Raw genomic sequence first — 113,181 nt, 5'->3', positions numbered from 1 at the left:
GGCGTCGGCCGGCGTGTACCAGCCGCGCAGCGTGTGCGCGCCGACGGGGAGGGTGGAGGTCCGGAACACCGCCGTGTCGCCGGTCACGTTCACCGTGCCGTACGCGGTGTCGGGAGCGGTGGCGCCGCTGCCCTCGCCGAACACGACGGTGCCCGGGAACGCGGTCGGCCGGCCGGAGCCCTCGCCGCTCGCGGAGATCGTGGCCGTGTAGGTGAGCGTGGTGCCCTCGACCGCGGTCGCCGGGTCGACGGAGAGGCCGACGGTCACGGGCAACGGCTGCGGCTGCGCGGCGGCAAACGCGATCGGCGTGTAGGTGTCCTGGGTGCGGTCGCTCGAGCCGTGCGCCGCGAAGGTGTAGACGCCGCACTCCTCGCTCGCGCAGTCGACCGTGCGACCATTCGAGGCGAAGACCCCGGTGATGCCGGTGAGCGCCTGGCTGAACGACCCGTCGGCCGCGACCGTGCGCACCCACTTCACGCCCTGGTAGAAGCCCGCGTTGACGAACCAGCTCGGGTCGTCCTTCGCGGAGGCCGGGCCGACGCCGACGTACACGCCCATGACGGCCCCTCCGGTCGGCGCGAAGCCGGATCCGGTGACGGTGATGTCGGCGCCGGCCGCGTCGAGACCGGAGGCCTTCGAGAGCGTCACGGAGGCGGCGGCCGGCTGCGAGGCGGCGTTCACCGTGACGGTGATCACCGAGGCGGTCGACGGCGCGGCGGTCGACGCGTCGGCGGGGGTGAACGCCGCGCCGAGGGAGTGCGACCCGGGGGCGAGCGCGCTCGTGCTGAGCGTCGCGACGCCGCCGACGACGGCGGCGCTGCCGAGCGACGCGGAGCCGTCGGAGAACGCCACCGTGCCCGCCACGGCGGGAGCGACGGTCGCGGTCAGCGTGACGGACCGCCCCTCCTCGACCGTGGATGCGCTGCTCGCGATGGTGAGGGACGTCGCCTGCGGCTCCGGGGCGGCGAAGGCGAGCGCCGTGGTCGTGTTCTGCGACGGGTCGGCGAAGCCCTTGCCGTGCGCCTTGGAGGTGTAGATCGCGTAGGCGGGGACCTCGGCGGTGGGCGCGGGGATCGTCAGCCTGACCGAGAACGTGCCGTCCTCCGTCATGGGCGACGTGCGCTGGTCGCCGGAACCGACTTCTGTGTTGCCGACGGCGACCCACACCGTCTGGCCGGCCAGGAGGCTCGCCGATCCCTGGTAGAAGCCGGCGAGCCCGGCGGGGCCGACGCCGAGGTAGATGCCCGGGTCGCTGGTGTCGAAGCCGCTTCCGGTCACCGTGATGGTGCCGCCCGCGGCCGGCACCTCCGGCGCGGAGACCGCCGGGCCGGCGGCGAGGGCGGGCGCTGCGCCTGCGATGCCGAGGCCGGCGGCGCCGAGCGCCACGGCGACGATCGCCGCCAGCAATCGGCGCCCTCTGCGCGGTGTCGGGTGCGGCGGGATCGGGGGTGGAGACGTTCTCATGGCACTCCTGAGAGCGGGGCGACACAGCGGTCGCCTCGCCGATTCTTCTGGTGAGGTTTAGGTAAGGCTTAGCTAAGTAAGCCTTACCTAACCTAGCAGCAGCACCACGGTCGCCCGCAAGGGGCGGACGGCCGGAGAAAAGGCGAGAGCGCCCGTATGCCGCTATCGGCATACGGGCGCTCTCGCGTCGTCGACGCGTCAGGGCACGCGGTACAGCCACTCCTCGGTGCCGAACTTCTCCTCGACCAGACGCTCGGCCTCGGCGTACTCCGCCTCGGTGATGTCGCCGTCCACCGCCCCGTACAGGTTGCGGAACGTCAGCTTCATCTGCTCGATGATCTCGGCGCGGCTGAGGCCGGTCTGGCTCCGAAGCGGGTCGACCCGCTTCGCGGCGGACGTGATGCCCTTGTCGCTGATCTTCTCGCGTCCGATCCGCAGCACCTCGGTCATCTTCTGACCGTCCATGTCGTAGCTCATGGTGACGTGGTGCAGCACGGCGCCGGATCCCAGCCGCTTCTGCGCGGCACCGCCGATCTTGCCCTTCGGGCTCGTGATGTCGTTCAGGGGCACGTAGCTCGCATCGATCCCGAGCGACTTCAGCGCGACGATCGCCCACTCGTCGAGGAACGCATAGCTGTCGGCGAAGCTCATGCCCTGCACGAGGTCCGCCGGCGCGTAGATGGAGTAGGTGACGACCGACCCCGCCTCCATGAACATCGCGCCGCCGCCCGTGATGCGGCGCACGACCTGGATGCCGTACTTCTCGGCGTTCTCCGGGTCCACCTCGTTCTTGACGGACTGGAAGCTGCCGATGACGACGGCGGGCTCGTCCCACTCCCAGATGCGCAGGGTCGGGCCGCGGCGGCCGTCGCCGACCTCGGTGGTGAGCACCTCGTCCAGGGCCAGGTGCATCAGCGGGGAGACGGCCTTCGCGTGCACGATCTCCCAGTCGTAGTCGCGCCAGCTCGTCGCCCTGGCCAGGGCGCGGCGGATCGCCACCGCGACCGCCTCCGGCGAGAACCCGAGCAGGATCGCACCCTCGGGCAGCGCCTCCTTGACCGCGGCCGCGATGGTCTTCGAGTCGGACTCGGCGGGCAGTCCGTTCACGGCCGCATCGATCGCCTCCAGGGCGGTGTCCGGTTCGAGGAAGAAGTCCCCGGCCAGCTGGAACTGCGCGATCAGCCCGTCCACGACCTCCAGGTCCACGACGACGAGCTTGCCTCCCGGGACCTTGTACTCACCATGCATACCTTCAGCCTAGGACTGCTCGCTCCCCATGTTTCTACGGAGTCGCGGACCGCGCCGCCCGCATCGTGCCACTCCTTACTACTTAAGGGCCGCGACGGGGACGCACAGTGTCGGCATGACCGAGAACGACGCCACCGCCACCGACGCCGGTCTTCGTCGCTATCTGCAGACGAGGCCGTTCGCCACACTCCGCATGCTCTACTGCGATTCGGGGCTCGATGCCGCGACGGTGGCCGACGGAGTGCGCAAACTGCTCGCCTCCGACGAGCTGCAGGACCTCGGCTCGCACTTCGTCTTCCGCCCGGCCGCCGGCTGACACGGCCGGCGGTCGACTGACCGCTGACGGCGGTCGGCGGACGGCGGTCGGCGGTCGGCGGACGGCGGTCGGCGGTCAGCCGCGCGCCGGGATGCGCGGGTCGAGCCACGCCGTGAGGTCGGCGAAGACCTCCTCGCGGTTGGTCTCGTTGAAGATCTCGTGGCGGGCGCCGGGGTAGACGATCGTCGTCACGTCGGTGAGTCCGGAGCGCCTCCGGTACGCGCGCTCCAGCTTCCGGGCGGAGGCCTCGCCGCCCAGCGGGTCGTCGTCGCCCACCTGGATGAGAAGCGGGAGGTCGCGCTCCAGGTTGCGCGCGGGGCGGCCGAGCAGGCGGGCGGCGTCGGCCATCCCGAACAGCTTCTGCAGCGGGACCAGCGTCGTCATCGGGTCGTCGATGAACGCCTGGGCGACGGCAGGGTCGCGGCTCAGCCACTCGGCGCCGGTCGTGCCGAGGTGCGCGTGGCGCTTGTTGAGGTCCCCGCTGTTCATCGACCCCACCACCCGGTAGGCCGTGCCGGAGAGCACGGCGGCGTCGTAGTCGGCGCTGTGGTCGTTGAGGATCATCTGCCCCATCAGCGACCCCCAGCTGTGGCCGACGTAGACCAGCGGGAGCCGGGGCTCCGCGTCGCGGATCAGTCGCGTGAAGGCCCGGACGGAGCGCACGGCCGCGCGCAGGCCGCCCGGCCCGAGCCTGCCGAGCTTCGACGCGTCCCCGTTCCACTGCTCGAGCCCGGTGCGCCCGTGCCCGCGGTGATCGTCGGCGTAGACGACGTACCCCTCGCCGACGAGATGCTCGGCGAGGGCGAGGTACCGGCCGGCGTGCTCCCCCACGCCGTGCGAGAGCTGCACGGCCGCCCGCGGCGCCTCGGCGGGATACACGTCGTAGAAGATCCGGACGCCGTCGTCATCGGTGAAGTCATGCTGCACGCGTTCATTCTGCTGCACGCCGGCGGCGAACGGAGTTTATTTAGCCGATCTAATTTGTTAGGCTAACGATGTATGGGCAGCCGACTCTCGAACCACGAACTCAGCGGGACGCTGCGGGTGGCCGTCGCACGGCTCTCCCGCCGCCTGCGCGCGGAGAAGGCGGACCACGAGCTCAGCGACACCCAGACCTCCACGCTCGCCTTCCTCGTGCGTGAGGGCTCCGGCACCATCGGCCGGCTGAGCGAGCACGAGCGGGTCACGCCTCCCTCGATGAACCGCACGGTCAACCACCTGGAGCAGGCCGGCTACGTCGAGCGCACCCCCGACAGCGCGGACGGCCGCAAGGTCGTCGTCGTGCCCACCGACGCCGGTCGCACGCTCGTCGCCGAGACGCGCCGCCGCCGTGACGCGTGGCTCGACCAGCGTCTGCGCGCGCTCAGCCCGGAGCAGCGCGCCACCCTCGCCGAGGCCGCCGTCATCATGCGAGAGCTCGCCGACTCGTGAGCGCGATGTTCCGCTCGCTCGCCGGCGTGAACTATCGCATCTGGGCCGGTGGCGCGATCGTCTCCAACGTCGGCACGTGGATGCAGCGCACGGCGCAGGACTGGATCGTCCTGACCGAGCTCACGCACAACAACGCCGCCGCGGTCGGCTTCGTGATGGCGCTGCAGTTCGGCCCGCAGCTGCTCCTCCTCCCGGTGACCGGGTGGGCGGCGGACCACCTCGACCGGCGCAAGCTGCTCATGGCGACGCAGGGTGCGATGGGCATCCTGGGCCTCGGGCTCGGCATCCTCACCGTCACGCACGTCGTGCAGCTCTGGCACGTCTATGTCTTCGCCCTGCTCCTCGGCGTCGTCGCCTCGTTCGACGCGCCCGCCCGGCAGACCTTCGTCTCGGAGCTCGTCGCCGGCCCGAACCTGTCGAACGCCGTCGCGCTCAACTCCGCGTCGTTCAACGCCGCGCGCCTCATCGGTCCCGCCGTCGCGGGTCTCCTGGTCGCAGCGGTCGGCGCGGGCTGGGTGTTCCTCATCAACGCGGCGACCTTCGGGGCGGTGCTGCTCTCGCTGATGATGCTGCGGCGCGACAAGCTGTACCGCAACGAGCGCGCCAAGCCGCACCGCGGCGGCCTGGTCGACGGCTTCCGCTACGTGCGCCGCCGTCCGGACATCATCGTCATCCTGATCATGGTGTTCCTGATCGGCACGTTCGGCCTGAACTTCCCGATCTTCATCTCCACCATGTCGGTGACGGTCTTCCACCAGGGCGCGGGCGAGTACGGCATCCTGTCGTCCGTCATGGCCGTCGGCTCGGTGATCGGGGCGCTGCTGGCCGCCCGCCGCGAGCGGCCGAGGGTCGCGCTCCTGTTCGCCGGTGCGGCGTTCTTCGGCGCGGGATGCACGCTCGCGGCCGTGATGCCGACCTACTGGCTGTTCGCCATCGCGCTGATCGCGATCGGCGTCTCCTCGCAGACGCTGATGACGACCGCGAACGGAACCGTGCAGATGACGACCGACCCGGTGCTCCGGGGTCGCGTGATGGCGATCTACATGGCGATCTTCATGGGCGGCACGCCCATCGGCGCCCCGATCGTCGGCTGGGTGGCCGACACGTTCGGCCCGCGCTGGGCGATGGGCGTCGGCGGCGCCAGCGGGTTCCTCGCGGCACTCGTCGGCGTCTTCTACCTCGTGAAGTACCGCGGCCTCCGCGTCCGCTTCAGCGGCATCCGCCCCCGGGTCACGCTGAGCCCCCGGGAGGAGGCCCGCGAGGAGCTCGAGGGCACCGAGGCCACGGCGACCCGCACGTCCTGACCACCGAAGGGCACGTTGTTGTCGCTTTCAGCGCGTGAAAGCGACAACAACGTGCCCTTCGGCGCTCGAGGCCGGCGCCGAGCCCTCAGCCCTTCACGGACCCGGCGGCGAGGCCCTTCATGACGCGCTGGTTCAGGAACAGGTAGAGCAGCAGCGTTCCGAAGATACTGACGCAGATCGCCGCGAACAGCGGACCGTACTGGATCGCCCCGTACTGCCCGGTGAAGTTCAGCAGCCCGACCTGGATGGTGCGCAGATCCTCGCTGTTGGTGAACGTCAGCGCGATCAGCAGGTCGTTCCACAGGAAGAAGAACTGCACGAGCGCGACCGTGAAGATCGCGTTGCGCACGATCGGAACGCCGATGGACCAGAACTGGCGGATGAGCCCGGCGCCGTCGAGCGTCGCCGCCTCGAACAGCTCGCGCGGCACCGCACGGAAGTACGTCGCGATCATGAAGACCGTCAGCGGCAGCCCTGCGGCCGTGTAGGTGATGATCAGCGGCCAGAGCGAGCCGGTCAGGCCGATGTTGAAGTAGATGGAGAACAGCGGCAGCAGCACCATCTGGCCCGGCACCATGATCCCCGCGAGGAACAGCAGCAGCACCGCGCCGCGGCCCTTCCACACCAGGATCTCCAGCGCGAACGCGGCGGCGACGCCGAGCGCGATCGTCAGGAACAGCGCGGGGAACACCGTCAGGACGCTGTTCAGGATGTACCGGCCCATGTTGCCGGTGGTGAACGCGCTGACGTAGTTGGTGAAGTCCCAGCTGCTCGGCAGCGTCCAGAACGGATCGTTCAGGAACTCGTTCTGGGTCTTGAACGAGCCGAGCAGGATCCACACCAGCGGGTAGATCTCCACGATCAGCAGCAGCACGATCAGGATGTTCAGCGGCAGCCGTCGCAGGAACCGTCCGGCCCCGCCGCGGCGCTCCTCCGACGGGCGCTTGAACGTCACGTCGCGGTCGAGCTCTTCGGTGAAAGCGGTCATGGCTCAGGCTTTCGTGAGGTCGCGGCGGGTGCCGCGGAAGATGAAGACGGTCACGATGAGGCACAGGATGGTCAGCATCAGGGCGATGGTGGAGCCGTAGCCGTAATCGCCGTACGTGAACGCGGTCTGGAACATGTAGAGGGTCAGCGGTGTCGTCGCGTTGCCCGGCCCGCCGTTGGTCAGCGCGACAACCGAGTCGAACACCTTCAGCGTGCCGTTGATGCTGAAGATGATGCTCGAGAGCAGCACGGGGGCCGAGAGCGGGATGACGATGCGCCGCACCAGCGACCAGCCGCCGGCGCCGTCGAGCCGCGCGGACTCGATGATCTCGTCGGGGATGTCCACCAGCCCCGCGAACAGCAGCACGGCGTAGAAGCCCATCGACCGCCAGATGTCCATGATGATGAGCACCCAGAAGGCGGAGTCGGCGTGGCCGAGGAAGTCCGTCCCCGCTCCGCCGAACGCCTGGATGAGCGCGTTGGCCGGGCCCGGCTGCGGCGTCAGCTGGAACATCCGTTGGAACAGCAGGGACACCGCGACGGTCGGCAGCACGACGGGGAAGAACACGACGGTGCGCACGAACCCGGACGCGCGCTTGAGGAAGAACACGTAGAGCAGTGCCAGCAGGTAGCCGACCGCAACCTGCCCGATCGTCACGATGATCGCGTACTTGAGCGTGAAGCCCAACGCGTTCCACGCGTTCGGATCGGTGAAGAACTGCTGGAAGTTCTTCAGCCCGGCGAAGGTGAAGCCCTGGATGAGGCCGCCGGAGAAGAAGGTGTACCCGAACGACCACACGATCGGGATGAGCGTGATCGCCGTGTAGACGACGAGCGCTGGGCCCACCAGCAGCAGAGCGGTGCGCCGGCTTGCGAGCACGGAGTTCATGGTGCGGGTTCTCTCTGGTTGCGGTGAGGGTGCGGCGGGCGGGCCCGTCGCACCCTCACCTTCCTACGGTTTCGGGTCGTCCGGCTACTGACCGAGCGCCGTCTGAACCTGCTGCATGAAGTCGGACCCGGAGAGCGATCCGTTGCCGAGCGATCCGCCGTTGGTCTGGCTGACCGTGGTCGCCTTGGCGCTGAACAGGGCCTCGAACCAGAGGACGGCCGACTTCGAGGTGTTGACCGTGTCCTGCACACCCTTGGTGAGGGCGGAGACGTCCGAGTGGTCCTTGCTCAGCTTGAACCCGGAGACGACGCCCGACTTCGAGAGGACCTCGTCGCCGTAGCCCTGCGCGATGCACTTGAGCCAGGCTGCGCTGCCCGAGTTGAACTTCGCCTTGCTCATCATGAGCGGCTGGCCGACGTTCGCCGGGGTCTGGTCGACGCTGCCTTTGCCGCCGTCGACGGCAGGGAACGGCATGAAGCCGATGTTGTCCTCGCCGATCTGGTTCTGCGTCTTGTCGGTGAAGTTGGACAGGATCCACGAGCCCATGTAGAACATGGCGGCCTTGCCGGTGAGGAACTGGTTGGTCGCGCCGTTGTAGTCGGTGGAGGCGACACCGGCGCCGAATGCGCCCGCCTTGCCGAGCTTGGAGACCTGGTCGGCGGCCTTCACGTAGTCGGCGTCGGTCAGCTTGGCCTTGCCGTCGGCGACCGCCTGCAGGGCGTCCGGACCGAGGTCACGGAAGATGTACGCGCCGACGAGGCGCGTGATCGGCCAGCCGTCCTTGCCGTCGCCTGCGAACGGCTGGACGCCCTTGGCGAGCAGCTTGGACGACGCGGCGGTGAGCTCGTCCCATGTGCCGGGGACCGCGATGCCGTTGTCGCTGAAGATCTTCTTGTTGTACCAGATGCCCTCGATGTTGAGCTCGTTGGGCAGCGCGTAGGCGTCGTCCTGGCCGTAGAGCTTCTGCATGGTGGAGGAGGCGATCGGCAGGATCTGGTCCTCGAGGCCGTCCTTCTTGAGCTCGGCCGAGATGTCGACGAGCTTGCCGCCCTTGATGAACTGCTTGGCGAGGTCCGGGGTGCCGGGGCTGACGAAGATGCTCGGCAGGGCGTTCTGGCCGGCGAGGAGCTGGAGCTTCTGGTCGTGCTGGGTCTGGTCGTCCGCGTCCGTCTTGATGGGCGCATCCTTCTGGGCGGCCTGGCAGCCCGCGGTGCTGAGCGCCTTGAGGGTGTTGTTCGGAGTGGCGTTGCTGGTGAGGCCCAGGGTGGTGAAGTTGCCGCCGCCGTTGCTTCCGCCGCTGCTGGAGCAGGCGGTGAGGGCCAGGGCTCCGGCCGCCAGGACAGCGCCGATGACGGCGAGCCGCCGGTGCCGTCGGTGTGCTGTGATCACTTTTCCTCCTTGAAAAGGGTCGCGTCCGAGGTCGCGAACGTGATTAGAACGTTTCAACGTGAATGAAAGCACAAGCCTCGGTCGAGTGTCAACACATCGTCAGGTCACGATACGATCACTGGCCTCGCGCCGGTTGAAGACCGCTTGAAACGTTCTAAAGGAACGCGGTATGGTTCGAGGGTCTTGGCGGCCAGCCGCCGCTCGCACCACTCGCCCGGCCCGGCCGGAGCATCCACTCGAGGAGGAGTCCATGACCGTCGCCGTCGATCAGCCGCGCTTCGAGCGCCGCGACAACGCGCTCGGCCTCGGCGTCGCCCGGCCGCGCCTGAGCTGGAGGACGACAGCCTCCGATCCCGACTGGGCGCAGGCCGGCTACGACGTCGAGGTGAGCCGCGGCGGCGTGACACGCGTGCTCTCGGTGGAGTCCCACGATTCGGTGCTGGTCCCGTGGCCGGACGAGCCGCTGACGTCACGGGAGGACGTGGAGGTGCGCGTCCGCGTCCGGGGCTTCGACGGCACGACGTCCGCGTGGTCGGCGCCGGCCCGCGCCGAGGCCGGGCCCCTGGACCCGTCCGAGTGGACCGCGTCCGCCGTCTCCCCCGGCGCGCTGCCCGCCGACACGGACGGACGTCCGGCGCTGCTTCGCCGCGACTTCACCGCCGGAGCGGTCGCCCGCGCCATCCTCCGCGTCACCGCGCACGGCCTGTTCGAGGTGGAGCTGAACGGCGTCCGGGTCGGCGACGACGCTCTCGCGCCCGGGTGGACGCCGTACCAGCACCGCCTGCGCGTCCACACCTACGACGTGACGCACCTGGTGCAGCTGGGCGAGAACGCGATCGGCGCCTGGCTCGCCGACGGCTGGTTCCGCGGCCGCATCGGCTTCGACGGCGGTTACCGGGAGCTCTATGGCGACCGCACGGCGCTGTTCGCCCAGCTCGAGCTCACCGCCCCCGGTGGCGCCCTGACCACCGTCGCCACCGACGGCGACTGGACGACGCACCCCTCCGCCATCCTCGCCTCCGGGCTCTACGACGGCGAGCGCTTCGACGCCGCCGAGCGCATCCCCGGCTGGTCGCGCGCCGGGTTCGACGACGCCGACTGGCCGCCGGTGGAGGTCGTCCCGTTCGACACGTCGCTCCTCGTCGCTCCGGACGGCCCGCCGGTCCGCTGCACCGGCGAGCTGCGGCCCGTCACGGTGACCCCGCTCGCCGGCGGACGGCAGCTGATCGACTTCGGGCAGAACTTCGCCGGGCGCATCCGGCTGCGCGCCGCGGCCGTGCCGGATGGCGCCGAGCTCACGCTCCGGCACGCCGAGGTGCTTCAGGGTGGCGAGCTGTACACGCGACCGCTCCGGCAGGCGGCGGCGACCGACGTGTACCTCTCCGACGGCGGCCCGCTCGACTGGGAGCCGCGCTTCACCATCCACGGCTTCCGGTACGCCGAGCTCTCCGGCTGGACCGGGGACCTGCACGACCTGGAGATCATCGGGCGGGTCTACCACTCGGACATGGCGCGCACCGGCACGTTCTCCTCCTCCGATCCGCTCGTGGACCGGCTGCACGAGAACGTCGTGTGGAGCATGCGCAGCAACTTCGTCGACATCCCCACCGACTGCCCGCAGCGGGATGAGCGGCTCGGCTGGACCGGCGACATCCAGGTCTTCGCGCCCACCGCGGCCGGGCTGTACGACGTGTCCGGCTTCCTCGCGTCCTGGCTGAAGGATGTGGCGGCCGAGCAGCTGCCGGACGGCACCGTGCCCTGGTACGTCCCGGTCATCCCCGGCGGCCCGTACTGGACGCCCATCCACCCGGGCGCGGTCTGGGGCGACGTCGCGGTCCTCACCCCCTGGGCGCTCTACCGGCACTACGGCGACCGTGCCGTGCTCGCCGACCAGTACCCGAGCGCCCGCGCCTGGGTCGACCTGGTCGACCGGCTGGCCGGCCCCGACCACCTCTGGGACGAGGGGATGCAGCTCGGCGACTGGCTCGACCCCACGGCTCCCCCGGAGGATCCCGCGGACGCGAAGACAGACAAGTACCTCGTCGCCACCGCGTACTTCGCCGAGTCGGCGCGCACCCTCGGCCTGATCGCCGCGGAGCTGGGCCACGCGGAGGACGCCGAGCGGTACACCGCTCTGTCCGCCGCCACCCGCGCCGCCTTCCGCGAGCGCTGGGTGCTCACCGGCGGCCGGCTCTCGAACGACGCGCAGACCGCATACGCCCTCGCGATCGCGTTCGACCTGTTCGACGAGCGGGAGCTCGCCGCGGCCGGCGAGCGCCTGCGCGACCTCGTCGAGGCGAACGGCCACCGCATCGGCACCGGATTCGCCGGCACGCCGCTCATCTGCGACGCGCTCACCAAGGCCGGCCAGACCGCGACCGCGTACGCCATGCTGCTGGAGCGCGAGTGCCCGTCCTGGCTCTACACCGTGCTCTCCGGCGGCACGACCATCTGGGAGCGCTGGGACAGCATGCTCCCGGACGGCACCGTGAACCCGGGCGAGATGACCTCGTTCAATCACTACGCCCTCGGCTCGGTCGCCGCCTGGCTGCACGGGACGGTCGCGGGACTCACCCCGCTGGAGCCCGGCTTCCGCCGGTTCCGCGTCGCACCGCAGCCGGGTGGCGGCCTGACCGCGGCCGAGCGCACGCTGGAGACGCCGTACGGCAGCGTGGCGGTCTCCTGGCGCCGTGCCGACGGCCGCTTCGAACTGACGGTGACGGTGCCGACCGGCTCCCGGGCGGAACTCGTCCTCCCCTCCGGCCGCATCGTGGAGGCCGGTCCCGGCACCCACCGCGTCGGCGAGCCGACCACGGTGCCGGTCGTCGCCCGATGACCTGGCACTATCCGCCGCACCAGTACGAGCTCGGGCTGCTGCACACGCTGGTGCGGAAAGGCCGAGCGGCCAACCGGCACGTCGACTACGCACCGAACTACGCCGACACGATGCGCTCGGCCGAGTTCAGCGTCGACGGCGCCGACCCGTTCACGATCGAGGCGCCGGCGGGCGAGCCACCCGCAGTGTGGACGGACGGCGCCGCCGACGTGCGGGTGCGGGAGCCCGGCGGCGAGTGGACGGAGCCGCGCGAGGTGCCGGGGACCGCATCCACTCCCCCGCATCGCGAACCGGAGCCGATCGTCACGCTCGAGCCGACGCCGCGCGACGGCCTCTGGGAGCTCGCGTCACCCGTGCTCGGGCGTCCCGTCTTCCGTTCCGCGTCGACGCCGGTCGTCTCCTCCGGGGAGTCCCGCGAGGAGGCGTTCGCGCTCACCGAGGAGCAGGAGACCCGGCACGATGTCCGCCGCCTCCCCGACGGCCGCTGGACCACCGTGCACGCCCTCGGCTTCCGGTTCCTCCGCATCGACGCCGACGACGTGACGGAGCTGGTCGTGGAGGCGTACGAGCATCCCGTCTCGCGCACGGGGTCTTTCGCCTGCTCGGACGCGACGCTGACGCGGATCTGGCAGGTGAGCGCGTCGACGCTGCACACCTGCATGCACGGCCTCATGCTCGACGGGATCAAGCGGGACCGGATGCCGTGGATCGGCGACCAGGCGCTCAACACACTCGCCAACGCGTACGCGTTCGGCGACGCCGGGATCGTGCAGGACAGCCTGGTGGCCCTCGGCCGGCCCCGCTCCGGCTATGTGAACGGCATCGCCGACTACTCGCTCTGGTGGCTGATCGCGACCGGGTTCCTCGCCCGCTCCTTCGACGCCCGCGACCACCTCGCCGCGGAGGCCGACAACATCCACGCATTCGCAACGGACCTGGCGGCGCACGCGGGCGAGGACGGCCTGCTGCGTCCCGCCGGCACCGACGACGACTTCCAGCTGGTGTTCATCGACTGGGGCGTCGACGTCGACCCGACGCGGGATCCCACCGCGCTCCAGCTGCTCTGGCACTGGGCCCTCACCTCCACGGCCGACGTCCTGGCGTCCGCCGGGCATCCCGGCGCCGAACGCTGGCGCGAGCTGGCGGCGACCGTACGGGCGACACTGCAGCGCGTCGGCCGCACGGCCGACGGTGGCTGGCGCGCCTACGCGGACGGGTCCGCCGAGGCCTCCCTCTATCCGGCGTTCCTCGCCGTGCTCGCCGGCCTCAGCGGGCCGGGGGACGCTTCGGTCGCCGCGCTCCTCGCCGGGGCCGAGCGCGCGGGGACGCCGTTCATGACCGGCTTCTTCCTGCGCGCGCTCATCGAGCTGGGCGACACGGAGGGCGCCGTGCGGCGCATCCGTGCGCTCTGGGGCGGGATGCTGGACGCCGGGGCGACGAGCTTCTGGGAGGACTTCGCCGAAGCCAGCGACTCCGACGGCACGGACTCCGACCGCGCCGACTCCGACATCGCCATGTACGGTCGCCCGTTCGGCAAGAGCCTGTGCCACGCCTGGTCGTCGGGGCCGGCCGCGCTGCTCCCAGACGCGATCCTGGGGCTCCGGCCGCTCGCCGACGGCTGGAGCCGGTTCGCCGTCGACCCGCACCTCGGCGGCCTGGAGTGGGCGGAGGCACGCGTGCCCACGCCCGGCGGCGACATCGCGGTGACCGTCCGCGGCGGCGACGTCACGGTCGATGTGCCACCCGGATCCACCCTCGTGGGTCCGGAGGGCGAGCATCCCGGTCCCGCCGTCGTGCGCTGGCCGACCGCCCTAGGATGATCGACATGGTCCACCCCAGGGGGAGCAGGGACGCCGCGTCCGGCCCGCCCAACATGCACCACGTCGCGGAGCTGGCCGGCGTGTCCGTCGCGACGGTGTCCAACGTGCTCAATCACCCCGAGAAGGTCGCCCAGGCGACGCGGGACAAGGTGTTCCAGGCGATCGATCAGCTCGGCTTCACGCTCAACCAGACCGCCAGGGCGCTCCGCTCCGGGGAGGCGCGGACCATCGGCCTGGTCGTGGTGGACCTCACCAACTCCCTCTTCGTCGACGTGGCGCGCGGCGCACAGGCCCACGCCCAGTCGAACGCCCTCACACTGCAGCTGGCGAGCGCGAACAACGACCTGTCGATGCAGGACGCGCACCTGGCGTTCTTCGACAGCGCGCGCGTGTCCGGCATCATCCTCGCGCCGATGCAGGAATCCGACGAGCAGATCGGCCGGGTGCGGCGTCATGGCCGGCCGGTGGTGGTCGTGAACTTCGACTCGCGGCAGACCGACTCCTGCCGCGTGCTCATCGACAACGAGCGCGCGGGTTACATCGCCGCGAAGCACCTCATCGATCTCGGGCGCACGCGCATCGCGTTCGTCGCCGCGCGCGACGACTACCAGCCCGTCCACCAGCGCCGCGAAGGCGCACGCAAGGCCGTCGCGGAGGCGGGAGGGACGGTGCGGCTGATCGAGCTGGACACCGTCGACCTGGATCCGCCGGGCGGTGCCGACGCCGGCCGGCGGCTCGCCGAGATGGACCCGGACGAGCGCCCGGACGCCGTGCTCGCCGTCACCGACCTGCTCGCCATGGCCATCATCAACGAGCTGACGAGCGCGGGCGTGCGCGTGCCGCAGGACGTGGCCGTGATGGGCTGCGACCACAACTCGGCCGCCTGGGGCGGCGCCATTCCGCTCACCTCGGTCGCGATGCAGGGTGAGGAGATGGGCCGCGCGGCGGTCGATCTCCTGCTCGGCGAGCTGCGGGATGCGCCGGGGACGCACGTTCACCGCCGGGTGCTCCTGCAGCCGCACCTCGTGGTGCGCGAGTCCACGCTCGGCCGCCAGCGGGTCGCGCCGGGCACTCGTGTCCGCGCGGACGCGGGCGCCTCTCCGTCCTGACGCGCGCGCTCCGCATTCCCCCTCGGGCATATACCGTCCCGCCATCGACCGGCGGCCGGTCGAGGGGCACGTTGTCGTCACTTCGGGCGCCGAGAACCGACAGCGACGTGCCCTTCGGCGAGCGATGCGCAAACTGAATCGATCCAATTCACCCTTGTGCGGATTCCGCGGGTCCGCTAGCGTCCCACGATTGAAACGTATTAATTGCGTTTCGCGGGTCGGTAGGCGCGTCCCGCCGGGCCGGTTTTCTCAACGAAGAGGAGTTCAGATGACCCACCTCCGCACTCGCAGGCGACTGCGAGCCTGGATCGCGCCGGCGGCCGCCGCCGGCCTGCTCATCGCCGCGCTCGGCTCCAGTCCGGCCTTCGCACAGCCCCCCGGACCGACTGCGACGAAGGCCGCCACCGTCGCGAAGACGACGAAGTTCCCGCCGGGGTGCCCGTGGATGGACACGTCGAAGTCCCCGCAGAAGCGCGCCCAGCTCCTGCTCCAGGCCAGCACCCTCGACCAGAAGCTGCGCTGGCTGGACGAGCAGGCCGCGAACAACCCGACCCAGACGTCCTTCAATGGCGTCACCTATCCGGCGCAGGTCGCCTGCACGCCGAAGGTCGTCTACTCGGACGGCCCGGACTACGTCCGCGGAGCGAGCGGTGTCACGATCTTCCCGGCCCAGCTCGCGCTTGCCTCCTCGTGGGACACCGGCCTCGCCTACGCGAAGGGCAGGGCGCAGGCGGACGAGGCGTTCCGCTCGGGCCTCAACGGCCTCCTGTCGCCGCAGATCCTCTCGGGACGCACCCCGTTGGACGGTCGCATCACCGATTCGTTCGGCGAGGACAGCCTGCTGAGCGGCGACCTCGCGGCCGCCCAGACCACGGGCATCCAGAAGGGCAACCCGACGGAACCGGTGATGTCCGTGCTCAAGCACTACATCGCGAACGAGCAGGAGCTCGACCGCCAGACCAGCTCCTCGAACATCGACGGGCGGACGCTGCGCGAGGTCTACGACCTGGCGTTCCAGGTCGCCGTCGACAAGGGAGACCCTGCAGGCGTCATGTGCTCGTACAACCAGGTGAATGGCGTCTACGCCTGCGAGAACCCGATCCTGACCAACCTCCTCAAGGATGAGACCGGGTGGGCTGGTTACGTCGTCTCCGACTTCGGCTCGGTGCATTCGACCGCACCGTCGCTGAACGCCGGACTCGACCAGGAGCTCAACCGGCCGATCTACTACACCCCCGCGAACATCCGTGCGGCTCTCGACAACGGCTCGGTCAGCATCGCGCAGATCGACGCGGCGGCGACGCGCGTCGTGACGGCGTACCTCAAGACCGGTCTGTTCGACCACGCCCTGCCCACGACCCCGAGCACGTCCGCCTCCACGGATGCGAACAAGCGGGTCGCCGAGCAGATCGCCGAGAAGGGATCCGTGCTCCTGAAGAATGCGGACGGCATCCTGCCGCTGACGAAGAAGGCGAAGACCGTCGCCGTCATCGGCGCGACGGCGTCGAAGACCGCGACCAACGGCGTCAGCGCCGCGACCGTGTGCGCCATCCACAATTTCGGCCCTGCGACCGCCTGCCCGAACGTGGTGGCGCCGCTCGACGCGATCACCGCGCGCGCCGCGAAGGCCGGCGCGACCGTGACGTTCGACAACGGGTCCGACCCGGCGGCCGCCGCCGCGACGGCCGCGAAGGCCGATGTCGCGATCGTCTTCGGCTACACGGTCCAGGGCGAGGGGGCCGACCGCACGTCGCTCTCGCTCGACGGCAACGGGGATGCGCTCGTCTCGGCCGTCGCCGCCGCCAACCCGAACACGGTCGCCGTGCTCGAGACCGGCAGCGCGACGGACATGCCCTGGCTCGCTTCGGTGAAGGGCGTCATCCAGGCGTGGTACCCGGGTGAGCAGGGCGGCACCGCGCTGGCCCGGCTGATCTACGGCGATGCCGACTTCAGCGGCAAGCTGCCGATGACGTTCCCGAAGTCGCTCGCGGACACGCCGACGAACACGCCTACGCAATACCCGGGGCTCGTGAACGGGTCCCCGACGCGACCGGCGGGCGACAAGTCCATCCGACAGGTCGCCTACAGCGAGGGGCTGGCGATCGGCTACAAGTGGTAACAGAGCAAGGACATCGCGCCGCTGTTCCCGTTCGGTTACGGCCTGTCGTACTCGAGCTTCTCGTACAGCAAGCTCCAGCTCGCAACAGCTGTCGCGAACAAGGCGGGCAAGCCGATCACCGTCTCGTTCACGGTGCGGAACACCGGTTCGAAGGCAGCGTCCACCACGCCGCAGGTCTACCTGACCCTGCCCGCGTCGGCGGGCGAGCCGGGCTCGCGCCTGGTCGCGTTCGACACGGTGACCCTGGGCGCCGGAGCGAGCAAGCGCGTCTCGGTGACGATCGACCCGTCCTCGGTCGACCGTCCGCTGTCGTACTACAGCACCGCCACCAGCTCCTGGGTCACCGATCCCGGCACGTACGGTGTCGCCGTCGGCGACTCGTCGGACGCGTCCCTCACGGGATCGTTCACCGTGGCCGAGTGACACCTCACGTCCGCGCCTTGTGACGACGACGTGCCCCTCGACCACCGAGGGGCACGTCGTTGTCGCTTTCGTCGCGAATAGGCGACAACGACGTGCCCTTCGGCGGGCTGGGACGGCCGCGAGAGCCGGTTGAAACGATGCGATAGTGTTCAAAACGGCACGAGGGAGGGGATCGGGATGGCGGCGAAGCGCCCGAGCGTCAAGGATGTGGCCGCTCTCGCGGGCGTCGCGGTCGGCACCGTCTCGAACGTCCTGAACCGGCCGGAGATCGTCGCGGAGCCCACCCGGCGCGCCGTCGAGGACGCCATCGCCCGGCTCGGCTTCACGCGCAACGAGTCCGCCCGCCAGTTGCGCGCCGGCGCCAGCCGCGCCATCGCCATGGTGGTCATGGATGTGGCCAACCCGTTCTTCACCGACCTGTACGTCGGCGCGGAGGGCTTCGCGCTGGAGCGCGGCTTCTCCATCCAGCTCGGCAACAGCGGCAACCGCCACGAGCGGGAGCGCCAGCAGCTCGCCGCGTTCGAGCAGCAGCGCGTCCGGGGCGTGCTGCTCGCGGCCATCGGCGACGCGCAGCCCGAGGTCGAGCGGCTGCGCGAGCACGGGATCCCGACCGTCCTCGTCGACCGCGTCGCGTCCGACGTCGAGGCCTGCTCGGTGGCGGTCGACGACGTGGAGGGCGGCCGCCTGGCGCTCGACCACCTCATCTCGGAAGGGCACAGGCGCATCGCGTTCGTCGGCGGCCCCGACTCGCTCCAGCAGATCCGCGACCGCCTGGAGGGCGCACGCAAGGCCGTCGCCGAGTCCGGCGCGGACGTCGACCTGGTCCACGTGCCCGTCGAGACACTGGATGCACGCTCCGGTCGCGCGGCCGCCGACCGGCTCGCCGGCCTCGACGCCGCGTCCCGCCCCACCGCGGTCTTCGCGGCGAACGACCTGCTCGCGCTCGGCCTGCTGCAGGGCTTCGTGGCGCACGACCTGCGCGTGCCGGAGGACATCGCTCTGATCGGCTACGACGACATCGACTTCGCCGCGACCGCGGCCGTCCCCCTCTCCGCCGTGCGTCAGCCGCGCCGCGAGATCGGCTACGCCGCCGGCGAGCTGCTGTTCCGTGAGATCGAGGACCTGGACGCCTCGACCGCGCACGTCCACCAGCACGTCCGGTTCGTGCCGGAGCTGGTCGTGCGCCGTTCCTCCTCCCTGGCGGCCTCGCCCGCCTGAGATGAGTGAGTTCGTCTGTCGGAGGTGGAGTGCGCGTAACTCCGGAGTCGGCGCCTACCTCGCCACCTGTTCCTGAGTTCTTCACGCCTCGCATCGGCGTGTCGCGTGAACAACTCAGGAACCGATCGCGGGGATGCCCGAACGTTCCGGAGTTACCCACACCCCAGAACACGCGAGTACGCAGAAAATAGAGCCGAAACCGTCGAGTACGCGGATTCTCTGCGTACTCGACAGCTGGGGAGTCCCTTCCAACCGCCGCCTCCGCCTGACGCCCGCGGACGCGCCTCCCGCACACGGAGTTGCGAGCGCGGCGACGCCCTGCTAGCTTTGAAACGATTCATTCGACCGAAGGAGTTCTCGTGAGCGCCAGTGCATCCCGCCGGGTGTGCTTCACCATGCAGCTGAAGCCGGAGCGGGTCGACGACTATCTGAGGGCGCACGAGACGGTCTGGCCGGAGATGCTGGACGCCCTGCGCGAGACGGGCTGGAGCGACTACTCGCTGTTCGTCGACCGCGCGAAGGGGCTGGTCGTCGGCTACCTCGAGACCGACGACTTCGACGCCGCCGTCGCCGCGATGGAGGAACACGAGGTCAACGCCCGCTGGCAGGCCGGGATGGCGGAGTTCTTCGCCGAGGAGACCGCGCCCGACAGCACCATGAACCGGCTCACCGAGTACTTCCATCTCGACTGAACGCCCCACATCCCGCGCGAGCGCGCACAACGCACCACCCGCACCACCCGCACCACCACGCATCAACGCAACGAAGCAGTGAGGAAACACCCAGCAATGAGAGTCGGAAGCAGCAGCACAACGGGCTGGCGGGCCACAACATCCGTCGCCATGTCCAACTACATCGAGTCCGGCTCGATCATCGCGATCGCCACCAGCCTCGGCTTCTGGCAGACCCAGTTCCACCTGACCGACGGCTTCGTCGGCATCCTGGCGGCCTTCAGCGCCAACGCGTTCGGAGCGGCGATCGGCGCCATCCTCGGCGGGCCGCTCACCGACCGCCTCGGCCGCAAGTTCATCTACACCTACGACCTGCTCCTCTACATGGTGGGCGTGCTGCTCGCGGTCTTCGCGGTGAACGCCGGGATGCTGTTCGCCGCCTTCCTCATCACCGGCATCGCGGTCGGCGCCGGCGTCCCCGCGTCCTGGACCTACATCGCCGAGCAGGCGCCCGACCACGCGCGCGGCAAGCACGTGGGCATGGCCCAGCTCGCCTGGTCGATCGGCCCGCTCGTCGGCTTCGCCCTTGCGGCCGCCCTCGCCCCGCTCGGGCTGCTCGGCAGCCGCATCATCTTCTTCCACCTCTTCGTGGTGGCGGCCATCGTCTGGTGGGTGCGGCAGGGGCTCCCGGAATCGAAGCTCTGGACGGACGTCAAGACCGGCGCCGTCTCGACCGCCGAGTCGGGCCGCGGGATGCGCGCCCTGTTCTCGAAGCGCGTGAACATCACCGCGCTGCTGTTCCTCTTCGGCGTCTACGGCTTCTGGAACCTCGTCGCGGGACAGGCCGGCATCTTCATGCCGCGCGTCTACGAGGCGGCGGGCGTGCACAGCGCCGTCGAGCAGGACCTGCTGCAGGTGCTGGTCTGGGGTTGCACGGTCCTCGCCACCTACTTCGGCTTCATGCTGCTCGCCGACAGGATGTCGCGTCGCGTCCTCTACATCATCGGCGCCGTGCTCGGCATCCTCGCCTGGGTCGCCCTGGTCTTCGCGCCTCCCGGGCTGCCGACGCTGCTCACCTTCGCGATCGCGTGGGGTCTCGCCGCCGGCATCGGCGCCCAGGCGTTCTACGGCGTGTGGACGGCCGAGCTGTTCGCGACGCCGTACCGCGCCAGCGCTCAGGGCGTCCTCTTCTTCGCCGCCCGCATCGCGGTCGGCCTGCTCAGCTCCGTCTTCCCCGTGCTTCTGGCGACCTCCGGCGTCCCGGCCGTCGGCCTCATCCTCATCGCGTTCCTCGTCGTCGCCCTGCTGATCGGCGCGATCTGGACCCCGCGCACGCAGGGCAAGTCGCTGCGCCAGATCGAGGCGGAGCGGTACAGCTCGCCGACACCGTCCCCCACTCTCCAGCGCGACGACGCGCGCGCCTGACCACGACACCACAGAAGGCAGGATCATGACACTCACCGACCCGATCCGCGACCAGCTCGCACTGCAGGCGATCGAGCTCCCCAGCTGGGCGTTCGGCAACTCCGGCACGCGGTTCAAGGTGTTCGGCACCGCCGGCACCGCGCGCGACCCGTTCGAGAAGATCTCGGATGCGGCCCAGGTGCACACGTTCACCGGTCTCGCCCCGACGGTGGCGCTCCACATTCCCTGGGACAAGGTGGATTCGTACGCCGACCTGAAGAAGCACGCGGAGGACAACGGCGTCGAGCTCGGCACCGTCAACTCGAACACCTTCCAGGACGACGATTACAAGTTCGGGTCGCTCACGCACCACGACGACCGGATCCGCCAGAAGGCGATCGACCACCACTTCGAGTGCATCGACGTGATGAACGAGACCGGTTCGCGCGACCTCAAGATCTGGCTCGCCGACGGCACCAACTATCCGGGTCAGGACTCGCTGCGCGCCCGCCAGGACCGCCTGGCCGACAGCCTCCAGACGATCTACGAGCGGATCGGCGACGAGAAGCGCCTGGTGCTCGAGTACAAGTTCTTCGAGCCCGCGTTTTACCACACCGACGTTCCGGACTGGGGCACCAGCTATGTGCAGACCGCGGCGCTCGGCGAGCGCGCGATGGTGTGCCTGGACACCGGCCACCATGCCCCCGGCACCAACATCGAGTTCATCGTGATGCAGCTGCTGCGCCTCGGCAAGCTCGGCTCGTTCGACTTCAACAGCCGGTTCTACGCCGACGACGACCTGATCGTGGGCGCGGCCGACCCGTTCCAGCTGTTCCGCATCGTGTTCGAGGTCATCCGCGGCGGCGGCTACGGCAACCCGGAGGTTGCGTTCATGCTCGACCAGTGCCACAACCTCGAGGCGAAGATCCCGGGCCAGATCCGCTCCGTCCTGAACGTCCAGGAGGCCACCGCCAAGGCGCTGCTTGTCGACCTGGATGCGCTCGACGCCGCACAGCGCGCGAACGACGTCCTCGCCGCGAACACCGTGTTCATGGATGCGTTCAACACCGACGTGCGCAGCGACCTCGCCGCCTGGCGCGAGTCCCGGGGCCTGGCGGCCGACCCGATGGCCGCGTACACGGCCTCCGGCTACCAGCAGAAGATCGAGTCCGAGCGCGTCGGCGGCACCCAGGCCGGCTGGGGCGCGTAACCGGCTCACCCGGTCGCGGCCATCCACGACACCCCTCCATCCCCCGCAGAAGGAACAGACGCATCATGACGAACGAGACCGTCGCGGCCCTGCTGGCCCGCTCGAACCGCCTCGGGAGCGACCCGAAGAACACGAACTACGCCGGCGGCAACACGTCCGCCAAGGGCACCGAGACCGACCCGGTCACCGGTGAGCCCGTCGAACTGCTCTGGGTCAAGGGCTCCGGCGGCGACCTCGGCACGCTGACGGAGCAGGGCCTGGCGGTCCTCCGCCTCGACCGCCTGCGCGCGCTGCAGAACGTCTACCCGGGCGTCGAGCGCGAGGACGAGATGGTCGCCGCGTTCGACTACACGCTGCACGGCAAGGGCGGGGCGGCCCCCTCGATCGACACCGCCATGCACGGCCTGGTGGATGCGGCACACGTGGACCACCTGCACCCCGACTCCGGCATCGCGATCGCCACCGCTGCGGACGGCGAGGAGCTGACGAAGACGATCTTCGGCGGTCGCGTCGTGTGGGTGCCGTGGCGCCGCCCCGGCTTCCAGTTGGGCCTCGACATCGCCGCGATCAAGGCGGCCAACCCGGAGGCGATCGGCACCATCCTCGGCGGCCACGGCATCACCGCGTGGGGCGACACCTCCGAGGAGGCGGAGGCCAACTCGCTGTGGATCATCCAGACCGCGGCCGACTACATCGAGGCGAACGGGCGCCCCGAGCCGTTCGGCGCCGCGCTGCCCGGTTACGAGCCGCTGCCCGCGGCCGAGCGCCGCGCCAAGGCCGCCGCCCTCGCCCCGCACCTGCGCTCGATCGCGTCCACCGACAAGCCGCAGGTCGGCTCCTTCACCGACGCGGACGTCGTTCTCGACTTCCTGGCGTCGGCGGAGCACCCGCGCCTGGCCGCGCTCGGCACCTCCTGCCCCGACCACTTCCTGCGCACCAAGGTGAAGCCGCTCGTCCTCGACCTCCCGGCCGACGCCTCCATCGAGGACTCCGTCGCCCGCCTGGAGGAGCTGCACGAGCAGTACCGCGCCGACTACCAGGCCTACTACGACCGGCACGCCAGACCCGACTCGCCCGCCATCCGTGGCGCGGACCCCGCGATCATCCTCATCCCCGGCGTCGGGATGTTCTCCTACGGCAAGGACAAGCAGACCGCCCGCGTCGCCGGCGAGTTCTACATCAACGCGATCAACGTGATGCGCGGCGCCGAGTCGCTCTCCCGTTACGCGCCGATCGACGAGGCGGAGAAGTTCCGCATCGAGTACTGGGCGCTGGAGGAGGCGAAGCTGCAGCGGCTGCCGAGGCCGAAGCCGCTCGCGGGTCGCATCGCCCTCGTCACCGGCGCCGCCTCCGGCATCGGCAAGGCCATCGCCACCCGCCTCGCCGGCGAGGGCGCCTGCGTGGTGATCGCCGACCTCGACCTCGAGAAGGCGCAGGCCGCCGCCGCCGAGATCGGCGGGACGGACGTGGCGATCGGCGTCGCGGCGAACGTCACCGACGAGAAGGCGATCGACGCGGCCATCGCCGCGACCCTCCTGCAGTTCGGCGGCCTCGACCTGGTGGTCAACAACGCCGGCCTGTCCATCTCGAAGCCGCTGCTGGAGACGACGACCGCCGACTGGGACCTGCAGCACGACGTGATGGCCAAGGGCTCGTTCCTGGTCTCCCGCGCCGCAGCGAAGGTGCTCATCGACCAGAAGCTCGGCGGCGACATCGTCTACATCTCGTCGAAGAACTCGATCTTCGCCGGCCCGAACAACATCGCGTACTCCGCGACCAAGGCCGACCAGGCCCACCAGGTGCGCCTGCTGGCCGCCGAGCTCGGCGACCACGGCATCCGCGTCAACGGCATCAACCCGGATGGCGTCGTGCGCGGCTCCGGCATCTTCGCCGGCGGCTGGGGTGCCAAGCGCGCCGCGGTCTACGGCGTGCCGGAGGAGGAGCTGGGCACGTACTACGCGCAGCGCACCCTGCTGAAGCGCGAGGTGCTGCCGGAGCACGTGGCCAACGCGGTGTTCGTGCTCTGCACGAGCGACCTCGACCACACCACCGGGCTGCACATCCCCGTCGACGCGGGCGTCGCGGCCGCCTTCCTGCGATGACCGCGGGCGCTGGGCGGGCGGCCCGCGCGGCGGCCCACGGTGCCGTCGCCGCGGTCGACCTCGGCGCGACCAGCGGCCGCGTCATGCACGCGCAGGTCGGCCCGGACACCCTCGAGCTGACCGAGGCGGCGCGGTTCCTCAACACGCCCGTCCGGGTGTGGGAGGGGGACGGCACCGGTCTGCACTGGGACGTCACCGGTCTCTACGCCAGCATCCTCGAGGGGCTCGGCACGGTCGCCCGCGCCGAGCCGGACCTCGCCAGCATCGGCATCGACTCGTGGGCGGTCGACTACGGCCTCATCGGGTCCGGGCGCCTGCTCGGCGAGCCCTACCACTACCGCGACGACCGCACGGAGCGGGGTGTCGAGCTGGTCCACGCGGCCGTCGACCCGGCGGAGCTGTACCGCGAGGGCGGCCTGCAGTTCCTCCCATTCAACTCCCTCTACCAGTTGACCGTCGACCGTGAGCGCGGGGCGCTGGATGCCGCAGATCGGTTCCTGCTCGTCCCCGATCTGATCGCCTACTGGCTGACCGGAGAGGAGCACGCGGAGCGGACCAACGCGTCCACCACGGGTCTGCTCGCCGCGGACGGCGCGTGGAACGACACGCTCATCCGGCGCCTCGGGCTGCCGCGCGACCGGTTCGCGCCGCTCGTTGACGCGGGGACGCGGACGGGCGGCCTGCTGCCGGCGCTGGCGTCCGAGTTGCCGTTCGCCGGCGCAGGCCCGGCGGTGACCGCGGTCGGCTCGCACGACACCGCCTCGGCCGTCGTCGCCGTCCCGATGGATGCTGCCCGCGCCGCCTACATCTCCTGCGGCACCTGGGGCCTCGTCGGCGTGGAGCTGGAGCACCGCGTTCTCACCGAGGAGTCGCGCGCGGCCAACTTCACGAACGAGGGCGGGGTGGACGGCCGGGTGCGCTACCTGCACAACGTGATGGGGCTCTGGCTGCTCAGCGAGTCGCTGCGCGAATGGCAGCGCCGCGGTCTGCACGTCACCCTCGAGACCCTGCTCGGCGAGGCCGCCGCGCTCCCCCGCCCGACCGAGCTCTTCGACGCGGAGGACCCGCGCTTCCTCGCACCGGGGGACCTGCCGTCCCGCATCGCCGACTGGTTCGCCGAGCGCGGGATGCTCGCCCCGGCGAGCCCGGCCGGCATCGTCCGGGTCATCATCGAGAGCCTCGCGGAGGCGTTCGCGAACACGGTGCGTCGCGCGGCCGGGCTCTCCGGTGTCCCGGTCGAGACCATCCACATCGTCGGCGGCGGCGCGCGCAACGCGATGCTCTGCCAGGCGACCGCGGACCGCTCCGGCCTGCCCGTGCTGGCCGGCCCGGTGGAGGCGACCGCGCTCGGCAACGCCCTCGTGCAGGCGCGGGCGGTCGGCCTCGTGAGCGGCGACCTGGAGTCGCTGCGCGCGCTGGTCGCGCGGCACTACGCGCCCACCCGCTACGAGCCGACGGGTCGCGTCGTCGCCTGAGCGGTCACCTCAGCAACGGCACCAGGTTCGCCGGCACCCAGCCGGCGAGGGTCGTCGGCGTGGTCGTCGTGTAGTCGCGCGGGTTCTCCGGGGTGTAGCCGTCGCGGATGCCCGCGGTCATGCCGACCAGCGCCTCCACCTGCGCCGGCGTCATCCCGGCCGCGGTCAGGGTCGCGCGGACGTCGTCGTCGCCGAGCTGGACGACGTCGATCGGGCGCCCGACCGCGTCCCCGACGATGGCGGCCACGTCGCGGAACGAGAGGTCCTCCGGACCGTGCACCGCCTGCACGTGCCGACCCGACCAGGAGCGGTCGAGCAGGCGGACCGCCGCGACGGCGGCGATGTCCTCCGGCGCAACCCACGGCATCGGCGCATCCACGTCGAAGGCCGTCGCGATCGTGCCGGCCTTCAGCGAGTCGAGGTCGAAGAGCAGGTTCGAGAAGAAGTAGCCGCAGCGCAGATGGGTCACGTCGACCCCGGCGTCGTCGAGGGCGACCTCGGTCGCGGCGAGGCCGTCGATCTCGCCCGCTCCGTGCCGCCGCTCCGCTCCGGAGCTCGACTGGAACACGACGCGGCGGATGCCGTTCTCCCGCACAGCCGCGAGCAGCGCATCCGTCGCTCGCCGGTATCCCTCGAGGGGATCGTCGAGTCCGCTGGGCGGGACGATCCAGTGCACGGCCTCTACGCCCGCGGTCGCTCTCACGACGGACTCCGTGTCCAGCTGGTCCGTCGCCACGGCGTCGACGAAGCCGCGCGCGGCCTCGTCCAGGCGCTCCGGGTCGCGCACGAGCACGCGCGGTCGCTCCCCGGCCTGGACCACCAGGCGCAGCAGGTGACGACCGACGTTTCCGGTTGGTGTTGTCACAGCGATGGTCATGCGGCCAGCCTCGCCCCGACCACCGACAGCGAGCGGCCGGGCGAGAATGGTCGGGTGATCGTCACCTCCCCCGGCATCGACGCCCTCGCCCGCCGCGCCCTCGCACTCGTGCGGGACGGCGACCGTGCCGTCCTCGGGATCGCCGGCAGTCCCGGCTCGGGCAAGACGACGCTCGCGCGCGCCGTGACCGAGCGAGCGTCCGAGCTGGCGGGCGAGCCGCTGGCCGTGCACCTCCCGATGGACGGCTTCCACCTCGCGAACGCCACGCTCGACGCGCTCGGCCGGCACGACCGCAAAGGGGCGATCGACACGTTCGACGGCTGGGGCTTCCTCGCCCTGCTCGACCGGCTGCGGCGGGAGACGGGCCACACGGTCTACGCGCCCGGCTTCGACCGCGCGGTCGACGAGCCGGTCGCGGGGACGATCGCGATCGAGCCGTCCGCGCGCCTGATCGTGGCGGAGGGCAACTACCTGCTCGCGCCCGCCGCACCATGGTCGGAGGCGTCGGCGCTGCTGGCGGAGGCCTGGTTCGTGGCCGCGCCGGAGGAGGAGCGGCTGCGCCGGCTCGTCGACCGGCACATCAGGCACGGCCGCTCGCCCGGGGCCGCCCTCGCGTGGGCGCGGGACGTCGACGGCGCGAACGCCCGCCTCATCGAGGCGACCCGCGACCGCGCCGCACTGATCGTCCGCTCAGGAGACGCCGCTTAGGCTGGCGGGATGACCGACTCGTTCGACAAAGTGACCGTGTTCGGCGCCGACTGGTGCCGCGACTGCATCCGATCCAAGGCCCTGCTCGACCGGATCGGCGCCGACTACGAGTACATCGACCTGGTCGCGCGCCCGGAGGAGGCCGACCGTGCGAAGGCGATCAGCGGCCGCACGAACATCCCCGTCATCGTCTTCCCCGACGGCCGCCACCTCGTCGAGCCGACCGACCCCGAGCTCCAGGCCGCGCTCTCCCGCTAGCCCCTCCCCGCCGAGGCTAGGCCCGCGAGCACAGGAAAAAGGTCCCGGTCCGCGCCGTTCGGGGCCTTTTTCCTGTGCTCGGCGGCCTGCGCGGCGGGGTCAGTCGGCCGGCGCGAGGCGATCCGGGACGCCATGGCCGGGGAGGATCAGGCGCGGACGGGAGGCGGAGATCGCGGCGATCGTCGCATCCGCCTGGGCCCGGTCGGAGATGAGGAACCCGGGGAAGTTCACGAGGCGTCCGCCCGACACCCTGGCCGCGTCGCCGATGAACGCCGCCCCGCGCCACCAGACGATGTGGTGGCCCGGCGTGTGCCCAGGCCCGGGAGCCGCCACGAGCCCCGGTACGATCTCCGTCTCCGCGTCGTCCGGAAGCGCGGTCAGCTCCGGCAGCTCCGGCTTCCCCAGCCAGCGCATCCGCAGCATCGCCCGCCGGGTCCGCGTCGGCGGCAGGGCGTCGCCGCGCAGGATGCGCACGTCGGCCGCTCCCAGCCACACGGTCGCGCCCGTCGCCCGCTGCACCGCCGCTGCCGCGCCGACGTGGTCGGGGTCGTAGTGGGTGAGCACCACGTCCATCACCGGCAGGATGCGCGCGGCCGCGAGCTCGGCGACCACCTTCTCTCCTCCGGACGCGAGCCCGGTGTCGACGAGAACAGAGCGGTCGCCCGCCTCGACGAGGTACGCGTTGCCGCCTCGCGCCGCATCGAGCCGGTGGATGCTGTCGGTCACTTCGCGCATGGTGGGATGCTAGTCCTCGTGGCCGAACCCGACATCCGTCGTCTGCGCGAGGACGCCGCGGCGCGAGCGGCCGGACGGCCACGGCTCCCGTTCGACGGCTCGATCGCCGACACCACGGTCGGTCCGGTCGCGGCGCGCAGCTACCGCCCGGACCGCGCTCCCGACCCCGCCCTCGCCGGAACCGCCGTGGCGTTCCTGCACGGCGGCTACGGCGTCCTCGGCGACATCGAGCTGCAGGACGGCTACTGCCGACGCATCGCGGGGATCCTGTGCGTTCCCGTCCTCTCGGTCGGCTACCGGCTGGCGCCGGAGGCCAGGCTCGACGATGCGGCGCACGATGCCGTCACGGCGGCGGACGCACTGCGCGGGGGCGGTGGCGACCGTGTCGTGCTGTGGGGCGACTCCGCCGGCGGCGCGGTCGCCATCGCCGCCGCGCGCGCCGCGAGGGCGGACACGCTCGTCCTGAGCAACCCCAACGTGGACCTCACCCTCGCCGGCTACGACGACAGCCTCCCCGGCGGCCCCGCACGCGAACTCTCCGAGTGGGCTTTCGTCCGCTGGAGCGGCGCGACCCGGCCGGCGGACGCCCCCGACCTCGCGGCCGACGTCGCCGGCCTCCCGCCCGTGTTCGCCGCCGTCGGTTCCGAGGATTCCCTGCTCCCCGACGCGCGCCGGCTCGTCGAGCGCTGCAGGGCCGCCGGCATCCGCGCCGAGCTGACCGTCGTCCCCGGGGCTGAGCACGGCTTCATGGGCGGACCGGACCTCGAAGCGGCGGACGACGTCATCCGCGCTGCCGGCCGATTCATCGCGCCGGGCGCACAATCCGATCCACACCTCCTGTTGGACATCTGACTCCACCGGGCGGATGGTGAACTCATGGAGTACACGCACCTCGGCCGTTCCGGCCTGAAAGTCTCCCGTCTCGTCCTCGGCACCATGAACTTCGGGCCGCAGACCAGCCGCGAGGACTCGTTCGACATCATGGACGCCGCGCACGACGCCGGCATCAACTACTTCGACACGGCCAACGTCTACGGCCAGCACACCGGCAAGGGGAACACCGAGTCGATCATCGGCGAGTGGTTCGCGAAGGGCGACGGCCGCCGCGAGCGCACGGTCCTCGCCACCAAGCTGTATGGCGACATGGGCGACTGGCCGAACGACGGCCGGCTCTCCGCCCTCAACATCCGGCGCGCGCTGGATGCGAGCCTGAAGCGCCTGCAGACCGACCATATCGACATCTACCAGTTCCACCACGTCGACAGGGACACTCCCTGGGACGAGATCTGGCAGGCGATGGAGACCGCGGTCGCGCAGGGCAAGATCCTCTACGCCGGGTCGAGCAACTTCGGCGGCTGGCACATCGCCACCGCGCAGGCCGAGGCCCGCAAGCGGAACTTCCTCGGGCTCGTGAGCGAGCAGTCCATCTACAACCTGCTCACCCGCCAGGTGGAGCTGGAGGTGCTCCCCGCCGCGCAGGCCAACGGCGTCGGCGTGATCGCCTGGTCGCCGCTGCACGGCGGCCTGCTCGGCGGCGTCGTCCGCAAGCAGAACGAGGGCAAGCGTCGCCTCGAGGGGCGCGCGGCCGACACCCTCGCCAAGCACAGGGACGCGGTGGAGGCCTACGAGGCGTTCGCCGACGAGCTCGGGCACGAGCCGGGCGACGTCGCACTCGCGTGGCTGCTGACCCGTCCCGGCGTCACGGGCCCGATCATCGGACCGCGCACCCGCGAGCAGCTGGATGCGGGCATCCGCGCCCTCGACGTCACGCTGGACGAGTCGGCCCTCGCCCGCCTCGACGAGATCTTCCCCGGACACAAGACCGCCCCCGAGGACTACGCCTGGTGACCCGGGCGGAAGGAGAACACGAGTGAAGACACGCAGGATCGCCGACGTCGAGGTCTCCGCGATCGGCCTGGGCGGCATGCCCATGTCGATCGAGGGACGGCCGGACCGGAAGCGCTCGATCGCGACCATCCACGCCGCGCTGGAGGAGGGCGTCACCTTCTTCGACACTGCGGACGCGTACCACCTGCACGCAGACGAGGTCGGCCACAACGAGGAGCTGATCGCGGAGGCGCTGCGCAGCTGGGGCGGCGACACCTCGGGCGTGCTCGTCGCCACGAAGGGCGGCCACCTCCGCCCCGGCGACGGCAGCTGGTACGTGGACGGCCGCCCCGAGTACGTGAAGGCGGCAGCCGAGGAGTCGCTCCGCCGACTCGGCGGCGACGCGATCGGGCTGTACCAGTTCCACCGCCCCGACCCGGAGGTGCCCTACGAGGACTCGGTGGGCGCGATCCGCGACCTGCTCGACGACGGGATCATCCGGCTCGCGGGCATCTCGAACGCGAACCCCGAGCAGATCCGCCAGGCGCAGGACATCCTCGGCGGTCGGCTGGCGTCGGTGCAGAACCAGTTCTCGCCGGCGTTCCGCTCGAGCGAGCCGGAGCTGAGGCTCGCCGACGAGCTCGGCATCGCCTTCCTGCCGTGGAGCCCGCTCGGCGGCATCAGCTCAGCGGGCGACCTCGGCGACCGGTTCGCGCCGTTCGCCGAGGTGGCGCAGGCGCGCGGGATCAGCCCGCAGGTCGTCGCGCTCGCCTGGCACCTCGCGCAGAGCCCGCATGTCATCCCCATCCCCGGATCGTCGCGTCCGGAGACCATTCGCGACTCCGTCTCGGCGGTCGACGTGGAGCTGACCCCGGACGAGCTGGCCCGCCTGAACGCCGCCTGACGCGCGGCCCCCGGCCACCCGCCACCCGCCACCCGCCGAGGGGCACGTTGTCGTCACTTCTTCGCCCGAAAAGTGACAACGACGTGCCCCTCGGTGCAGGCGCGACCGCATTCAGGCGACCGGAGCCCCGGCGGTGAGCGCGGCTACGACCTCCGCCGTGACCCGGCTCGACCCGTAGGCGTCGATCCCGTCGAGCGGCAGCCCCTCCGGCGCGGGCAGCCCCGTGTTGACGGCGATCGCGCCCGGCCGGGCCGCGGCCAGCATCCCGAGCGCACGCCGCTGCGCACTCCCCTCCTGCACCGCGTCCACCAGAGCGATCGGCTGCGCGTCGGCCGGCACGGCTGCGAGCGCGTCCGACAGCGCCGCGACGACGTCGCGACCGCCGAGCGGCCCGACCTGCACGCGGCCGGCGCCGAACGCGACCGCGAACGGCTCCGCAACCGACCCGACCACCCCGCTCGCCCGATCGCGCAGGTCGAGCAGGATGCGGTCCCCGCCGCTCAGCGCGGGCGCGCCGTGCACCACGACGGCCTCGAGCACCACCGCGGCCGCGTCGAACGGCTCTCCTGCTTCCGCGTCGACGGCGAGCGCGACCACCCGTTGCGAGAGGGCCGCGACCGAGGCCGCCGCGCGCTCCAGGACGGACACCGGGAGGTCGCCGCCCTCCACCGCGCCGAGCAGCGCATCCCTGACCACCGCGTATTCGGCCTCGTCACTCGGAACACCGCCCGCGGGCGCGTGGTCGAACGGGTTGCCGAGGCAGAGCAGGTCCGCCCCGGCCAGCAGGGCGCGTACCGCGCCGGGGCCGGAGCCGTACTGGGCGCGGATGGCCGCCATGTCGAGGGCGTCCGTCACGATCGCGCCGGTGAAACCGCCTTCCCGCAGCATCCCCAGCACCCGGGCGTCGACCGTGGCGGGAGCGTCGCCGAACGCCTCGACGACGACGTGCGAGGTCATGATCGCGGCGATGCCCGCGTCGATGGCCGCCTGGAACGGTGGCAGGTGCTGCGCCTCCACCTCGTCCCCGGGGAGCGCGACGTACGGAAGCCCGAGGTGCGAATCCACCGCGGTGTCGCCGTGGCCCGGGTAGTGCTTCGCGCAGGCGGCGACACCGGCCGATTGGATGCCGTGGACGCTCGCGGCGACGTGTCGCGACACGAGCTCCGCCGTCGCGCCGAACGACCGCGTGCCGATCACGGGATTGCGCGGGTTCGTGTTGACGTCGGCGACCGGCGCGAGGGCGACGTTCGCCCCGGACGCGCGCACCCGGCGACCGAGCTCCGCCGCGGCTGCCCTGGTGAGAGCGGGATCGTCGACACGCCCCAGCTGCGCGGCGCTCGGCAGCGTGGAGCCGCGCGCCGTCTCCAGGCGCGAGACGCGCCCGCCCTCCTCGTCGATGCCGAGCAGCACGCCAGGGCGCACCGCGAGCCGGCGGGAGAGGGTGCTCACCTGGTCCGGATCGTCCTGATTGATGTTCTGCCCGAAGTACACGGCCCCGGCCAGTCCGCAGTCGAGCTCACGCAGCAGCCAGTCGGGCGCGGATCTGCCAAGGAAGCCCGGCCAGAGCACGCCGGCGACGAGTCTTCGGATGGCGGGATCGGTGGAGCTGTGCATCATCGCGGCATTCCCCTCGCGTCGTTTGGAAATATCCTTCACAACCCGGCTGCAGAATGCAACCCATTTCCAAGAAGGCGCGACACCCGCGTCGAGGAGCGAGTCAGGCGGTCTGGAGCTGCCGCAGGAACGCCGCGGCGGCCGGGCTCGGCTCCTCCGCGACCGCCACCGCGACCGTCCACGTCGGGACGTCGCCGCTCAGCGCGACCGCGCGCAACTGGTCAGGCCGCTTGCGCGCGAAGCTCGCTGGAACCACGGCAACGCCCAGGTTGTAGCCGACGAGGTCGAGCAGCGGATGCACGTCGTTGACCTCCATCGCCGCTCGGTAGTCGAATCCCGCCGCCGCGAACGCGCGACGCGTCAGCGCCTGCGCCCCCCAGCCGTCCTGGAACCCGACCAGCGCCTCGCCGCGCAGCGACTCGATCGGGATGCGCTCCTCGCCGGAGAACCGGTGCTCCGGATGGCAGAGCACGAGCAGCTCCTGCGTGCTGAGCCGCCGCAGCTGAACCCCAGCGGGAGTGTGCCCGGTGTCGACGACGACCGCGACATCCACCCGGCCGCCCGCGACCGCGTCCACGAGCTCGACCGAGCCCGAGTAGCGCAGGCGCACCTCCACGCCCGGGTTCGCCGTGCGGAAGGACGCCAGCTCGGCCGGAAGGTCGACCGAGCCGAGGCACGGCTCCGCCCCGATGGTCAGCCGGCCGCGCACCAGCCCTCGCACGGCAGCGACCGCGTTCCGCGCCGCCGCCGCGCTGGCCAGCGTGCGTACCGAGTCGGCGAGCAGCGCCTGGCCGGCCGTCGTCAGCTCGACCCGCCGGGTGCTCCGGATGAACAGTGAGGTGCCGAGTTCCTGCTCCAGCGACCGGATGGACGCGGAGAGCCCGGACTGCGAGATCTGCAGCAGCTCCGCGGCCCGCGTGAAGTGCTTCTCCTCGGCGACGGTGACGAAGTGCTCGAGCTGACGGAGTTCCATTCAGCAAGAATACTGGTCAATCGACGCGCGCCGACAAGCGCCACCAATCGCCGGCCTGCGCGCGCCGCGCACGCCGTCACGCCACCGACGCCACCGCCGACTCCCCCGCGTCCGCGTCGGGGACGGGATCGATCCGGAACGTCCGATGGAACCGGGTCAGCAGCGCATCGTCGCCGACGGTCACCTCGGCGTCCCCGGTCCCGCCGACGAGAAGCTCGCGGAAGCCGGACATCGGCACCAGCAGCTCGAGCACATCCACCGGGACGATCGCCGCGAGCCTGCGCGTCGGCTGCGGGAGAGCGGCCGGGCCGATCGCGATCAGGTCGAGCGCGCGTCCCGCCACAATCGCACTGATCGAGACGTCGCCGACATGCAGCACGTACTCGGTCGGCGGCAGCGCCTCCGCCTCGTCCGGGCGGAACGCCGCACGCAGCGACACTGCGAGCGCGTCAGCGGTGAGCACCTCGCCGTCGCCGGGGTCGCCGAGCGTCGCCCAGCCCCAGCGTTCCAGTTCGAGCACCACGGGTTCGAGCGCGCGCCCGAGCGGCGTCAGCTCGTATCCGCCCCGGACCGTGGGGACGCGCCGGATGACGCCCGCCTCCTGCAACTCCTTGAGCCGGTCGCTCAGGATGTTCGTCGGGATGCGCGGGAGGCCGGACTTCAGGTCGCTGTACCGCCGCGCACCGGCGAGCAGGTCGCGGACGATGAGCAGAGCCCAGCGTTCCCCGACCCGCTCGACGGCGCGGGCCACTCCCCCGTACTGACCGAACCCCCGCGGCGATCGGGCAGCCATGCGCTCAGGCCGATGCCGAGGCGTCGGCTCCCTGCTCGGTCATGTACGCCTCCGGGCCCTTCTCGGCGGCGGCCGGCGCCATGTAGAGGTAGGACAAGTTGTTGCCGTCCGGGTCCTCCAGGTCGCGCGAGTACATGAAGCCGTAGTCCTGCGCCTCGCGCGGCTCGCTGCCGCCCGCGTTCAGCCCGCGCTCGAGGATGGCGTCGACGCCTTCGCGGGACTCGCACGAGAGCGCCACCATGGCGCCGGCCTGCTTGGCGGGGTCGATGATCTCCTTGTCGGTGAACGTCGCCAGGTATTCACGGGTGAGCACCATGAAGAAGACGTTCTCGTCGAGCACGACGCAGGCCGCGTTCTCGTCGGTGAAGAGCGGGTTGATGGTGTAGCCGAGGGCCTCGTAGAACGCCTTCGAGCGCTCGAGGTCCGAGGTCGGGATGTTCACGAAGATGTTGGTCGCGGTCATGATGTCCTCCTGGATTCGGTGTGCCGCTTTCTGCCCTTAGCTTGCTCTTAACAAGCAGACTTGTCAATAGCAAGTAACGCGCGCATCCATCCTCCCCATCCCACCGCTCGAGTACGCAGAAAATCGCCCCGAAACCGCCGAGTACGGAGAGAATCCGCGTACTCGGCGGCTTCGCGGGCCCGGAGCCTACGGGACGGGGGACGGCTCGGGCGCGGGGTCGGTCGCCTCGGCCACGGCTTCCGCGGACGGGGTGGCCAGCGCCCGGCGGGAGAGCGCGAAGAGCAGCGCGCCCAGACCGAACGTGAGCAGCTCGGTGAACGTCATCGCCCAGATCACCCCGGTCATCCCGAACACCGCGTTGCCGAGCAGCACCACCGGGATGAACAGGATGCCCTGCGCGACGGACATGATCGTGGCGTTCCGCATCTGCTCTGTCGCCTGGAACACCGCGATCACGAGCCCCGTGAAGCCGTTGAACAGCGTCGCCACCAGCATCGCGGTCAGGATGAGCGTGCCGTCCTCCACCACCGACGGGTCGGCGCTGAACAGCGCGAACACCTGGTCGCGGAAGGCGAAGACGATCCCGGAGAACACCAGCGTGATCCCGGCGATCCCGATCGCGCTCCCGGTGATCGCACGGCGCAGCCGGCCGTGGTCCCTGGCGCCGAAGGCGTACGCGAAGAGCGGGATGGCGCCCATGAACACGCCCATGCAGAGCATCTCCGGCAGCTGCGAGATGCGCAGCGCCACTCCCATCGCGGCGAGCAGGGACTGCCCGTAGCCGATCGCGATCCAGTTCATCACCAGCGTGGTGACGATCAGGAAGGACGACATCAGCAGCTCCGAGACGCCGACGCCGAACACCGTCGAAAGCATCTCCCTGTCCACGCGGAAGTGCCGCAGCGCGAGCGAGACGGCCTCGCTCTTCCTGCTCAGCCACCACACGTAGTAGCCGACGGTCACGATGTTCGAGAGGCCGAGAGCGATGCCGGCGCCGAGGACGCCCCAGTTCAGCACCAGGATGAACAGCACGTCGAACACCAGGTTGGCGATCGTCGACGCGATCAGGCCGGTCATGGATGCGACCGCCGCCCCCTCCGCCCGCACCAGCTGCTCGAGCGCGAACGCGGCGACATAGATCGGCGCGAAGGCGAACATCGCGCCGATGTAGAGCGCTGTCGGTCCGAGGGCGCTGCCGCTCGCGCCGACCGCTGCCGCCAGCGGCACGGCGAAGACCACACCGAGCAGGCCGATACCCGCGCCGGCGATCAGTGCGCCCCACAGCGTGAACGAGGACACCTGCTTGATGCGGAGCGCGGCCGCGTCCGCATCCGCGCCCTCCACGTCCTGCGAGCCGAGCAGGCGCGACACGTAGGTGCCGCCGCCGACGCCGAAGACGCCGCCGACGGCCATGACCAGGGCGAACACAGGGAGGGAGAAGGTGAGGGCGGCGAGCAGCGGGGTCGAGTGCAGCGTCCCGATGAAGCCCGCGTTGATGATGTTGTAGACGGCGCCGACCGAGAAGCCGGCGATCATGGGCACGCAGAGGTGCACGAGCGCCCGCCAGATGGGGGCGGAGGAGAGCGTGGTGCGGTTGTTGGTTTCGGACATGGTGGAACCTCCGTTCCGGTGAACGGCTTCGAAAGCCAGAAGAAGTGAGGGTGCGGAGTCGGTGCTAGCGCCGACCGCGGCCGGGAGGCGGCCCGTCGTCCTGCGCGTCGACACCGTCTGTGACGCGTTCGAGCAGCGCGATGAGCGCATCCTGCTCGGCGTCGTCGAGTGTGGAGAAGAGGCGTTCCTGCGCGGCGGACATGGCCTCGTCGAATCCTGCGATCACCCGGGAGCCCTCCGCCGTCGCACGGACGAGCTTCACGCGCGAGTCCGTCGGCGACGGCTCCCGCGTGATGTAGCCGCGGTCCTCGAGTCCCTGCAGGAGGCTCGTGACACTGGCCGGCGTCGTTCCCGACATCTCGGCGAGCTCGCGGCCGATCACGCCGCGATCCGAGTGGGCGTCGACGTACCCCAGGGTGAACGACTGGGATCGGGTGAGCCCGCTCTCGCGGATCCACTCCTCCCCCGCCGCTCGCTGGGCGAACATCAGCGTGCGCAGGAGCACGGCCAATCGCTCGGTTCTCGCTGTCATAGTTAGAACTCTAATAGTTAGAATTCAAACTGTCAACGCGTTTCGGAAGCGCCGCCGCCCGTCGCCTCGCGGTCGACGCGGCGGAGCGACCGGTCGAACACCGTGATGAGGAGGAACAGCCCCGCCGCGGCGAGCATGAACCACGCCAGCTCGTGCAGGCCGGGAGTGTCCGCGCGCTGCCCGAAGAATGCGCCGGTCGCCGAGGAGGCGAGCATCGCGCCGAGGTACATGAACGTCCGCAGCAGCCCCGCCGAGGCGCCGATCCGCTCCGGATCCGCCTGATAGTAGAGCGTGTTCTGGATGGCGAGATTCACCAGCCCCTGCGGGATGCCGATCACGACGGCGATTCCGAGCAGCGCGAACACCGGCGCACCGTCACCGACGAGCAGCAGCAGCACCGCCATCACCACCTGGGTCAGCGAGCCGAGCAGCAGCTTCCAGCGGATCTCCGGCCGCCGACCGAACACCGAGGCCACCACGATGCCGACCCCGAACGTCGGCAGCAGTACGAGACCGGCTCCCGACGGGCTCAGCCCGCGCCCGCCCTCCAGCCACTGCGTGAAGCCGTAGAGGTAGCAGTAGCTCACCGTCGCGGCGAGCACCGACCGCGCGTAGGTGACGAGCAGCGGAATGTTGCCCGCGAAGACCCGCACGTCGATGAACGGATCCGGTCTCCGCAGCTCCCAGAGCGCGAACCCGGCGCCGAGAAGCGCCGCGAGCGCAAGGAGCCACAGCGTCGTCATCCGGATGTCCATGAGGAACAGCAGCAGCGCGACGAGGGTCGCTGCGAACAGCGCGATGCCGAGGAGGTCCAGTCGCCCGCGCGGCGGCCGCTCGGTGTCGAGCGCGGTCGTCTTCGGCAGGAACAGCAGGCCGAGGACGAGCGCAGCGGCTCCGAGCGGGATGTTGACCGCGAACGTGGCGCGCCACCCGCCGACCTGGATGAGGAGGCCGCCGAGCGTCGGGCCGACGACCGCGATCGTCTGCGTCGTGACCGACAGGGCGGTGAGCACGCCGGCCGGGCTCCGCATCCCGGTGCGCTTGGCCTCGCTGCGGATCAGGTACATCGCCGCCGGGTAGCCGGCGCAGGTGCCGAAGCCGAGGATGACGCGCGCGGCGATGAGGAAGCCGAGGTTCGGCGCCAGCACCCCGACGACGCCGGCGATCGTCGTCAGCAGCGCGCCGGCGAGGAACAGGCGGCGCGGCCCGAACGTGTCCACGAGCCGCCCGATCAGCGGCTGGCCGATGGAGGTCGCGAGGTACAGCGCGGAGACGAGCCATGCCGTCTCGGACGCGGGGGCGCCGAGGGAGGTCGCGATCGGGACGAGCGCCACCGCGATGATCGACGAGTTGATCGGGTTCAGGATGGCGCCGAGCATCATCGGCGACAGCAGCCGCCGATCGAAGCGGTCCGGCGGCGGCGCGTGCCGCGTGACGGTCGCGGTCACGACGCGCTCAGCCTGTTCAGGAGCTCCGCCGCGGCGATCAGCGTCCGCCGCTCGTCCTCGTCGAGCCGCTCCTCGATGACGGCGGCGAGCCACTCGTGCCGCTCACCCAGGATGCCACCCTCGACGGCCTCGCCCGCCTCGGTGAGGGTGATCACCTGGCGTCGCCCGTCGGCCGGATCCGGCGACCGGGCGATCAGTCCTGCGCTCTCGAGCGCGGCCAGCGTGGTGGCCATCGACTGCGGCCGGACCACCTCGAGGCGTGCCAGCTCGGCGGCCATCGAGGCCTCGCCCTTGCCGACGCGCGCGATCACGGACGCCTGCAGAGCGGACAGGGCGCCATCGCCCGTCGAGACCTCGCGCAGCCGTCGACGCAGTCGCGCGAACGCGAGACGCACCTCGAGCGCCGCCTGCCGGGATGTGGATGCGGGAGCCATTTCATCAGTTTAGCTGCTTAATGCGTGTTAATCAGTTACACACTCCTCGATCGCCCTCTACGGACTGCTGGCGGGACGGCACGGGATTCCCCGCGAACGCGCCCGGATGGGCGGCGCACCCGCCCTAGCGTCGATTCCGGCACACCCGCCCATCCCCTCTGAGGAGCCCCATGCGCCCGCTCACCCGCGTCACCGCCGCGATCGCCGGCATCGTCCTCCTGTCCGCCCTCACCGCGTGCGCTTCATCCGCGCCCACCGCCCATCGGAGCACGCCACCGCCCGCCCCGCTGACCGTCGTCGACGGCTGGGTCAAGGCGGCCGACTCGGGCATGACGAGCGCCTTCGCCGCGCTGGAGAACCACGGCACTGCGCCGGTGACGGTGGTCGCGGCGCGCTCCTCCGCCGCCGAGTCCGTCCAGCTGCACGAGACCGTGCAGGACCCCATGGGGTCCTCGTCGATGAAGGAGGCGAAGGCCGGCTTCGCGGTGCCCGCCCACGGGTCGCTCGTGCTCGCCCCCGGCGGCAGGCACATCATGCTGATGGGACTGACCGGTCCCGTCGAGCCCGGCGACTCGGTGACGATCACACTGACCCTGGACGACGGCCGGACCGTCCCGTTCACGGCCACCGCCAAGGCGTACAGCGGCGCGGACGAGTCGTACGACGGCGGCATGAGCGCGACCCCGACGCCCGGTAGCGACGGATGACGGATCGTCGCGTCTCCCGGCGCGGACTGCTCGTCGGCGGTGCGGGGCTCGGCATCGGCGCGGCCGCGGCCGCAGGCGTCGCTGGGTTGGTCGCGGGAGGCGGACCTCCGCCGGAGGCCACCCCGACGGCGCTGAACGGTGAGCGGACCGTCCCGTTCCACGGCCGGCATCAGGCGGGCGTCACCGTCGCACCGCCCGCCCACGTGAGCTACGCCGCGGTCGATCTGGACCCCGCGACCGACCGCGCCGGCCTCGCCCGTTTGATGCGGTTGCTCACCGACGACGCCGCACGACTGACCCAGGGTCGCGGCCCGCTGGCCGACGACGAGCCCGAGCTCGCCGGGGCGCCGGCGGGTCTGACCGTGACCTTCGGCGTCGGTCCGGGATTCGTCGCCCGGGCGGGAGCCGCGGCCCCGGCCTGGCTGCGTCCGCTTCCGGCCTTCTCCGTCGACCGGCTCGACCCGGCCTACTGCGGCGGTGACCTCCTGATCGCCGTCGCGTCGGACGATCCGCTCACCGTCGTGCACGCGACACGGATGCTGCTTAAAGATGTCCGGACGTTCGGCTCGCTCCGCTGGCAGCAGACCGGGTTCCGTCGCGCCGCCGGCTCGGAGACGCCGGGCAGCACGATGCGGAACCTGTTCGGACAGCTGGACGGCACGGCCAACCCACGGCCGGAGGACCCCGACTTCGCGTCGAGCCTGTGGTGCACCGCGGAGCCGCGGTGGCTGGCGGGAGGCACCTCGTTCGTCCTGAGGCGCATCCGCATGGACCTCGACGGCTGGGATCGACTCGACCGGCCCAGCCGCGAGCAGGCGTTGGGGCGAACGCTCCGCACCGGCGCGCCGCTCACCGGCTCGCGGGAGACGGACGATCCCGACCTGCAGGCGGTCGACGCGCACGGCTTCCCCGTCATCCCCGCCTTCGCGCACGTGCGCCGGGCACGCTCCGGCAGAGAGCAGATCCACCGCCGCGGCTACACCTTCACCGAGCCGGCCGGCGCGGCCGGCCTCCTGTTCGGGTCCTACCAGGCCGACGTGGATGCGCAGTTCGTTCCGATCCAGCGCCGCCTCGACGAGCTGGACCTGCTGAACCGGTGGACGACCCCGGTCGGGTCCGCGGTGTTCGCGATCCCGCCGGGATGGGCGCCGGGCGGGTTCGTCGGCGAGACGCTTCTGGGCTGAGCGACGGGGGGGCAGGCTCCCGACGTGGCGCACCCCCGCCGTCCGTCCCGCCTCCCTCAGGCGGCGACGACCGCGGCCTCCTCCTCGGCGGTCGCCGGCACCGTGTCGTCGGCGGCCGCGCGACGCCGGGTCGTGAGCAGGTGGCTGAGGCCGACGAGGCCCACGCCGGACACGGCCCACAGCGCCAGCCGCAGCCCGTCGAATCCGAACTGCTGGCCGGGGAAGTAGGTCAGCGCCCGTGCCGCATCCAGCCACGCCGCGCCGTTCCAGAACGTGTTGAGGCCGGCGAAGAACCACGGCTGCATGTCGTGCGGGAAGATACCGCCCGAACTCGTGAAGTTCAGCATGACGAAGAGCAGCGTCAGCGTCGGCGTCGTCCATTTGCCGAGCACGGGATGCAGTCCGATGCCGATCGCGACGATACCGAAGACGTACAGCGCGCCCAGCAGCCAGATCGTCCACTCGTTCCCGTTCAGCACGTGGTAGATCCCGCCGGCGACGACGACGCCGATCCCGGCCACGACGAGCGCGGTCACCGCGGCGACGGCGAGCCGCCAGCCGATGCCGAGCTTGGCGGTGACGGCCGCGATGGCGATCGCGCTCGAGTAGGCGCCGACGCTCAGCGCCACCATCAGGAAGAACAGGCCCTGCCCGGTCCGGTCGTCGCCGGTCACCGGACGGACGTCCTGGATGCTGACCGGCAGGTGCTGCTTGTAGGCGATCGGCAGGAAGATCTCCTCCGCCGCGGACGCCTGCGCGGTGGAGGCCGCCGTCGAGAGGTAGATCGTCGCGGTCGTCGCGGTCGACTGGTAGGCCGCCGCGAGCTTCTGATCGCGCACCTGCGCCGTGGCCTCGTCCGCGGTGGCGACGGTGGTGACGTCCAGCTCCGAGGGCGCCTCGTCGTTCATGGTCTGGGCGAACACCTCGGCCGCCGGCCCCTGCCCGACGATCGCGATCGGCAGGTCGTGCGGCTGCGGCTGGTGGAACGCCCCGAGGTAGGTGATCGCCATTCCGGCGGCGAGGAAGAGCGGGATGAGGATGTGCGACCCGAGGGCCCGCCAGAACGCGGCGGGCGGCCAGAACCGTGGGCGACGAAGGGCGGGCGGGACGGGGCCGATACGGTGGGCTGACATTCGGGTGGCGGGATCCTCTCGGGCTGCAAAGTTGCGCAGTGCAACATACATCGGACAGTTGCGCAGTGCAACTCCGGCTGCCAAGATGTGCCCATGACCGAGCCGGGACGAGAGGACGCCATCGCCCGCGTCCACCGCGAACTGACCCTCGTCGGCCGCCGGGGCACCGCCCGTGTGCGCCGGGAGAACGAGGCACTCTCGGTCGTCGACCGCTCGCTGCTGACGTTCATCGACGAGCACCCCGGCTGCCGCGCCGTAGACATCGCCGCGCACCTGCAACTGAACCGCTCGACGGTGTCCAGGCAGCTCGGAGCGCTCTTCGGTCACGACCTAGTGGAGGCGGCCGCGGTCGAGAGCGGCGGCCGCGGTCTCTCGCTGCGGCTCACAGCGGCCGGCCGCGCGGCCCTCGACGCCTCGGCGCGGAGCCTGCTCACCACGATGACGCACCGTCTCGGCGACTGGTCGGAGGACGACATCGAGCGTTTCGCCGAGATGCTCGAGCGCTACAACGCCGCCGAGGAGTAACGCCGGCGGGGCCCGCCACCCGGCGGCGCGGGCGCCCCGCCCGGAGACGCGACGACTCCCCCCGCCGTCTACCCGATGACATGCGGGGGGAGCATTCGCAACGACCACGGCGGCTACCCGACGTCACCGCAGCCGTGGGACATCAGCCCTAGTGATGTCCGCGACCCCGGGTGAAGAAGCACCAGCTTGTCTTCCCGGGACGCATCACAACGCTATGGGCCCGATCTCGCCGACCCGTGGGCGCGGCCCGGACTTCCCGAGCGGTGCACTCGGCACTGCGTGCCGGGAGCGGAGCCGACCCGTGCATCCGGCCGCACCCGGAAGGCTCTCCGCGCAGCCGGCCCGGGCGACTCCGTACGACAGGGCGGGTCGTCGGCCCGTCACCCGGCCGACACCGGGCCGGCGCCGACCGGCTCCCGGTCCCCGAGCCCGGCGAGCGCGAACACCTGCCGCAGCGTCTCGTCCAGCTCCTGCGCGAGGCACTCGGCGGCGATGACGTGGTCGGGGCGGAGGATGACGGCGCCCGTCGGCCGCGCGTCGAACCAGGCCTGAAGCGCACCCAGGTCGCCGACCACCACGGTGGACGGCGCGCAGTGTTCGCCCGCCCAGGACTGCTGGACGGCGGGGACGACCTGGACGAGCCGCGCACCGACCGATTCCGCCGCCACCAGCGAGGCGGGCGACAGGAACGCGGCCGGGTCGTTGTTCCAGGCCAGGATGCGCCAGCCCTGGCCGGTCGCGTCGTCGAGCAGCCGCTCGTCGCCGCCCGCCGACCGCACCGCCGGCTGAGGGAACAGGGTGCCGGCCGCGCGATCGACCACACGGGCAGGCAGCGTCTTGAATTCGGGCGCCGGCGTCCGGAGGACCACCCCGCCGTCGTAGGCGGGCTGCGGCTTGAACCTCTGGTCGCGGACCTGGGCCTGCTCCTCCGGCGTCCGGCGAGCCGCCGCCTCGTCGCGGGCGCGCGCCCGTTCCCGGTCGGTGTCGGTCATCTCGTTCGCCATGCTCAGCGAGACGGCCACGATCTGCGTCACGTGGATCATCCGCTCGCTCTCGTAGGTGTCGAGCAGCTCCGGCCCGGCGTGGCCACGCACGACCGAGGCCAGCTTCCAGCCGAGGTTGACCGCGTCGCGGATCCCCGAGTTCCAGCCCTGCCCGCCGACCACCGGCATCACGTGGGCGGCGTCACCGGCGAGCAGAATCCTGCCCTCCCGGAAGCGCTCTGCGATCCGGGCGTGGTGCGTGTAGACGCGGCGCCGGATGATGTCGAGGCCCGCAGGGTCGGGCGTGTGGTTCGCCAGCAGCCCGAACACGAACGCGTCGTCCTCCACCAGCGCCTCGTCCTCGTGCGGGAACAGCTCGAACTCCCACCGCCGGATCCCATGCGGCAAGGCGATCGTGCCGTACCCGCGGTCCGGGTCGCCGCCGAACACCGCGTGCGGCGTGCCGATCGGGTCGTTGCGCACGTCGATGACCAGGCCCCTGTTCTCGCGGGTCTCGCCGGTGAACGGGATCCCCAGCCGCTTCCTGGTCGGCGAGCTGCCGCCGTCGGCGGCGACGACGTAGCGGGCACGCACGGCAGGTCCGCCCGCGACGGCGACGGTGACGCCCTCGGCGTCCTGGACGGTGTCGACCGCCTCCGAGCCGAAGCGCACCTGCACGCACGCGAACCGGTCGAGTCCGTCCAGCAGGACGCGGTCGACCAGTGGCTGCACGAACCCGTTGCGGCGCGGCCAGCCGAACTCGCGCATGCGCGGGTCCACCTCGCCGATGATCGTCCGCTCCCCGTTGATCATGTAGATCTTCTGGTCCGGGATGGTGTGCGGGAGCACCTCGTGGACCAGGCCGATGGTCTGCATCACGCGCAGCGCCTCATCGTCCACCCCGACGGCGCGCGGGTAGTCGATGAGCTCGGCGCCGGCCTCGAGCACGACCGTGGCGACGCCCTGCTGGCCCAGCAGGTTGGCCAGCGTCAGGCCGACCGGCCCCGCGCCGATGACGGCGACGTCGGTATCGAACCCGTCGGTATCGAACCCGTCGGTGGCGGGCGGGAACGGGATGGCTGTCATGTGGTGCTCCTCAGTGCATGGATGGCGGACTGCGCCGCGTGGTTCAGGAAGACGAGGTCGATGCCGAGGCCGACGTAGTCGACCAGCCCGTCGGCGATGAGGCCTCGCGCGTAGGCGGGGGAGGCCGCGTAGCAGCCGAGGGTGAGTCCGGCGGCGCGCACGCGGACCGCGAGGTCCTCGATCGCCGCGCGGACGGGGCCGTCGTCCCAGTCGCCGCGGCCGGGGAGTCCGTAGCTCACCGCCAGGTCGGCCGGCCCGATGTAGACCGAATCCAGCCCCTCGACCGCGAGGATGTCGTCGACGTTCTCGTAGCCGGCGCGCGTCTCGATCTGCACGATCGCGGACGCCGACCGGTTGCCGGCGGCTGTGTAGTCGTCGCCCGGGTAGAGCGCGGGACGCGTCGGACCCAGGCTCCTGCCGCCGAGCGGCGGGTACTTCGTGGCGGCGACCAGAGCAGCGGCCTGCGCCGCCGTCTCCACGGTCGGCGCGATGATGCCGCGCGCGCCCGAGTCGAGCAGGCGCAGGATCGGCGCGGCATCGATGGAACCGACACGCGCGTACGCGTACCGGCCGTGCTCCCGCGGGATGGAACGCAGCAGCCGGCACGCGTCGTCCAGGCCGACCTCGCCGTGCTGGAGGTCGATGATCCTGCCGTCGTAGCCGGCCGCCGACACGAACTCCCCCGCGGCCTGCGAGTTCATCGCCTGGTGGAGCAGCGCCGGGGCGTGCCGAGGGACGGCGTCCGCGCCGATGTCGTCCGTCTTCATCGAGCGTCGCCCGTCTCCGTGGCTTCTGTGGCCTCCGCCAGGCGCCGGGCGTGCGCTGCGGCGTTCGCGCCGCCGAACACGGGGACGATCTCACGGCGGGCGAAGCGCCACTCGCCGTCGACCAGCCGGTACTGCTCGCGGAACTCGCCCACGCTGGCCGGCGTGAGCACATCCTCAGCGGAGTCGCGGAACGTCAGGTAGGCGACCGTGCCGGTCAGCACTCCCGCATCCCAGGCGAGCCGGATCCCGCCGATGAAGTGCCGCCCGACGATGTCGGTCTGCAGCGCGCGCTTCGCGCCCCACGCCTTCACGGCGTCGCGGCCCCTCATCGGTCCGAGCGGTCCGACCGTCTCGGCGTCCTCCGTGTAGAGCTCCCAGGTCGTGTCGGCCTGATCGTGATCCAGCCGATAGAGGAGCTCGGAGATGAGCTGTTCGATCTCGGTGCGGATGGCGGGATCCACGCCATAGCTGCGTTCGGGCATCGAGTGGCCTAGCCTTTCGAGTCGAGGGTCGCGGTCACGCGGCCCAGTCCGGTGATGGTCGCGATGCACTCCACGTCCGGCGGCCAGGGCTCGATGTAGCCGATGGAGCCGGACAGCAGCACCTCGCCGGCGCGCAGCGGTTCGCCGACCCGGATGGCGGTCTGCGCCAGCCAGGCGATGGCGTTGATCGGGTCGCCGAGCACGTTGCTGCCGACACCGCGCGTGATCTCGTCCCCGTCCGCCGTCGCGATGACCAGCTCGACGCTCGTCAGGTCGATGGTGCCGTACGGGTGCCGCTCCTCGCCGAGGACGATTCCGCTGCATCCCGCGTTGTCGGCGATCGTGTCCACGATCTGCCCGACCTCCCCTTCGTAGCGGAAGTCGACCACCTCGAACGCCGGCGTCACGTAGTCGACCGCAGCCGCGATCGCGGCGAGGTCGGCGTCGAGGACGTCGTCCTTCAGCACGAAGGCGACCTCGGCCTCGATCCGCAGGAAGTTGAACGCGGACGCGGGCAGCCGGACGCCGGAGCGGTAGACCATGTCGTCGTGGATGATGCCGTAGTCCGGCTCGTCGATGCCGACGCGGGCCTGCACCTTCGCGTTCGTCAGGCCGACCTTCCGGCCGACGCGCCGCACGCCGAGCTCGCGTTCGCGGAGCGCGGCGAGTTCGGCCGAGATCGCGTACGCGGCCTCCAGGTCGCGCTCCGGCAGGCGCGGACTGACATACGGCACCGTGTAGACGCCGACCCGCGCGTCGTGCAGCTCGCGCGCGATCGCGCGGATCGTCGCCGTGTCCGGCGTCGGGTTCTCGGTCATGCGTTCCTCCTGTTGCGGGAGAGGAAGTCGACGGCGGCGGCGTTGAACGCGTCCGGGTCCTCCCATTGCGGCCAGTGCGCGGCGTCCTCGACGAGGAGGAACTCGCCACGCGGGATCAGGGCGGCGAGGCGTCTGCCCTCGTCCGCATCGCCGGTGGGTTCGTGGTCCGTCCAGACGAAGAGGGTCGGCACGGGGATCGCGGCGAAGTCCTCGTCGGTCACCCGGTTGCGCCAGCGGGTCTCCGGCTGGCGCAGCACCGAGATGTGCGCCATGTTCTCGCCGGTCGGATCCTGGCTGTAGATCGCCTTGCGCACCCGGACCAGCTCGTCCGTGATCTTCTCCGGGTCGTGGATGACCACCTGCAGCCGCTTCTTCACGTTCTCGAACGTGGGGTCGGTCACCGCGCGCATGCTCACCGACTGCGCCTTGTCGACCTGCTGCTCGCCGACCACCCGACCGCCGGGCGCGCTCAGGATGAGCGAACGCAGCTTGTGCGGATGGTGCGCCGCGAACTTCACGGCGATCCAGCCGCCGAGGGACTCGCCCGCCAGGTGGACGCGCCCCAGCCGCATGGCGGTGATCAGGCCGAGCAGGTGCTCCTCGTATTCGGGGATCTCGAGGTCGTGGTCGGTGGGCGTCGTGTAGCCGTGGCCCGGGTAGTCGTAGGCGACCACCCGGAAGCCGGCCTCCACCAGGGCGCGGATGTTCTGCGTCCAGGCCTCGATGTGCCCGCTCGTGCCGTTGGCGAGGACGACCACGTCGTCCCCGCCCCCGACGTCGAGCACCCGGGTCAGCCACGGCCCCACCTCGATGTACTGGAGCCGGTGCGGGAGGTCGGCGACCGCCTCCCAGAACGTGACCATGCGGCTCATGCCGTGCGCGCAGCCTGGATCGCGAAGCCGGACGCCCAGCCCTTCACCGCCCAATAGTGGTCGATCGGCAGCGAGTAGGAGCCGGCCGTGCCGAGGGCCGAGTATGCCGCGATCCAGCTGCGCATCTCGTGCGCGGCGCTCCCGCCCTCGGCGACGAACCAGTCGTTCTGCCAGTCGTCGACGCTGCTCAGGTCACCCGAGCGGAAGGTGTCCAGCAGGAGGGTGTCCCACTCCTCGTTCAGCGGGTCCGAGGGAGCCTTCCCGTCCGCGACCGCCTGGATCGCGGTGATGATGTTCTGCTCGCGCTCGAACCGCTCCTCCTTCGTTGGGGCGTACTCGATGAGGCGCTCCTGCAGGGTTCCGGGGGCACCCTCCCAGCGCGGGATCGGCGGGTTGTGAGAGATCCCGCCGGAGGCGATGAACAGCACCCGCTTGTCCAGCTCCTGCGCGGCCCTGCCGAACGCCTCCCCCATCAGGCGGACACGGGACATCGGCGTCAGCGGAGCGCCGACCGAGTTGACGAACACCGGGACGATCGGCTGGGTGAACCGTTTCCCGAACACGAAGTCAAGCGGCTGCACGACCCCGTGGTCGACTGTCATCCGCTCGGACCGGCCGATGTCGATCCCCTGCTCGAGCACGAGGCGGTGCAGCTCCCTCGCCGTGTCGGAGTCGACCGGGAGCGGCCCCGCCGTCGTGCCGTAGTCGCCGACGCCGCTCGCCTGCGCTCCGACCGCCCAAGGGGTGATCAGCGAGTAGAGCTGGCCGTTGAAGTGGTCGGGCCCGAAGACCACCACCACCTCGGGGTCGAAGTCGGCGACGAAGCCGCGGACCTCCCCGATCGCGGAGTTGATCTCCGCGAGCGTGCTCCCGCCCGGATCGACGTTCTCGTAGGAGGGGGCGTGCGACAGTGCTGCGACGGCCAGGGTCATGGTGTTTTCCTCTCGGATGGATGGATGTCGTGGTGAGCGTCGGACGGCGTCACGGCGCCGGTTCGGGTTGGAGCTCGATACCGTCGGCGGGGTCGAGGGACTCCGCCGTGGCGGCACGGGCGCGCTGCGCCTTCTCGAGGATCGCCAGCGCGACCACCGTCAGAGCTGAGAAGACCAAGGGCAGCGAGAAGATCAGGAACACCGTCGACACCGGGATGCCGGCGTCGAACGCGGCCCCGGCGAGGATCGGCGACGCGATGCCGCCGATCCGGCCGGCGCCGGCGACGATCCCGTACCCCGTCGCCCTGGCCAGCGTCGGGTACATCAGCGGCACGATCTGGTAGAAGCCGACCACACCGGCGCTGAAGAAGAACGAGGCGGCGAAGATGTCGACGAAGGCCAGCGGGATCATGGTCTCGATCGAACCGAAGACGGCGAGGCCGATCGCGCCGATGACCAGGAAGATCGGGGTCAGGATGCGCGGATTGACCCGCTTGGAGATGAAGCCGAACACCAGGTTCCCGATCACGCCGCCGAGGCCGAGCGACAGGGTCGTCGGCGCGGCGTAGGACGGCACCTGGGTGGCCTGCGCCAGCGTGTTCGGCGCCCACGAGTTGGCGAAGTAGAACACCAGCAGGAAGGCGATGTAGCCGACCATCATCAGGAGCGTCTGGGCGATCAACCGCTTCGAGAAGACGATGCGCAGCGCGCCCGTGTGCTCGCGCTGCCCCCGCTGGTTCGCGGGCAGCTCCGGGAGGGCGGGGTGCCCCATCCGCGCGAGCATGCGGTTCACCCGGTCGAGTGTCCCCGGCTGCCGCCGCGCGGCCAGCCAGGCGATGGACTCGGGGAACGCCACGATCGCGAGGATGAGCGCGATCGCCGACAGCACGACGCCCGCCCAGAACGCGAACCTCCAGCCGAGCGACGGCAGCAGCGGCCCGATCACGATCGCGCCGATGACGGCGCCGATGTTGATGCCCGCCGCGTAGACCGCCATCACCACGGGATACGCGCGCCGGTTGGAGTACTCGGATGCGATGACCCCGACCACCGAGATCAGGGCCCCGACGCCCAGGCCGGTCACGATCCGCGAGAGCAGGATCCCGGCCATGTCGGTCGCGAAGGGTGCGATCAGCATCCCGGCCAGAACGATCACGGTGCCGACGATCGCGATGCGTCGCCGCCCGATCCGGTCGGCGAGGGGCGCCACGAGGATCGAGCCGATCACCATGCCGATCAGCGCGCCGGAGAGCACGACGCCGATCATGCTCGACGAGGAGGCGAACTCCTTCGTCACGTAGGGAGCGGCGAACACCATCATGGCGGTGTCGTAGCCCTCGAGGACGGTCAGGACGATGGCCACCACGATGGCCATGATCTGGAACCGGCTCATCCGAGAGCCGGCAATCAATTCAGCGATGTTCATGTGTGCCTCTCTGCACGAGATCGACGTTGATCCTTACGTGCCGAATCATCTAGAGCAAATGTTCTAGAATCAAGATTCAAGCGCGTGGCAAGAAATATATGAGCCCTATGCTTGACGTGTCAAGCGGGCGGGCGGCGGGCAGAGAGGCACGGGATGGCAAGGCGTCAGAACACGCACCAGAAGACTCCGGAGAACGAGAAGGCGATTCTGGATGCCGTGCTCTCCCTCGCGGTCGAGGCCGGCTACGAGGGAACGACGATGGCGGACGTCGCCCGGGTGTCCGGCCTCCCGGTCGGTTCGGTCTACTGGCACTTCGAGAACAAGGAGAAGCTGTTCTCCGCGCTGCTCGACTACTGCTTCGAGTTCTGGCGCGATGCCCACGCCGGCCAGACGCAGCGCGAGCTCCTGCACAGCTTCATCGCCGACTCGTCCGCGAGCCCGTCGAGCCCGAAGGACAACCGGGACGCCCTCCGGCTCATCGGCCCCACGTTCGCTCTGGAGAAGCGGCTGGAGGACAACGAGGCCCGCCAGAAGTACCTGCAGATCCGCAAGCAGATGTTCGACACCGCGCTCGCACAGGTCGGCGGTGAGTTCCCGGAGGAGGCGCTGGAGGCCGACCCGGACTTCGCGGCCAAGATCGTCGCGTTCAGCCGTGCCCTCACCGAGGGCACCTACGTGTCGGTCTCGGCGGGCGACGACGTGGATTTCGGCGGCCTGGCCGACCTGTCCACGCTCGCGATCGAGCTGCTGACGGAGCACTACGCGAAGCTGGGCGCCGAGAAGCGGGCGGCCGGGAACCGTTCGGAGGTGGACGAATAGTGCCGGATACCCGGAAGGTGGCGATCGTCGTCGGAGCGGGCTCCGGCATCGGCGCCGCCAGCGCCACCGAGCTCGCCGCGTCCGGCTACCGGGTCGTCACGATGTCCCCGTCCGGCCGGGCGTCCGCACTGGCGGAGACACTCGGCGGGGTCGGCCTCGACGGCTCCAACCGCAAGGTCGAGGACCTGCAGGCGGTCGTCGACCTCGCGATGTCCACGTACGGTCGCGTGGATGCGGTCGTCAACTGCTCGGGACACGCGGCGCGCGGGAAGGTGCTCGAGCTCAGCGATCAGGACTGGTCCGACGGACTCGAGCTGTACCTCCTGAACGTCGTCCGCATGGCCCGGATCGTCACGCCGCACCTGCTGGAGGCCGGAGGCGGCTCCATCGTCAACATCTCGACCAGCTCCCCGTTCGAGCCGAACCCGAACTACCCGGTGTCCGCCACCATTCGCGCGGGCTTGGCCGTCTTCACGAAGCTCTACGCGGACGAGTACGGGCCCTCCGGCATCCGGATGAACAACGTGCTGCCCGGCTTCACCAAGGAGGACCCCGGCTCCGTGCCGGCCGAGTGGACCCGCTCGATCCCGCTGCGCCGCGCCGCCTCCACCACCGAGGTCGCGCGCGTGGTGCGCTTCCTCGCGAGCGACGAGGCCAGTTACATCACCGGCCAGAACATCCGCGTCGACGGCGGCGTCACCCGCGCGGTCTGAGCCTGCGCGGGCGACGCCCTACAACCGGTCCGCGTAGAACTGCAGCGCCTGGCGCGAGCCGATGTCGAGCTTGCGGAGCAGGTGGTGGATGTGGCTCTCCACCGTGCGGACGCTGACGACCAGGCGCGCCGCGATCTCCGGGTTGGTGAGCCCCTCGATGGCGAGCCTCGCGACCTCGCGCTCCCGCTCGCTGAGCGAGTGGGTCGACGATGAGAAGCGTTCGGTGTGGATGCGCCGTGGATGCTGCAGCTCGCCGAGTCGCAGCTCGTACTCGGCGGCCCGTCCGGCGCCCGCGGCGTCGCGGTCCTCCGTGAACCGCATGGCCGCCTTGCGTGCGGCGGTCAGAGCCAGACCGCGTTGGCCCGACTCCTCCAGCGATGCCACCGCAGCCATGAGCGCCCGGGCGTCGCGGTCCGCGTTCGCCCTCAGGTAGTGCAGCCGCGACTCGAGCAGCGCACCGCCCAGCTCGCCGGCACGCTCGGAGGCGAGAGCGAACCGTTCCTCGTCGAACAGGACCTCGAGGGAGGAGAGATAGCCGTAGCACGCGGCGAACCGGTTGCCGTTCTCCCATGCGGTCTCCGCCGCGCGCCACAGCGTCTCGGCGGCCGCGTCCGGGTCGCCGAGAGCCTGCAGCTGAGCGGACGCCATCGCCGACGACTGCGCAGGCAGCGGCCCCTCGGCGAAGCGCAGCGACGAGATCGCCCGCACGTAGCGTTCGCCGAGGGTCGTGTTCCCGCGCCGGATGGCGACGAGGGCCGCGCAGGTCATCAGCATCAACTGGGTGCCGGGCGGGAGCGGGGGCGGGTCACCGGCCGCGAACGCACTGTCGAGCACCTCGTCCACCGCGTCGTAGTCGCCGGTCAGCACGAGTGCGCACGAGACGACGGCGCTGTAGGCGCGGACCGCCTCGATGTCCAGCAGCCCGCGCGCCTCGTCCAGCCCGTGCATCATGGAGGCGACGGCCGCATCCAGCCGCCCGAGCGCCACGTCCGCCAGGCCGGCGTAGACCCGCGAGTAGTAGGAGGCGCCGTTGCGGTCGAGGCGCGCGACGCGGGCGTAGAGCCGTTTCACATCGGCGAACTCGCCGCGGGTCAGGTGCAGGAGCATCTGCACCTCCAGCATGCGGATGCGGACGCCGAGCGGGGCGTCCTCGACGGTCGATGCTTCAGGGAGGCAGAGCCCCGCGTGGTCACCTCCGGAGTGGGTGATGATGGCGACGCGTTCGGTCTCCAGGAGCGCGGCGAAATCGCCGACCGTGAGGCTCTGCTCTGCGAGGTCCGCGAGCGCGGACTCGACGTCACCGCGCACGTAGGCGGTCCAGCGCGCGCGAAGCACCGCGAACTCCGCCCGGTCTTCGCGCTCCCCGGAGTTGGACTCGCTGCAGGCCATCACCTTCTCGAGTGCGGGATCGGCCGGATCGGCGTGCAGCATGGAGGCGGCGAACCGCACCGCTGTCGCCGCCGAGGGGTTCGTCGTCCACTCCGCCCCCGCCACGATCCGGCGGGCGCGATCGCGCTCCCGCAGGAGCCGGACGATGAGCGCGTCGTTGTCGACCGGCGGCCGGTGGACGGCGGACTCCCGCGCCAGCAGCGCACCGATCGTGTCCGAGGTGCCGAGCTTGTCGACGATGAGGTCAGCGATCCGCACCCGGCGCACCCCGGCCGGCTGGTGGCGGAAGAACTCGACCAGAAGCGGGGGGATCACCGTGACCAGCTGCCTGTGGCCCGACGGGACCAGGCGGATCAGCGCCCGCTCCTCCAGCTGCTCCAGCGCCCGATCGTCAACGAGTTTCCGCACGGTATCCAGATCGGCGACCCCGACCAGCGCGATGGTCTCCAGGGCGTCCCTGGCCGCCGGGCCGACACCGTCCAGATGCGCTTCGACCAGGGTCGACAGCGCCGGGCTCCACAGGTCGCGCACCGCCGCCCAGCTGCCGTCATCATCCGGCTGGATGCGCCCCTCCCGACGCGCGACCTCGGCCATGCTCAATGCCAGGCCGATGCTGCCGCCGGACTTCGCGTACAGCCGGCTCATCGTCCCGCCCTCGATCGGACCGCCCAGCTCGCTCTCGATGACGGTCTCCAGGTCCTCGAACCGCAACGGTGTCATCTCCACCATGATCGCCGGGTCGACCGTCGACGCGGTCAAGCCGCTCGGGGTGTGGCGGGCGCAGCGTCCATGCAGCCGGGTCCGCACCATCGGCAACCCCGTCACGCGCCGGACGGCCTCCGCGACTCCCCAGGACGCCTCATCCACGTCCTCCCAGTCGTCGATGAACAGCACGGAGCGCGGCCGCTCGGTGAGCTGGCGAAGCGCGTTCGCCGTCGCCTGCAGGGTGGACACTCCGCGCGCGTCGCTCGGAGCGCCGATGCCCGCGAGGTGCATCGCCGCGAACGGCTGCTCGCGCAGAGACACAACGCCCCGGACCGCGATGACGGCCCAATCCTGGTCCGTCAGGCGGGACCGCAACTGGCTCAGGAACGCACTGCGCCCGCTGGCCCGGTCGCCCATGACGTCGACGCTGGTGCCCGCTGTGACCAGCGCCAGCGCCATCTCGAGCTCGTCGCCGCGGCCCAGGAACACGGGATCCTTCTTGCGCACGGGGATCACGCCCTCACGGGACGCGGTGAACGGGTGGTGGTGTACATGTCGGCACTCCTCATCGAGAGAAAACGGGGTGCGCGCGATCGAGGGCGGAGCGCCTCGGCGCCGCCCGCGGAAACGCGGGGCGCTGGATCGCGTGCGTGGATGCTGTGGTGGGTACGAGTGGGCGGACGGCGCCGGCCGCCTCGGCGCTACGCCCTGTCTGCTCTGCGGTCGCTTCGGAGGGGCGCGTGCGTCACGGAGAGGACGGCGAACGGCGGCCGTAGGCGGGGACCGGGGGCTGAACGAGGAAACACTGCGTACCACTTTCGGGTTGATATGCGACTTCCGGCACTACGCTAGGCAGCCACTCGCGGTCGCTCAGGGCCGTGCGCCTCCCGGTCAGTCCCTTTGCGTCGAATCGCGCCGATCGGTCAGCCCACTCTTCACGTTGTTCCGTACGTGACCGCCCGGGACTACGTGGCCGGGACGAGCCCGCTCCGTGCATCCGGCAGACCGACAGGTCGGTGCCCGAGAGAGAATGGACCGTGCACAATCTCGGTCTCCTCTTCGACGTCGACGGCCCCATCGCGAGCCCCGTCACCCGTACGATCGCCATCCGCAGCATCGTCACCGATCTCGTGGCGATGGCGGCGGCGGGAGTGCCGATCGCGTTCATCACGGGCCGGTCCGGCGACTTCATCCGCCACCAGGTCGTGGCGCCGCTGTGCGCCGCGGGACTCGACGATGCGCTCGCCCGCCAGGGGTCGCGGATGTTCGGCGTCTTCGAGAAGGGCGGCGCGTGGGCGCCGATCACCGGCGAGGGGATGGGCGAGGTCACCGTGGACGACTCGGTGGCGCTTCCCGAGGAGGCCGTGAACGGCATCCGCTCGCTGGTGCGCGACCGGTTCGCGGACACGATGTTCTTCGACGAGACGAAGCGCGCGATGATCTCGGTCGAGCAGCGGACCGACGTGGATGCGGACACCTATCGCGAGTCGCAGCTCCGTTTCCAGGACGAGGCGTTCGAGCTGCTGACCGGCCTCGGGCTGGGCCTGCGCTACGGCGAGCGGGAGGCCTCCGACGCGGAGGGCGCCGTGCCCTTCCGCATCGACCCGACGATCATCTCGACCGATATCGAGTCGGTCCTGCTCGACAAGGACCGCGGCGCCCGGCGCGCGTTCGACTACTTCGCCGCCCGTGGCCCGCTGCCGGCGCGCTGGCGCTCGGTGGGCGATTCGCGCAGCGACTACAAGATGGCCGACTTCGTGCACAGCACCGGGAGGGACGTCGCGCACGTGGACGTGCGTCCCGCCGACGGCATCCTCGAACGGCCGTACGAGGTGATCACGATCGGCGACGCCACGCACGACGAGGCCGGGGCCGAGTTCCTCGCGCACTGGCGCCGCGAGCTCGGGCTCGCCGACGCGTAGGCGCGCTCAGGCCGCGCGGCGGCGCACCGACGCGATCGACTCGACCATCTCGCGGGCGAGCGTCACGGCTCCTGCCCGTTCCGCCGCCTCGAGCGCGTCCGCCTGAGCCGCGTCCGCGCCGCCGAACCACGACGCGATCGTGACACCGTGGCCGGGCCGGTCGACGACCTCGACCGTGTCACCCGCACCGACGGTTCCGGCGTGCACGATCGACAGGTACGCGCCGACCCGGTTCGCCTGGGTGAAGCGCTTCACCCACTGCTGCTCCCTCATCCGGCGCTGGAAGGTCGCGCACGGCGTCCGCGGGCAGGTCACCTCCACCACCAGCTCGTCGCCGATCCGCCAGCGCTCCCCGATCTCCGCGCCGTTCACGTCGAGCCCTGCGGTGCGCAGGTTCTCGCCGAACAGACCGGCGGGGATGGGCCGGCCGAGCTCGGCCGCCCAGAACTCGGCGTCCTCCTCCGCGTACGCGTACAGCGCCTTGCTCGGCCCGCCGTGGTTCTTGCGGTCCGCCTGGACGTCCGCGCGCAGTCCGAGCGGGCGCGCCTTCACCCGGCCGTCGACCGGGCGCTTGTCGATCGCCGTCACGCCGACCGAGCTCGCGTCGGGGAGCAGCTGCTCGACACGGCACACCGCCAGGATCCTCGCCATGCCCTCCAGTATGGCCGACCGTGTCAGCGCGACGCGGTCAGCGCGACGCGGTCAGCGCACCCCGCGCATCATCTTGAGCACCCACGGGCTCATCAGCCCGAGGATCACGCCGATCACGACCGCGATGCCGCCGATCACGCCGAAGTAGATGCCCTCCGTCTCCGGCGCGTAGAGCTTCGCGAGCTGCCCCGCCATCGCGGTCCCGAGCGCCACGGAGAGGAAGTACAGCGCGACCATCTGCGCCTGGAACGCGTGCGGCGCCAGTTTGGTCGAGGCGGACAGCCCCACCGGCGAGATCAGCAGCTCGGCGATCGTGAACACGAGCAGGATGCCCACCACCGCCAGAAGCGGCGTGCTGTTCTTGCCGCCGCCGGCCCAGAACAGGAACAGGAAGAACGCCACGCCCATCACCACGGTCCCCGCGGCAAACTTGAGCGGGGTGGACGGCTGCTTGTCGCCCCACTTCGTCCAGATCGCGGCGAAGACGCCGGAGAGCACGATGATGAAGATCGGGTTGATCGACTGCACCCACGAGACCGGGAACTCCCAGCCGAACAGGTTCCGATTCAGGCGCTCGTCCGAGTAGATCGTGACGACCGTGAACTGCTGCTGGTACAGCGACCAGAACGCGGCGTTCGTGATGAACAGCGGGATGAAGGCGATGATGCGCGAGCGCTCGTCGCCGTTCAGCAGCCGCGACGAGAGGATGACCGCGAAGTAGGCGATCGCCGAGACGATGACGACGCCGATCACCCAGAGCGCGAGGTTCTGCGCGGTGACCACGCCGGAGAACACCAGGACGAGGATGACGATGACCGCGGCGATCCCGATCCCGATGACGAGCGGGTACCGGCGGGAGGGCAGCGGGTTCGGGATCTCCCTGGCCCGATCCGGGAGCCGCCGGCGGCCGAGGGAGTACTGGATGAGGCCGATGGCCATCCCCACCGCGGCGAGCGCGAAGCCCCAGTGGAAGCCGAGGGTGGACTGCAGCAGGCCCGTCAGCAGCGGTCCGAGGAGCCCGCCGAGGTTGATGCCGAGGTAGAAGAGCGAGAAGCCGGCGTCGCGACGGGAGTCGTGCTCGTCGTACAGCGTCCCGACGATCCGGGTGGCGTTGGCCTTGAGCCCGCCGCTGCCGATCGCGACGAACAGGAGGCCGGCGATGACGCCCGCGTAGCTGGGCAGCAGGGCGAGCGAGATGTGCCCGGCCATGATGACGACCGCGCTCCAGAACAGCACGCGCTCCGAGCCGAACAGCCGGTCGGCGAGCCACGCGCCGAGGATGGTCGAGAGGTAGACCGCTCCGCCGTATGCCCCGACGATCCCGGCGGCGGTGGCCTGGTCGATCCCCAGGCCCCCGCGCTCGGCGGAGTAGTAGAGGTAGATGAGCAGGATGCCCTGCATCCCGTAGAACGAGAAGCGCTCCCACATCTCCACGCCGAAGATGTTGGCGAGCGCGCGCGGCTGCCCGAAGAAGCCGTGGCTGGGGTCGGCGACCTTCGTGTTGCTCCCGCGGTCCGGTTCCTCGTCTCTGGTGGCACTCATGGCGCCCATGCTCCCACCGTCCACGCGGGAGGTGAACGCCCGTTCTCAGCGTCCGGAGAGGTCCAGCAGCACTACTTCCAGCTGTTCGACCGCCCAGTCGAGGTCGGCCGGGTCCACCACGATCGGCGGGGCGAGCCGGATGGTGGAGCCGTGGGTGTCCTTCGCGAGCACGCCGCGCTCCATCAGGAGTTCGCATACCTCCCGCCCTGTCGCGAGGTCCGGGTCGATGTCGATCCCGGCCCAGAGCCCGGCTCCCCGCACCGCCAGCACCCCGTGGCCGATCAGCCGTTCGAGGCCCGCGTGCAGGCGTCTGCCCAGGAGTTCGGCCCGCTCCTGCGGCTCGCCGGTCGCCAGCAGTGCCACGACCGCGCGGCCGACCGCCGCGGCCAGCGGGTTGCCGCCGAAGGTGGAGCCGTGCTCGCCCGGGCGGAGCACGCCCAGCACATCCCGGTCGCCCACGACCGCGGACACCGGGACGATGCCACCGCCGAGCGCCTTGCCGAGCAGGTACAGGTCCGGGACGACCCCGGCCAGGTCGCACGCGAAGGTGGCGCCGGTGCGGCCGAGCCCGGACTGGATCTCGTCGGCGATGAAGAGGATGCGGCGCTCGTCGCACAGTGCCCGTACCGCGGGCAGGAAGTCCGGCGGCGGGACGACGATGCCCGCCTCGCCCTGGATCGGCTCGACCAGCACCGCGACCGTGTCCTCGTCGACGGCCGCGGCGAGCGCCGCCGCGTCGCCGTACGGCACGGTGCGGAAGCCCGGCGTGTACGGACCGAAGTCGTCGCGCGCGTCCGGGTCGTCGCTGAAGCTGACGATGGTGGTCGTGCGCCCGTGGAAGTTCCCGGCCATCACGATGATGTTCGCCGCGCCGTCCGGCACGCCCTTCACCCGGTATCCCCAGGCCCTCGCCACCTTGATGGCCGATTCGACCGCCTCGGCGCCGGTGTTCATCGGCAGCACCATGTCCTTGCCCGCGAGCTGCGCGAGCTCGGCGACGAAGGGCCCGAGCTGGTCGTTGTGGAACGCGCGGCTGGTGAGGGTGATCCGGTCGAGCTGCGCTCGTGCCGCATCCAGCAGCACCGGGTTGGAGTGCCCGAAGTTCACCGCCGAGTACGCGGCGAGGCAGTCGAGGTAGCGGCGGCCGTCGATGTCGGTGACCCACGCGCCCTGACCCTCCGCGACGACGACAGGAAGCGGATGGTAGTTGTGGGCGGCGTGCTCCTCCTCCTGCGCGATCGCCTCGGTCTGGCGCTCGCTCGGCGCGACGGTGACCGGGTGGATGCGGTGGGCCGCGGTCTCCCGCGCGACGGTCTCGCTCATCTGCTGTCTCCTCAGCGTCGCAGTTCCAGCGTGCAGCACTTGACGCCGCCCCCGCCGAGCAGCAGCTCGGAGAGGTCGACGCCGATCGGGTCGTAGCCGTGCTCGCGCAGCTGCGCCGCGAAACCCGCGGCGCGGGAGGCGATGACCACGTTGCGTCCGTCCGAGAACGCGTTGAGCCCGAGCACGGCCGCATCCGTGTCGGTCACCAGGATCGCGTCCGGGAAGCGCTCCTCGAGCCGGGCGCGGCTGGGCGGGTCGAACGCGGACGGCAGGTAGGCGATGTGCTCCTGCCCCGGGGTGGAGTCCAGCACGGCGAGCGCCGTGTCCAGGTGGTAGAAGCTCGGATCGGTCAGCCGCAGGGTCAGCACCTCACGGCCGAAGACCCGCGCCAGCTCGTCGTGGCTCGCGTCGCTGCTGCGGAAGCCGGTGCCGGCGAGGATGGTGTCGCCGACGAGCAGGAAGTCGCCCTCGCCCTCGTTCACCTGCTCCGGGACGATGACCTCGTAGCCGTTGGCGCGGAACCAGTCCATGTACGCCGGGCCTTCCGGCCGTCGCTCCGGGTAGGCGAAGCTCGCACCGTAGGCCACGTTGCCGATCACGAAGCCGCCGTTGGCCGCGTAGATCATGTCGGGCAGACCTTCGAGCGGTTCGATGAGCCGGACATCGAATCCGAGCTCACGATACGTGTCGTGGAGTCGCTGCCATTGGCGCACGGCGAGGGAGGTGTCCGTCGGCAGCCCGGGGTTCATCCACGGGTTGATCCGGTAGACGACGGCGAAGTGCTCGGGGCGGCACATCAGCACGGTGCGGGGCCGCGCCGTGCGCTCCGGCTCCCCCGAGCGCGCCACGGCCTCCTCGTCGGTGATCGACATGAGGCTAGTGTCACACGCGGAAGTCGGCGATTGGATGCGTCCTCGCGCACGAAATCACCGCTCCGGGCAGGTTCGCACACGATCCTTGCTCGGCCGCTGGACTCGGGTCGATTGCGTCCCCGCGCACGATTCGCGCGTGAGGCTCGCTGAGACGCAACGATCCACCATATGCTTCCTCTCGTGGACAACCTCGATCGCAGCATCCTCGACCTTCTCCGCCAGAACGCGCGGGCCGGCTACGGCGACATCGGATCGGTGGTGGGGCTGTCCGCGTCGGCGGTGAAGCGCCGCGTCGACCGCCTGGTGGCCGACGGGGTGATCCGCGGATTCACCATTCAGGTCGACCCGGCGATCGACGGCATGAGCACCGAGGCGTACGTCGAACTGTTCTGCCGCGGGACGGTGTCGCCCGAGGAGCTGCTGCGCATCCTCTCCGCCGTGCCGGAGGTCGTCGACGCCGGGACCGTCACGGGCAGCGCCGACGCCATCGTCCACATCCGCTCGCGCGACATCCCGAGCCTCGAGGCGGCCCTGGAGAAGGTGCGCCTCGCACCCAACGTCGACCACACGCGCAGCGCGATCGTGCTCTCCCGCCTGATCAACCGCGGCAACGGCTGAGCTGTCGCGAATCTTCTATCGCCGCGGAGCCGGGCGTCGCAGACTCGTCACATGACCACGACAGCACGCGCGAGCATCCACGTCGACGCCACCCCGGACGCGGTCTGGCACGCCATCACCGACCCGGCGACCATCGCCCGCTTCCTGTTCGGGACCCGCGTCGTCACCGACTGGACCGAGGGCTCCCCGATCGTCTACCGCGGCGAGTGGGAGGGCGAACCGTACGAGGACAAGGGCACGATCCTCGAGTTCGTGCCGAACGAGCGGTTCGTCAGCAGCTACTACAGTCCGCTCAGCGGGAAGCCGGACGTGCCGGAGAGCTACCAGACCGTCTCCTACCTCCTCGCGGCCGACGGGGACGGCACGCTCGTCACCATCACGCAGGACGGCTGCGCCGATGATGCGGAGGCGCAGCGGATGGGCGACAACTGGGCGATGACGCTCGGGTCGCTCAAGTCCGTGGTCGAGGAATCCTGAGGCTCGTTCTGCGAGAACGTTCAGCGGGTGCACAGTCGAGCGGCGGTTGAACCGAGCACCGGCACGGTGAACAGTGGCACGATGGGCGCATGAAGCTGCTCGTTGTCGAAGACGATCCGGACATGGGAGGCCTCGTCCAGCGAGGTCTCGCCGCCGAGGGATACGACGTCACGCTGGTCACCAACGGCGTCGACGCGCTGATCGCGCTACGCAGCGACGCCTACTCGGCCGCCGCCATCGACGTGATGCTTCCCGGGATGAGCGGGTTCGAGCTGTGCCGCCACATCCGTGAGGCCGCCAACCCGATGCCCATCCTGCTGCTCACCGCGCGCGACGCGATCGAAGACCGCGTGCACGGCCTCGACTCCGGCGCGGACGACTACCTCACCAAGCCGTTCGCCTTCGCCGAGCTGGCCGCGCGGGTACGCGCGCTGCTGCGCCGCGAGCCGAGCGGGATGCGCCCGCAAGTGACCGTCGGGCGGCTCACCATCGACTCGCACGAGCACCAGGCGCTGGTCTCCGGTCACGAGATGCCGCTCAGCCGCAGGGAGTTCACCCTGCTGCGCCTTTTCGCGACGAACCCGGACAAGACCCTCTCGCGTTCGGACATCCTGGAGTCGGTGTGGGGGACGACCGAGAACATCGGCACCAACGTCATCGACCAGTACGTGTCGTACCTGCGCAAGAAGCTGGACCTCGCGGGCGCCGGCCTGTCCATCGTCACGGAGCGCGGCCGCGGCTACCGGCTCGACGCCAAGAACGCGCTCGATGCGAAGCCCCAGGGCGGCGCGGCGCCGGCCGGGCAGACACCGGCAGGGCAGACGTCGGCGCACCCGGCCTCGGAGACCGCGACGCCGTGAGCTGGCTGCGGCGCCTGTCGATCACGGCGCGGATCACGATCGGCAGCCTGATCGTCGCCGCACTGTTCGGGCTGGTCGCGGTCGTCGTGATCCGGATCGGCGTCGCCTCCATCCTCCACAACGCGACCGTGACCCTGCTCGGCAACGACATCACAGCGCCCGCGGCGTCGGTGGTGGCGAGCCCGTCCGGCCCGTTCGACCTGCCGGGCGGCGGCCAGGAGCTCGCGGTCGTCGGCACGGACGGCACGGCGCTGGCCACCACTCTCCCCGACGCGCTCGAGGAGCGGCTGCCCCAGCTGCTGAAGCTCGGGCAGGATGCGGAGTCCGTGCAGATCGGCGACGACACCTACCTGGTTCTCGTGCGCCCGGTGGAGACCAAGGTCGGCACGATGCACATCGTCGCAGCCCGCAACGACGAGACCACGGCGCTCATCCTCGACCGGCTCACGCTCGCGCTGCTCGTCGGCGCCGGCGTGCTGATCCTCGGTTTCGGCGCGGCGTCCTGGCTGCTGGCGCGCGCCGCGCTGCGGCCGGTGAGCCGGATGCGCGAGCAGGCCGACCGCATCGCGGGGGCCGGCGGACGCGACCGGGACGACGCGGGGCTGCTCACCGTCGGTCCGGCGCGCGACGAGCTGTCGGAGCTCGCGACCACGCTGAACGACCTCATCCGCCGCCTGCGCGCGTCCGCCGACCGCGAGCGCCAGATGGTGTCCGACGCCAGCCACGAGCTGCGCACGCCGCTCGCCGTGCTGCGCGGCCAGCTCGAACTGGCGGAGCTGGATGCCGGAGACCCGGACGCGCTCCTGTCCGACGTCCGCTCCTCGCACGCCACCGCGCTCCGGCTCGGGCAGCTTGCGAACAACCTCCTCGAGCTCTCCCGCATCGAGGCCGGCCCGATCAGCGGCCGGACCGACTGGCGGACGCTCGTCGACGAGCTCACCGACGCGGTGGACCGGGCGCGGCTCCTGGTCAGCAGCGACGAGGAGGCGCGGGCGATCTCGGTCGACTACGACTACGACCCGCGCCGCCGGCCCGCACCGGACGCACGGGTGTCGCTCTCCCCCACCGACTTCGGGCGCATCCTGGACAACCTGCTCGGCAACGCGATCACCGCGATCCGCGGACTCCCGATGGAGGCCGACACTGCGGGGCACGACGACACGGTCACCGCGCGGCTGCACGTCGACGACGGCACGGCGGTGCTCACCGTCACCGACTCCGGCCCGGGGATGCCGGAGTCGTTCATCCCCGTCGCGCTCGACCGCTTCACCCGCGCCGACGGCGCGCGCACCTCGAAGTCGGGCGGCAGCGGGGGGCTCGGCCTCGCGATCGTCGCCGCTCTGGCCGAGGCCGCGGGCGGCTCGGTGGAGCTCGCCAACGTCCCCGGGGCCGGTCTCGCAGTCACCGTGCGGCTGCCGCTGGTGTCCGCCTAGGCCGACCGGCGCTCGGCCGGCCGCGGGTGTCGGTGCGGCGGCGCGCCGTCAGTGTCCGCTGTGGTCGGAGTCGACGCCCGCGCCGGGGCCTTCGTCGAGCCGGTCGAGCGCCGCCAGGTCGTCCGCGTCGAGAACGAAGTCGAAGACGGCGAGGTTGGCGGCCATGCGCTGCGGGTCCCGGGACTTCGGGATGGCGACGAGGCCGTTCTGCACGTGCCAGCGCAGCACGATCTGCGCGGGCGTGCGGCCGTGCTTGGCGGCGAGGTCCGCGAGGATCGGGTCGCCGAGCAGGTCGCCCGAGCCGCCGATGGGGCTCCAGGACTCGGTGACGATGCCGTGCTCCTCGTCGTAGGCGCGGTGGTCGAGGCGCGGGATGGCGGGGCTGAGCTGGACCTGGTTGACCGCAGGCGTCACGCCGGTCTCGGCGATGAGCCGGTCGATGTGGGCCGGCTTGAAGTTGGAGACGCCGATGGCGCGCGCCTTACCGGACTCGCGCAGCCGGATGAACGTCTTCCAGGTGTCGACGAACAGGTCCCGCGCGGGCAGCGGCCAGTGGATGAGCAGCAGGTCGACGTACTCCATCCCGAGCCGGTCCAGGCTGGCGTCGAGACCGGCGACCGCGCGGTCGTCGCCCTGGTAGCCGCCGTCGAGTTTCGTCGTGACGAACCAGTCCTCGCGGTCGATCCCGCTCGCCGCGACACCGCGGCCGACGCCCACCTCGTTGCCGTACTTCGCGGCGGTGTCGACGTGCCTGTACCCGACGGCGGCCGCATCCACGATCGCGCGCTCCACCTCGGCGTCGTCGAGCGGCCAGGTGCCGAGACCGACCTGCGGGATGCTGCCGCCGGAGTTCAGGGGCAGCAGCGGGACGGCGGGCAGCGCGATGGGGGAATCGGTCATGCGCACCACCCTACGCCCGGGTAGTGTGGCGGCCGACGGAAGGAGCACCATGGCGGACGAACCCCTGCCCACCGACCCGGACGACGTCGCGGAGGCGGTCGAATCGGCGCTGGACAGCGAGGATGTCACGCTGCTGCGTCGCCTCGCCGCCGCCGGGAGCAGCGACGCGGAGGATGCCCTGGTCGAGCTCGCGGCGGAGCGGGGCGACCTCGAGGAGCTGCGCCGGCTCGCCGCCGCGGGGAACGCCGACGCGGCGGACGAGCTCGCGGAGCTGGAGGACGAGGAGGAGTAGTCCTCCGCCGCGCCACCGCTCAGGCGGGTGCGCCGAGCCTCAGGTGCAGCAGCGGATACGGTCGGCCCGCCTCGTCGGTCTCGCTGCGGCCGACGACCTCGAAGCCGTGGTGCGCGTAGAACCCGGCGGCCTGGGCGTTCTGCTCGTTGACGTCGACCCTGGTGACGCCGTGCTCAGCGATCGCGTGCGCGAGAAGCGCGGTGCCGACTCCGCGTCCCCGCCGGGTCGCGTCGACGAACAGCATCTCCAGTGCGCCGTCGAGCACACCGGAGAACCCCACCGGCTCGCCGCCCACCTCCGCGACGGAGAGGATGACCGCGGGGAGGTAGTCGGACTGCAGCACGGCCTCGATCTGGTCCCGGTCGGCGTCGGCGAGGAAGTCGTGCGTCGCGTCGACGGCGCTCCGCCAGATCCGGGCGAGCGCCGGGTACTCCGCCGGCCCGATCGAGGGGCGGACGGTGACGGCGGAGGCGCTGGCGTCGTTCCGTGCGGGCATACCGCCATCCTCTCAGAGGACGAGGACCGGACCGGAGCGCCTGCCTCCGGTCAGATGACCCCCTCCGACAGCCTGGTCGGGTTGCCGAACCGGTGGTTCGTGATCGAGATCGCCTGCTCGTGGAGGAACGGAAGCACCTCCACGCGCCCCGACGGGGTGACCTCGCCCGCGTACACGGCGACATCGGGCGACCCGCCCAGCGCCGCGGCGAGCGCGGACGCGTCGCCGCCGATCAGCCGGATCCGGTGCGCCGCGATCCGGTGCCCGCGCACCCGCGACAGCCAGTGCGCGTCCGTCTCCACGACGACCTCGACCTCGCGCTCGCGGAGGACCTGGAGCATCGGCTTCGGCAGCGTCAGGGCCGTGCTCACCGTGAAGCGCGACCGCGCGACCGTCGCGGCCGCCATCACCCGGAGGAGCTCCGGCAGCGACGCGCCCTCGGAGAGGCGGATCGCGACAGGGACCGGCCGGTATCGGAACAGGTTGCGCTCCACGCCCAGCCCGGACACGTCCTTGGTCTGGTGGAACTCGGTCGCGACCGCGATGGCGTCGCTCAGCGCGGATCGGCGCACGAGGTCGAAGGCCGGGTAGTCCATGGAGGACTGCCCCGACTCGATCAACTGGGTGACGCGCGGTTCGAGGCCGCGCAGGTGCAGGCTGGAGCTGGTGCGGCCCGCATCCGCCCGCCAGTTGCCAAGGCCGACGAGGTAGTTCGGTCCTCCGGCCTTGGTGCCGGCACCGACGGAGGAGCGCTTCCAGCCGCCGAACGGCTGCCGCCGCACGATCGCGCCCGTGATGCCGCGGTTGACGTAGAGGTTGCCGGCCTCCACCGTGTCGAGCCAGAGCGCGAGTTCGTCGGAGTCGAGCGAGTGGAGTCCCGCGGTGAGGCCGTACTCGATGGCGTTCTGGAAGCGGATCGCCTCCTCCAGGTTGCGCGCCGTCATGATGCCGAGCACCGGCCCGAAGAACTCGGTGAGGTGGAAGTACGATCCCGGCTGGACCCCGGTGCGGATACCCGGGGACCAGAGCCGTCCCGTGTCGTCGAGCCGGCGTGGCTGGACCAGCCACTCCTCTTCCGCGCCCAACGTGGTGAGCGCGTGCAGCAGCTTGCCGGAGGCCGGTTCGATCAGCGGTCCCATCTGGCTCGTCGCGTCCTGCGGATAGCCGACGCGCATGCTCGTCGCTGCGTCCACCAGCTGATGCCGGAAGCGCTCCGACTTCGCGACCGAGCCGACGAGGATGACCAGGCTCGCGGCCGAGCACTTCTGGCCGGCGTGCCCGAACGCGCTCTTGACGATGTCCGAGACGGCGAGGTCGTAATCGGCGCTCGGCGTGACGATGATCGCGTTCTTCCCGCTGGTCTCTGCGAGCAGCGGGAGGTCGGGACGCCACGAGCGGAACAGCTTCGCCGTCTCGTACGACCCGGTGAGGATGACCCTGTCGACGCGTGCATCGGCGACGAGACGCTGCCCGAGGTCGCTCTCGGCGACATCCACCAGCGCAAGGACCTCGCGCGGAACGCCGGCCTCCCAGAGCGCCTCGACCATCACGGCCCCGGCCCGCTTGGCCTGCGGCGCCGGCTTGATGACGACGCCGCTGCCCGCGGCGAGCGCGGCGAGCACGCCGCCCGCCGGGATGGCGACAGGGAAGTTCCACGGCGGCGTGACGACGGTCAGCCGCGACGGGACGAACCGTGCCCCCTGCACCGTGTCGAGGTCGCGGGCGAGCGTCGCGTAGTAGTGGGCGAAGTCGACCGCCTCGCTCACCTCGGGGTCGGCCTCCGCGATCGTCTTGCCGGTCTCGGCCGCCATCACCTCGATGAGCCGGTCGCGGTTCGCCTCGAGCGCGTGTCCGGCGCGGTCGAGCACGGCCGCCCGCTCGCGTCCGCTGAGCGATCCCCACCAGCCGCCCGCCGTGTGCACGCCCTGGATGATGCCGTCGAGCGCCTCTGCGTCCGTCACCGCCGCTGCCTGGATGCTCGCGACGCCCAGTTCGCTCTGCGCCGAGCGCTGCAGGATCCGTCGCCCCCACGCGCGGTTGGCGGCGAGCGAGGGATCGGTGTCCGCGGCGTTGCGGAAGCCGTCGGCCGCCGCCGGCACCGAGCCGGCATCGAGGGCGCCGAGTCCAGCGGCCCCCGAGGAGCCGCGGGTCAGACCCAGCACGACACTCGTCAGTCCCTCGTCACCGCGTCCGTCAGCGGGCTCCGACGCCACGGGCGGCCGGGTGAACGCGGGAGCGGTCGCCTCGTCCCATTCGCGCGATCGGTCCTGCTGCCGGTTGGGCAACGGCGCCGCACCGTGCGGCAGCCCGTCGTTCTCGAGGTCGGCGACCGAGGCGAGGAACCGCGCCTTCTCCCGCTCGAAGAGCTCCGGATCGCTGTCGAGCTCGAACACGGCCGACATGAAGTTCTCCTGGCTCGCGTTCTCTTCGAGCCGGCGGATCAGGTACGAGATGGCGACGTCGAACTCCGCGGGGTTCACCACCGGCGTGTAGAGGAGCAGTTGCCCGACGGTCCCCTTCACGGCTTCGGCCTGCGCCGTCGCCATGCCGAGCAGCATCTCGAAGTCGATGCGATCGGTGACCCCCCGCTCCGACGCGAGCAGCCAGGCGTACGCGACGTCGAACAGGTTGTGGCCGGCCACGCCGATCTTCACCGCGTCCGTGTGCTCGGGCGTGAGCGCCCAGTCGAGGACCCGCTTGTAGTTCGTGTCCGTCGCCTGCTTGCTCCCGTACGTCGCGAGCGGCCAGTCGTGCATGGCGGCGTCCACGCGCTCCATCGCGAGGTTCGCGCCCTTCACGACGCGCACCTTGATCGGTGCGCCTCCCTGGATGCGCCGCTGCGTCGACCACTCGGTCAGCCGCTGCAGCGCATCCAGCGCGTCCGGCAGGTAGGCCTGCAGCACGATGCCCGCCTCCAGCCCGAGCAGTTGCGGCTTGCTCAGGATGCCCGTGAAGACGGCCATGGTCAGGTCGAGGTCGCGGTACTCCTCCATGTCGAGGTTGATGAACTTGGGGGTCGGCGAGGACGCAGCGAGCTCGTAGAGCGGGGTCAGGCGGTCGATCACGCGCTCGACCGTCTCGTCGAACGACCACATCGAGAGCTGGGAGGCGATCGACGAGACCTTGATGGAGACGTAGTCGACGTCGTCCCTGGCCAGAAGCGCGCGCGTGCCCTCGAGACGGCGCGCCGCCTCCTTCTCGCCGAGCACGGCCTCGCCGAGGAGGTTGAGGTTGAGCCGGGCGCCGTGCCCGGCCGGATCGTTCGGCGTGCGCAGGTGGGCGATCGCCGGTCCCAGCTTCTCGGGCGTCGCGTCGACGACGAGGTGGCCGACCATGCGGCGCATTACTCGCCGCGCGGTCGGGATCACCACCCACGGGACGACCGGGCCGAACACACCGCCGAGCCAGATGGCGAGGCGCATGTACCAGGGCAGGAACGCCGGGATCTTCTTGGCGACCCGCTGCAGGTTGTAGCCCGCGACGAAGAGGTCCTGCGGACGGGCGACGCCGTCCACGAACCCGACGGCGAACTCGAGGCCGTCCGGGTCCTTGAGCACACCGGCCAGGCGCTCGGCTGCCGGATCCTGTGGCGGCGTGCCGCCGTCCGCGCCGGAGCTCTGCTCGAGCCAGCGCCGAACCAGCGCGATCGCCTCCTGGGCGAGCCGCCCCGGAGCGGCCTCCGCGGAGCGCGACGCCACCCCGTCCGTGTGATCAACCATGTCCACGACTGTATTTCCTCCGAATAGCGGCTCCGAGGCGACCGCCCGGATCCGGGGAGAAGTCGCAGGATGCACGAGCCTGTGCAGAACATTCTGAGGCCGCCATTATGCTCAGCGACAGCGAACGTTTCCGAAGGGTATCGTTCGGCTCAGCTGAATGATGGGAGCAACCGATGCTGGACGTCCGAAAGCTGCGCCTGCTGCGGGAGCTCAAGATCCGCGGCACCGTCGCCGGCGTCGCCGAGGCCCTCTCGTACAGCCCGTCGTCGGTGTCCCAGCAACTCGCGGCCCTCGAGAAGGAGGTGGGCGCCGTCCTGCTGGTGAAGTCCGGGCGCCGGCTCCGGTTCACGCCGCAGGGCGAACTCCTCGCCCAGCACACCGCGGCCATCCTGGACGCCCTGGACCTCGCGGAGTCCGCCGTCGCCGACGCCGTGACCACGGTGTCCGGCCTCGTGCGCATCGCGGTCTTCCAGTCGGCCGCGCACGCCATCCTCCCTGGCGCCCTCTCCGCGCTTGCGCGCGACTACCCCGAGCTGCGTGTCGAGGTGACCGAGCGCGAGCCCGAGCAGGGGCTCTTCGAGGTGTCGGCGCGCGACTTCGATCTCGTCATCGCCGAGCAGTATCCCGGAAGCACCCGCGCGCTGCGCAGCGGCCTCGACCGCGCGGAACTCGCCACCGACAGCATCCACCTCGCCAGCTCGCGGGAACGCGGCTCGCGCATTCGCACCGACTCGCTCGCGGAGGCGGCAGCGCTGCCGTGGGTGCTCGAACCGGAGGGCACGGCCGCGCGCACCTGGGCCGTCCAGCTCTGCCGTGCCGCCGGGTTCGAACCGGATGTGCGCTTCGAGACGGCAGACCTCGTCGCCCACATCCGCCTGATCGCGTCGGGCAACGCCGTCGGCCTCCTTCCCGACCTGGTGTGGGCGGGAGAAGAGCCGGCCGTCCGCCTCCTGCCGCTGCCCGGTTCGCCCCGCCGCACGGTCTTCACCTCGGCCAGGCGGGCGTCCGCGGCGAGCCCCGGCGTCGTCGCGGCACGTCGCGCGCTGGCGCAGGCGGTCCCGGAGCACGCCCGGCCGTGACGGTCCCCTAGGCTCTGTTCCATGACCGACCCTGCTCTCTCCCCCGCGCCGACGCACGATGTGGTGATCGTCGGCGGAGGTCACAACGGACTCACCGCGGCCGCCTACCTCGCCGCCGCAGGCAAGAGCGTCATCCTGCTCGAACGACTGCCGGATGTCGGCGGCGCGGCCGTGAGCGCTCAGGCGTTCTCCGGCATCGAGGCGAGACTGTCCCGCTACTCCTACCTGGTCAGCCTGCTGCCGCAGCGCATCATCGACGACCTGGGCCTGGACATCCGGCTCGTCCGCCGCCGCTACTCCTCGTACACCCCGGTTCCCGGCGATCCGGACGGCGCCGGCCTGCTCATCGACAACACGGACGCCGACGCGACCGCCGCATCCTTCGCCCGCATCGGCGCGGCCGACGACGCCGAGCGGTTCACCGGATTCTACGAGTCCACGACCGCGGTCGCGCGCGCGCTCTGGCCGACCGTGACGGAGCCGCTCCTCACCCGCAGCGAGGCCAAGGCCCTCGTAGGCGACGACGATCTCTGGGATGCGCTCATCGAGAAGCCGATCGGGGGATTCATCGAGTCACGGCTCGAAAGCGACCTCGTCCGCGGCGTCGCGGCGACGGACGCCCTCATCGGCACCTTCGCCAGCGTCTCCGACCCCTCCCTCGCCCAGAACCGCTGCTTCCTCTACCACGTCATCGGCCAGGGCACGGGCCAATGGGATGTGCCCGTCGGCGGGATGGGCGCCGTCACCGGCGAGCTGGCCCGCGTCGCGCGCGAGGCCGGCGCCCGCATCGTCACGGACGCCGAGGTCACCTCCATCGCGCCGGACGGCACCGTCGTCTACACGCGCAACGGGCACGAGCGTCACGTCGTCGGCGAGCACGTGCTGGTGAACGTCGCTCCCGCCGTCCTCGACCGGCTGCTCGGGGATGCGGCGAGCGCCGAGAAGCGTCCCGTCGCCGAGGGCGCCCAGGTCAAGGTGAACCTGCTGCTCGAGCGCCTGCCGCGCCTCCGCGACGAGGCGATCGACCCGAAGGCGGCCTTCGGCGGCACCTTCCACATCAACGAGACCTACACGCAGCTCGAGGAGGCGTACACGGGGATGACCCGCGGCGTCATGCCCGAGCTGCTGCCGTGCGAGATCTACTGCCACACCCTCGCCGACCCGAGCATCCTCGACCCGGACCTGGCCGAGTCCGGCGCGCAGACGATCACCGTGTTCGGACTGCACACACCCGACCGCTGGCTGACCGACGACAACAACGACGAGACCCGCAGACGGCTCCAGGATGCGGTGCTCGCGTCGCTGAACTCCGTGCTGGCCGAGCCCATCGAGTCCCTGCTGCTGACCGACGCGGACGGCAATCCGTGCATCGAGACGAAGACCACCCGTGACCTCGAGCACACCCTCAACATGCCGGGCGGCAACATCTTCCATGGGCCGCTCTCCTGGCCGTTCGCCGAGGACGACGACGCCCTTGACACCCCCGCGGAGCGCTGGGGTGTCGCCACGGCGCACCCCCGCATCCTGATGTGCGGCTCCGGCGCGCGCCGCGGCGGCGCGGTGAGCGGCCTCGGCGGCCACAACGCCGCGATGGCCGTGCTGGAGGGCTGAGAGGACTCGAACACGGACCCGCGGGCTCCCCCTGCCGGAACCCCGGGGACGTGACTAAGGTGGGGCTCACCAAGGGGGCGGACTCTCCGGGAGGTCACCATGATGCCGCAGCCGACAGGTCGACTGGTTCGCAAGGACGACGGGGTGTATGTGGTCCTCGACCGCATCTTCAAGTCTCCGATCGAAGAGGTGTGGACCTACTTCAGCCGCTCCCCGAGGCTCGCGCTCTGGGTCGGCGAGTACACGGGCACCGGCTCGACCGGGGCCGTCAAGTTCCGCATGAACGCGGAAGGCGACGACGCCGAGTGGGAGAACGTCGCCGTCATGCTCTGCGAGGCGCCGCACCGACTCCACGTGGATGTGGGCAAGGCGCCGGACTCCCTCGTCATGTTCGTGCACCTCACCGAGGCGAGCGGCCACACCACGGTCACCTTCGGCCAGCGGCTGCGCTCGGTGTCCACCTCGGCCGACTACTGCATCGGCTGGGACTACTACCTCGACCGGCTCGTCGCCGCCCACGACGGCAAGCCGATGCCGAAGTGGGACGACTACTACCCGGCGATGCGCGACCACTACGAGACGCTCTGCCGCGAGCTCGACCACGACCTGCGCGCAGAGCACCAGACGGCTCAGCGCGACGGCACCACCGGCTGACCGCCGCAGCGCCCCCGTCGGCTGCGCGTCGGCGCCGCGCCGGCTTCAGTGCCAGCGGTGGTCCTGGACGGCCATGCGCGGGCCACGGCGCTGGAACCGGAAGCCGCTGGCGAGGATGAGCCGCACGACGCGCTGGCGGTGCCCCCGCCACGGTTCGAGGAGCTCCAGCATCCCGTCGTCGTCGACGCGCTCGCCGATCAGCGCCTCGCCGACGTAGTGGGCGAGGTGGTAGTCGCCGACGCTGACGAGGTCGGGATGCGCGTGCGAGCGCTGCAGGGTCTCGGCGGCGGTCCAGATCCCGATGCCGGGAACCGTCTGCAGCGCGGCGGCCGCGTCGTCCAGCGTCGCCGATCCACCGGTCGCGCGTTCGAGGGACGGCGCCACCGCGAGCACGGCCTGCGCCGCGCGGGACCGCCGTGGGTCGACGCCCGCGCGATGCCAGTCCCAGGACGGGACCCCCCGCCACTGCTCCAGGGTCGGGGTGACGCGCATCCCCTCCGGGGCCGGGCCGGGCGCGGGCTCTCCGTACCAGCGGAGCAGGCGGGCCCAGGACCGGTAGGCCTCCAGACTGGTGACGCGCTGCTCGATGATCGCGGGGAGGAGCGCCTCGAGCAACCGCCCGGTCTTCGCCAGGCGCAGGCCCGGGTTCCTGTGCAGGCTCCCGCGCAGCAGCACGTTGCCGGAGACGTCGAGCGCCGACCAGTCGTCCTCGCTCCCGAGCAGCGCGGGCAGCGCGGCGACGACCCACTCCGCCCCTGGGCCCCAGGCGGAGGCCGCGATGGAGCCGTCGGCCGCCGGGCGCAGGACGCGCAGCGTCGCGGCGCCGAGCGGGGTGCGCCAGGTGCGCCACACGCCGCGGAGGTCCCACTGGGTCGTCGGGTCGTACGGCCCCCGGCCGAGGAGCCCGAGCGTCGCCGCCACGTCGACCTGCGCCTTGGGCCGGTACACCGTCTCCACGGGACGCCCGGAACGGGCGCTCTCGGGCAGGACGGCGGTCATGCACGGAATCGTACGTCACGCTCCTGACGGTCAGCGCGCGCCGCCCTCTACCCGGGTGTCGGTGGAGTCCCCTACTGTCACCCCATGGGAATCGATATCGACGCCGGGACCCTCGCGCGGCTGCGCGACACTGTCCACGGCACCGTCTTCACACGCGGCGACGACGGCCTCGCGGCCGAGGTCGCCTGCTTCAACCCGGCCATCCGCCACGATCCGGATGTCGTCGTCGCCGCGCGCGACGAGCACGACGTCGCCGCCGCCGTCCGCTTCGCCCGCGACACCGGCCTGCCGGTGCGCGTGCAGGCCACCGGCCACGGTGCCGAGGCACCGATCACGGGCGGCCTCGTCGTGTCGACGCGCGCGCTCGACACCCTCGAGGTGGATGCGGACCTCCGGCACGTGCGCATCGGCGCCGGGGTGCGCTGGGCGCCGGTGATCGCTGCGGCCGCGGAGCACGGCCTGGCACCGGTGACCGGGTCGTCCACCAGCGTCGGCGCCGTCGGCTACACGCTCGGCGGCGGCCTCGGGCCGCTCGCCCGCAGCCACGGCTTCACGGCCGACTGGGTGCGCGGGTTCCGCGTGGTCACGGCGGACGGCGAGGTGGTGGTCGCGGACGCGTCGACGCATCCCGAGCTGTTCTGGGCGCTGCGCGGAGGGAAGGGCGGCCTCGGCATCGTCACCGAGATGACGCTCGAACTCGTCCCGCTCACCACCCTCTACGCCGGCAGCGTCTTCTTCGAGGGGGACGCGATCGAGCCCGCGTTCCGCGCGTGGGTGGATTGGGCGGCGCAGCTGTCGGAGGCGGCGACGACCTCGGCGGTGTTCCTGCGCATCCCGGACGTCGACGGCCCTCCGCCGCCGCTGCGCGGCCGGTCGGTGCTGAGCGTTCGCTTCGCGTTCCCCGGCGACCCGGCCGAGGGCGAGGAGCTGTTCGCTCCGATGCGCGCGGCCGCGCCGGTCTACCTCGACTTCGTCGGCGAGATCCCGACCACCGCGGTCGCGACCATCCACAACGACCCCGAGCAGGGCGCCCCGAGCTGGGTGCGCGGCCTGATGCTGGACGACTTCGATGCGGCCGACGGCGACGCGCTGCTGCGCCTGGCCGGCCCCGGCGCGCAGTCGCCGTTCCTCGCGGTCGAGATCCGACAGCTCGGCGGCGCCACCGCGCGTGACACCCACGACGGCACGGCGGTCGGCGGCAGGGACAGCCGCTACACGGTGAGCACGATCGCCGGCGACCCGTCGACGTTCGATGCGCTGGCGCCCGCGGCGGCCGCGTCCATCGCGGAGGCGCTGGGCCACCGGGTCTCCGCGGTGACCAACGTGAACTGGGCGGCCGATCTGAGTGACGCCGCGTCGTTCGAGAACAGCTGGCCTCCGGCGGTGTTCGAACGGCTCAGCGCCGCGCGAGCGGAGTACGACCCCGATCGGGTCTTCGCGTTCGGCCCCGCCTGACGCCGCGGCGCGACGCTCGGCGCGTCCTCCCGCTCACTCGCTCCAGACGCTCGGCGCCTCGGCGCGTGTGGACGGGAGGGCCGCGTCCGATCCCCACTGCAGCAGCCATTCCGGCACGGTCACGTCGGTCGGCGCCGGCCCGACGGCCTCCAGCAGCTCGGGGATGGACACCACGCCGCCGCCGCGCTTGAGGAAACGCCCCCGGATGAACGCCTGAGTGTAGATCTCGCCGTCGACGGTGAACCGCTGCTCCAGGTACACCGCCTTCTCGTCGAAGCCGAGGATGCGCGACTCGACCACGAACGTCTGCCACAATTCCAGCGACTTGCGGAACGAGATGGTCTCGGACGCGACCACCGGGTACCAGCCGCGGTCCTTGAAGATCTGCCAGACCCCGTTGCGCACCAGCAGATCGAACCGGCCGATATCGGCGATCGACAGGTACACCCCGTTGTTCATGTGCTTCAGGATGTCGAGGTCCGTCGGCAGCACGCGGAACTTCGTGCGCGCGACGTCCCAGTGCCGCAGCCGCGGCCCGAACCGGGAGAGGAAGAAGTGGAGCAGGGTCCGGAAGATCATGTGCACGCGGTCATGCTAGCGATGCGCCAACGGATCGCAACGTCTGTTGTCGACACTCTCCAACGCGCCGGTGTCTCGGACGACCCGGATTGTGCGCACGGCTGCGAGCTGCGGCTTGGGATGCGGCTCAGCGCTCGAGCGGGACCTCGACAAGGCTGACACCCACCGGCGGCGCCGAGAGCGCCTGGTCGAGCTCCCCCTTGGTCCGCGCGATCCGATGGTCCCAGCCGTAGGCGCGCGCCAGTGACGCCACGTCGACGGTCTGCGGCGTGTACTGCACCCGATCGAACGCGGTCGCCGGCGCCGTGGACGCGACCTCCAGGGAGTCGAAGATGGTGCCTCCACCATCGTTGCCGACCACGACCTGCAGGTTCGGGCGCGCCTCGCCGGTCACCCCGAGCAGGGCGCCGGCGTCGTGCAGGAGCGCGAGATCCCCGAGCAGCACCCGGGTGATGCCCGCTGCCGACCCGTCCTCGGCCGCCGCGGCCTGGCCGGCGACCGCGATCCCGGTCGCCGTGGCGATGGTGCCGTCGATTCCCGCGAGCCCGCGGTTGGCGTGAACCGGGATCCGCTTGCCGGGCACGATCCTGTCGACGTCGCGGATGAGCCGGGATGCGCCGATGACCAGGCGGTCATGCGGCCAGGTGTACCGCCAGAGGGCCTCGGCGAGCAAGGCGCGGGTGACGGGCGCGCGGACGGCCGCCAGCTCGGCCTTCGCGAACGCGAGGGCATCGGCGGGATCGTACGAGCGTGCCTTCTCGACGTCGGGGGCGGCCGCGGCAGGATCGGCAGCGCTTTCGGCAGCCTCGACGATCCGGCGGCTCGCGAACACCCAGCTCCCGACCCACGCGCGCACCTCCGGCGACCGCAGGTCGACGTCGGCCGGCGGGCGGATCGCGCCGACCACGCGCGCGCGGCGCCCGGGGTTATAGACCTGTCGTCCGCTCGGCGCGACGACGATCACCTCGACGTCCGTTCTGGTCAGCAGTGCGGGGACCTCGCGGCTCAGCGTCGGATGCCCGAACACCACGGCGCGCTCCACCCGTCCACCGAAGGCCTCGTCGCGGAGCAGTTCGCGGTAGACGACGACGAGATTCGGCCCGAACCGGGCACCGCTCGACACCTCCGCAAGCAGCGGGACTCCCGCCGCACGCGCGAACCCCTCCGCTTCCGGCCCGGCGTCCGCCCCGGCGATGACGACGGTGCGCGGGCCGTCCTGGAGCTCCACGGTGTCGCGACCGAGAGCGGAAGCAGGCGCGATCGCGGGTACGTCAGCGGGCTCGATGCGATCGAGTGCGGGCACGGCGACAGAGAGCGGCTCCCTGAAGGCGACGTTGAGATGCACGGGGCCGGGATCGGCGTCGTCGGCTCCCACGGCCGCACGCACCGCGGCGAGCGCGACCCGGTCGGCCTCGACGAGCTCCGCCTCGCCGCCCTCGGGCGCCGGGACGTCGCGGGCGAAGCGGATCACGTCACCGTAGATCCCGACCTGCCGCGTCGTCTGGTTCGACCGGATGCCGCGCAGCTCCTCCGGGCGGTCCGCGGTGACGACGATGAGCGGGACTCCCGCCTCGTGGGCCTCGAGCACAGCGGGATGCAGGTTGGCGGTCGCGGTCCCGCTGGTCGTCACGACGACCGCGGGGGCGCCGGACTCGCGTCCGATGCCGAGCGCCAGGAACCCGCCGACACGCTCGTCGATGCGCACATGCAGGCGCGCCGAACCGTTCCGCTCGAGCTCGGCCGCGGCGAGCGCGAGCGCCTGGGAACGCGAGCCGGGGCTAATGACGATGTGCCGCACGCCCGCACGGACGAACCCCGTCAGCAGTGCGAGCGCGACATCCGTGGCGGGATTCTGCGTGAGCGGGATGCGCGGGAGGGGCGCACTCGTGCTCTGGTCGACGGGAGCGCCCGGGATCCGGGCGTCAGGCATCCCGGCGGCCGGTCTGGTCGTCGGGTCCGTTGTCGTCGAGCTCGGCGAGCTCCTTCTCGAGCTGCCGGATGCGCTCCTCCTGGTCGTGGTCGAGCCGCAGCTTGCCGAGGAAGGCGGGGTCATCGTCCGGGGCGACGATCCGGCGCTCGCTCTCCGCACGGCGCCGGCCGCGCCCGATCAGGAACCAGAGGATTCCACCGATGACCGGGAAGATGATGATCACGAGCAGCCACACGGGCTTCGGAAGGCCGCGCACCCGGGAACGGTCGAAGAGAGCGCAGTCTGCCACCGAATAGATGTAGAAAACCGCGGCCGCGACGCCGAGGACTATCCAGAGGCGAACCATGCGTCAATCGTAACTCTCAGACGCGGTGCCTAAGCTGGGAGGGTGAAGCGGATTCCCTCCTGGTTGACCTACACCGTGCTGCGCCTCCTGGTGTTCGCGGTGCCGCTCGCCGTGCTGCTTCTCCTCGGCGTGGTGTGGTGGGCCTCGGTGATCGCGGCGGCCCTGATCGGCCTCTGCCTGTCGTACATCTTCCTGAGCCGACCTCGCAACGCGGTCTCGTCCGACCTGTACGCCGCGCGCCATCGGGACACGCCGGCGACGTCGGCCGACGACGACGACGAGGATGCGGCGGTCGACGCGGCGGAGTCCGCGCCGAACGACCCGAACCGGTCCGACCGCTCGGCCTGACCGGTCGAGCCCGACCTGCGCAGGGTCAGAACGCGTAGGCTGCCCCGAGCGCGATCGCGACCAGCAGCCCCGTGAAGCTGGTGAGCTGCAGCGCGGTGATGAGTTCGCGCGGCGTCCGGGCGAAGATCGTGATGACGCACGCCGGGAGCGCGGCGAGCAGGGCGAACATCCCGAACCAGGCGAGCGGGTAGAACACCGCGAGCACCGCGAGGATGCCGAACGGCACCAACAGGAACACGCAGAACGCGACCCGGGACGCCACCCGGCCGAGCAGCACCGCCAACGTGCGCTTCCTGGCCAGCCGGTCGGGCTCGATGTCGCGGATGTTGTTGACCATCAGCACGGCGCAGGCGATGAGTCCCGCGATGATCGCGCCGAACCAGGACTCCTGGTTCACGACGCCGGCCAGCATGTACGTGGTGCCCGCGGTGGCGACGAGTCCGAAGAAGACGAACACGAACAGCTCGCCGAGACCGTAGTAGCCGTAGGGTCGCTTGCCGCCGGTGTAGAACCAGGCGGCGGCGATCGCCGCGGCGCCCACCAGGATGACCCACCACTGCAGGGTGAGGACGACCAGGATCAGGCCGGCAACTGCCGCGAGCCCGAAGAACACGAGCGCGACGGTCAGCACCTTCCGAGGCGCCGCCTTCCCCGAACCGGTGAGCCGGCCGGGACCGACGCGGTATTCGTCCGTGCCACGGATTCCGTCCGAGTAGTCGTTCGCATAGTTGACGCCGATCTGCAGCAGCACGGCGACGGCGAGGCACAGCAGCGACCGGATCGGGTGCCAGATCCCGGCGCCCTCCGCGACCTTCGCCGCGCCGACACCGATGAGCACAGGAGCCACCGCGAGCGGGAGCGTCCGCAGCCGTGCCCCCGCGATCCAGTCGGCGGCGGTGGCCGGCTTGGCCGCGGCGCGAGCGGCGCCGGGACGGCCGCTCTTGCCGCCGCGGGGTCCGCGCGCGGGCGGCGGTGCCATCCGTTGCATTCGAGGCTTGTTCTGGCTCATCACAGTGCGAATCTTAACAAGAAGGCCTATGTACCCGTGTCCGCGACGGCCGCACCGCCGCCCACCCCGGCGATCCGCGCGGCGGCCTGGCGATCCGGCTTCCCGCTGCTCAGCCGAGGCATGACGGTCACGGTGACGATCCGCGCCGGGGCTGCGGCGCGGCCGAGCTGGTCGGCGACCCGGACGCGCAGGTCGTCGAGCCCGATCTCCGGGGCCCCGGCGACGACGACCACCGGCACCTGTCCCCACTGGGCGTCGTCGGCCGCGACGACCACGGCTCCTGCGAAGCCGGGAACCGCGTGGACGACCCGCTCCACCGTGTCGAGCAGCACCTTCTCACCGCCGGAGATGATCACGTTGTCCGACCTGCCGAGCACCGTCACGCGCCCGTCCTCGACCGTTCCGAGGTCGCCCGTGCGATACCACCGGGCTCCGCCCTCCTCGTGAAAGGCCGCAGCGGTGCGGTCCGGGTCGCCGAGATAGCCTTCCGCGAGCGACGGCCCACTGATCTCGAGCAGCCCGTCCACCTCTCTCACAACCGTGGTCCCGATCGGGACGCCGCTGTACACGCACCCGCCCGCCGTCTCGCTGGACCCGTAGGTGCTCAGGATTCGCGCCCCGGCCGCTTCGGCGCGCTCGCGGAGCGCGGGCGGCAGCGCCTGGCCGCCCACGAGGATCCCGTCGAACCGGCGCAGCGCCCGCGCCACCTCCCGTGCTCCACCCTCCGCAGCCTCCACGAGCCGAGCGAGCTGGACGGGCACGAGCGAGGTGTAGCGGTAGTCGTGTTCGAGCAGGGCCGCCGCATCGGCGAACCGCTGCGGGTCGAAATGGCCGTCGCCGTACGGGACGGGCTCGGTCTCGGCAGCGAGCGAGCGCACGAGGACCTGCGCTCCCGCGACGTAGTGCGCCGGCAGCGCGAGCAGCCACTGCCCTTGCCCGCCCATGGCGCCGGCGGACGCGGCGGCGCTGGCGAGCAGAGCGTCCGCCGACAGGGCCACACGTTTCGGACGCCCCGTGGAACCAGACGTCTCGATCACGAGCGCGACGTTCTGCGCGACCCGCTCGTCGGCGGATGGCCAGTCCGTCGCCCGCGCGACGCCCTCCCGCGGCACCACCGCCGGACCGCCGCCGCCGAGCGCGTCGCGCAGCGCCTCGAAGACGTCGATCGGCCGAGTCGCGTCGACCACCCGCAGTGATCGCATGGTGCGCCTCCCGCTCAGTACTGCCAGGGGAACGGCGACCAGTCAGGTTCCCGCTTCTCGAGGAACGCGTCCCGCCCTTCGACCGCTTCGTCAGTCCCGTAAGCGAGCCGCGTCGCCTCACCCGCGAACACCTGCTGGCCGACCATCCCGTCGTCTACCGCGTTGAACGCGAACTTCAGCATCCTGATCGCGGTCGGCGACTTGGTGAGGATCTCGTTCGCCCAGTCCAGAGCGGTCGCCTCGAGCTCGGCGTGCGGCACGACCGCGTTCACGGCTCCCATTTCGTACGCCCGCTGCGCCGAGTACTCGCGAGCGAGGAAGAAGACCTCACGACCGACCTTCTGCCCGACCTGGCGCGCGAAGTAGGCGCTGCCGTAGCCGGCGTCGAACGAGCCGACGTCGGCGTCCGTCTGCTTGAACCGTCCGTGCTCGGCGCTCGCGATCGTCAGATCGCACACCACGTGCAACGAGTGGCCGCCACCCGCGGCCCACCCCGGCACGACCGCGATGACCACCTTTGGCATGAACCGGATCAGGCGCTGCACCTCCAGGATGTGCAGCCGGCCGCTCCGGGCGGAGTCGATGCTGGACGCCGTCTCACCCTCCGCGTACTTGTAGCCGTCCCGGCCTCGGATCCGCTGGTCGCCGCCCGAGCAGAACGCCCAGCCGCCGTCCTTCGGGCTCGGGCCGTTGCCGGTGAGCAGCACGACGCCGATCCGCGGGTTCGTCCGGGCGTCCTCGAGCGCCGCGTAAAGCTCGTCGACCGTGTGCGGCCGGAACGCGTTGCGCACCTCCGGCCGGTTGAACGCCACCCGCGCGATCCGTCCCGATACGTCGTGGTGGTAGGTGATGTCGCTGAGGCCCTCGAAGCCCGGCACGGGGTTCCACACGGCGGGATCGAAGAGTTCTGAGACGTTCGCTGACATGCATCCAGCCTACGATCGTCCGCTGCGCGCGGAGGACCCGTGCCAGACTTGTGGAATGACGCCGGAACTCGTCGACCTGTTGGGGAGTGCAAGAGTCGTCCGCCTGCCGATGAGGACGCGCTTCCGGGGGATCACGGAACGTGAGGCCGTGCTGTTCGAAGGCCCCGAGGGCTGGACGGAGTTCTCGCCGTTCCTCGAGTACGACGACGACGAGTCGGCGTCATGGCTGCACGCCGCGATCGATTTCGGCTGGCGCGCGGCGCCCGCCCTGCTCCGCGACAGGCTCCCGGTCAACGCGACCGTCCCCGCCGTGCCCGCGGACGCGGTCCCCGGTGTCCTCGCACGCTACCCGGGAGCACGGACCGCCAAAGTGAAGGTGGCAGAGCCCGGCCAGTCGCTGACCGACGACGTCGCGCGGGTCCGCGCCGTGCGAGAGCAGCTCGGCCCGGAGGGTCGCCTCCGTGTGGACGCGAACACGCTGTGGAACGTGGACGAGGCCGAGCACGCCATCCACGCCCTCGCGCCGTTCGACCTGGAGTACGTCGAGCAGCCGTGCGCCGGCATCGACGAGCTGGCGGAGATCCGCCGTCGGACGAAGTACATGGGCATCCCGATCGCAGCGGACGAGAGCGTCCGCAAGGCGAGCGACCCGCTCGCCGTCGCTCGGGCGGGGGCGGCGGACATCCTCATCGTGAAGGCGCAACCGCTCGGCGGCATCCACTCCGCGCTGCGGATCGTCGCGGAGGCCGGCCTTCCCGTCGTCGTCTCGAGCGCCATCGACACCTCGGTCGGCATCGCGATGGGGGCGCACCTTGCCGCGTCCGTCCCCGAGCTGGACTTCGACTGCGGCCTCGGCACCGTCGCGATGTTCGTCCAGGACGTCGCCGAGGAGCCGCTCCTACCCGTGGCCGGGGGGATCCCCGTCGCGCGCCCCGCGGTCGACGCCGGTCGGCTCGCGGAACTCGAAGCGCCCGCCGAGCGTCGCGACTGGTGGCTCGAGCGGGTCCGGCGCTGCTACCGGGTGCTGGAGCGCACGGCGGCGCTCTGACGCCGGCGCCCAGCGTCGCTCAGGCGTACAGCCGCACCGGCACCTCGAGTCCGTAGATCGCGCGTCCCGAGTTCCAGATGGCCGCGCACGCGGCGCGGAGCAGATCGAGCTCGTCGCCCTCCTTGAGGATGCGCACGTCATTGCCGTCGATCGCGACGGTGGAGTCCCCCACGGTCACAGCGCCGTTCCGCGCGGTGACGGTCTCGGGGTACGGCTCGCTCAACCCGCGCAGGTCGCGCAGGATGTAGGTCGGCCGGGAGTCCGCGTCGGCGGCGATCAGCTGCTTCGCGCCGTCGATGCCCGTGAGCACGAGCACCGAGTCGATTCCGGCCCGGTTGGCACCCAGGATGTCCGTGTCCAGCCGGTCGCCGATGAAGAGCGGCTTGTCGGCGCTGAAGCGCGCGACCGCCTCCTCGAAGATCGCGACCTCTGGCTTCCCTGCGACCAGCGGCAGCCGTCCCGCCGCCGTGTGCACGGCGGACACGAGCGTCCCGTTCCCCGGCGCGATGCCGCGGGCGACGGGAATCGTCCAGTCGGTGTTGGTCGCGATCCAGGGACGCTCGGCCTCCGTGCGTCCCTGAAGCGCGAACGCCGCCTCGGCGAGATGCTGCCAACCGACCTCGGGAGAGAAGCCCTGGATGACGGCGGCGGGGTCGTCCTCCGCCGACCGGGTCACGGAGAAGCCCGCCTTCTGCACCTCGTCGACGAGGCCGTCGCCGCCGATGACGAGCACCGTCGAACCCGCCGCGATGTGCGAGCCGAGCAGCCGGACCGCGGCCTGCGGCGAGGTCACGACGTCCGTCGGCCGAACAGCGAGGCCGAGGTCGCTCAGGTGCGACGCGACAGCGGCGTCCGTGCGGGACGCGTTGTTCGTGATGTAACCGACTCGCACGGTTTCGGCGGCGCTGTTGAGACTCTCGACAGCGAACGGGATGGCGTCGGGGCCTTTGTAGACGACACCGTCCAGGTCGGCCAGCAGCAGATCGACGCCGTCCAGGGGCGTCGCGTTCTCACTCTTGCGTCGGAACAGTGCCATCGTCCGGCGTGCCCTCCTGGTCGTCGCGGGTCTCGCGCTCGTCACCCTCGTCCGGCACAGCCTCGACCGCCGGGGCAGACTCGACCGCGGGCTCGTCCGGCTCCGCCTCGAAGATGACGTCGTACTCCTCCTCGATGACGTGGATCGTCTCGAGCTCGTCATCCGCGTGCGCCTGAGCCAGCGCTTCCTCGGCGCGGTCGGCGCGGTCCCGCCAGGTGGCGGCCTGCTCATCCCGCCCGAGCTCCTCCAGAACCTCCGCGTAGGCGTGGAACAGGTCGGGGCTCCAGCTGAACGCGCGGTCCGGGTCGAGCTGCGGGATCTCGAGCTCCGCCAGGGCCGCCTCGGGCTGGTTCAGGTCGAGACGCGCGCCCGACATGGCGATCGCGAGCGAGGCCTGCACCTCGGCGGGCAGCGTCGAGCGGTCGACCGACCGGCCGAGCTCGAGCGCGCGGTCGGGGCGTCCGACGCCTCGCTCGCTGTCCACCATCAGGGCGATCTGGTCGTTCAGGCCGGTGATGCGCCGGTAGGTGCGGAGCTCGCGCAGCGCGAGCGCGAAGTCGCCGGTGGCGTACGCGGTGATGGCCAGTGTCTCTCGGACCACACCGATGCGTCCGGCGCGTCGAGCCGCGGAGAGCGCGTGCAGGTGCGCGAGCTCGGGGTCGTCCTCGATGAGCTGGGACACCATGACCAGGTGCCGAGCGACCCAATCCGCGTTGTCCTTGCTCAGCGTCTTGAGCTCGACCCGCGCGCCCTTGTCCAGCTGCCGGGCCTCGATGCTGTCGGGGACCTCGGGATCGTCGTGCCGCGGCCGCACGGACCGCAGCTCCCTGGCGCGGGCGGCCTCCTGCTCCTCCTGAGCGGAGAGCGTGCGTGCATCGCGGTCACCGCGGGCGGGCTTGCCGCCCCTGGTCCAGAGCTTCTCGTCGTCGCGGCGATCGCCACGTCCGGAGCCGCCCCGGGCGCCGCCCGAGCCGTAACCGTCGCGCTTCGCTCCTCCGCCTCCGCCTCCACGGGAGCCGGACCCCGCCGTGCCTCCGCTACGACGCTCCGCGCCGGAGCCGGGACGGCCGTACTCGCGGCGATCGCCCGTGCCCGACGCGCCGCCGCGGTAGCCTCCGCGAGACGCCGGGGCGCCTCCTCGCTCAGAGCCTCCGCGTGGCTGGCGGTCCCTTCCGCCGTCACCGCCGCGGTAGCCGCGGTCTCCGCGGTCGTCTCGCCCGGCGCGCGGAGCGCTGCCGCCGCGGCTCGGGCGGGCAGTGCCCTCGCCCTGACCATCGCGTCCGCGGTAGCCTCCCTGCTGGCCCCGGGCGGGTCGCTCGTCTCCGCCGGAACCGCGGCGGGGAGCACCGCTGGAACGGCCGTCGCCGGTCGGGCGACCGGTCCCGCGGCCGTCTCGACCTCGGTAACCATCGCGCGGAGCCCCGGAGCGCGGAGCACCGGAACGGGGCGCGCCACCCTCTCGTGGACCGCCGGAACGTCCGCCGGCACCGCCATCGCGCGGCCCACGACGGTCGTCACGCCGTGCGCGGTCGGCCGGACGGCCGTTCCTGTCGTCGTCTGCCGGTGTATCGCTCACGACTTCTCCTCGGTGCCGGGATCCTCCCAGCCTACGTGCGTGGTCCGCGCCGGCGTATCGCCCGGGACGCGGAAAAGACCTGTTAACGCGAAATGGCCACCCATCACTGGGTGGCCATCTCACAAAGAAGTCCGGCGGTGTCCTACTCTCCCACAGGGTCCCCCCTGCAGTACCATCGGCGCAGAGAGTCTTAGCTTCCGGGTTCGGAATGTAACCGGGCGTTTCCCTCTCGCTATGGCCGCCGAAACACTATTGATGTATCAAAGTGAACGATCAAGCTTCGCTTGAATCAGTTCTCGACCGTACATCGAGAACCACATAGTGGACGCGTGCAATCTCATGGCCCCTCATACCAGCCTTACAACAGTATGAGAGTGGTGATTATCAAGTTATCGGCTTATTAGTACCGGTCAGCTCCATGGGTCTTTAGTCCCCACTTCCACATCCGGCCTATCAACCCAGTAGTCTAGCTGGGAGCCTCTCGCCCGAAGGCATGGAAATCTCATCTTGAGGCCGGCTTCCCGCTTAGATGCTTTCAGCGGTTATCCATCCCGAACGTAGCTAACCAGCGGTGCTCCTGGCGGAACAACTGGCACACCAGAGGTTCGTCCAACCCGGTCCTCTCGTACTAGGGTCAGATCCTCTCAAATTTCCTACGCGCGCAGCGGATAGGGACCGAACTGTCTCACGACGTTCTAAACCCAGCTCGCGTACCGCTTTAATGGGCGAACAGCCCAACCCTTGGGACCTACTCCAGCCCCAGGATGCGACGAGCCGACATCGAGGTGCCAAACCATGCCGTCGATATGGACTCTTGGGCAAGATCAGCCTGTTATCCCCGAGGTACCTTTTATCCGTTGAGCGACAGCGCTTCCACAAGCCACTGCCGGATCACTAGTCCCGACTTTCGTCCCTGCTCGACTTGTCAGTCTCACAGTCAAGCTCCCTTGTGCACTTACACTCGACACCTGATTGCCAACCAGGTTGAGGGAACCTTTGGGCGCCTCCGTTACTTTTTGGGAGGCAACCGCCCCAGTTAAACTACCCACCAGGCACTGTCCCTGAACCGGATTACGGTTCTAAGTTAGATATCCAGAGTGACCAGAGTGGTATTTCAACAATGACTCCACGAACACTGGCGTGCCCGCTTCAAAGTCTCCCACCTATCCTACACAAGCCACACCGAACACCAATACCAAGCTGTAGTAAAGGTCACGGGGTCTTTCCGTCCTGCTGCGCGTAACGAGCATCTTTACTCGTAGTGCAATTTCGCCGAGTTCGCGGTTGAGACAGCTGGGAAGTCGTTACGCCATTCGTGCAGGTCGGAACTTACCCGACAAGGAATTTCGCTACCTTAGGATGGTTATAGTTACCACCGCCGTTTACTGGGGCTTAAATTCTGAGCTTCGCCGAAGCTAACCCTTCCTCTTAACCTTCCAGCACCGGGCAGGCGTCAGTCCGTATACATCGTCTTGCGACTTGGCACGGACCTGTGTTTTTAGTAAACAGTCGCTTCCCACTGGTCTCTGCGGCCTTCAAACGCTCCAGGAGTAAATCCCTTCACGCCTCAGGCCCCCCTTCTCCCGAAGTTACGGGGGCATTTTGCCGAGTTCCTTAACCACGATTCTCTCGATCTCCTTGGTATTCTCTACCTGACCACCTGAGTCGGTTTGGGGTACGGGCGGCTTGAACCTCGCGTCGATGCTTTTCTCGGCAGCATAGGATCACTGAATTCGCCTTGACGGCTATGCATAAGATCTCAGGCTATGTAAGAGACGGATTTGCCTATCTCTTGCCCTACATCCTTACCCCGGGACAACCATCGCCCGGTACAGCTACCTTCCTGCGTCACACCTGTTAATACGCTAGCCGCACCAGCATGGGGTCGAGCGTTAGGCCCGGACCTTCACCCCGAAGGGATCCGTGTCCAGGATTAGGACTCTTAGCACCACTGGATTAGCTTGGGCGGTTCTTCGCCGGTACGGGAATATCAACCCGTTGTCCATCGACTACGCCTGTCGGCCTCGCCTTAGGTCCCGACTTACCCAGGGCGGATTAGCCTGGCCCTGGAACCCTTGGTCTTTCGGAGGACGGGTTTCTCACCCGTCTTTCGCTACTCATGCCTGCATTCTCACTCGTGTGGCGTCCACGGCTGGTTTACACCGCCGCTTCACTCGCCACACGACGCTCTCCTACCCATCAACACGGCTGGACCACGAAGGCCTACCAATAATGTCAATGCCACAACTTCGGTGGCGTGCTTGAGCCCCGTTACATTGTCGGCGCGGAATCACTTGACCAGTGAGCTATTACGCACTCTTTCAAGGGTGGCTGCTTCTAAGCCAACCTCCTGGTTGTCTGTGCAACTCCACATCCTTTCCCACTTAGCACGCGCTTAGGGACCTTAGTTGGTGGTCTGGGTTGTTTCCCTCTCGACGATGAAGCTTATCCCCCACCGTCTCACTGCTGCGCTCTCACTTACCGGCATTCGGAGTTTGGCTGACGTCAGTAACCTTTTGGGGCCCATCGGCCATCCAGTAGCTCTACCTCCGGCAAGAAACACGCAACGCTGCACCTAAATGCATTTCGGAGAGAACCAGCTATCACGAAGTTTGATTGGCCTTTCACCCCTATCCACAGCTCATCCCCTCAGTTTTCAACCTAAGTGGGTTCGGCCCTCCACGACGTCTTACCGTCGCTTCAGCCTGGCCATGGATAGATCACTTCGCTTCGGGTCTAGGACATGCGACTGAATCGCCCTATTCAGACTCGCTTTCGCTACGGCTACCCCTCACGGGTTAACCTCGCCACATATCGCTAACTCGCAGGCTCATTCTTCAAAAGGCACGCTGTCACCCCTACAAGGAGGCTCCAACGGTTTGTAAGCAAACGGTTTCAGGTACTATTTCACTCCCCTCCCGGGGTACTTTTCACCTTTCCCTCACGGTACTTGTCCGCTATCGGTCATCTGGGAGTATTTAGGCTTATCAGGTGGTCCTGACAGATTCACACGGGATTTCTCGGGCCCCGTGCTACTTGGGATACTCTTCGCGCCATTGGACCATTTCGGCTACGGGGTTGGCACCCTCTATGACTGGCCTTTCAATGCCATTCGCCTATGATCCTCTGTAACGCTTGCAGTTCGGCAGAAGCTGCTGAAAAGTCCCGCAACCCCGACCATGCAACGCCTGCCGGCTATCACACATGATCGGTTTAGCCTCTTCCGGTTTCGCTCGCCACTACTAACGGAATCGCTTTTGCTTTCTCTTCCTGTGGGTACTGAGATGTTTCACTTCCCCACGTTCCCTCTACCCGCCCTATATATTCAGGCGGGAGTCACTGGGTCACCTTACGGGCCCAGCGGGGTTTCCCCATTCGGAAATCCTCGGATCAAAGTTCGTTTATCAACTCCCCGAGGCTTATCGCAGATTACTACGTCCTTCTTCGGCTCCAGATGCCAAGGCATCCACCGTTTGCTCTTGGAAACTTGAAATCACATGAGTTTTAGAATCGATCGGCTCACCCGAAGGTGAGCAGATTGACCAATGATCTAATAAATCAGATCATCTTTGTGATCCGAACCCGAAGGTTCGAATCTAAGATGCTCGCGTCCACTGTGTAGTTCTCAAAGTACGGGCGGTACCTTTTCCGCCGGCCGAGTTATGACCAACAAGAAAAGGTCCGAGTTCCCAGTTCTCATCGTTCGATGAGGCCCGGTCCCTCAGGACCCAACAGCGTGCATGTGCGGGGCTTCCGGGTCCGAACCGTTCCTTCCTCCGAAGAGGCGTACTGAGTTCGAGCTGTTCGGCTCCGCACCAATGTCAATGTTCCACCCATGAGCTACCGGCTGAGACGTTCGCTCAGATCCGGCGCCTGGACACTTCCGTCGGTAAAACCAACGTTGTGCCAGATGCTCCTTAGAAAGGAGGTGATCCAGCCGCACCTTCCGGTACGGCTACCTTGTTACGACTTAGTCCTAATCACCGATCCCACCTTCGACGGCTCCCTCCACAAGGGTTGGGCCACCGGCTTCGGGTGTTACCGACTTTCATGACTTGACGGGCGGTGTGTACAAGGCCCGGGAACGTATTCACCGCAGCGTTGCTGATCTGCGATTACTAGCGACTCCGACTTCATGAGGTCGAGTTGCAGACCTCAATCCGAACTGAGACCGGCTTTTTGGGATTCGCTCCACCTTACGGTATTGCAGCCCTTTGTACCGGCCATTGTAGCATGCGTGAAGCCCAAGACATAAGGGGCATGATGATTTGACGTCATCCCCACCTTCCTCCGAGTTGACCCCGGCAGTCTCCTATGAGTTCCCGCCATTACGCGCTGGCAACATAGAACGAGGGTTGCGCTCGTTGCGGGACTTAACCCAACATCTCACGACACGAGCTGACGACAACCATGCACCACCTGTTCACGAGTGTCCAAAGAGTTCCCTATTTCTAGGGCGTTCTCGTGTATGTCAAGCCTTGGTAAGGTTCTTCGCGTTGCATCGAATTAATCCGCATGCTCCGCCGCTTGTGCGGGCCCCCGTCAATTCCTTTGAGTTTTAGCCTTGCGGCCGTACTCCCCAGGCGGGGCGCTTAATGCGTTAGCTGCGACACGGAAACCGTGGAATGGTCCCCACATCTAGCGCCCAACGTTTACGGCGTGGACTACCAGGGTATCTAATCCTGTTCGCTCCCCACGCTTTCGCTCCTCAGCGTCAGTTACGGCCCAGAGAACTGCCTTCGCCATCGGTGTTCCTCCTGATATCTGCGCATTCCACCGCTACACCAGGAATTCCATTCTCCCCTACCGCACTCTAGTCTGCCCGTACCCACTGCAGGCCCGAGGTTGAGCCTCGGGATTTCACAGCAGACGCGACAGACCGCCTACGAGCTCTTTACGCCCAATAATTCCGGACAACGCTCGCACCCTACGTATTACCGCGGCTGCTGGCACGTAGTTAGCCGGTGCTTTTTCTGCAGGTACCGTCACTTTCGCTTCTTCCCTACTAAAAGAGGTTTACAACCCGAAGGCCGTCATCCCTCACGCGGCGTTGCTGCATCAGGCTTGCGCCCATTGTGCAATATTCCCCACTGCTGCCTCCCGTAGGAGTCTGGGCCGTGTCTCAGTCCCAGTGTGGCCGGTCACCCTCTCAGGCCGGCTACCCGTCGTAGGCTTGGTGAGCCGTTACCTCACCAACTACCTGATAGGCCGCGAGTCCATCCTTGACCGAAGTTCTTTCCACGTACAGGAGATGCCTCCGTACGTCATATCCGGTATTAGCTTCCGTTTCCGGAGGTTATCCCAGAGTCAAGGGCAGGTTACTCACGTGTTACTCACCCGTTCGCCACTAATTCCCAAGAGCAAGCTCCTGGTTCATCGTTCGACTTGCATGTGTTAAGCACGCCGCCAGCGTTCGTCCTGAGCCAGGATCAAACTCTCCGTAAAATGTTTAGCTCCAAGACGCAAGCGTCTGGAAACATAGTGCAGGATCGGAGAGGAATATCTCTTCTCACTGCGAGTTTGTCTTGACTAAATTCGAATGTCTGACATTCGTTATCTAATCCAAAGGAATCTCTTGCATCGACTTTCAGACCGAGGTCTTAGGTCAATGCCGAGGTTGTTTGGCATTTGACATTGTGCACGCTGTTGAGTTCTCAAGGATCGGACGCTCTCACCTTCAACCCTCTCGGGCTTCTCTGTGAGGCAACTTCTCTACCTTACCACTCTCAGTCAGTTTGTCAAGTCGGCCGTTTCGCGCTCTTTCGTTCATCCATCGTGGGATACATCCGATTTGCACGACCCGAACCGGTTAGACCTGCTCAGTGAGTGGGGTGTTAATCCTAAGCGCAACAAAGCAACTCTTTCAAGTTGAGATTTGCCGCTAGGCTAAGGATTCGGTCCCGCTTGAGGCCGGGGAGCTCTTCCGCTCTCCCGCACCTTTGGGGTGACAAGTAAGTACTTTACGCAGGTCCCCAGAGGCCCGCAAATCCGGCCCGCATCCCGGGCGTGTCGCACGCCACTTCCGCGTGATTCCGCGGATCTGCGTCCGCCGACGTCGCAAGACCGCGCGTTAAACGCATCCGCCCCGGCTCTGGAAAGAACCGGGGCGGAGGTGAAAGCGGGCTTTCGGGTCAGAGACCCGAGTAGGCGTGCAGTCCGTGGAAGAACACGTTGACGATGCCGAAGTTGAACAGCACCGCGGCGAAGCCGATGATGGCCAGCCACGCGGAGCGGGATCCTCGCCATCCACGCGTCGCACGCGCGTGGATGTAGCCGGCATAGATCACCCAGATGATGAACGTCCAGACTTCCTTCGTGTCCCAGCCCCAGTAACGACCCCACGCCTTCTCCGCCCAGATGGCTCCGGCGATCAGAGTGAAGGTCCAGGCGATGAAGCCGACGATGTTGATCCGGTACGCCAGGTTCTCGAGCGCGACCGAGCTCGGCAGCGTCGCGAGGAACCGGAACTGCTGCGGGCGGGACTCCTCAACTTGACGCTCCCGGCGGTACTGCAGCAGCTGCAGTCCCGATAGGGCGAAGCCCAGTGCGAAGAACGCCGTGCCCAGCACGGCCACGATGATGTGGATGACGAGCCAGTACGACTGGAGCGCCGGCTGCAGCGGGACCACCGGCACGAAGTAGCGCAACAGCGCGATGCCCTGCAGGACGAGCACCAACCCCACGATGAACGTGCCGAGGTACTTGATCGGCCACTTGAGGTTCGCGACCAGGAACACCCCGACGATGACGAGCGTCCCCGTCATCGAGAACTCCCACATGTTGGCCCACGGGACGCGCGCGGCCGCGATGCCACGGAGGACGGTGGCCACCAGGTGGAAGGCGAAACCGGCGATGGTCAGGCCGAACGCCCAGCGGATCGAGGCGGACGACTCGGCGCCGTTCATCACCTCGTCCTCGACGCGCGAGCTGATCCGCGAGGAGAGCCGGCCGAGCGCGGACGACGGCGGCGGCGTGGACGCTGCTCCCGACGCGGGCGGGCCGCCGACAGAGGTGGTCGACGAACCGATGGTCGCCCCGGCGCCGACCGGTGCCGCGACCTCCGCCCGCCTGGCGACTGCGCTCGGGACGGATGCCGCCTCGGCGGCGGTCACTCGCGCGCTGCGGCGGGCGAGGTCGAGCGCGAAGGCGATGAACGCCGCCGCGTAGAACCCCATCGCCACGTAGATCAACACCGTGGAGAGGGTGGACAGAGTCTCGGTCACAGTTTCAAGCCTAGTTCTTCGGGGGTCGGGTGAGGAGGGCGGCGTGCTCGTCGGCGACGGCGGTCACGGCGGCGAGGAGGTTCGGGTCCTCGCCGCGGGCGAGACCGGCGTACTCCAGCGTGAGCGAGCCGTCCGGGTTCTCGACGGCCTTCACCCACAGCCTGCGCCGCGGGACGAACAGGGAGGTCAGCAGGCCACCGAGGATCAGGATGGCGAAGACGAGCACCCAGCCCTGCGCGGGATCGTGGTGCACGTCGAGCGTCGCGTAGCGCTTGACGTCGCCGAGGTGGATGGTGCCGAGGCCGTTCGGGAGCTCGACGGTCTCCCCCGGCTTCAGTTGCAGCGCCTTGGTCGAGGTGCCGGGGCCGGCCACCTGCTTCATCTTGTCGGTGTTCAGGCTGTACACGGACTGCGGGACGCCGGTGTCGAGGCCCAGGTCGCCGACGTAGACGTTGAGGCTCAGCACCGGGTCGTTCAGTCCGGGGAAGGTTGACGTCAGCGCACCCGACGCGGTCCCGCTCTTCCCGACCGTCGGATAGAAGAAGCCGATCATCCCGACCTGCTCCTTCAGCCCGTCCGGCACCTTCACCCAGCCGAGCGAGGTGAGCTGCGCATCCTCGGCGATGAACGGCACCGCGTCGTCGAAGACCACCTTGCCGTTCGTATCGCGCACGGTGATCGTCGGCGCGTAGCCGTTGCCGAGCAGGTACACGTTCGTTCCGCCGATCGCCAACGGGTCGTTGACCTTGATGACCGCCTTCGACGAGGAGTCGCCAGGGCCCGTCGTCGTGACGTTCGCCGTGTAGTCGAGCGGGGTGCCCTTGGCGTTCACGTTCTGCGTCTCGTACTGGACCTTGAGGTCGTCCACCCGGACGGAGAACGGCTCCAGCGATGAGTCCGTGAAGAACCGGCCGGGATTGAACGAGTTGTACGACGGGACGCTGTTCACGAAGCTCTGGCCCTCCACCACGACCTTCTGGCCGGTGTAGCCGAAGCCGCCCCCGAGGCCGACGGCGAGCAGGACGCCGAGGAGCGCGATGTGGAAGACGAGGTTCCCGGTCTCCCGTAGGTAGCCGCGCTCGGCCGAGACCGAAACGCTCCGGGCGTCCTGATACAGCGAGACGCGGTAGCGGGAACGGCGCAGGATGTCGCGAGCGGTCTCGATCGGGTCCGGGGCATCGGCGCGCAGCTCGGCCGGCATGATGCGAGCCTGGAAGCCGGCCATGCGGGTGAGCCGCACCGGCGTCTTCGGGGGCTTGGCCCGCATCGCCTGGAAGTGGTGTTTGGTGCGCGGGATGATGCAGCCGATGAGCGAGGCGAACAGCAGTAGGTAGATCGCGGAGAACCAGGCCGACGTGTAGACGTCGAAGAGCTGGAACTTGTCCAGGACGGGCGCGAGCTGCGGGTTCTCGCTGAAGTACTTGGTGACGCCGTTGGGGTCCGCGCCGCGCTGCGGGAAGAGCGAGCCGGGGACGGCCGCGATCGCCAGCAGGAGCAGCAGGAACAGCGCCGTGCGCATGCTCGTGAGCTGCCTCCAGCACCAGCGCAGCCAGCCGGCGGGTCCGAGTTTCGGCTGGACGACTCCGGGATCTTCGCGCGGCGGCGCGGAGTCGATGTGGTCAGAGGGCCGGGACAAAACCGTTGATCACCGCCAGGAAGGAGGACATGAGGGCGGTCCAGAGACCGGTGACCATCAGGACGCCGATCGCCACGAGGAGAGCGCCGCCGATGATGTTGATGGCCCGGATGTGCCGCTTGAGGAAGGCGACGGAGCCGGCGACCCAGTCGAGCCCGAGCGCGACGAGGAGGAACGGGATGCCGAGGCCGATGCAGTAGACGAGCATCAGGAGCGCGCCGCGCCACGGCGAACCGGAGCCGACGCTGAGGGAGAGGATCGCTCCGAGGGTCGGGCCGATGCACGGCGTCCAGCCGAGGCCGAACACGATGCCGAGCAGCGGCGCGCCGATCAGGCCGGTCGCCGGCCGCCAGCTCGGTTTGATGGTGCGCTGCAGGAACGAGAACTGGCCGATGAAGACGAGGCCGAGCAGGATCACCACGACGCCCATGACGCGGATGACCACCTCCTGCCAGCGCACGAGCCAGAACCCCAGCGCGCCGAACGCAGCACCGTAGGCGATGAACACCAGCGCGAACCCGAGCACGAACAGGGCGACCCCGGTGAGCACGCGTCCTCGGTCGCGCTTGGCCCCTGGGTCCGTCGTCCCTCCCACATAGGCGAGGTAGCCGGGGACGAGCGGCAGCACACAGGGCGATGCGAAGGAGACCAGGCCCGCCACGAGCGCGATCGGCAGCGCAACGAGCAGCTGCCCGCTGACGACGATCTGACCGATGTTCACGTCAGTGCTCGGCCACGGCGTCGGAGATCAGTGTGTCCAGGATGCTGCGGTCCGGGATGGCGCCGAGGATGCGTGCGGAGACCCGGCCCTCCTTGTCGATGACGAGGGTGGTCGGAGTCGCCTTCGGCGGGACGGTCTTGCTGAACGCGAGCAGCACGGAGCCGGTGTCGCGGTCGAGCACCGACGGGTAGGTGACGCCCTTGTCCTTCTCGAAGCTCTCGGCGGTGCTGGCCGTGTCGTAGAGGTTCACGCCGAGGAAGCCGACGCCCTCGGAGGCGTACTTCTTCGAGAGCGCCTCGAGGTCGCCCGCCTCGACGCGGCACGGCGGGCAGCCCGCGTACCAGAAGTTCACAACGAGGACCTTGCCCGCGTAATCCTTGTTCGACACCTTCGCGCCGTCGATGAGCGTGCCGGAGAAGCTCACCGGCTCGCCGCGATTGCCCGCGGCGAACTCGCTGACGCTTCCGTCGCCCGCGATGTAGTTCTGGCCGCTGCCCGAGCGGTACTGCTGGGCCAGGTTGTCGTTCGCGGTGCAGCCCGTGAGGAACAGGGCGGCCGCGGCGACGGCGGCGGGCAGCGCGAGCCGCAGCCTGCGCCGGGTTGCGGCACGAGAACTGCGGAGGGTCGGGGCGGTCATACGGCTCCCACGTCGGTGGCGGAGGTGCTCAGCGCGGACGCGGGCTCGACGTAGCCGACCTCCACGATGCGTGGGGTGGGTGCGGCGGGCGCGGTTGGTGCGGCCTCTGCGGCAGGCGCGCCGGCGCCCGGCACCGTCTGGCCCGTCGACGACGGCTCCGACGGCTCCGCCGGCTCCGTGGTGCGCTCGAAGGTCGTGATGCTGGAGAGCGCGCAGCGCCGCTTGCGCGGGTCGTGCGGGAAGCGCTCGCCCAAGACGGTGAGGTGGGCGACCCAGATCGGGAGCTGGTGGCTCACGAGGACCACGTCGCCGGATTCCACCGAATCGAACGCGTCGTCGATCGCGGCCATCATCCTGGCCGAGATGCGCGCGTACGGCTCCCCCCAGCTCGGGCGGAGCGGGTTCACGACGAACGGCCAGTTGAGGGGGTTCTTGAGCGCGCGGCTCATCACGGTGCCCTCGAAGTGGTTCGTCGGCTCGATGATCCGATCCTCGATCGCGGGGTCGAGGCCGAACGCGACCGCGATCGGCGCCGCGGATTCGCGGGTCCGCTGCAGAGGTGACACCCGTAGTGACGCGATCGGCCGGTTGCGTGCGACGAGGTCGTCGGCCGCCGCCTGCGCCATCCGGTGGCCGAGTTTGGAGAGGCCGAAGCCCGGCAGCCTGCCATACAGGATGCCGTCGGGATTGAACACCTCGCCATGACGGACGAGGTGGACCTGGCTCGCTACCACCGCTCCAGTCTACGGAGGCGCTTCCCTTGAATTCACTGAGCGTGCGCGCGGCAGGCGTGCATACGGGCCGGAGGGTAGGCTTGGCGATCGTGACCGCACGCGTTTTGATCAAGGACCTGGCCGCCGCTCCCGACGGCCCCGTGAGCGTCGCCGGATGGGTCGAGACCGTCCGCGACCAGAAGAAGGTGCAGTTCGTCGTGCTCCGCGATGAGTCGGGCGCGGTGCAGTTGGTCAACCCGCGCACGGTCGCCGAGGACGGCACCGTCGTGGCCGACGAGCCGGCGGTCACGATCTCTGGACTCTCTCAGGGCACGTTCGTGCGCGCCACCGGCGAGCTCAAGCACGACGAGCGCGTGAAGCTCGGCGGCATCGAGATCAAGCTGAGCACGCTGACCGTTGAGACCGCGGCCATCCCGGAGACCCCGATCGCGGCGGACAGCGGCATCGACAAGCGCATGGACTGGCGCTTCCTCGACCTGCGCGAGCCGAAGCACAACCTGATCTTCCGGGTGCAGACCACGTTCGAGCACGCGCTTCGCCAGTACTGGGTGGACAACGGCTTCATCGAGATCCACACGCCCAAGCTGATGGCCTCCGCCTCCGAGTCGCGCGCCGAGCTCTTCGAGCTGCCCTACTTCGAGACCACCGCGTACCTCGCGCAGAGCCCGCAGATCTTCAAGCAGATGGCGCAGGCGGCCGGCTTCGGACGCGTGTTCGAGATCGGCCCGGCGTTCCGCGCCGACCCCAGCTTCACGAGCCGGCACGCCACCGAATTCACCAGCATCGACACCGAGATGAGCTGGATCGACAGCCACGAAGACGTGATGAAGGTGCACGAGGACCTCATCGTCGCCGGATTCACCGCGGTCAAGGAGAAGCACGGCGAGGAGATCAAGGCGCTGTTCGACGTCGAGGTCACGGTGCCGACCACGCCGTTCCCGCGCATCCCGCTGGCCGAGGCGAAGCGGATCGTCGCCGAGCGCGGCTACGAGGTGCCGCGCGCGGACGACGACATGGACCCGGAGGGCGAGCGCCAGATCTCCGCGTACGTGAAGGAGACCTACGGACACGAGTTCGTGTTCCTGACGGACTACGCCGCCACGATCCGCCCGTACTACCACATGCGTCACGACGACGACCCGACGCTCACCAAGAGCTACGACCTGATCTACAACGGGGTCGAGATCTCGACGGGCGCCCAGCGCGAGCACCGCGTCGACATCCTGGTGGAGCAGGCCCGCGACAAGGGCCTGGACCCCGAGGAGATCGACCTCGAGTTCTTCCGCTACGGCATCCCGCCTCACGGTGGTTTCGGGATGGGTCTCGCCCGTGTGCTGATGCTCATGCTGCACCTGGCGAACCTGCGCGAGACGACCTACCTCTTCCGCGGACCGACCCGCCTGAACCCGTAGCGGCGACGCCGGAGGACGGCAGAGCAGTCCAGCGCTCGCCCGCCACGAGCACGTGGCCGAGGAAGCGCAGGCCGATGGTGGCCGCGGCCTGGTCGAGGCGGCGGGTGAGCATGATGTCGGCGACCGACGCATCCAGGACTCCGGACGGATGGTTGTGCGCGACCGCGAACGCGCGGCCGCCGCGTGTGAGCACGGCCTGGAGGACGTCCGCCGGCTGCACGCTCGTCTCGTCCACTCCCCCGTCACGCACCAGCACGAGCTCGAGCGGGCGAGCGGCACGGTCGGCGATGACAACGACGAAGCGCTCGCTGTCCCGGTGGAGCAGCTCGGGCCGCACGATGTCGGCGATCGCGTTGTCGTCGACCAGTCGCGTCCAGGCGGACGAGGTGCCCGCCCGACGCCAGATCTCGATGATGGCCACGAGGCGGCCTGCGGTCGCCGGACCGACGCCGGGGAGGGTCTCGAGCCGGGCGAAGTCCATCGTCGCGAGCCCGGGGAACCCGCCGGTGCGACGCAGGATGGAGCGCGCGAGCGCGAGGACGCTCCGGCCGGTCTGACCGGATCCGAGCACGAGCGCGAGCACCTCGTCGTCGGTGAGCGACCCGACGCCGAGGCGTCGCATCCTCTCGCGGGGACGGTCGTGGTTCGGGACGTTCGCAAGCGGCTCACCCTCTTCTTCGGCGTCGGACATGGCTTCACGCTAGGAGCCGCGTCGCGCCCCGATGGCGACCGTCGAGGATCTGTGGAGAGGCCGTGCCCGCAAGCGAGCTGTGCAGAAGTCCGGTGCCGGGGACGCCCCGCCCGCGCGGTGTGAGAATGGAAGCACACCCACCGGCAACGAAGGAGTCGCCACCCATGACCAGTCCGAACGACGTCGTCATCCTGTCCGCAGCCCGCACACCCCTGGGCAAGATCAAGGGCGCACTCGCACCGCTGAGCGCCGTGCAACTGGGCACCATCGCTCTGCGGCGCGCGCTGGATCAGTCCGGTGTCGGCGCCGAGGACGTGGACGCCGTGATCTTCGGCCAGGTGCTGCAGGCGGGCGCGGGTCAGAACCCCGCCCGGCAGACCGCGATCGGCGCCGGCATCGGCTGGAACGTCCCGGCGACGACGATCAACAAGGTGTGCCTTTCGGGCCTCGCCGCCGTGATCGACGCGGCCCGTCTGATCCGCGCCGGCGAGGCGACCGTCGTCGCCGCGGGCGGACAGGAATCGATGACGAACGCGCCGCACATCCTGCCCGGCTCGCGCACGGGGTGGACGTACGGATCGCTCGAGGTGCTCGACACCGCGGCCTACGACGGTCTCACCGACGCATTCGATGGGATCTCGATGGGCGCGTCGACCGAGAGCTACACGGGGAAGCTCGGGCTGAGCCGGGAGGCGCAGGACGCGTTCTCGGCGGCGTCGCACCGCCGCGCAGGCGAGGCGGCGGCGGCGGGCGTATTCGACGCCGAGATCGCGCCGGTGAGCATCCCACAGCGGAAGGGCGACCCCGTCGTCGTCACGGCCGACGAGGGCGTCCGACCCGACTCGACCGCGGAGGTCCTCGCCAAGCTGCGGCCGAGCTTCGCCGAGGGCGGCACGCTGACCGCGGGGAACTCGTCCCCGCTCAGCGACGGCGCCGCCGCGCTGATCCTCACCAGCCGCGAGAACGCGGAGCGGCTCGGCCTGGAATGGCTCGCCGTGATCGGCGCGAGCGGCCAGGTCGCCGGACCGGACAACTCGCTGCACTCGCAGCCGTCCCACGCCATCGAGGCGGCGCTCGCCCGCACGGACTGGGAGGTCGACGACCTCGACCTGATCGAGATCAACGAGGCGTTCGCCGCGGTCGCGCTGCAGTCGATGAAGGACCTCGGGATCGACGCGGAGCGGGTGAACATCCACGGCGGGGCGATCGCGCTCGGGCACCCCATCGGCGCCTCCGGGGCACGGCTCGCGGCGCACGCGGCGCACGAGCTGGCCCGGCGGGGCAGCGGCCGCGCGGCCGTCGCGCTCTGCGGCGGCGGCGGGCAGGGGGATGCGCTGCTGCTCTGGCGCTGAGTCGGGCGTCGACCAGGGAGCGCCACGTCGATTCGTGGCGAACGCACGCGATTCGTCACGAATGGCGCACATTCGTGACGAATCGCGGCGGCAGTGGGACGAATCGGGGCGGTAGGGGGCGATCGGGGCGTGCGGCGTCAGCCCAGGCGGCCGCGCCTGGCGTCAGCCCAGGTGGCGCTCCTCCGGGCCCGTGTACTGGGAGAGCGGGCGGATGAGGGAGTTGGCGGCGTACTGCTCGAACACGTGGGCGGTCCATCCCGTCACCCGTGCCGCCGCGAAAAGCGGGGTGAACGTCTCGGTGTCGAAACCCATCAGGTTGTAGGCGGGGCCGGACGGGTAGTCGAGGTTCGGCTTGATGTTCTTGCGGTCCCCCATCGCCTTCTCGAGGGCGTTGTAGAGCTCGAGCATGTCCTGGCGGTCGTAGTGCTCCGCCAACTTCTCGAGCGACGCCTTCATCGTGGGGACCCGGGAGTCGCCGTTCTTGTAGACGCGGTGGCCGAACCCCATGATCTTGCGCTTCTCGGCGAGCGCCGCATCCAGCCACTCCTCCGCCTTGTCCGCGCTGCCGATCTCGTCGAACGCGTGCATGACCGCCTCGTTGGCGCCGCCGTGCAGCGGGCCCTTGAGCGCGCCGATCGCACCGGTGACGGCCGAGTAGACGTCCGACAGGGTGGAGGCGATGACACGCGCCGTGAAGGTGGACGCGTTGAACGAGTGCTCCGCGTAGAGGATGAGCGACACCCGGAACGCGTCGACCACGACGTCGTCCGGCACCTCGCCGAACGTCAGCCAGAGGAAGTTGCGTGAGTAGTCGAGGTCGTCGCGCGGCTCCACGGGCTCCAGGCCGCGGCGGCGGCGCTGGATGTAGGCGACGATCGTCGGCAGCTGGGCGAACAGGTAGACGGCGCGGCCCTGGTTGAGCTCCGGGTCGAGGATGCCGTTCTCCTGCTCGAGCGTCGGGTCGAGGCCGCCGAGCTGGCTGACCGCCGTGCGCAGCGCATCCATCGGGTGGGCGGAGGCGGGGATGTCGTCGAGCGCGCGACGGGTGCGGTCGTCGAGGCCGCGCAAGCCGCGCTCCAGCTTCTCGAACCCGGCGAGCTGTTCGGCGTTCGGCAGGTCCCCGTGCCAGAGCAGCCAGGCGACCTCCTCGAACGAGCACGACGCGGCGAGCTCCTGGACCGGGTAGCCGCGGTACAGCAGCGAGTTGGTCTGCGGGTTGACGGACGAGATCGTCGTGGTGTCGACCACGACGCCGGCGAGGCCCTTGTGGATCTCGGGGTCGGTCATGCTTGCTGCTCCTTCGCTGCTGGCTGGGGTGGTGCCGTTACGCGCTAGCGGCGCACCTCGAAGTTGTAGACGGAGGTATCGAACGCGTTGTAGCCCTCGTAGTCAATCAGGTCGTACAGGTCGGCGCGATGCTGCATCTCGCCCAGCTTCGGCTTCAGCGTGCCCTCGGCGACGAGCTGGTCGAGGCCGCGCTCGGCCGCTCCCATCGCGAGGCGCAGCAGGGAGACGGGCCAGATGACGATGTTCACGCCGACGTCGCGCAGCTGGTCGACGGTGAAGAGGTCGCTCTTTCCGAACTCTGTCATGTTGGCGAGGATCGGCACGTCGACGGCCGCCCGGATCGCCGCGAACTCGGAGAGGTCGGCCATTGCTTCGGGGAAGATCGCGTCGGCGCCGGCGTCCACGAGCGCGCGTGCGCGATCGATCGCCGCATCCAGCCCGTCCACCGCGCGGATGTCGGTGCGGGCCATGATCAGCAGGTTCTTGTCGCGGCGGGCGTCGGCGGCGGCGCGGATGCGCTTGAGCGCGGTGTCCTCGTCCACCACCTGCTTGCCGTCGAGGTGGCCGCAGCGCTTCGGGTTGACCTGGTCCTCGATGTGCAGGCCGGCGACGCCGGCGTCCTCGAGGGTCTGAACCGTACGGGCGACGTTCATCGGCTCGCCGAAACCGGTGTCGGCGTCCACCAGGGCGGGCAGGTCCGTCATCCGCGCGATCTGGGCGGAGCGGCCAGCGACCTCGCTGAGCGTGGTGAGTCCGATGTCCGGGAGACCGAGGTCGGCGGAGAGGACGGCTCCGGAGATGTAGACGCCCTCGAAGCCCTTGCGCTCGATGAGGCGCGCGCTGAGCGGGTTGAAGGCGCCGGGCATCCGCACCAGCTCGCCGGAGGCCAGCCGGGCACGGAAGGCCGCGCGCTTCTCGTGCGCGGGAACGGACGAGTACAGCATCAGAAGAGTCCCTTCGGTGCCGGGACGCCGGCGAGCAGGCCGGGCCGCGCGGTGATGGTGAGGCCGCCGAGCTCGGCGGCGCTGAGCTCGGGGAGACGCTCGGCGACGCCGAGGAAGCGCTCGATCTCGGCCTCCTCGAGCACGTCGGCAGCGAGCGAGCGGAACTTGGCGACGTAGTCGGCGCGGGCGAACGGGCGGGCGCCCAGCGGATGCGCGTCGGCGACCGCGATCTCCTCGGAGATGACCCTGCCGTCCGCCATCCGGATCTCGACGCGGCCGCCGAACGCCTTCTCGTCGGGATCGGTGGAGTGGTAGCGGCGGGTCCACTCCGGGTCCTCCGCCGTGGTCACCTTGCCCCAGAGCGCGACCGTGTCGGGACGCGCGGCGCGTGTCGGGAGGTACGACTCGACGTGGTGCCAGCCGCCGTCCTGCAGGGCGACCGTGAAGATGTACGGGATGCTGTGGTCCAGCGTCTCCCGCGAGGCCGTCGGATCGTACTTCTGCGGGTCGTTCGCGCCGGAGCCGATGACGTAGTGGGTGTGGTGCGAGGTGTGGATGAGGATGCTCTCTACCCGCTCCGGGTCTGCCACCTCCGGGTGTTCGCGGTGCAGCTTGCGGGCGAGGTCGATCCACGCCTGCGCCTGGTACTCCGCGGAATGCTCCTTGGTGTACGAGTCGAGGATGGCGCGCTTCGCCTCCCCCGGGCCGGGCAGCGGGACCTCGTAGCGCGCATCCGGGCCGTCCAGCAGCCACGCGATCACGCCGTCCTCGCCCTCGTAGATCGGGGTCGGGCTGGTCTCGCCGCGCATCGCCCTGTCGATCGCCTCGACCGCCATCTTCCCGGCGAACGCGGGCGCGTGGGCCTTCCAGCTGGAGATCGCGCCCTTGCGGGACTGGCGGGTGGCGGTGGTCGTGTGCAGCGCCTGGCCGACGGCCTGGAAGATCACCCGCGGGTCGAGGCCGAGGAGCGTGCCGATGCCGGCCGCGGCGCTCGGGCCCAGATGCGCGACGTGGTCGATCTTGTGCGCGTGCAGGCTGATCGCGCGGGCCAGGTCGATCTGGATCTCGTACCCGGTCGCGATCCCGCGCACCAGGTCGCGTCCGGTGAGCCCGAACGCGCGGCCGGCGTGCTGCGCCACGGCGGTGATCGGCGGGATGTTGTCGCCGGGATGCGAGTACTCGGCCGCGAGGAACGTGTCGTGGTAGTCGAGCTCGCGGACCGCGACACCGTTCGCCCACGCCGCCCACTCCGGGCTGACGCGGACGGCCGGCGTCTCGCCGAACACGGTGGCGCCGTCCTGGGGACGCTCGCCGACGATCTCCTCCAGCTGCGCCGTCGGCAGCGGATGCGCGAGCGCCTGCGACCGGGCCGACACGACGGGCCGGCGGGTGAGCGACGCGGCGGCAACGGCCGCGTTGTCGATGACGCGGTTGATCACCATGTCGGCGACCTCCGCATCCACCTCGACAGGGTCTGCGGCGACCTCGGCGATCTTCCACGCGAGCTGGTCTTCGACGGCGAGGTTCTCCTCGCTCCTGTGCACACGAACGTTGTGGAGCTTCACGTATCGAACCTACCTCCCCTACGCTCTCGCTATGGTCCCGGGTCCCTCGCTCCTCGCGTTCGCGCTCGCCGCGGTGGCGCTCATCGTCATCCCCGGCCCCAGCGTGCTGTTCGTGATCGGCCGTTCGCTGGCGCTCGGCCGGCTCGGCGGTCTGCTGAGCGTGCTCGGGAACGCGATCGGGATGCTCCCGCTGATCGTGGCCGTGTCGCTCGGGATCGGCGCGGTGGTCGCGCAGTCGCTCGTGCTGTTCACGATCATCAAGTTCGCCGGAGCCGCGTACCTGATCTACCTCGGCATCCAGGCCATCCGCCACCGGCGGCACACGGCCGTGACGCACGAGGCGGCGCCGCCGAGCAGGTCGCGCTGGCGCATCCTCGGGGAGGGGTTCCTGGTGGGGCTGACCAACCCGAAGTCGCTGGTGTTCTTCGTGGCGGTGCTGCCGCAGTTCGTCGACTACCGGGCGGGTGGCATCCCGCTGCAGCTGTTCGAGCTCGGGCTCGTCTTCCTCGTGCTCGCGCTGTTCTTCGACAGCGTCTGGGCGGTCGCGGCGGGCACGGCACGGCACTGGTTCGGCCGGTCCCCCAAGCGCGTGGAGCGCCTGGGGGCGACCGGTGGCGTGATGATGATCGGCCTGGGCGGGGTGCTCGCGCTCACGGGCGCGAAGCACTGATCGGAGCGGCCGGTGCCGCCGTGGAGGCGGGCGCGGCCGGGTCGGCCGGGCCTCAGATGTCGCCCGCGGTGGCGACCGGCACGAGCAGCGCCCTGGCCAGCACGTGGAAGTTCGCGTTGAAGCCGAGGATCGCCGGGGTCGACTCCGGGTCGAGGTCGAGGTGGTCGACGTCGAGGGCGTGCACGATCACGTAGTAGTGGTGCGTGCCGGTGCCGGGAGGCGGTCCGGCTCCCGTGAAGCTCTTGGAGCCCAGCTCGTTGGAGAGCATCGCGGCGCCCTGCGGCAGACCAGTGCCGCCCTCCGCACCGGCGTTCTCCGGGAGCGAGGTGACGTCGGCGGGGATGTTGTAGACGGCCCAGTGCCAGAAGCCGGAGCCGGTCGGGGCGTCCGGGTCGTGGATGGTGACGGCGAAGCTCTTCGTCTCGGCCGGGAATCCGCTCCACTCCAGCTGCGGCGAGATGTCCCCTCCGCCTCCGCCCGCGCCCCACTGGGCCTTGGCGAGCGGACGGTCGTCGGCGATGTCGTCGCTGGTGAGGGTGAAATGAGGGACGGCGCGGAAGCGCTCCAGGGGATCGTTCGGCATGGCCGCCACGTTACGCCCGCTGCGCGGCGCCGGTCACCTCGGTCGTCGTGCCGCGGCGGCGGAACCGGCGCGGCAGACCCGTGATGCCCCAGACGGTGACCCGCAGCATCGCCTCGGCCACAATGCCGCCCGTCATCTTCGACGCCCCGCGCTCGCGTTCAACGAACGTGATCGGCACCTCCCGGACGCGGAGCCCCGCGTCGTAGGCGCGGCGCAGCATGTCGATCTGGAAGCAGTAGCCCTGGCTCTCGACGTCGTCCAGGTGGATGCGGCGGAGCGCGTCGGCGGTGAACACGCGGTACCCTCCGGTGACGTCCCGCACAGGGACGCCGAGCGCCATGCGCGAGTAGGCGCTGCCGCCGCGGGAGAGCAGGCGGCGGTGGGCGGGCCAGTTGACGACGCCGCCGCCGGCGACCCAGCGCGAGCCGAGCACGAGGTCGGCGCCCTCCTGCTGTGACGCGGAGGGCCCGTCCGGCCGCCCGGCCTCCACATCGGGGCGGCGCAGTGCGGCGAGCAGGTCGTGGAGCTGCTCGGGCTTGTGCGAGCCGTCGGCGTCCATCTCCACGATGGCGTCGTAGCCGGCGTCGAGCGCGAACCGCATCCCCGCCTTGTACGCGGCGCCCAGGCCGTCCTTGCCCGCGCGATGGAGGACGTGGACGCTGGCGTCGGTCGCGGCGAGCGCGTCCGCGATCTCGCCCGTCCCGTCCGGCGACGAATCGTCGACGATGAGGACATCGACCTCGGGGGCGGACGCCCGCACCCGCCCGACGATCGGGCCGACGTTCTCCCGTTCGTTGTAGGTCGGGATGATCACGAGCGTTCGCATGGTCTCACCATCCTCCCCCAGGCTGAACAGCAGGCTAACGAACCTGTCAGTATCCGAAGTATCAGCCTTGCTACCATTCCGTGGGTGCCCGTCCCGAAAGTCCTGCTCTATTACGTGTTCGCCCCGCTGCCCGACCCGGAGGCGATCCGGCTGTGGCAGCGGGAGCTGTGCGAGTCGCTCGGGCTGCGCGGGCGCATCCTGATCTCCGGCGACGGCCTCAACGGGACCCTCGGCGGCGAACTCGGCGCCCTCAAACGTTACCTCCGCACGACGAAGGAGTATCCCGCGTTCCGCGGCCTCGACGTGAAGTGGAGCGAGGGCAGCGGGCTGGACGAGGACGGCCGCAGCCTCGACTTCCCGCGGCTCTCCGTCCGGGTGCGCGAGGAGATCGTGTCCTTCGGAGCGCCGGCGGAGCTCCGCGTCGGTGCGGACGGCGTGATCGGCGGCGGCGAGCGCCTCGACCCCGCCGCGCTGCACGAGCTCGTGGCGACGCGCGAGGACGTCGTGTTCTTCGACGGCCGCAACCGCTTCGAGGCCGAGATCGGCCGGTTCCGGGATGCGGTGGTGCCGGACGTGGCGACCACCCGCGAGTTCGTCGCCGAGCTCGACAGCGGGAGGTACGACCACCTCAAGGACAAGCCGGTCGTCACCTACTGCACCGGCGGCATCCGGTGCGAGGTGCTCTCCGGGCTGATGCGGTCGCGGGGCTTCGGCGAGGTGTACCAGCTCGACGGCGGGGTGGTGCGTTACGGAGAGGCGTTCGGTGATGACGGGCTCTGGGAGGGTTCCCTCTACGTGTTCGACGGGCGCGGATCGGTGACGTTCTCCGATCACGCGGCGGTCGTCGGGCGGTGCGCGGGATGCGGCGGAGCGACCAGCAGGATGCGCAACTGCGTCGACCCGTCCTGCCGCGAGCAGTTGGTGGTGTGCGAAGCGTGCGACGTCGTCGCCTGCGCCGCGCACTGACTCCCCCCGCTCTCCCTCACCGTTGCGCTGACCGCGGACGCCATCCACCGACATCCGGGAAAGATTGCTGAGGATTCGGCGTTGCCGCCATCATGAACAGCATGGATCCGGTCACAACAATCGTCTGGATCGTGTCGTTCGTCGTCGTCACGGTCGCCGTCACGGGGCTCTCGCGCCGTGTCGGCTGGTCGGCCCCCGTTGTGCTCGTCGTGGTGGGCGCGATCGCGTCCTTCATCCCCGGCGTGCCGCAGGTCACGCTGGAACCCGAGGTCGTGCTCTACGGGCTGCTCCCGCCGTTGCTGTTCGCGGCCGCGGTGCAGACCTCGATCGTGGACGTGCGGGCGAGGCGCGACGGCATCCTGCTGCTCTCGGTCGGGCTGGTCGCCTTCACGGTCATCGTGGTCGGATTCGCGACCTGGCTGGTGGTGCCGGCGATCACGCTCGCGGCGGCCTTCGCGTTCGGGGCGGTCGTCGCGCCGACGGACACGGTGGCCGTCACCGCCATCGCGGGCCGCGGCCATCTGCCCAGACGACTGGTCACCGTGCTCGAGGGCGAGAGCCTGCTCAACGACGCCACCGCCCTCGTCGCCCTGAACGCGAGCATCGCGGCGATCGTCAGCGTGATCAACCCGTGGACGATCGCGGGCGACTTCGTGCTGGCCGTCGTGGTCGGCGTCGGGGTCGGGCTGCTGGTGGGCTGGGTGCTCGCGCTGATCAGGAAGCAGCTGCGCGCGCCGGTCCTCGACACCTCGCTCGGGCTCGTCACGCCGTACATCGCGTTCATCCCCTCGCAGTTCCTGCACGGCTCCGGCATCCTCTCGGTCGTCGTCGCCGGGCTGTACCTGGGTTACCGCTCGCCGACGATCCAGACGGCGGAGGCGCGCATCGCCGAGACGATCAACTGGCGCACGGTGCAGTTCCTGCTCGAGAACGCGGTCTTCCTCTTCATCGGGCTGGAGCTCTCCAGCATCCTCGGCGCGGCGTTCCGGTCCGGCATCACCGTCGGGCAGACGGTGCTGATCAGCGTCGTCGTGCTGGTGGCACTGTTCCTCGCGCGCTTCCTCTGGATGGTGGGCACGACGGCCCTGTACCGCTACGGGCCGCAGCGGCTGCGGGAACGCGGCTGGAGCTGGCCCACCGGCATCGCGGTCTCGTTCGCCGGCATCCGCGGCGTCGTCACCCTGGCCGCCGCCTTCCTGCTGCCGGATGGGACACCGCACAAGGAGTTCCTGCAGCTGCTCGCGTTCATCGTGGTGGTCGCCACCCTGCTCGAGGGGCTCGCGCTGCCGTGGATCATCCGCCGGCTCCGGCTGCCCGCCCCAGACTTCGCCCAAGAGGCGAGCGAGATGCAGCGTCTGCTCGCGGAGGCGCAGTCGGCGGGGCTCGAGCACCTGGAGGCGCAGGTGACCGGCGACGAGGACGATCGCGTGATCGAGCGCCTGCGGATCAATGCGGTGTTCCTCTCCGACGCGCTGGAGAACCCGACGCCGGAGGACACCGAGGACGCGCCTCTCGAATACCGCCGCCTCCGCCGCTCGATGATCGTGGCGGAGCGGCAGGCGGTTCTGGAGGCGCGGGCGGAGGGGCGCTACCAGGAGCCCGCCGTGCGGTCCGTGCTGGCATTCCTGGACGCGGAGGAGGCGGCGCTCAAGTCCTCGGGCCCGGGAGGCAAGAAGAACCTGATGTGACTCAGCGCAGCGTCGTGCGGTCCGCCGGTCTGCGGGCGGCCTCGAGCGACTGCTCCTCCGCTGCTGCGGCGGCGAGCGCGCGGGACCGAACGCCCCTGCCGTGCGTCCGTGGGCGCCTCGCCCACTGGCGGGAGGCCTGCGAGGAGAGCGCGAGCACGACGAGGATGTCGAGCGGTAGTCCCAGGATGTTGCTGCGCAGGGTGATCTGCGGTCCTCCGTTGAAGAAGTCGATCGCCGCGAGCACGATCAGCAGCGCGCTGAACGACATGGACGCGATCCTCGCCCAGTTGCTGCCGGTGAACACGAGCAGCGCCAGCAGGAAATAGAAGACGAGACCTGCGGCGAACGCGCCCATCACGATCCCGAACACCAGGTCGGCCGCGTGCCGCTCGTCCGGCGTGAGCGTGGTCCCGGCGGCGGCGAACTCCGCCTGGATCACGTGCGGCCAGCTGAGAACGGTGAGGACCACCGTCAGGGTGCCGGAGGCGATGCGCAGCAGCATGAGCAGGGCTCCGAGGACCGTCGGCACCGGGCGGCGCTCGGCCCGAGCGACGCGGCGGGCGTCGGCATCCGCGGCGACCGCGACGGCCCGGGGCTCCACGCTCACCTGGGTCAGGTCGACAACGGGCAGATCGCCGTCCGTCTCGATGTTGTCGCCGCCTCCGTTGCGGGAGTGGTATCCGCTGGAGAAGTCCTTCAGCACCGCCACCTCCGCGCCGACGCCGGCGTGCATCAGGGTGGACACGATGTGGTCGCGCTCGATGTCGGTGTTCGCGTCGATCTTGTGCGTGATCTGCAGCGTGAACAGGGAGAAGCCGACCGAGCGGTCGAACGTCCCCGCCGCCAGCCATTCCACGCGGTGGCCGCCGGGGAGCAGCCAGCCCTCCGGGCAGCGCCAGAACCGCACGTGGTGCCGCTTGGCGGGATTGCCCAGCACCTCCTGCTGATACGCCACGTCCTGCTGGTGCCCGAACAGGAACAGCGGGCTCACCGGCGCCTCGTCGTAGCTGCGGCGCAGCAGGGTGGAGGTGACGATCCGTCGGCTGGAGGCGAGCGTCACGTCGTCGGCGCGCGTCCAGCCCGCCGCGCGCATGGCCTCGTCGAGCTGCGCCTCCGAGCCGAGCAGGGCGAGGTTGATCGGGTCGCCGAGCAGGCCGTCGCTCGTGCGGGCACGGCCGATGAAGTAGTCCGGCACGTAGATCTGAGTGAGGATGCGGTGCAGGCGGGGCAGCACGAGGTAGGCGAGCACGAGCCAGAACAGCACGAAGAACAGGAGCAGGAACCAGCCCCAGGCGAAACTCTCGGTGAGGACGATCCACGCCAGCCAGATGGCCGCCACTCCGCCGAAGACGAAGAAGACGTAGTCCAACACGGCGTTGACCGAGACCCGGCGCGCGGTCGGCGACCACGTCTTGGGCGGAGGCGCGGGCGCGACCGGATGCTCGCCGCCGGCGGGCCCCGGCGGCTGCGCGGACTCCCTGGTCCCGGCCATGGGGTCATCCTAGAGCCGTGCCGCGCGCGGCCGTAGTGTGAGCCCATGACCACGATCAGCGAACGCGGCGCCGAACTCCGCCGTCTGCACGTCGCCCCGGAACTGCTCCAGGTGGTGAACGTCTGGGATGCGATCTCGGCCAGGGCCGTCGCCGCCCTGCCCGAGACGCGCGCTCTCGCCACCGCGAGCCACTCCATCGCCGCGAGCCTCGGCTACGAGGACGGCGAGAACATCCCGCTCGCCGAGATGCTCGACATGGTGCGCCGGATCGTGGAGGCGACCGACCTGCCCGTGAGCGCCGACCTGGAGGCCGGCTACGGGAACGCGGGCGACACCATCCGTCGGGCGATCGGCGTCGGCGCGGTCGGCGCGAACCTCGAAGACCAGATGAAGCCGTTCGACGACGCCGTGCGCGCGGTGCGCGAGGCCGTCGCCGCAGCCGAGGCGGAGGGCGTCCCGTTCGCGCTCAACGCCAGGACCGACGCGTTCCTGCGCGACACGCTTCCGGACGCCGAGCAGAAGACCGAGGAGGCGATCCGCCGCGGCAGGGCGTTCCTCGACGAGGGCGCCACGTGCGTGTTCGTGCCGGGGAAGCTCGACGAGGCGACGGTGCAGCGTCTCGTCGGCGGCCTCGGCGAGCGCAGGCTCAGCGTCATCGCCGTCCCAGGGTCGCTGTCCCCCGCGCGACTCGCGGAACTCGGCGTCGCCCGCGTCTCCTACGGCCCATGGACGCAGCGCGTCGCACTGACCAGCCTGCAGCTGCTGGCCACTGAGCTCTACGCCGGCGGCGCGCTGCCCGAGGGGACGCGGGTGCTGAACTGACCCCGGACGGACGGCGGGGCGCCCGCGTAGGGTGTGAGGCATGAGCGACTTCCGGGCGATCGTCATCGAGCAGGAGACCGACGGGGGACGCATCCTCTCCCACAGCGCCGAGCTGCGGGAGGTGCCGGAGACCTTCCTCATGGACGGCGACGTGACCATCGCTGTCGAATACTCCGACCTCAACTACAAGGACGGACTCGCGATCGCCGGGCGTCCCGGGGTCGCGCGGGTCTCCCCGCTGATCCCCGGCATCGACCTGGTGGGCACGGTGACGACCTCCTCCGACCCGCGCTGGCGCGAGGGCGACCGCGTCGTCCTGAACGGCGACGGCATCGGCGAGAGCCATCACGGCGGGCTGGCCCAGCGCGCCCGCGTGCGCGGCGACGCGCTGGTGCGCATCCCGGACTCTCTCACGTCCGAACAGGCGGCTGCGATCGGCACGGCCGGGTTCACGGCGATGCTGTCGGTCCTCGCGCTGGAGCGCAACGGCGTCGACCCGGCGGAGGTGGCAGCCTCCGGCAGCAGCGTGCTCGTCACCGGAGCCGCGGGAGGCGTCGGCTCGGTGGCGATCGCGGTGCTCGCGAAACTCGGCTACCCGGTTACGGCATCCACCGGTCGGCCGGAGGAGCAGGGCGGCTACCTCACCGATCTCGGAGCAACGGCCATCATCGACCGCACCGAGCTCGAGGAGGAGGGCCGGCCGCTGCAGAGCCAGCGCTGGGCCGGAGCGGTGGACGCGGTCGGCAGCAGGACGCTCGCCAACGTGCTCGCGCAGACCAGGTACGGCGGAACGGTCACCGCGTGCGGCCTCGCCCAGGGACCGGACCTGCCCGCGACGGTGCTCCCGTTCATACTCCGCGGCGTCAGCCTGATCGGCATCAACTCGGTGGAGGCGCCCGCCGCGCTCCGCGAGACCGCATGGCGACGGCTCGCCACCGACCTCGACGAAGAGGCGCTCGCCGCCATGACGCGTTTCGTGACACTGGACGAGGTGATCCCGGCCGCCGAGGACATCCTCGCGGGGCGGCTGCACGGCCGCACGGTCGTCGACGTCCGCGCGCAGGCCGACGTCCGCGGTTAGCGGGAGCGCCGGACCGGGCCGGCGTGACGGTACCCGTATGCTGGCCGCATGATCGTCCTCGCCACTGTCGTGGTCACGCTGGCCGCCGCGCTGCACATCGGGATCTTCGTGATGGAGAGCGTCGCCTGGGCGCGGCCCGCGGTGTGGAAGCGCTTCGGCGTCGCCGACCAGGCGGCGGCGGACACGACGAAGCCGATGGCGTACAACCAGGGCTTCTACAACCTGTTCCTGGCGATCGGCGCCATCATCGGCCTCATCCTGTACGGGGTCGGGATGCACGCGCCGGGCCTCGCGCTGATCCTCTTCACGATGGCCAGCATGCTGGCGGCGGCCGTCGTGCTCGTGACCACCGGCCGGGGGTATGTGCGGCCGGCGATCATCCAGGGCATCCTGCCGCTCATCGGCATCGTGCTGATGCTGCTCTCGTGATGCTCTTCTCCTGATGCTGGTCGCCTGAGCCGCACGCTCAGCGCAGCGATGGGTCGACCGACTCGGGACGCAGTCCCCTGCCGACCAGTCGCGCGGTCACGCGCTGCGCGATCGGCGTGGCCGCGGCGAGCGCGGCACCGGCGAGCGGTGGCAGCGGGTTCGGCAGCAGCGCCGCGCCGCCCGGCCGGGTGATCCCGCGGTGCGCGGCGAGCTGGATGCGCTGCATCCACTGCGCGGGCGGCAGCCGCCTGCGCTGGATCCCGTCGAGCACGCGCAGGTCGACCGGGCCGGAGCGCAGCGGCCCGGCGACGGCGTTCGCGGTGGCAACGGCATCCTGCACGGCGTAGTTGACGCCGACGCCGAAGGCCGGGGACATCGCGTGGGCGGCGTCGCCGATGGCAAGGAAGCCACGGCGGTACCACCGGTCGAGGTGGTCGATCTGCACGCTCAGCAGCTTGACCTGGTCCCAGTCGGTGATCGACTCCAGGGGCTCGGCCAGGAACGGCGCCGCTGTCGCGACCGTCGTACGGAACACCGCCAGCCCCGCCTCGCGCAGCTGATCGATGCCGCCCTTGGGGATGACGAGCCCGGTCTGGAAGTAGTCGCCGCGGTCGATGGTGACGACCATCGCGCCGTGTCCGATGTAGGCGAGCGTCGACGGCGGCACCGCCTCCGGCTTCGGCAGCCGGAACCAGAGCACGTCGATCGGCACGCCGTAGCGGCGGGGCCGCAGTCCGGCGGCGGCGCGCAGGATCGAGTCGCGGCCGTCCGCGGCGATGGTGAGGTCCGCCTCGATCCGCACGAGGCCGTGCGGCCCCTCGGCGGTGAGGCCGCGCACGACGCCGTCCTCCCAGATCAGGCCCGTCGCCTCGGTCTCCATCAGCAGGTGGAAGTCTCCGGACCGCTGGGCCTCGCCCGCGATGAACGTGAGGAAGTCCCACTGCGGCGCGAGCACGAGGAAGTCGTCCGGCGGCCGCAGCCGGCCGAAGTCGATCGGGTGCAGCCGGGTGCCGTCGACCACCGCGTCCAGGGTGCGGATGCTGGTGTGCGGCAGGCCGAGGAACGCGTCCCGCAGCCCGAGCTCGCCCAGCACGCCGATCGTGGAGGGGTGGATGGTGTCGCCGCGAAAGTCGCGGAAGAAGTCGGCGTGCTTCTCGAGCACGACCACGTCGATCCCGTTGCGGGCCAGCAGCAGCGCGAGCATCATCCCGGCAGGACCGCCCCCGGAGATCGCGCACGAGGTGTGCATCACATCCATGCCTCCGCAGCGTATCCTCCCGCCATGGCGATCGTCGCGTCCATCCTCCTGGCCCTGGCCGCCGTCGTGCACCTCGGCTTCTTCGCGATGGAGAGCATGCTGTGGTCGAGCCCGGGCGTCTGGCGGCGGTTCGGCGTCGCCAGCCAGCGGGATGCGGACGCCGTGCGGCCGATGGCGTACAACCAGGGCTTCTACAACCTGTTCCTGGCCGGCGGCGTCGTGGTCGGCCTGGCGCTGTACTGGACGACGCTGCGCCACGTCGGCTTCGGGCTGATCTTCTTCTGCGGGGTCTGCATGGTGCTCGCCGCCGTCGTCCTGCTGACCACGGGCCGCCGCTACTGGTCTGCGGCGCTCCTGCAGGGCGCTCCCCCGCTCGTGGCGCTCGTGCTCCTCGCCGTCGCGCAGGCCGCCTGAGGCGCCTGCGCTACTCGATGACCTCGCCATCGGCGGGCAGCTCGTCCGCGTCGACCCGGAGCGCCTCCACCAGCTTCGCCGCGTGCGGCGTGGAGACGATCACCCGCGAGAACTCCTCGCCGGCGATGTCGACGACCACGGCCGCCCGCTGCTTGCCCTTGATGAGCAGGAAGTCCTTGCCGCCGTGGAACTTCCACGTTCCGACCGACAGCGTCAGCGGCACGGCCGCCCCCGGTGCGCGGATGCCGCGGATCCAGATCCACGGGTCCTCGGTGATGGCGACGGAGGAGATGCTGTCGCGGGGGATCACCAGGTCCTCCCTGCGCAGGGCCAACGCCTTCTCGGCCCGCGTCAGGTGGATCTCCAGGCGGTCGGGATGAACGTACAGGTCGGCCATAGCTCTATCCTGCCAACCGGGCCCGCCGAGCGGGGGTCCGGAACCTCACAAACCCATAACCGTTCCGTTGTCACCGACCGGGCGGCTCCCGCTTTCCGAGCAGCGGTCGCCATGTATCCTTCTCGTCGTGGCAACGCAGCGGCGGACTCCGGGCTCGCAGACTTCACTTCGTGAAGCCAACCGGGCTCGGATCGTCGATGCCATCAAGAAGCACGGCGGCCTGACCCAGGTCGAGCTCGCGGGTGCGACCGGCCTCTCCCCCGCGACCGTCTCCAACATCGTCAAGGAGCTGTCCTCCTCCGGCGTCCTGCACACCG

At 70.2% G+C, this 113,181-nt stretch carries 101 protein-coding genes and 3 rRNA genes (2 of these 104 cut by a window edge); 46 read left to right on the top strand and 58 right to left on the bottom strand.

The features are described from left to right. Together AAME72_RS08520 and AAME72_RS08515 are read right to left on the bottom strand one after the other, a co-directional pair. A protein-coding gene (locus tag AAME72_RS08520; RefSeq protein ID WP_348789809.1) for an HtaA domain-containing protein crosses the window boundary here: on the bottom strand, positions 1-1,407 show its beginning. The gene continues 1,569 nt to the left of window position 1, outside the view; the window shows 1,407 of its 2,976 coding nt (coding positions 1-1,407); the start codon lies at positions 1,405-1,407; its stop codon lies off the left edge, out of view. A 255-nt stretch (positions 1,408-1,662) separates the two neighbouring features. Continuing rightward, positions 1,663-2,712, bottom strand: a complete 1,050-nt coding sequence (locus AAME72_RS08515) for a biotin/lipoate A/B protein ligase family protein (protein ID WP_348789808.1) — start codon at positions 2,710-2,712, stop codon at positions 1,663-1,665. 115 nt (positions 2,713-2,827) lie between these two features. Between AAME72_RS08515 and AAME72_RS08510 the strand changes: the two genes are divergently transcribed. Beyond that, positions 2,828-3,028 (top strand): hypothetical protein, encoded by a 201-nt coding sequence (locus tag AAME72_RS08510; RefSeq protein WP_348789807.1) that lies wholly within the window; start codon positions 2,828-2,830, stop codon positions 3,026-3,028. Positions 3,029-3,103: 75 nt separating this feature from the next. On the opposite strand, the gene AAME72_RS08505 is transcribed toward AAME72_RS08510, so the two are convergent. Then, complete coding sequence (locus AAME72_RS08505) at positions 3,104-3,955, bottom strand: alpha/beta hydrolase (RefSeq protein WP_348789806.1); 852 nt, start codon at positions 3,953-3,955, stop codon at positions 3,104-3,106. A gap of 72 nt (positions 3,956-4,027) precedes the next feature. Here AAME72_RS08505 and AAME72_RS08500 point away from each other — a divergent pair, with 72 nt between their 5' ends. Next, on the top strand, positions 4,028-4,459 hold the full coding sequence (locus AAME72_RS08500; RefSeq protein WP_348789805.1) for a MarR family transcriptional regulator: 432 nt from the start codon (positions 4,028-4,030) through the stop codon (positions 4,457-4,459). A gap of 5 nt (positions 4,460-4,464) precedes the next feature. Beyond that, complete coding sequence (locus AAME72_RS08495) at positions 4,465-5,763, top strand: MFS transporter (protein ID WP_348790105.1); 1,299 nt, start codon at positions 4,465-4,467, stop codon at positions 5,761-5,763. Between the two features lie 85 nt (positions 5,764-5,848). Here the strand turns inward: AAME72_RS08495 and AAME72_RS08490 are convergent, their stop codons facing one another. From AAME72_RS08490 to AAME72_RS08480, 3 genes are all read right to left on the bottom strand, one after another. Continuing rightward, a complete protein-coding gene (locus AAME72_RS08490) occupies positions 5,849-6,751 on the bottom strand; it encodes a carbohydrate ABC transporter permease (protein ID WP_348789804.1) in 903 nt (300 codons plus the stop codon). A gap of 3 nt (positions 6,752-6,754) precedes the next feature. Continuing rightward, positions 6,755-7,639 carry a sugar ABC transporter permease gene (locus AAME72_RS08485; RefSeq protein ID WP_348789803.1) on the bottom strand — a complete coding sequence of 295 codons (885 nt, stop codon included), beginning with the start codon at positions 7,637-7,639 and terminating at the stop codon, positions 6,755-6,757. Between the two features lie 84 nt (positions 7,640-7,723). Further along, positions 7,724-9,028, bottom strand: a complete 1,305-nt coding sequence (locus tag AAME72_RS08480) for an extracellular solute-binding protein (RefSeq protein ID WP_348789802.1) — start codon at positions 9,026-9,028, stop codon at positions 7,724-7,726. Positions 9,029-9,278: 250 nt separating this feature from the next. Between AAME72_RS08480 and AAME72_RS08475 the strand changes: the two genes are divergently transcribed. The 11 genes from AAME72_RS08475 (at position 9,279) to AAME72_RS08425 (ending at position 25,415) form a co-directional block, all read left to right on the top strand. Beyond that, positions 9,279-11,864 (top strand): glycoside hydrolase family 78 protein, encoded by a 2,586-nt coding sequence (locus AAME72_RS08475; protein ID WP_348789801.1) that lies wholly within the window; start codon positions 9,279-9,281, stop codon positions 11,862-11,864. Further along, a complete protein-coding gene (locus tag AAME72_RS08470) occupies positions 11,861-13,684 on the top strand; it encodes an alpha-L-rhamnosidase C-terminal domain-containing protein (protein WP_348789800.1) in 1,824 nt (607 codons plus the stop codon). The genes AAME72_RS08475 and AAME72_RS08470 overlap by 4 nt, the downstream gene beginning before the upstream one ends. Positions 13,685-13,689: 5 nt before the next feature. Beyond that, positions 13,690-14,793: a LacI family DNA-binding transcriptional regulator gene (locus tag AAME72_RS08465; RefSeq protein WP_348789799.1), complete on the top strand. Its 1,104-nt coding sequence runs from the start codon at positions 13,690-13,692 to the stop codon at positions 14,791-14,793. Positions 14,794-15,061: 268 nt separating this feature from the next. Beyond that, the gene (locus AAME72_RS08460) at positions 15,062-16,912 is read left to right on the top strand and encodes a glycoside hydrolase family 3 protein (RefSeq protein WP_348789798.1); all 1,851 of its coding nucleotides are present in this window, start codon (positions 15,062-15,064) and stop codon (positions 16,910-16,912) included. Positions 16,913-17,044: 132 nt separating this feature from the next. After that, positions 17,045-17,335 carry a fibronectin type III-like domain-contianing protein gene (locus AAME72_RS08455; protein ID WP_348789797.1) on the top strand — a complete coding sequence of 97 codons (291 nt, stop codon included), beginning with the start codon at positions 17,045-17,047 and terminating at the stop codon, positions 17,333-17,335. A 177-nt stretch (positions 17,336-17,512) separates the two neighbouring features. Next, positions 17,513-18,553, top strand: a complete 1,041-nt coding sequence (locus AAME72_RS08450; RefSeq protein WP_348789796.1) for a LacI family DNA-binding transcriptional regulator — start codon at positions 17,513-17,515, stop codon at positions 18,551-18,553. A 359-nt stretch (positions 18,554-18,912) separates the two neighbouring features. Further along, entirely contained in the window at positions 18,913-19,245 is a 333-nt protein-coding gene (locus tag AAME72_RS08445) for an L-rhamnose mutarotase (RefSeq protein ID WP_348789795.1), read from the top strand. Between the two features lie 150 nt (positions 19,246-19,395). Continuing rightward, entirely contained in the window at positions 19,396-20,649 is a 1,254-nt protein-coding gene (locus tag AAME72_RS08440) for an MFS transporter (protein WP_348789794.1), read from the top strand. 25 nt (positions 20,650-20,674) lie between these two features. Then, complete coding sequence (rhaI, locus tag AAME72_RS08435; protein ID WP_348789793.1) at positions 20,675-21,838, top strand: L-rhamnose isomerase; 1,164 nt, start codon at positions 20,675-20,677, stop codon at positions 21,836-21,838. 65 nt (positions 21,839-21,903) lie between these two features. After that, the gene (locus AAME72_RS08430; RefSeq protein ID WP_348789792.1) at positions 21,904-23,940 is read left to right on the top strand and encodes a bifunctional aldolase/short-chain dehydrogenase; all 2,037 of its coding nucleotides are present in this window, start codon (positions 21,904-21,906) and stop codon (positions 23,938-23,940) included. Further along, positions 23,937-25,415, top strand: a complete 1,479-nt coding sequence (locus tag AAME72_RS08425; protein ID WP_348789791.1) for a rhamnulokinase family protein — start codon at positions 23,937-23,939, stop codon at positions 25,413-25,415. The genes AAME72_RS08430 and AAME72_RS08425 overlap by 4 nt, the downstream gene beginning before the upstream one ends. Before the next feature lie 4 nt (positions 25,416-25,419). Here the strand turns inward: AAME72_RS08425 and AAME72_RS08420 are convergent, their stop codons facing one another. Then, complete coding sequence (locus tag AAME72_RS08420; RefSeq protein ID WP_348789790.1) at positions 25,420-26,292, bottom strand: NAD(P)H-binding protein; 873 nt, start codon at positions 26,290-26,292, stop codon at positions 25,420-25,422. A gap of 54 nt (positions 26,293-26,346) precedes the next feature. Here AAME72_RS08420 and AAME72_RS08415 point away from each other — a divergent pair, with 54 nt between their 5' ends. Both AAME72_RS08415 and AAME72_RS08410 read left to right on the top strand, forming a co-directional pair. Beyond that, on the top strand, positions 26,347-27,000 hold the full coding sequence (locus AAME72_RS08415) for a nucleoside/nucleotide kinase family protein (RefSeq protein WP_348789789.1): 654 nt from the start codon (positions 26,347-26,349) through the stop codon (positions 26,998-27,000). Between the two features lie 9 nt (positions 27,001-27,009). After that, positions 27,010-27,258, top strand: coding sequence for a glutaredoxin family protein (locus tag AAME72_RS08410; protein WP_348789788.1), 249 nt, complete (start codon positions 27,010-27,012; stop codon positions 27,256-27,258). A 99-nt stretch (positions 27,259-27,357) separates the two neighbouring features. Here the strand turns inward: AAME72_RS08410 and AAME72_RS08405 are convergent, their stop codons facing one another. Continuing rightward, the gene (locus AAME72_RS08405) at positions 27,358-27,993 is read right to left on the bottom strand and encodes an MBL fold metallo-hydrolase (RefSeq protein WP_348789787.1); all 636 of its coding nucleotides are present in this window, start codon (positions 27,991-27,993) and stop codon (positions 27,358-27,360) included. 18 nt (positions 27,994-28,011) lie between these two features. Between AAME72_RS08405 and AAME72_RS08400 the strand changes: the two genes are divergently transcribed. From AAME72_RS08400 to AAME72_RS08390, 3 genes are read left to right on the top strand one after another with little or no spacing between them, the layout of a single operon-like run. Continuing rightward, complete coding sequence (locus AAME72_RS08400; RefSeq protein ID WP_348789786.1) at positions 28,012-28,845, top strand: alpha/beta hydrolase; 834 nt, start codon at positions 28,012-28,014, stop codon at positions 28,843-28,845. 24 nt (positions 28,846-28,869) lie between these two features. After that, positions 28,870-29,841, top strand: coding sequence for an aldo/keto reductase (locus AAME72_RS08395; protein ID WP_348789785.1), 972 nt, complete (start codon positions 28,870-28,872; stop codon positions 29,839-29,841). A 22-nt stretch (positions 29,842-29,863) separates the two neighbouring features. Beyond that, the gene (locus AAME72_RS08390) at positions 29,864-30,724 is read left to right on the top strand and encodes an aldo/keto reductase (RefSeq protein ID WP_348789784.1); all 861 of its coding nucleotides are present in this window, start codon (positions 29,864-29,866) and stop codon (positions 30,722-30,724) included. Between the two features lie 111 nt (positions 30,725-30,835). Here AAME72_RS08390 and AAME72_RS08385 read toward each other — a convergent pair whose 3' ends face one another. The 8 genes from AAME72_RS08385 to AAME72_RS08350 form a co-directional block, all read right to left on the bottom strand. Then, positions 30,836-32,341 (bottom strand): glycoside hydrolase family 3 N-terminal domain-containing protein, encoded by a 1,506-nt coding sequence (locus AAME72_RS08385; protein WP_348789783.1) that lies wholly within the window; start codon positions 32,339-32,341, stop codon positions 30,836-30,838. Between the two features lie 100 nt (positions 32,342-32,441). Next, on the bottom strand, positions 32,442-33,311 hold the full coding sequence (locus AAME72_RS08380) for a LysR family transcriptional regulator (protein WP_348789782.1): 870 nt from the start codon (positions 33,309-33,311) through the stop codon (positions 32,442-32,444). Positions 33,312-33,387: 76 nt separating this feature from the next. Beyond that, the gene (locus tag AAME72_RS08375; protein ID WP_348789781.1) at positions 33,388-34,104 is read right to left on the bottom strand and encodes a helix-turn-helix domain-containing protein; all 717 of its coding nucleotides are present in this window, start codon (positions 34,102-34,104) and stop codon (positions 33,388-33,390) included. A gap of 4 nt (positions 34,105-34,108) precedes the next feature. Continuing rightward, positions 34,109-34,567 carry a VOC family protein gene (locus tag AAME72_RS08370; RefSeq protein ID WP_348789780.1) on the bottom strand — a complete coding sequence of 153 codons (459 nt, stop codon included), beginning with the start codon at positions 34,565-34,567 and terminating at the stop codon, positions 34,109-34,111. A gap of 186 nt (positions 34,568-34,753) precedes the next feature. Next, positions 34,754-36,178: an MATE family efflux transporter gene (locus AAME72_RS08365; RefSeq protein ID WP_348789779.1), complete on the bottom strand. Its 1,425-nt coding sequence runs from the start codon at positions 36,176-36,178 to the stop codon at positions 34,754-34,756. A gap of 64 nt (positions 36,179-36,242) precedes the next feature. Further along, positions 36,243-36,710: a MarR family transcriptional regulator gene (locus AAME72_RS08360; protein WP_348789778.1), complete on the bottom strand. Its 468-nt coding sequence runs from the start codon at positions 36,708-36,710 to the stop codon at positions 36,243-36,245. A gap of 32 nt (positions 36,711-36,742) precedes the next feature. After that, positions 36,743-38,158 (bottom strand): MFS transporter, encoded by a 1,416-nt coding sequence (locus tag AAME72_RS08355; RefSeq protein ID WP_348789777.1) that lies wholly within the window; start codon positions 38,156-38,158, stop codon positions 36,743-36,745. Continuing rightward, positions 38,155-38,592 (bottom strand): winged helix DNA-binding protein, encoded by a 438-nt coding sequence (locus AAME72_RS08350; RefSeq protein WP_348789776.1) that lies wholly within the window; start codon positions 38,590-38,592, stop codon positions 38,155-38,157. Before AAME72_RS08350 ends, AAME72_RS08355 begins: the two co-directional genes overlap by 4 nt. A gap of 170 nt (positions 38,593-38,762) precedes the next feature. Here AAME72_RS08350 and AAME72_RS08345 point away from each other — a divergent pair, with 170 nt between their 5' ends. Both AAME72_RS08345 and AAME72_RS08340 read left to right on the top strand, forming a co-directional pair. After that, on the top strand, positions 38,763-39,299 hold the full coding sequence (locus tag AAME72_RS08345; protein ID WP_348789775.1) for a copper chaperone PCu(A)C: 537 nt from the start codon (positions 38,763-38,765) through the stop codon (positions 39,297-39,299). Beyond that, positions 39,296-40,483: a Dyp-type peroxidase gene (locus AAME72_RS08340; protein ID WP_348789774.1), complete on the top strand. Its 1,188-nt coding sequence runs from the start codon at positions 39,296-39,298 to the stop codon at positions 40,481-40,483. The genes AAME72_RS08345 and AAME72_RS08340 overlap by 4 nt, the downstream gene beginning before the upstream one ends. Positions 40,484-40,539: 56 nt before the next feature. Here the strand turns inward: AAME72_RS08340 and AAME72_RS08335 are convergent, their stop codons facing one another. Continuing rightward, on the bottom strand, positions 40,540-41,616 hold the full coding sequence (locus AAME72_RS08335) for a hypothetical protein (RefSeq protein ID WP_348789773.1): 1,077 nt from the start codon (positions 41,614-41,616) through the stop codon (positions 40,540-40,542). Between the two features lie 93 nt (positions 41,617-41,709). Between AAME72_RS08335 and AAME72_RS08330 the strand changes: the two genes are divergently transcribed. After that, positions 41,710-42,141 carry a MarR family winged helix-turn-helix transcriptional regulator gene (locus AAME72_RS08330; RefSeq protein WP_348789772.1) on the top strand — a complete coding sequence of 144 codons (432 nt, stop codon included), beginning with the start codon at positions 41,710-41,712 and terminating at the stop codon, positions 42,139-42,141. 380 nt (positions 42,142-42,521) lie between these two features. On the opposite strand, the gene AAME72_RS08325 is transcribed toward AAME72_RS08330, so the two are convergent. Genes AAME72_RS08325 through AAME72_RS08295 form a run of 7 tightly spaced genes read right to left on the bottom strand, consistent with a single transcriptional unit; the run spans position 42,522 to position 49,507 of the window. Next, complete coding sequence (locus AAME72_RS08325) at positions 42,522-44,210, bottom strand: bifunctional 3-(3-hydroxy-phenyl)propionate/3-hydroxycinnamic acid hydroxylase (RefSeq protein ID WP_348789771.1); 1,689 nt, start codon at positions 44,208-44,210, stop codon at positions 42,522-42,524. After that, complete coding sequence (locus AAME72_RS08320) at positions 44,207-44,977, bottom strand: aldolase/citrate lyase family protein (RefSeq protein ID WP_348789770.1); 771 nt, start codon at positions 44,975-44,977, stop codon at positions 44,207-44,209. Before AAME72_RS08320 ends, AAME72_RS08325 begins: the two co-directional genes overlap by 4 nt. Then, entirely contained in the window at positions 44,974-45,459 is a 486-nt protein-coding gene (locus tag AAME72_RS08315; protein WP_348789769.1) for a nuclear transport factor 2 family protein, read from the bottom strand. Before AAME72_RS08315 ends, AAME72_RS08320 begins: the two co-directional genes overlap by 4 nt. Positions 45,460-45,467: 8 nt before the next feature. Continuing rightward, on the bottom strand, positions 45,468-46,277 hold the full coding sequence (locus AAME72_RS08310; protein WP_348789768.1) for a fumarylacetoacetate hydrolase family protein: 810 nt from the start codon (positions 46,275-46,277) through the stop codon (positions 45,468-45,470). Next, the gene (locus AAME72_RS08305; protein WP_348789767.1) at positions 46,274-47,149 is read right to left on the bottom strand and encodes an alpha/beta hydrolase; all 876 of its coding nucleotides are present in this window, start codon (positions 47,147-47,149) and stop codon (positions 46,274-46,276) included. Before AAME72_RS08305 ends, AAME72_RS08310 begins: the two co-directional genes overlap by 4 nt. Continuing rightward, complete coding sequence (locus tag AAME72_RS08300) at positions 47,146-48,081, bottom strand: 3-carboxyethylcatechol 2,3-dioxygenase (RefSeq protein WP_348789766.1); 936 nt, start codon at positions 48,079-48,081, stop codon at positions 47,146-47,148. The genes AAME72_RS08305 and AAME72_RS08300 overlap by 4 nt, the downstream gene beginning before the upstream one ends. Positions 48,082-48,130: 49 nt before the next feature. Continuing rightward, positions 48,131-49,507, bottom strand: coding sequence for an MFS transporter (locus AAME72_RS08295; protein WP_348789765.1), 1,377 nt, complete (start codon positions 49,505-49,507; stop codon positions 48,131-48,133). A gap of 153 nt (positions 49,508-49,660) precedes the next feature. Between AAME72_RS08295 and AAME72_RS08290 the strand changes: the two genes are divergently transcribed. Together AAME72_RS08290 and AAME72_RS08285 are read left to right on the top strand one after the other, a co-directional pair. Continuing rightward, on the top strand, positions 49,661-50,326 hold the full coding sequence (locus AAME72_RS08290; RefSeq protein ID WP_348789764.1) for a TetR/AcrR family transcriptional regulator: 666 nt from the start codon (positions 49,661-49,663) through the stop codon (positions 50,324-50,326). Further along, the gene (locus AAME72_RS08285; RefSeq protein ID WP_348789763.1) at positions 50,326-51,039 is read left to right on the top strand and encodes an SDR family oxidoreductase; all 714 of its coding nucleotides are present in this window, start codon (positions 50,326-50,328) and stop codon (positions 51,037-51,039) included. Before AAME72_RS08290 ends, AAME72_RS08285 begins: the two co-directional genes overlap by 1 nt. An 18-nt stretch (positions 51,040-51,057) precedes the next feature. On the opposite strand, the gene AAME72_RS08280 is transcribed toward AAME72_RS08285, so the two are convergent. Continuing rightward, complete coding sequence (locus AAME72_RS08280) at positions 51,058-53,649, bottom strand: LuxR C-terminal-related transcriptional regulator (protein WP_348789762.1); 2,592 nt, start codon at positions 53,647-53,649, stop codon at positions 51,058-51,060. A 521-nt stretch (positions 53,650-54,170) separates the two neighbouring features. Here AAME72_RS08280 and AAME72_RS08275 point away from each other — a divergent pair. Then, positions 54,171-55,055, top strand: a complete 885-nt coding sequence (locus tag AAME72_RS08275; protein WP_348789761.1) for a hypothetical protein — start codon at positions 54,171-54,173, stop codon at positions 55,053-55,055. Between the two features lie 6 nt (positions 55,056-55,061). Here AAME72_RS08275 and AAME72_RS08270 read toward each other — a convergent pair whose 3' ends face one another. From AAME72_RS08270 to ddaH, 4 genes are read right to left on the bottom strand one after another with little or no spacing between them, the layout of a single operon-like run. Further along, positions 55,062-55,706, bottom strand: a complete 645-nt coding sequence (locus AAME72_RS08270; RefSeq protein ID WP_348789760.1) for an MOSC domain-containing protein — start codon at positions 55,704-55,706, stop codon at positions 55,062-55,064. A 51-nt stretch (positions 55,707-55,757) separates the two neighbouring features. After that, the gene (locus AAME72_RS08265; protein ID WP_348789759.1) at positions 55,758-57,248 is read right to left on the bottom strand and encodes a peptide MFS transporter; all 1,491 of its coding nucleotides are present in this window, start codon (positions 57,246-57,248) and stop codon (positions 55,758-55,760) included. A 45-nt stretch (positions 57,249-57,293) separates the two neighbouring features. Further along, a complete protein-coding gene (rocD, locus tag AAME72_RS08260) occupies positions 57,294-58,571 on the bottom strand; it encodes an ornithine--oxo-acid transaminase (protein WP_348789758.1) in 1,278 nt (425 codons plus the stop codon). A gap of 11 nt (positions 58,572-58,582) precedes the next feature. Then, positions 58,583-59,443, bottom strand: coding sequence for a dimethylargininase (gene ddaH, locus AAME72_RS08255; protein ID WP_348789757.1), 861 nt, complete (start codon positions 59,441-59,443; stop codon positions 58,583-58,585). Positions 59,444-59,623: 180 nt separating this feature from the next. Here ddaH and AAME72_RS08250 point away from each other — a divergent pair, with 180 nt between their 5' ends. The 4 genes from AAME72_RS08250 (at position 59,624) to AAME72_RS08235 (ending at position 62,831) form a co-directional block, all read left to right on the top strand. Next, positions 59,624-60,061: an Lrp/AsnC family transcriptional regulator gene (locus AAME72_RS08250; RefSeq protein WP_314148117.1), complete on the top strand. Its 438-nt coding sequence runs from the start codon at positions 59,624-59,626 to the stop codon at positions 60,059-60,061. A 51-nt stretch (positions 60,062-60,112) separates the two neighbouring features. Next, on the top strand, positions 60,113-60,538 hold the full coding sequence (locus AAME72_RS08245) for an SRPBCC family protein (RefSeq protein WP_348789756.1): 426 nt from the start codon (positions 60,113-60,115) through the stop codon (positions 60,536-60,538). An 89-nt stretch (positions 60,539-60,627) separates the two neighbouring features. Next, positions 60,628-61,398 (top strand): response regulator transcription factor, encoded by a 771-nt coding sequence (locus tag AAME72_RS08240; RefSeq protein ID WP_348789755.1) that lies wholly within the window; start codon positions 60,628-60,630, stop codon positions 61,396-61,398. Then, positions 61,395-62,831: a HAMP domain-containing sensor histidine kinase gene (locus AAME72_RS08235; protein WP_348789754.1), complete on the top strand. Its 1,437-nt coding sequence runs from the start codon at positions 61,395-61,397 to the stop codon at positions 62,829-62,831. The genes AAME72_RS08240 and AAME72_RS08235 overlap by 4 nt, the downstream gene beginning before the upstream one ends. A gap of 48 nt (positions 62,832-62,879) precedes the next feature. Here the strand turns inward: AAME72_RS08235 and AAME72_RS08230 are convergent, their stop codons facing one another. Then, entirely contained in the window at positions 62,880-63,731 is an 852-nt protein-coding gene (locus AAME72_RS08230; RefSeq protein ID WP_348789753.1) for an aldo/keto reductase, read from the bottom strand. Positions 63,732-63,780: 49 nt separating this feature from the next. Between AAME72_RS08230 and AAME72_RS08225 the strand changes: the two genes are divergently transcribed. Continuing rightward, entirely contained in the window at positions 63,781-64,023 is a 243-nt protein-coding gene (locus AAME72_RS08225) for a hypothetical protein (RefSeq protein ID WP_348789752.1), read from the top strand. Between the two features lie 19 nt (positions 64,024-64,042). On the opposite strand, the gene AAME72_RS08220 is transcribed toward AAME72_RS08225, so the two are convergent. Together AAME72_RS08220 and AAME72_RS08215 are read right to left on the bottom strand one after the other, a co-directional pair. Beyond that, positions 64,043-64,519 carry an acetyltransferase gene (locus AAME72_RS08220; protein ID WP_348789751.1) on the bottom strand — a complete coding sequence of 159 codons (477 nt, stop codon included), beginning with the start codon at positions 64,517-64,519 and terminating at the stop codon, positions 64,043-64,045. A 50-nt stretch (positions 64,520-64,569) separates the two neighbouring features. Then, complete coding sequence (locus tag AAME72_RS08215) at positions 64,570-68,238, bottom strand: proline dehydrogenase family protein (RefSeq protein WP_348789750.1); 3,669 nt, start codon at positions 68,236-68,238, stop codon at positions 64,570-64,572. Between the two features lie 173 nt (positions 68,239-68,411). On the opposite strand from AAME72_RS08215, the gene AAME72_RS08210 reads away from it, so the two are divergent. The 3 genes from AAME72_RS08210 (at position 68,412) to AAME72_RS08200 (ending at position 71,582) form a co-directional block, all read left to right on the top strand. Continuing rightward, a complete protein-coding gene (locus tag AAME72_RS08210; protein ID WP_348789749.1) occupies positions 68,412-69,317 on the top strand; it encodes a LysR substrate-binding domain-containing protein in 906 nt (301 codons plus the stop codon). Between the two features lie 21 nt (positions 69,318-69,338). After that, positions 69,339-70,928 carry an NAD(P)/FAD-dependent oxidoreductase gene (locus AAME72_RS08205; RefSeq protein WP_348789748.1) on the top strand — a complete coding sequence of 530 codons (1,590 nt, stop codon included), beginning with the start codon at positions 69,339-69,341 and terminating at the stop codon, positions 70,926-70,928. A 144-nt stretch (positions 70,929-71,072) separates the two neighbouring features. Beyond that, the gene (locus AAME72_RS08200; RefSeq protein ID WP_348789747.1) at positions 71,073-71,582 is read left to right on the top strand and encodes an SRPBCC domain-containing protein; all 510 of its coding nucleotides are present in this window, start codon (positions 71,073-71,075) and stop codon (positions 71,580-71,582) included. A gap of 45 nt (positions 71,583-71,627) precedes the next feature. Here AAME72_RS08200 and AAME72_RS08195 read toward each other — a convergent pair whose 3' ends face one another. Next, on the bottom strand, positions 71,628-72,581 hold the full coding sequence (locus AAME72_RS08195; RefSeq protein WP_348789746.1) for a DNA-3-methyladenine glycosylase 2 family protein: 954 nt from the start codon (positions 72,579-72,581) through the stop codon (positions 71,628-71,630). A gap of 84 nt (positions 72,582-72,665) precedes the next feature. Here AAME72_RS08195 and AAME72_RS08190 point away from each other — a divergent pair, with 84 nt between their 5' ends. Further along, complete coding sequence (locus tag AAME72_RS08190; protein ID WP_348789745.1) at positions 72,666-74,036, top strand: FAD-binding oxidoreductase; 1,371 nt, start codon at positions 72,666-72,668, stop codon at positions 74,034-74,036. Positions 74,037-74,069: 33 nt separating this feature from the next. Here the strand turns inward: AAME72_RS08190 and AAME72_RS08185 are convergent, their stop codons facing one another. The 3 genes from AAME72_RS08185 to AAME72_RS08175 form a co-directional block, all read right to left on the bottom strand. Further along, complete coding sequence (locus tag AAME72_RS08185) at positions 74,070-74,615, bottom strand: thioesterase family protein (protein ID WP_348790104.1); 546 nt, start codon at positions 74,613-74,615, stop codon at positions 74,070-74,072. Positions 74,616-74,742: 127 nt separating this feature from the next. Continuing rightward, positions 74,743-76,545, bottom strand: a complete 1,803-nt coding sequence (menD, locus tag AAME72_RS08180; RefSeq protein WP_348789744.1) for a 2-succinyl-5-enolpyruvyl-6-hydroxy-3-cyclohexene-1-carboxylic-acid synthase — start codon at positions 76,543-76,545, stop codon at positions 74,743-74,745. Then, positions 76,538-76,891, bottom strand: coding sequence for a PLD nuclease N-terminal domain-containing protein (locus AAME72_RS08175; RefSeq protein ID WP_348789743.1), 354 nt, complete (start codon positions 76,889-76,891; stop codon positions 76,538-76,540). The genes menD and AAME72_RS08175 overlap by 8 nt, the downstream gene beginning before the upstream one ends. A gap of 42 nt (positions 76,892-76,933) precedes the next feature. Here AAME72_RS08175 and AAME72_RS08170 point away from each other — a divergent pair, with 42 nt between their 5' ends. After that, positions 76,934-77,239, top strand: coding sequence for a DUF4229 domain-containing protein (locus AAME72_RS08170; RefSeq protein WP_348789742.1), 306 nt, complete (start codon positions 76,934-76,936; stop codon positions 77,237-77,239). 25 nt (positions 77,240-77,264) lie between these two features. On the opposite strand, the gene AAME72_RS08165 is transcribed toward AAME72_RS08170, so the two are convergent. The 3 genes from AAME72_RS08165 to AAME72_RS08155 are packed head-to-tail and all read right to left on the bottom strand — an operon-like array spanning position 77,265 to position 80,376. After that, on the bottom strand, positions 77,265-78,248 hold the full coding sequence (locus tag AAME72_RS08165; protein ID WP_348789741.1) for a 1,4-dihydroxy-2-naphthoate polyprenyltransferase: 984 nt from the start codon (positions 78,246-78,248) through the stop codon (positions 77,265-77,267). Between the two features lie 26 nt (positions 78,249-78,274). Further along, positions 78,275-79,450, bottom strand: coding sequence for an AMP-binding protein (locus tag AAME72_RS08160; protein WP_348789740.1), 1,176 nt, complete (start codon positions 79,448-79,450; stop codon positions 78,275-78,277). Positions 79,451-79,464: 14 nt separating this feature from the next. Continuing rightward, on the bottom strand, positions 79,465-80,376 hold the full coding sequence (locus AAME72_RS08155; protein ID WP_348789739.1) for a 1,4-dihydroxy-2-naphthoyl-CoA synthase: 912 nt from the start codon (positions 80,374-80,376) through the stop codon (positions 79,465-79,467). Positions 80,377-80,431: 55 nt separating this feature from the next. Between AAME72_RS08155 and AAME72_RS08150 the strand changes: the two genes are divergently transcribed. Beyond that, positions 80,432-81,424 (top strand): o-succinylbenzoate synthase, encoded by a 993-nt coding sequence (locus AAME72_RS08150; protein ID WP_348789738.1) that lies wholly within the window; start codon positions 80,432-80,434, stop codon positions 81,422-81,424. Positions 81,425-81,443: 19 nt separating this feature from the next. Here AAME72_RS08150 and AAME72_RS08145 read toward each other — a convergent pair whose 3' ends face one another. From AAME72_RS08145 to AAME72_RS08100, 10 genes are all read right to left on the bottom strand, one after another. Beyond that, positions 81,444-82,460: an HAD-IIA family hydrolase gene (locus AAME72_RS08145; protein ID WP_348789737.1), complete on the bottom strand. Its 1,017-nt coding sequence runs from the start codon at positions 82,458-82,460 to the stop codon at positions 81,444-81,446. Further along, on the bottom strand, positions 82,435-83,274 hold the full coding sequence (locus tag AAME72_RS08140; protein ID WP_348789736.1) for a hypothetical protein: 840 nt from the start codon (positions 83,272-83,274) through the stop codon (positions 82,435-82,437). The genes AAME72_RS08145 and AAME72_RS08140 overlap by 26 nt, the downstream gene beginning before the upstream one ends. An 891-nt stretch (positions 83,275-84,165) precedes the next feature. Beyond that, positions 84,166-84,282, bottom strand: a 5S ribosomal RNA gene (gene rrf, locus AAME72_RS08135). Between the two features lie 134 nt (positions 84,283-84,416). Next, positions 84,417-87,529, bottom strand: a 23S ribosomal RNA gene (locus tag AAME72_RS08130). Between the two features lie 428 nt (positions 87,530-87,957). After that, positions 87,958-89,481, bottom strand: a 16S ribosomal RNA gene (locus AAME72_RS08125). The 16S, 23S and 5S rRNA genes sit together here, the layout of an rRNA operon. A gap of 686 nt (positions 89,482-90,167) precedes the next feature. Then, a complete protein-coding gene (gene ccsB, locus AAME72_RS08120; RefSeq protein ID WP_348789735.1) occupies positions 90,168-91,259 on the bottom strand; it encodes a c-type cytochrome biogenesis protein CcsB in 1,092 nt (363 codons plus the stop codon). Positions 91,260-91,269: 10 nt separating this feature from the next. Then, the gene (locus AAME72_RS08115; RefSeq protein ID WP_348789734.1) at positions 91,270-92,895 is read right to left on the bottom strand and encodes a cytochrome c biogenesis protein ResB; all 1,626 of its coding nucleotides are present in this window, start codon (positions 92,893-92,895) and stop codon (positions 91,270-91,272) included. Then, positions 92,879-93,616, bottom strand: coding sequence for a cytochrome c biogenesis protein CcdA (locus tag AAME72_RS08110; RefSeq protein WP_348789733.1), 738 nt, complete (start codon positions 93,614-93,616; stop codon positions 92,879-92,881). Before AAME72_RS08110 ends, AAME72_RS08115 begins: the two co-directional genes overlap by 17 nt. 1 nt (position 93,617) lies before the next feature. Next, positions 93,618-94,253 carry a TlpA disulfide reductase family protein gene (locus AAME72_RS08105; RefSeq protein ID WP_348789732.1) on the bottom strand — a complete coding sequence of 212 codons (636 nt, stop codon included), beginning with the start codon at positions 94,251-94,253 and terminating at the stop codon, positions 93,618-93,620. Beyond that, positions 94,250-94,987 carry a histidine phosphatase family protein gene (locus AAME72_RS08100; protein WP_348789731.1) on the bottom strand — a complete coding sequence of 246 codons (738 nt, stop codon included), beginning with the start codon at positions 94,985-94,987 and terminating at the stop codon, positions 94,250-94,252. Before AAME72_RS08100 ends, AAME72_RS08105 begins: the two co-directional genes overlap by 4 nt. A gap of 89 nt (positions 94,988-95,076) precedes the next feature. Here AAME72_RS08100 and aspS point away from each other — a divergent pair, with 89 nt between their 5' ends. Next, a complete protein-coding gene (aspS, locus tag AAME72_RS08095) occupies positions 95,077-96,399 on the top strand; it encodes an aspartate--tRNA(Asn) ligase (protein WP_348789730.1) in 1,323 nt (440 codons plus the stop codon). Here the strand turns inward: aspS and radC are convergent. Further along, a complete protein-coding gene (gene radC, locus AAME72_RS08090; RefSeq protein ID WP_348789729.1) occupies positions 96,329-97,090 on the bottom strand; it encodes a DNA repair protein RadC in 762 nt (253 codons plus the stop codon). The two genes, aspS and radC, sit on opposite strands and share 71 nt — an antisense overlap. A 164-nt stretch (positions 97,091-97,254) precedes the next feature. Between radC and AAME72_RS08085 the strand changes: the two genes are divergently transcribed. Continuing rightward, positions 97,255-98,442, top strand: coding sequence for an acetyl-CoA C-acetyltransferase (locus tag AAME72_RS08085; RefSeq protein ID WP_348789728.1), 1,188 nt, complete (start codon positions 97,255-97,257; stop codon positions 98,440-98,442). Between the two features lie 162 nt (positions 98,443-98,604). Here the strand turns inward: AAME72_RS08085 and AAME72_RS08080 are convergent, their stop codons facing one another. Genes AAME72_RS08080 through AAME72_RS08070 form a run of 3 tightly spaced genes read right to left on the bottom strand, consistent with a single transcriptional unit; the run spans position 98,605 to position 102,238 of the window. Continuing rightward, positions 98,605-99,729, bottom strand: a complete 1,125-nt coding sequence (locus tag AAME72_RS08080; RefSeq protein ID WP_348789727.1) for a bifunctional 2-methylcitrate synthase/citrate synthase — start codon at positions 99,727-99,729, stop codon at positions 98,605-98,607. A 44-nt stretch (positions 99,730-99,773) separates the two neighbouring features. Beyond that, a complete protein-coding gene (gene prpB, locus AAME72_RS08075) occupies positions 99,774-100,673 on the bottom strand; it encodes a methylisocitrate lyase (RefSeq protein ID WP_348789726.1) in 900 nt (299 codons plus the stop codon). Further along, positions 100,673-102,238, bottom strand: coding sequence for an MmgE/PrpD family protein (locus tag AAME72_RS08070; RefSeq protein WP_348789725.1), 1,566 nt, complete (start codon positions 102,236-102,238; stop codon positions 100,673-100,675). The genes prpB and AAME72_RS08070 overlap by 1 nt, the downstream gene beginning before the upstream one ends. A gap of 31 nt (positions 102,239-102,269) precedes the next feature. Between AAME72_RS08070 and AAME72_RS08065 the strand changes: the two genes are divergently transcribed. Beyond that, a complete protein-coding gene (locus tag AAME72_RS08065) occupies positions 102,270-102,908 on the top strand; it encodes a LysE family translocator (protein WP_348789724.1) in 639 nt (212 codons plus the stop codon). A gap of 52 nt (positions 102,909-102,960) precedes the next feature. Here the strand turns inward: AAME72_RS08065 and AAME72_RS08060 are convergent, their stop codons facing one another. Both AAME72_RS08060 and AAME72_RS08055 read right to left on the bottom strand, forming a co-directional pair. Beyond that, a complete protein-coding gene (locus AAME72_RS08060) occupies positions 102,961-103,491 on the bottom strand; it encodes a YbhB/YbcL family Raf kinase inhibitor-like protein (RefSeq protein WP_348789723.1) in 531 nt (176 codons plus the stop codon). A gap of 10 nt (positions 103,492-103,501) precedes the next feature. Beyond that, the gene (locus AAME72_RS08055; RefSeq protein WP_348789722.1) at positions 103,502-104,317 is read right to left on the bottom strand and encodes a polyprenol monophosphomannose synthase; all 816 of its coding nucleotides are present in this window, start codon (positions 104,315-104,317) and stop codon (positions 103,502-103,504) included. A gap of 84 nt (positions 104,318-104,401) precedes the next feature. Between AAME72_RS08055 and AAME72_RS08050 the strand changes: the two genes are divergently transcribed. Both AAME72_RS08050 and AAME72_RS08045 read left to right on the top strand, forming a co-directional pair. Beyond that, the gene (locus tag AAME72_RS08050) at positions 104,402-105,283 is read left to right on the top strand and encodes a rhodanese-related sulfurtransferase (protein ID WP_348789721.1); all 882 of its coding nucleotides are present in this window, start codon (positions 104,402-104,404) and stop codon (positions 105,281-105,283) included. Positions 105,284-105,384: 101 nt separating this feature from the next. After that, a complete protein-coding gene (locus AAME72_RS08045) occupies positions 105,385-106,971 on the top strand; it encodes a Na+/H+ antiporter (protein WP_348789720.1) in 1,587 nt (528 codons plus the stop codon). A gap of 1 nt (position 106,972) precedes the next feature. On the opposite strand, the gene AAME72_RS08040 is transcribed toward AAME72_RS08045, so the two are convergent. Further along, complete coding sequence (locus AAME72_RS08040; protein ID WP_348789719.1) at positions 106,973-108,463, bottom strand: LssY C-terminal domain-containing protein; 1,491 nt, start codon at positions 108,461-108,463, stop codon at positions 106,973-106,975. Between the two features lie 45 nt (positions 108,464-108,508). Here AAME72_RS08040 and AAME72_RS08035 point away from each other — a divergent pair, with 45 nt between their 5' ends. Genes AAME72_RS08035 through AAME72_RS08025 form a run of 3 tightly spaced genes read left to right on the top strand, consistent with a single transcriptional unit; the run spans position 108,509 to position 110,795 of the window. Further along, the gene (locus AAME72_RS08035) at positions 108,509-109,285 is read left to right on the top strand and encodes an isocitrate lyase/phosphoenolpyruvate mutase family protein (protein ID WP_348789718.1); all 777 of its coding nucleotides are present in this window, start codon (positions 108,509-108,511) and stop codon (positions 109,283-109,285) included. A 40-nt stretch (positions 109,286-109,325) separates the two neighbouring features. Next, the gene (locus AAME72_RS08030; RefSeq protein ID WP_348789717.1) at positions 109,326-110,366 is read left to right on the top strand and encodes an MDR family oxidoreductase; all 1,041 of its coding nucleotides are present in this window, start codon (positions 109,326-109,328) and stop codon (positions 110,364-110,366) included. A 48-nt stretch (positions 110,367-110,414) separates the two neighbouring features. Further along, entirely contained in the window at positions 110,415-110,795 is a 381-nt protein-coding gene (locus AAME72_RS08025) for a DUF1304 domain-containing protein (RefSeq protein WP_348789716.1), read from the top strand. Between the two features lie 37 nt (positions 110,796-110,832). Here the strand turns inward: AAME72_RS08025 and AAME72_RS08020 are convergent, their stop codons facing one another. After that, a complete protein-coding gene (locus AAME72_RS08020) occupies positions 110,833-112,053 on the bottom strand; it encodes an FAD-dependent oxidoreductase (RefSeq protein ID WP_348789715.1) in 1,221 nt (406 codons plus the stop codon). Between the two features lie 24 nt (positions 112,054-112,077). Here AAME72_RS08020 and AAME72_RS08015 point away from each other — a divergent pair, with 24 nt between their 5' ends. Continuing rightward, positions 112,078-112,467, top strand: coding sequence for a DUF1304 domain-containing protein (locus AAME72_RS08015; RefSeq protein WP_348789714.1), 390 nt, complete (start codon positions 112,078-112,080; stop codon positions 112,465-112,467). A gap of 10 nt (positions 112,468-112,477) precedes the next feature. Here the strand turns inward: AAME72_RS08015 and AAME72_RS08010 are convergent, their stop codons facing one another. Further along, on the bottom strand, positions 112,478-112,864 hold the full coding sequence (locus AAME72_RS08010; RefSeq protein WP_348789713.1) for a hypothetical protein: 387 nt from the start codon (positions 112,862-112,864) through the stop codon (positions 112,478-112,480). A gap of 127 nt (positions 112,865-112,991) precedes the next feature. On the opposite strand from AAME72_RS08010, the gene AAME72_RS08005 reads away from it, so the two are divergent. Beyond that, on the top strand, positions 112,992-113,181 hold the start of the coding sequence (locus AAME72_RS08005; RefSeq protein WP_348789712.1) for an ROK family transcriptional regulator. It continues 992 nt past the right edge of the window; 190 of the gene's 1,182 nt are visible here — the first part of the coding sequence; its start codon is at positions 112,992-112,994; the stop codon falls past the right edge of the window.

This window comes from Leifsonia sp. NPDC080035, assembly GCF_040050925.1.
Lineage (GTDB): Bacteria > Actinomycetota > Actinomycetes > Actinomycetales > Microbacteriaceae > Leifsonia.
This window is presented reverse-complemented; position numbering and strand designations above follow the sequence as displayed.

Excerpts from the sequence above, each read along its gene's own strand:
- AAME72_RS08405 (WP_348789787.1), bottom strand. The coding sequence starts at position 27,993 with ATGCGCGAAGTGACCGACAGCATCCACCGGCTCGATGCGGCGCGAGGC.
- AAME72_RS08380 (WP_348789782.1), bottom strand. The coding sequence starts at position 33,311 with ATGGAACTCCGTCAGCTCGAGCACTTCGTCACCGTCGCCGAGGAGAAG.
- AAME72_RS08460 (WP_348789798.1), top strand. The coding sequence starts at position 15,062 with ATGACCCACCTCCGCACTCGCAGGCGACTGCGAGCCTGGATCGCGCCG.
- AAME72_RS08035 (WP_348789718.1), top strand. The coding sequence starts at position 108,509 with ATGACCACGATCAGCGAACGCGGCGCCGAACTCCGCCGTCTGCACGTC.
- ddaH (WP_348789757.1), bottom strand. The coding sequence starts at position 59,443 with ATGTCGATCACCGACGAGGAGGCCGTGGCGCGCTCGGGGGAGCCGGAG.
- AAME72_RS08160 (WP_348789740.1), bottom strand. The coding sequence starts at position 79,450 with ATGCGATCACTGCGGGTGGTCGACGCGACTCGGCCGATCGACGTCTTC.
- AAME72_RS08440 (WP_348789794.1), top strand. The coding sequence starts at position 19,396 with ATGTCCAACTACATCGAGTCCGGCTCGATCATCGCGATCGCCACCAGC.
- AAME72_RS08320 (WP_348789770.1), bottom strand. The coding sequence starts at position 44,977 with ATGAAGACGGACGACATCGGCGCGGACGCCGTCCCTCGGCACGCCCCG.
- AAME72_RS08295 (WP_348789765.1), bottom strand. The coding sequence starts at position 49,507 with ATGAACATCGCTGAATTGATTGCCGGCTCTCGGATGAGCCGGTTCCAG.
- AAME72_RS08515 (WP_348789808.1), bottom strand. The coding sequence starts at position 2,712 with ATGCATGGTGAGTACAAGGTCCCGGGAGGCAAGCTCGTCGTCGTGGAC.
- AAME72_RS08030 (WP_348789717.1), top strand. The coding sequence starts at position 109,326 with ATGAGCGACTTCCGGGCGATCGTCATCGAGCAGGAGACCGACGGGGGA.
- AAME72_RS08020 (WP_348789715.1), bottom strand. The coding sequence starts at position 112,053 with ATGGATGTGATGCACACCTCGTGCGCGATCTCCGGGGGCGGTCCTGCC.
- AAME72_RS08210 (WP_348789749.1), top strand. The coding sequence starts at position 68,412 with ATGCTGGACGTCCGAAAGCTGCGCCTGCTGCGGGAGCTCAAGATCCGC.
- AAME72_RS08045 (WP_348789720.1), top strand. The coding sequence starts at position 105,385 with ATGGATCCGGTCACAACAATCGTCTGGATCGTGTCGTTCGTCGTCGTC.
- AAME72_RS08290 (WP_348789764.1), top strand. The coding sequence starts at position 49,661 with ATGGCAAGGCGTCAGAACACGCACCAGAAGACTCCGGAGAACGAGAAG.
- radC (WP_348789729.1), bottom strand. The coding sequence starts at position 97,090 with ATGTCCGACGCCGAAGAAGAGGGTGAGCCGCTTGCGAACGTCCCGAAC.
- AAME72_RS08450 (WP_348789796.1), top strand. The coding sequence starts at position 17,513 with ATGGCGGCGAAGCGCCCGAGCGTCAAGGATGTGGCCGCTCTCGCGGGC.
- AAME72_RS08265 (WP_348789759.1), bottom strand. The coding sequence starts at position 57,248 with ATGAGTGCCACCAGAGACGAGGAACCGGACCGCGGGAGCAACACGAAG.
- AAME72_RS08270 (WP_348789760.1), bottom strand. The coding sequence starts at position 55,706 with ATGGCGAGGATCCTGGCGGTGTGCCGTGTCGAGCAGCTGCTCCCCGAC.
- AAME72_RS08040 (WP_348789719.1), bottom strand. The coding sequence starts at position 108,463 with ATGGCCGGGACCAGGGAGTCCGCGCAGCCGCCGGGGCCCGCCGGCGGC.
- AAME72_RS08225 (WP_348789752.1), top strand. The coding sequence starts at position 63,781 with ATGGCGGACGAACCCCTGCCCACCGACCCGGACGACGTCGCGGAGGCG.
- AAME72_RS08360 (WP_348789778.1), bottom strand. The coding sequence starts at position 36,710 with ATGACAGCGAGAACCGAGCGATTGGCCGTGCTCCTGCGCACGCTGATG.
- rhaI (WP_348789793.1), top strand. The coding sequence starts at position 20,675 with ATGACACTCACCGACCCGATCCGCGACCAGCTCGCACTGCAGGCGATC.
- AAME72_RS08475 (WP_348789801.1), top strand. The coding sequence starts at position 9,279 with ATGACCGTCGCCGTCGATCAGCCGCGCTTCGAGCGCCGCGACAACGCG.
- AAME72_RS08325 (WP_348789771.1), bottom strand. The coding sequence starts at position 44,210 with ATGACAGCCATCCCGTTCCCGCCCGCCACCGACGGGTTCGATACCGAC.
- AAME72_RS08155 (WP_348789739.1), bottom strand. The coding sequence starts at position 80,376 with ATGTCAGCGAACGTCTCAGAACTCTTCGATCCCGCCGTGTGGAACCCC.
- AAME72_RS08165 (WP_348789741.1), bottom strand. The coding sequence starts at position 78,248 with ATGAGCCAGAACAAGCCTCGAATGCAACGGATGGCACCGCCGCCCGCG.
- AAME72_RS08205 (WP_348789748.1), top strand. The coding sequence starts at position 69,339 with ATGACCGACCCTGCTCTCTCCCCCGCGCCGACGCACGATGTGGTGATC.
- AAME72_RS08370 (WP_348789780.1), bottom strand. The coding sequence starts at position 34,567 with ATGACCGCGACCAACATCTTCGTGAACATCCCGACCTCGGACCTCGAG.
- AAME72_RS08410 (WP_348789788.1), top strand. The coding sequence starts at position 27,010 with ATGACCGACTCGTTCGACAAAGTGACCGTGTTCGGCGCCGACTGGTGC.
- AAME72_RS08145 (WP_348789737.1), bottom strand. The coding sequence starts at position 82,460 with ATGGCACTGTTCCGACGCAAGAGTGAGAACGCGACGCCCCTGGACGGC.
- AAME72_RS08465 (WP_348789799.1), top strand. The coding sequence starts at position 13,690 with ATGGTCCACCCCAGGGGGAGCAGGGACGCCGCGTCCGGCCCGCCCAAC.
- prpB (WP_348789726.1), bottom strand. The coding sequence starts at position 100,673 with ATGCTGTACTCGTCCGTTCCCGCGCACGAGAAGCGCGCGGCCTTCCGT.
- AAME72_RS08340 (WP_348789774.1), top strand. The coding sequence starts at position 39,296 with ATGACGGATCGTCGCGTCTCCCGGCGCGGACTGCTCGTCGGCGGTGCG.
- AAME72_RS08080 (WP_348789727.1), bottom strand. The coding sequence starts at position 99,729 with ATGACCGACCCCGAGATCCACAAGGGCCTCGCCGGCGTCGTGGTCGAC.
- AAME72_RS08395 (WP_348789785.1), top strand. The coding sequence starts at position 28,870 with ATGGAGTACACGCACCTCGGCCGTTCCGGCCTGAAAGTCTCCCGTCTC.
- AAME72_RS08375 (WP_348789781.1), bottom strand. The coding sequence starts at position 34,104 with ATGGCTGCCCGATCGCCGCGGGGGTTCGGTCAGTACGGGGGAGTGGCC.
- AAME72_RS08495 (WP_348790105.1), top strand. The coding sequence starts at position 4,465 with ATGTTCCGCTCGCTCGCCGGCGTGAACTATCGCATCTGGGCCGGTGGC.
- AAME72_RS08490 (WP_348789804.1), bottom strand. The coding sequence starts at position 6,751 with ATGACCGCTTTCACCGAAGAGCTCGACCGCGACGTGACGTTCAAGCGC.
- AAME72_RS08345 (WP_348789775.1), top strand. The coding sequence starts at position 38,763 with ATGCGCCCGCTCACCCGCGTCACCGCCGCGATCGCCGGCATCGTCCTC.
- AAME72_RS08420 (WP_348789790.1), bottom strand. The coding sequence starts at position 26,292 with ATGACCATCGCTGTGACAACACCAACCGGAAACGTCGGTCGTCACCTG.
- AAME72_RS08335 (WP_348789773.1), bottom strand. The coding sequence starts at position 41,616 with ATGTCAGCCCACCGTATCGGCCCCGTCCCGCCCGCCCTTCGTCGCCCA.
- AAME72_RS08315 (WP_348789769.1), bottom strand. The coding sequence starts at position 45,459 with ATGCCCGAACGCAGCTATGGCGTGGATCCCGCCATCCGCACCGAGATC.
- AAME72_RS08330 (WP_348789772.1), top strand. The coding sequence starts at position 41,710 with ATGACCGAGCCGGGACGAGAGGACGCCATCGCCCGCGTCCACCGCGAA.
- AAME72_RS08510 (WP_348789807.1), top strand. The coding sequence starts at position 2,828 with ATGACCGAGAACGACGCCACCGCCACCGACGCCGGTCTTCGTCGCTAT.
- AAME72_RS08300 (WP_348789766.1), bottom strand. The coding sequence starts at position 48,081 with ATGACCCTGGCCGTCGCAGCACTGTCGCACGCCCCCTCCTACGAGAAC.
- AAME72_RS08220 (WP_348789751.1), bottom strand. The coding sequence starts at position 64,519 with ATGCCCGCACGGAACGACGCCAGCGCCTCCGCCGTCACCGTCCGCCCC.
- AAME72_RS08350 (WP_348789776.1), bottom strand. The coding sequence starts at position 38,592 with ATGGCTCCCGCATCCACATCCCGGCAGGCGGCGCTCGAGGTGCGTCTC.
- AAME72_RS08470 (WP_348789800.1), top strand. The coding sequence starts at position 11,861 with ATGACCTGGCACTATCCGCCGCACCAGTACGAGCTCGGGCTGCTGCAC.
- AAME72_RS08430 (WP_348789792.1), top strand. The coding sequence starts at position 21,904 with ATGACGAACGAGACCGTCGCGGCCCTGCTGGCCCGCTCGAACCGCCTC.
- AAME72_RS08215 (WP_348789750.1), bottom strand. The coding sequence starts at position 68,238 with ATGGTTGATCACACGGACGGGGTGGCGTCGCGCTCCGCGGAGGCCGCT.
- AAME72_RS08195 (WP_348789746.1), bottom strand. The coding sequence starts at position 72,581 with ATGACCGCCGTCCTGCCCGAGAGCGCCCGTTCCGGGCGTCCCGTGGAG.
- AAME72_RS08305 (WP_348789767.1), bottom strand. The coding sequence starts at position 47,149 with ATGAGCCGCATGGTCACGTTCTGGGAGGCGGTCGCCGACCTCCCGCAC.
- AAME72_RS08065 (WP_348789724.1), top strand. The coding sequence starts at position 102,270 with ATGGTCCCGGGTCCCTCGCTCCTCGCGTTCGCGCTCGCCGCGGTGGCG.
- AAME72_RS08015 (WP_348789714.1), top strand. The coding sequence starts at position 112,078 with ATGGCGATCGTCGCGTCCATCCTCCTGGCCCTGGCCGCCGTCGTGCAC.
- AAME72_RS08385 (WP_348789783.1), bottom strand. The coding sequence starts at position 32,341 with ATGATGCACAGCTCCACCGATCCCGCCATCCGAAGACTCGTCGCCGGC.
- AAME72_RS08175 (WP_348789743.1), bottom strand. The coding sequence starts at position 76,891 with ATGGTTCGCCTCTGGATAGTCCTCGGCGTCGCGGCCGCGGTTTTCTAC.
- AAME72_RS08085 (WP_348789728.1), top strand. The coding sequence starts at position 97,255 with ATGACCAGTCCGAACGACGTCGTCATCCTGTCCGCAGCCCGCACACCC.
- AAME72_RS08245 (WP_348789756.1), top strand. The coding sequence starts at position 60,113 with ATGACCACGACAGCACGCGCGAGCATCCACGTCGACGCCACCCCGGAC.
- AAME72_RS08055 (WP_348789722.1), bottom strand. The coding sequence starts at position 104,317 with ATGCGAACGCTCGTGATCATCCCGACCTACAACGAACGGGAGAACGTC.
- AAME72_RS08060 (WP_348789723.1), bottom strand. The coding sequence starts at position 103,491 with ATGCCGAACGATCCCCTGGAGCGCTTCCGCGCCGTCCCTCATTTCACC.
- AAME72_RS08485 (WP_348789803.1), bottom strand. The coding sequence starts at position 7,639 with ATGAACTCCGTGCTCGCAAGCCGGCGCACCGCTCTGCTGCTGGTGGGC.
- menD (WP_348789744.1), bottom strand. The coding sequence starts at position 76,545 with ATGCCTGACGCCCGGATCCCGGGCGCTCCCGTCGACCAGAGCACGAGT.
- AAME72_RS08105 (WP_348789732.1), bottom strand. The coding sequence starts at position 94,253 with ATGACCGCCCCGACCCTCCGCAGTTCTCGTGCCGCAACCCGGCGCAGG.
- AAME72_RS08025 (WP_348789716.1), top strand. The coding sequence starts at position 110,415 with ATGATCGTCCTCGCCACTGTCGTGGTCACGCTGGCCGCCGCGCTGCAC.
- AAME72_RS08185 (WP_348790104.1), bottom strand. The coding sequence starts at position 74,615 with ATGATCTTCCGGACCCTGCTCCACTTCTTCCTCTCCCGGTTCGGGCCG.
- AAME72_RS08230 (WP_348789753.1), bottom strand. The coding sequence starts at position 63,731 with ATGACCGATTCCCCCATCGCGCTGCCCGCCGTCCCGCTGCTGCCCCTG.
- AAME72_RS08310 (WP_348789768.1), bottom strand. The coding sequence starts at position 46,277 with ATGACCGAGAACCCGACGCCGGACACGGCGACGATCCGCGCGATCGCG.
- rocD (WP_348789758.1), bottom strand. The coding sequence starts at position 58,571 with ATGAGCGAGACCGTCGCGCGGGAGACCGCGGCCCACCGCATCCACCCG.
- AAME72_RS08010 (WP_348789713.1), bottom strand. The coding sequence starts at position 112,864 with ATGGCCGACCTGTACGTTCATCCCGACCGCCTGGAGATCCACCTGACG.
- AAME72_RS08500 (WP_348789805.1), top strand. The coding sequence starts at position 4,028 with ATGGGCAGCCGACTCTCGAACCACGAACTCAGCGGGACGCTGCGGGTG.
- AAME72_RS08150 (WP_348789738.1), top strand. The coding sequence starts at position 80,432 with ATGACGCCGGAACTCGTCGACCTGTTGGGGAGTGCAAGAGTCGTCCGC.
- AAME72_RS08240 (WP_348789755.1), top strand. The coding sequence starts at position 60,628 with ATGAAGCTGCTCGTTGTCGAAGACGATCCGGACATGGGAGGCCTCGTC.
- AAME72_RS08365 (WP_348789779.1), bottom strand. The coding sequence starts at position 36,178 with ATGTCCGAAACCAACAACCGCACCACGCTCTCCTCCGCCCCCATCTGG.
- AAME72_RS08425 (WP_348789791.1), top strand. The coding sequence starts at position 23,937 with ATGACCGCGGGCGCTGGGCGGGCGGCCCGCGCGGCGGCCCACGGTGCC.
- AAME72_RS08190 (WP_348789745.1), top strand. The coding sequence starts at position 72,666 with ATGGGAATCGATATCGACGCCGGGACCCTCGCGCGGCTGCGCGACACT.